Source organism: Plantactinospora sp. CNZ321 (assembly GCF_004217235.1).
Genome location: NZ_SHKQ01000001.1, coordinates 869051 through 984393, shown reverse-complemented (window position 1 = coordinate 984393; position 115343 = coordinate 869051). Strand labels below are relative to the sequence as shown.

Genomic DNA, 115343 nt, shown 5'->3' with positions numbered 1-115343 from the left:
AGACCCGGGCCCCGCGCGCGGCGGCGTGGTCGGCCCGCTCCAGGACCACCGCACCGGCCCCCTCACCGAGTACGAAACCGTCCCGGGCCTTGTCCCAGGGCCGGGATGCGCGCTCCGGCTCCTCGTTGCGGGTCGACATCGCCCGCATCGAGGCGAACCCGGCGATCGGCAGCGGGTGCACCACCGCCTCGGTGCCGCCGGCCAGCACCACGTCGGCACGACCGGAGCGGATCATGTCGAGACCGAGCGCGATCGCCTCGGCCCCGGTGGCGCAGGCGCTGGCCACCGAGTGCACCCCCGCCTGCGCACCCAGTTCCAGCCCGACCCAGGCGGCGGGGCCGTTCGGCATCAGCATCGGGACGGTGTGCGGGGAGACCCGCCGCGGCCCGGATGCCTCCAGGATGTCGTCCTGGGCGAGCAGGGTCTGCGCGCCGCCGATGCCGGAGCCGACGCTCACCGCGAGTCGCTCCGGGTCGGGCGGCGAGTCGGCGAGGCCGGCGTCCGCCCAGGCCTCGTGCGCGGCGATCAGCGCGATCGCCTCCGACCGGTCGAGCCGGCGCAGTTTGACCCGGTCCAGTTTCTCGGTCGGTTCGACCGCGAGCTGGGCAGCGATGCGTACCGGAAGCTGCTCGGCCCACTCCTGGGTGAGCGGACCCACCCCGGAGCGGCCCGCCAGCAGGGCTTCCCAGGTCGACGCGACGTCCCCGCCGAGCGGGGTCGTCGCGCCGAGCCCGGTGACGACGACGTCGGGGCGCCTCATGATCAGGACTGCGCCTCGATGTAGCTGACGGCGTCGCCGACGGTCTTGAGGTTCTGGACGTCGTTGTCCGGGATCTTGACGCCGAACTTCTCCTCGGCTGCCACCACGACCTCGACCATGGAGAGCGAGTCGACGTCCAGGTCGTCGGTGAACGACTTCTCCTCGGAGACGTCGTCCGGGCTCACTCCGGCAACCTCTTCGAGGATCTCGGCGAGGCCGGAGGTGATCTCGTCACGGGTCATTCTGGTTCTTTCCTCTCCATGGATGGATGTCTACGGTGGCGAATCCGTCCGCCACCGCGGTATCAGCGTTCGACCGATGGACGTCGCCGGGGCGGATGCGCGGCCCCGGTCAGGGGCACCGGACGACCTGCCCGGCATAGGTGAGGCCGCCGCCGAAGCCGAACAGCAGTACCGGGGCGCCGGACGGCACCTCCCGGCGTTCGACCAGCTTGGAGAGGGCCAGCGGCACGCTCGCCGCCGAGGTGTTCCCGGACTCGACGATGTCCCTGGCGATCACCGCCTGCGGCATGTCGAGCCGCTTGGCGATGCCCTCGATGATCCGCAGGTTGGCCTGGTGCGGTACGAACGCGGCGATCTCCGACGGGGCGACGCCGGCCCGCTCGCAGGCCTTCAGGGCGAGCGGGGCCAGCGCGGTGGTGGCCCAGCGGAAGACCGACTGCCCCTCCTGCTGGATGTACGGGCGCCAGCCCTCGATCCGGACCGCCTCGCTGCGCTCCGGGACAGAGCCCCAGACCACCGGCCCGATGCCGTCCGCCTCGTCGTCGCCGGTGGCGGTGAGCACCGCCGCCCCGGCCGCGTCGCCGAAGAGGATGCAGGTCGACCGGTCGGTCCAGTCGGTGAAGTCGGAGAGCTTCTCCGCGCCGATCACGATCGCGTTGCGGGCGGCACCGGCCCGCAGGGCGTGGTCGACGGTGCCGAGCGCGTACGAGAAGCCGGAGCAGGCGGTGTTGATGTCGAACGCGCCCGGGGCGTCGATGCCGAGCCTGGCGGCGACCCGGCAGGCGGTGTTCGGGCTGCGGTCCACGGCCGAGCAGGTCGCGACCACGACGAGGTCGATGTCGGAGGCGGCCAGCCCCGAGTTGGCCAGTGCCTTGTCGGCGGCGGCGGCGGCCATGTCGGCGACGGTCTCGGTGTCGGCGATCCGCCGGGTGACGATGCCGACCCGCTCGCGGATCCAGGTGTCGTTGGTGTCGACGATCTGGGCCAGGTCGTCGTTGGTGAGTACCCGCGACGGCTGGTAGTGGCCGAGCGCGACCATCCTGCTCACCGGGCCACCGCCGGGCGGTGGTCCGGGTTCTTCGGGTGACCGGTCATGAGCGCTGTCCTCCGATGCGGGCGAGGGGCTGGCCCGGGGCTACCGGGTCGTCGTGCTGGGCGAGCCATCCGGTGAGTACGCCGGAGCCGTGCGCGACCACCTCGACCGCGCCCTGCCGGGTGGCGACGTGACCGATGAGCTGTCCGGACTCGACGGCAGCGCCCTCGGTCAGACCCTCGGCCGGAGCGAAGGTGCCGGCGGCACCGGCCACCACCACCCGGAAGGGCGCAGCCGGGGTGACCGGCCGGTGCCGGGACGGTGCGCCGTGCCGGGCGATCAGGTCGCGGGCCGCGGCCAGGTCGTCCGGGGTGTTCAGGGTGACGATCTCGGGGACCTGACCGGTGCCCTTGAGCTCCCGTTTGATCAGCCCGGCCAGGGTGCCCGCCGGGGGTAGCTCGATCACCGCGGTCACGCCGAGATCGGCGAGGTTCCGCACGCAGCGGTCCCAGCGGACCGGGGCGGTCACCTGGCGGACCAGGCGGTGCAGCATCTCCGGCCCGTGGCTGACGGCGGCGCCGTCGGCGTTGGAGAGCAGGATCCGGGCCGGGTTGTTCGGGGTGATCCCGGCCGCGACGCCGGCCAGGGCCCGCTCGGCCGGCGCCATGTACGGGGTGTGGAAGGCACCGGCGACCTTGAGACCGATCACCTTGGTCCCGGCGGGCGGGTCGGCGGCGAGCTTGGCCAGCCGGTCGACCGCGCCGGCCACCACCAGTTGGCCGGCGCCGTTGAAGTTGGCCGGGTGCAGGTCGTGTGCTGCCAGGGCGGCGAGCACCTCGTCGCGGTCGCCGCCCATCACCGCCGACATGCCGGTCGGTTCGAGGGCACAGGCGGCGGCCATCTCCCGGCCGCGTACGCCGGCCAGGGTGACCGCCGTCTCCGGGGTCAGTACGCCGGCCAGTGCCGCCGCGGCCAGCTCACCGACGCTGTGCCCGGCGGTGGCCGCCACCTCGTGCCTCGGCAGCTGTTCGGCGGCGAGCAGGGCGGCGGCGACCAGCAGTGGCTGGGTACGCGCGGTGTCCCGGATCTCGTCGGCGTCACCCTCGGTGCCGAGCCGGACGAGGTCGACACCGGCCAGCGCGGACCACCAGCGCAGCCGCGCCCGGCTGCCGGGCAGGTCGAGCCACGGGGTCAGGAAGCCGGGCTTCTGGGAACCCTGGCCGGGTGAGAGTACGGCGAGCACCCTTACGACTCTCCTGGATCATCCGCCCCGACGCGGTTGCCGTGATGTACCAATCCGTACTATCAGCTTTGTCAGAACCATACAAAGATCCATGGCGATCACGGACTTCTCGTCCCGTCTGTCCTATCCGGGCCTAGTGTCCCGTCCCAGGTCCGACCGGTGCGGACGGATCCAGCCGGCCGATAGTCAACGCCATCCGCAACGCGAAGGCGTCCCGGGCGGTCAGCGGGGAGAACCCGGTCACATCCGCGACCCGGCGCAGCCGGTACCGGACGGTGTTCGGGTGCACGAACAGGGACCGGGCCGCACTCTCCAGCACCCCGCCGGCCGCGAAGAACGCGTCCAGGGTCTCCAGAAGTTCGCCGCCGGCCCGGACCAGGGCGGCGTAGACGTCCTGGCGCAGCGACCGCCGGGCCTCCGGATCACCGGCCAGGGCCCGCTCGGGAAGCAGGTCGGCGGCGGCGACCGGGCGGGGCGCGGCGGGCCAGGCGGGCGCGGCCCGGAAACCGGCCAGCGCCGCCCGGGCCGAGTCGGTCGCCGAGTCCAGGCTCGGTACCGCCGGCCCGACCACCACCGGGCCGGGACCGAACCCGGCGAGCATCTTCGCGGTGGCGGCCAGCGGGTCGGTCGCGCCGCCGAGCACCACGACGAGGCGGTCGCCGTGCACCCCGCCGATCATCTCCAGGCCCAACCGCCGGGTGACCCGGTAGATGGTGTGCAGCACCGCGGCGACCTCGCCGCCCGGGGAGCGTCCCACCGCCACCGCCACCGGTGGGGCGTCCGACCAGCCCAGTGCGGCCGCCCGGCTGGCCAGCACGTCCGGGGAGTCACCCCGGAGCAGCGCGTCCACCAGCAGCGCCTGCAGACGGGCGTCCCAGGAGCCGCGCGACTCGGCGGCCCGCGCGTACACCCGGGCGGCCGCGAAGGCGATCTCCCGGGAGAACTTGAGGACCGCCTCGTGCAGCAGCCGCTCCTCGCCCGGCGCCGCCAGGTGCGGCACCTGCTCCTCCACCACGTCGATGGTCACCTTGATCAGGGCAACCGTCTGCTGGAGGCTGATCGACCGGGCCAGCGCCCGGGGCGCGGCGGCGAAGACCTCGTCCGGACTGTCCGCCAGCGCGTCGGCGCCGTTGTGGTCGTCGGCGTCCGGACGGGACCGCAGCCACTCGACCAGGGACCGGACGCCGGCCTGGGCGACCAGCATCACCCAGGAGCGCTGCTCGGCCGGCAGGTCGCGGAACCAGGGCAGGGTCTCGTCCATCCGGGCCACACTGGCGCTGGCCAACGTGCCCGCGGCCCGCTCGATCCGGCGCAGCGTGGCCGCCAGTTCGCCGTCGCCCGCCTCGCTCGCCATCGGCCCAGCGTGCCACGTGGAGTCCCGGGCGGCGCCACCGCCCGTGACATCATGTGCCGATGGTCGCCCGCCCCCCGCTGGTCGTCCCGCTGCTCGCGCTCGGCGGTTTCCTGCTGCTGCTCGCACTGACCGTGGCCGGTTGGGCGCCGCTGGACCGGCTCGACACCGCCGTCAGCGACGCCTTCCGGGCGTACGGCGACGCCAGCCCACGCACCGTCGACGTGCTGCGGAGCGCCACCGACGTGGCCGCCACGCTGCCGTTCCTGGCCGCCGGCCTGGCCGTCACGCTGGGGCTGGCCGTCCGGGAGGGACGCCGGGCGGCCACCTTCTGCGGCCTGGTGACGGCGCTGATCCCGCTGCTCTGGGGACTGATGCACCGGCTGGTGCACCACCCCCGGCCCGAGGACGGCTTCGTCGTGATCACCAGCAACGGATTTCCGAGCGGGCACACCAGCAACGCCGCGGCGGCGGCGCTGGTGGCCGTACTCCTGCTCCGACCCCGGCTCGGCGGGCCGGCCCGGGCGTGCACCCTCGCACTGGCCGTGGCCTTCGCGGCCTTCATCGGGTTCACCAGGGTCGCCCTGCTGGCGCACTGGCCCACCGACGTGCTCGGCGGCTGGCTGCTCGCGCTCGCCGTGGTCCCGCTGGCCGCCAGGGTGCTGCGGGGGTCGACCGACAACCCCCGGGTTCCCGAGCGCCACCCGGACCGGGCCGTCCGGTAGCGGGCGGCCGGAGCTGACCGCCGGCCACCTCGGCCGGTGGCGGGCCGGTCAGGGCGGCGGCAGGCCGAGTTCCTGCGCCAGGATCGCCGCCTGCACCCGGCTGCGCAGGCCGAGCTTGCCGAGGATCCGGCTCACGTGGGTCTTGGTGGTGCTCTCCGCCATCGTGAGCCGCTCGGCGATCTGCTGGTTGGACAGTCCCAGCCCGAGACAGGCCAGCACGTCCCGCTCCCGGGGCGTCAGATCGGCCACCGCCGTCCGGGCGGCCGCCGGGGTGGTCGGCGTGGCGGCGGCGAAAGCGGTGATCAACCGACGGGTCACCGCGGGGGCGATGATTCCCTCGCCACGGGCAACGGTACGCACCGCGTCGACCAGCCCGTCGGCGTCGGTGTCCTTGAGCAGGAACCCGGACGCGCCGGCCCGGAGCGCACCGAAGACGTACTCGTCGAGGTCGAAGGTGGTCAGCACCAGGACGTCGGCCAACCGCTCGGCGACGATCTCGGCGGTCGCCGAGACACCGTCGAGCCGGGGCATCCGCACGTCGAGCAGCGCGACGTCCGGGCGGAGCCGCCGGCACAGCGTCACCGCCTCCTCGCCGTCGGCCGCCTCGCCGACCACCGTCAGCCCCGGGGTGCCGGCGAGGATCAGCACCAGACCCGCCCGGACCGCGTCCTGATCGTCGGCGACCACCACCCGGATGACCCGGTCGGTTCCCGGTCCGTCCCCGGTCCCGGTCCGGTCACCGATGGCGGTGGCCCCGGCACCGCCGCCGACCAGGTCGTCGTGCCGCCCGGTCACGGCCGGACCGTCTGCGACACCGTCCGCTGGCCGGGCTGCCCGGCGCTACCGCCGGGGGCGAGCGCTGATCGGGCCGTCGGGCCGGGGGCGTCGACGTTCGGCAGTTCCGCGTGTACCCGCCAGTTCGCCCCGCACGGGCCGGCCTCGAACCAGCCGCCGAGCAGGGTCGCCCGTTCCCGCATTCCGATCAGTCCGGCCCTCGCCCCGGGCAGGTCGGCACCGGCCGCGACCGCCGCGCCCCGGGGCTCGTCGGGGTGGGCGAGCGGGTTCTCGATGGTCAGGCTGACCGACCGGTGCCGGTGGCTGATGGTCAGGGTGGTGGGGCCGGCGCCGTGCTTGAGCGCGTTGGTGAGCGACTCCTGGACGATCCGGTACGCGGCCAGGTCGACGCCGACCGGCAGCGGGCGTACGTCGCCGGTCATCTCGAACCGTAGCGCCAGGCCGGCGTCCCGGGCCTGGCCGACCAGCCGGTTCACCTCGGCCAGCCGGGCCCGGACCGGACCGTCGACCGTGCCCAGCCGGGCCGGTTCGGTGCCGGGATCGTTGCCCCGGCCCGGTGCTCGGCTCGACTCCCGGTCGGCGTCGGACCGGGCACCCGGACTGGCCTTCACACCCCCGGCCGGCCCTTCCGGCGACCGCTCCGGGGCGCCGGGCCGGTCCGGACCGTCCCCGGCAACGTCGGCCCCGGGGTCGCCCGGGGCCGGGTCGGGCCCGGGGTCGGCCGGGGCGGGGACTGTTTCGGCGTCGGCGGGTTCCCGGAGCAGGCCGATCATCTGCCGCATCTCGGCGAGCCCCTGCACGCTGTTCTCCCGGATCACCCGCAGCGCCTGGTCGAGCTGTGTCCGGTCCAGCCCGGAGACCGAGAGCGCGGCGGTGGCGTGGATGGCGACCGCGCTGAGGTGGTTGGCGATCACGTCGTGCAGTTCCCGGGCCATCCGGCTCCGCTCCGCCGCTATCGCCTGGCGCCGGTCGAGCTCCGCCAGCCGGGCGGTCTGTTCGGCCCGGGCACGCTCGGCGGCGGCCTGGTCGCGGTACTGCCGCAGGCCGATGCCGCTGACCACCGGCAGCACGCCGATCAGCACCACCGGGACTCCCAGCCCGATGCCCTGCCAGGCCGGGGACGCCAGGACGACCCCGATCAACACGGCGAGCCCGGTCAGCACCAGGTTGACCCGGAGCAGCCAGCGCCAGAGCATCGCCGACCCGTACACGCAGGAATCGAAGAGCACCTGGGTGTAGACCAGGGCGGTGGCCAGCGACGACCCGTGGACGAGGTCGACGACCATGGCGACGGTGCCCAGCGCCAGGCCGAGCCGGGTCGCCACCCGGCGCAGCGCCACCGCCAGGCAGGTGACCGCCAGGGTGCCGACGGAGAGTCCGGGCGGGGCGTCCAGCAGGCTGGGGCTGAGTGGGTTGTAGATCCCGAGCGCCAGCATCAACAGCCCGCCCGCCAGGGACGCGGACGCCACCGCGACGTCCCGGGACAGGGACCCGCGCTCCAGACTCAGCCGTGCGGTCACCCCTCGATCCCATCACACCGGCGCGCCGTTCCCGTCGGCCTCGACGACGAGACGGGCCGGTCAGGGTCCGTCGAAGGGTGTAGGCGTACCTCTTTCGGCGGATCCGGATCTCGACACCGGTACGGAGGCCGTGGCGGGTCGCCCCGACCAGACTGGTGGCAGTGACCGTACGACGGCCTCCGGGGGAGCGCCGCCATACCGGAAAAGACCGTGGTGCGACGATCGGGGGGTACGGGATGCTGGCGGTGATCGCCGCGGGCGAGATCGGATTCTGGGTACTGCTCGTTGCCGGCCTGATCGCCCGTTATCCGCTCCGGATGCCCCGGCTGGGCGCTCTGCTGCTGCTCGGTACGCCGTTGATCGATCTTGTGATCCTGGTCGCTACCGTCCTCGACCTGCGTGCCGGTGCCACCGCCGACTTCACGCACGGACTGGCCGCGGCGTACCTCGGCTTCTCGGTCGCCTTCGGGCACAGCATGATCCGCTGGGCCGACCAGCGGTTCGCGTACCGGTTCGCGGGCGGGCCGCCGCCGACGAAGCCGCCAAGTGGCGGCTGGGCCAGGGCCCGGTACGAGTGGCGGGAGTGGGCCAAGGGCCTGCTGGGCTGGGCCATCGCCTGTGGGCTGCTCTGGCTCGGCATCCTCATGGTCGGCGACCCGGACCGCACCGCCGAGCTACAGGCCTGGATCATGCGGCTGACCGTGGCGATCGTGATCTGGCTCGTCGCCTTCCCGGTCTGGGCGACCGTCTTTCCCAAGCGCACCGCGCAGAAGTGACCGCCGGCTGCTCTCCGTTGGCCGAAGGTTGACCAGTTCGTGACCTGGATCTTCCACAGGCTGGAAATGCTGGGGTTTCTCGCCACAGCGGCGTCGAACTCGTCGTCCGGGACCAGTACGGTGACATGGTCCCGGTGATGCGCTTTCCCGCACTGGCTCACCGTCAACGGTGTGGGTGCCACCGCACGGCGGGGCGAGCGCCCACCGGCGGCGAGTGTGAGGAGGCCTGGATGGCGCATGACGCCGAGCGTGGCTGTTCGGAGGACGGGCAGGACTCGCTGCTTGGCGATCGTGGGCCGCTGCCCCCGCTCGGCCCGGTCGGCCGGTTCCGTTGGGTCTGTGGCGCCACCGCCGGGCTGCCGGCGAGTCCGCTGGACGGGACGCCCGGCAGGTCCGGTGCCGAGCCCACGGATCCCCGGTCGGTCGCCGACCCGGTCGAACCGCCGGGTCCGGCGCGGCCGGCGGCGAGGGCCGGGGCGCGTCCAGCCGGACCGGCGGCACCCGACGACCAGACCGGGACGTGTCATCCCGCGGAGCCGGGGGAGGGGGCAGTGCTGGCCTCCGCCCCGGACGGCTCGGAGCATCCCGTGACCGATCCGGGAAGTCTGGGTGAACGGTCGTCGAGGCTGGTTCCCCGGCCCCGCGCGGCGGAGCCGGACGGCGACGGCCCGGGGCAGCGCACCGAGGCGGCCACCGCGCCGGTAGAACCGGACGGGTCGATGCGGTCATCGCCGGACGAGCCGGCCGGCCGGCGTACGCCGGGTTGTCAGACCGACCTGCCGGGCTGGGCCGGGGCGCACCGGCACGGCGCGGTACGCCCGTCGCCGCGCCCCGTCCGGCGGGACCGTCCACCGCGCCGCTGGTGTTGATCCCTGCCGGACAGACCGGCCCCGGGTTGACTGCTGCGAGTTTGACTGCTGCCAGGCTGACCGCTGCCGGGTTGGCGCCCTGTTGAGCCCGCCCGTCGCGGGGCCCGCTCTCCGTGGCCTGCCCGACCGGTACTCTCCGTATCCTGCCCGACCGGTCCGGTCAGCGGGTCCGGCGCCGCACCAGCAGCGCGATGCCGGCGAGCCCGAGCGTGATGGAGACCAGCACCGCGCCGTTGAGCAGCATCAACTGCCGCAGCTCGCCGAGCAGGCGGTCGACGTCCTCACCGGTGCCGATCGCTTCGTCGGGGATCACCCGTTCGCCGCCGCCGATCCCGCCACCGTGCAGGGTGGTGATGTTCTGCTCGGGCAGCGGGGCACCGGCCGCGAGCAGGGTCTCCGCCATGGTCAGCCGGCCGAAGAACCAGGCCGCGCCGGGCCGGCTCTTGTCCGGCTGCTGGGCCGGCCGGTGGACCCGCGGCCCGCCCTTGGCCAGCGGGTAGAGGTCGTAGGTCTGCTGGGCCGCATCGCCGGCGTGCACCGCGAGGGTGTACTTCGGACCCAGATCGGCGGCCTTCAACGCCCCGGTGTTGCCCCCGCCGGTCCTCAGGAAGCCGACCTGGTCGAGGAGTGCGGCGAAGAGGTCCGGCTTGCCCTGCGCCGGGACGGTCAGCGGGGCCGGCAGGTCCTTGCCGCTGAGCACGACCGCCGTCGGCTTGGCGGGTTTCGCCTGTGCGGCCGGCTTCGCCTGTGCGGCGCCCGCGATCCCGAGCCAACTCGCCGCTGCGACCAGCAACGTCGCCACGCCGACGAGTCGACGACTCACCTCTGCGGCCATCGCCGACCTCCTCGCCCCGTCTCGATGGTGGCCATGATGCAGGTCACGCGCTGGTTGGTCGGTGGAGTGCACGATAGTGTCCCGGATGGACCTGCCGTACTCACTACAAAGACTCCGCAGAACGCCGCTCGGTTGCACCTGAACGAGCAGTTATTGGAACTATCTGCGATCTAGGGCCGACTAAGTGGCGAGCCGTTGATCAGTTGGGCGAAATCGTAGCCGGATGGAGGCAATCATGGGGGCCCGGGTCACCCGTGTCGGGACGCTGGCACTCAGCGTGGTGGTGGTGGCGCTGAGCGTACTGTTGCCGGCCAGTCCCGCCGCGGCGCACAACTCGCTGACCGGTAGCGATCCCCGCAACGGCGCCCGGCTCGACAAGGCTCCGGCGAACGTTCGGCTGACCTTCCTGAACAAGCTCGATGCCGCCACGACGCGGGTCACGGTGACCGGCCCGGACAACGTCGACGCGGCGGCGGGGAAGCCCGTCTTCTCCGGCTCCCGGGTCACCGTGCCGGTCCGGCCGGGGGCCGCCGGGCTCTACATCGTCCGGTATCAGGTCGCCTCCGCCGACGGGCACCCGGTGAAGGGCGAGGTCCGGTTCACCCTCACCGTGGGCGCCACCCCGACCGCCTCGCCCTCGGCGGCCGCGCCGACCCCCTCCGTCCCGGCCAGTTCCGCACCGGCCGCCGCGCCGTCGACGGCCGATGCCGGACCCCTCGGCCCCGCCGCCGACCCGGGCGGTACGGCGTGGTGGCCATGGGTCGCCGGTGCGGTGCTGGTGCTGCTCGCGCTGGCCGGCGCGGTGCTGTTCCGCCGCCGGAGTTCAGGCCGCTCCGGTTCGACGAACTGAGGTCCGCCAACCGGCGACCGGCGACCGTCCGTGGGCGGGGCGGCGCGACGCCGTGGGTCAGCTCTGGCACCACTGCGGCGCACCCAGCCGGTCAGTAGGAGAAGGCGGGTGCCAGGTCGAGGCCGAGGCCGGACGGGCCACAAGACGATCCAGCGCGGCGGCCAGGGTGGTCAGCAGGACCGCGAGGACCAACCACCGCTCAGACCAGCCGGAGTCGGGCGGCGCGCAACCGGGTGAGGGTACGCTCCCGGCCGAGTACGGCCAGCGACTCGAAGAGCGGCAGCCCGACGCTGCGACCCGTGACGGCGACCCGGACCGGCGCCTGCGTCTTGCCGAGCTTCAGTCCCCGGCGGGCGCCGACCTCCTCCAGGGTGGCCTTCAGCGGCTCCGCCGACCACTCCGGCAGGGCCTCGAAGGCGGCGATCGCCTCGTCCAGCAGGTCGGCGGAACCCTCCTTCATGCTCTTCGCCCAGGCCGCCTCGTCGATCAGCGGCGAGTCCAGGAAGAGGAAGTCGACGTTCGGCACGATCTCGCTGAGTACCGCGATCCGGGTCTGGGCCAGCGGCGCCACCGCGGCGAACGCGGCGGGGTCGAACTCCGCCGGCTGCCAGGGCGGCGGGGCGATGGTCTCGGTACCGGTCAGCCACGGCTGGCAGGCCGCGACGAACTCGTCGACCGGCAGCGCCCGGATGTACTCGCCGTTGAAGGCGCGCAACTTCTTCTCGTCGAAGAAAGCCGGTGACGGGTTCACCTCGGCGAGCCGGAACTCGGACTCGATCACCGACCACGGCACGATCTCCCGGTCGCCCGAGGGTGCCCAGCCGAGCAGCATCAGGTAGTTGCGCATCGCGTCGGCGAGGTAGCCCTCGTCCCGGTACGCCTCCAGGGCCACCTTGTCGCGCCGCTTGGAGAGCTTCTGCCGCTTCTCGTTGACCACCACCGGCACGTGCGCCCAGACCGGCGGCTTGACCCCGAGCGCGTCCCAGAGGAGTTGCTGCTTGGGGGTGTTCGGCAGGTGCTCCTCGGCCCTGATCACGTGCGTGATGCCCATGGTGAGGTCGTCCACGACGTTGGCCAGCAGGAAGACCGCCGACCCGTCGCCCCGGGCGATCACGAAGTCCTCGATCAGCCTGTTCTCGAAGGTGGGCTCGCCGCGGACCAGGTCGACCACCACGGTCTCGCCCTCGTCCGGGGTACGGAACCGCAGCGCCCGCCCCGGGCCCGACTCCAGGCCGCGATCCCGGCAGAAGCCGTCGTACCCCTGGTACTGCGAGCCGGTGCGGGCCTGGATCGCCTCGCGGGTGCAGTCGCAGTAGTACGCCCGGCCGGTGGTGTACAGCCGGGTCGCGGCGGCGCGGTGCTCGCCCGCGTTCGCGGACTGGAAGTGCGGTCCCTCGTAGCTGCCCCGCTCGATCCCGATCCAGTCCAGCGCGGAGAGGATCCCCTCGGTCCACTCCGGTCGGTTGCGGGCGGCGTCGGTGTCCTCGATCCGCAGCACGAAAACACCGCCCTGCTGCTTCGCGAAGATCCAGTTCTGCAGCGCGGATCGGGCGCCGCCGACGTGGAACATTCCAGTCGGGGAAGGGGCAAAGCGTACGCGTACCGTCACGGGCTCCAGCCTACGCACGCCCCCGGGGCGACCGGCCACCAGGTTTCCCGCCGCCCCTTCTGGCGCCCCGCCCGCCGCCCCGCCCGGCGGCACCCTGTCCCGGCGAACTTCACGGCGGTAGTTCCCTCCGGCGTGTCGATAGCCAATCGTCCGTTTTTGTCGGTAATCGTGAATAAGCTGCCAATGGTCACGGGTTGTCCGCAATGGAGGCGACTGAGGATGATGCTCATCGAACGCAGCACGCGGGTCTCCGCACCGATCGAGGCGGTGTGGGACCTGGTTCAGCGGGCCGAACACCTGCCGGGCTGGCTGGCCGGAGTCCGACAGGCGGAGGTGCTCTCCGGGGAGGGCATCGGCCGCCGCCAGCGGGTGCACGCGGCGGGCCGGGCGCTGGACGCCGAGGTGATCGCGTACCAGGAGCCGACCCTGATCGCCTGGCGCGAACGGGCCGAGGGCGCGGGTGCGCGGGCCGAGGCGCGCACCGAGGTCTACGTCGAACTCGCCCCGGAGGAGGACGGCACCTCGGTACGGCTGATCATGGTCCGCTGGCCGGCCGGCCCGGTCAGCGGGGCACTGCTGCGCTGGGGGATGCGCCGGGTCGGTGCCGACCTCGAAGGATCGCTCGCCCGGCTCACCGGGCTGGCCACGGTCGGCTGAGGGGCGGGCCGTCGCGGCTGCGACGTCCCGCCCCTCCGGGTCGTTTTCAGCGACCCCCTCGGGTCGTTTTCAGCGACCGACCGTCAGGAGTCCCCGCCGGTCTCGCCCACCGGCGCCGCCGAGATGTCGTCGATCGCGTACTTCTTCGCGGCCTCGGCCGGCACCGACGGCGGTACCGCGCCGCGCCGCGCCAACTGGGCGAGCGCGGCCACGGTCACCGACTCGGCGTCCACGTGGAAGTGTCGGCGCAGCGCGTGCCGGGTGTCCGAGAGCCCGAAGCCGTCGGTGCCGAGCGAGGTGTAGTCGCCGGGAATCCACCGCGAGATCAGGTCGGGTACCGCGCGCATCCAGTCGCTGACCGCCACCACCGGTCCCTCGGCGTCGGCGAGCTTGCGCTGGATGTACGGCACCTTCGGCTCGTCGCCCGGGTGCAGGAAGTTGTACTCCTCGCACTCCACCGCGTCCCGGCGCAACTCCGTCCAGGAGGTGACCGACCAGACGTCGGCCGCCACGCCCCAGTCCTGGGCCAGCAGGTTCTGCGCCTTCAGCGCCCACTGCATCCCGGTGCCGGAGGCGAGGATGTTGGCCCGAGGCGCCTCGCCGCCGCCCTCACCGCTGACCGAGGGGGCCGGCGAGTACCGGTAGATCCCCTTGAGCAGCCCCTCCACGTCGACGTTCTCCGGCTCGACCGGTTGGAGGATCGGCTCGTTGTAGACGGTCAGGTAGTAGTAGACGTTCTCCGGCCGCTCGCCGAACATCCGGTGCAGGCCGTCCTCGAAGATGTGCGCGATCTCGAACGCGAACGCCGGGTCGTACGCCACCACGGCCGGGTTGGTCGCCGCGATCAGGTGCGAGTGGCCGTCCTCGTGTTGCAGTCCCTCGCCGTTGAGCGTGGTCCGACCGGCGGTGGCGCCGAGTACGAAGCCCCGGGTCATCTGGTCGGCCGCCGCCCAGAACCCGTCGCCGGTGCGCTGGAAGCCGAACATCGAGTAGAAGATGTACAGCGGGATCATCGGCTCGCCGTGCGTGGCGTACGACGACCCGGCGGCGGTGAACGAGGCCACCGAGCCCGCCTCGTTGATCCCCTCGTGCAGGATCTGCCCGGTGAGCGCCTCCTTGTAGGACAGGAACAGCTCCCGGTCGACCGAGGTGTACTTCTGGCCGTGCGGTGAGTAGATCTTCTGGGTCGGGAAGAGCGAGTCCATCCCGAACGTCCGCGCCTCGTCCGGGATGATCGGCACGAACCGCTTGCCGAACTCCCGGTCCTTCATCACGTCCTTGAGCAGCCGGACGAACGCCATGGTGGTGGCGATCTTCTGCTTGCCGGAACCCTTCTTGACGTCGGCGAACCGCTCCTTGCCCGGCACCGCCAGCGGCACCGGATCGGTACGCCGGCTCGGCAGGTAGCCGCCGAGCTGCTGCCGCCGCTCGCGCAGGTACTCCATCTCCTCGGACTTCTCGCCCGGGTGGTAGTACGGCGGCAGGTAGGGGTTGGACTCCAGCGCCGAGTCCGGGATGTCCAGGTAGAGGCGGTCGCGGAAGCTCTTCAGGTCGTCCAGGGTGAGCTTCTTCATCTGGTGCGTGGCGTTGCGGCCCTCGAAGCTCGAACCCAGCGTCCAACCCTTGATGGTCTTCGCCAGGATGACCGTCGGCTGACCGGTGTGCTCGACCGCCGCCTTGTACGCCGCGTAGAGCTTGCGGTAGTCGTGCCCGCCCCGCTTGAGGTTCCAGATCTCGTCGTCGGAGAGCCCCTCGACCATCTTGCGGGTGCGCGGGTCCCGGCCGAAGAAGTGCTCCCGGACGTACGCCCCGGACTCCGCCTTGTAGGTCTGGTAGTCGCCGTCCGGCGTGGTGTTCATCAGGTTGACCAGCGCGCCGTCGGTGTCCGCGGCGAGCAGCGGGTCCCACTCCCGGCCCCAGACCACCTTGATCACGTTCCAGCCGGCACCCCGGAAGAACGACTCCAGTTCCTGGATCACCTTGCCGTTGCCCCGCACCGGGCCGTCCAGCCGCTGCAGGTTGCAGTTGATCACGAAGGTGAGGTTGTCCAGCTCCTCGCGGGCGGCCGCGCCGATCGCGCCGAGCGACTCGACCTCGTCCATCTCGCCGTCGCCGAGGAACGCCCACACGTGCTGGTCGGAGGTGTCCTTGATGCCCCGGTGCTGCAGGTAGCGGTTGAACCGCGCCTGGTAGATCGCGTTGATCGCGCCGAGCCCCATCGAGACGGTGGGGAACTCCCAGAAGTCCGGCATCAGCCGGGGGTGCGGATATGACGGAAGCCCGCCGCCCGGGTGCGACAACTCCTGCCGGAAGCCGTCGAGCTGGTGCTCGGTCAGCCGCCCCTCCAGGTACGCCCGCGCGTACATCCCGGGCGAGCCGTGGCCCTGGTAGAAGATCTGGTCGCCACCGCCCGGGTGGTTCTTGCCCCGGAAGAAGTGGTTGAACCCGACCTCGTACAGCGATGCCGAGCTGGCGTAGGTGGAGATGTGTCCACCGACGCCGATCTCCGGCCGCTGCGCCCGGTGCACCAGCATCGCCGCGTTCCACCGGATGTATGCCCGGATCCGCCGCTCGATGTGCTCGTCCCCCGGGAACCAGGGTTCCTGCTCCGGAGGGATGGTGTTGATGTAGTCGGTGGTGGTCAGGGGCGGCACCCCGACCTGGCGCTCCCTGGCCCGCTCCAGCAGGCGCAGCATGACGTATCGGGCGCGTTTGGCGCCGCGCTCGTCGATGACACCGTCGAGTGACTCGACCCACTCGCTGGTTTCTTCGGGGTCGATGTCCGGAAGCTGGCTCGGCAGGCCGTCGCTGATCACCGGGCGCTTGCGTTCCGTGGCCACAGGCGTTCCCTAGGTTGTGTTGGGTAGGTCTCTAGCGTCCATCCTGCCCCCTGATGCCTCGCCGCGTCACCTCTAGACCGGGCATAGGCGACGCGGGACACAGGTACCCGACGGTAACCGCCCGGAAATCCGGAGTTTCCGGAAGAGGCCTCGCAGTGCGCCCCAGGGTGGCCCGGTTTGTCGCCGGCATTTCATCCCCTCCGTACCGTCATCCGGCGACGTTCCGTACTGCCACCCGGCGGGTGGACGGTTGCGGCAGACTGGGCGGATGGAGAGCGAGGTGATCACGATCCGGACGGGCTCCCGGCCGGTCGTCCGGGACATCACCCGGGAGGCCGAGCGGTTCCTCGCGGGCAAGGGGGACGGACTGCTGCACGTCTTCGTGCCGCACGCCACCGCCGGCCTGGCGATCATCGAGACCGGCGCCGGTTCGGACGACGACCTGCTGACCGCCCTCGACGATCTGCTGCCCACCGACGACCGCTGGCGACACCGGCACGGCTCACCCGGGCACGGGCGCGACCACGTACTGCCGGCCATCGTCGCGCCGTACGCGACGCTGCCGGTGCTCGGCGGCCGGTTGGCGCTCGGCACCTGGCAGTCGATCTGCCTGGTCGACCCGAACGGCGACAACTCCACCCGCCAGGTCCGCCTCTCCTTCCTGCCCGGCTGACCGCCGCCCACCCCGGCGCCCGAGGGCAGCCGCGGCGGTGGCGCCGGTTCGGTAGCCTCGCCGGGATGACACCGCCGTCCCGCATCGACGCACCGATCGTCGCCGTCACGGTCTTCCCGGACCGGGCCCGGGTCACCCGCCGAGCGGACCTTCAGCTCCCCGCCGGGGAGCACCGGATCCGGATCGGCCCGCTCCCGCTCGGCCTGCACCGCGACTCGCTGCGGGTCAGCGGCCACGGGCCGGCGAGCGTCCTCGGGGTGGACGTGCTGACCGAGGTGCAGCCGCGCACCTCCGACCGGACCGCTGCCGAGCTGGAGCAGCGGCGCCGCGAGCTGACCGGCGAGCTGGCCGAGCTGGCCGACGCGGACGCGGTGGAGACCGGGCGGGAGGAGTTCCTGACCCGGCTCGCCCAGCGGGCCGGCGGCACGTACGCCCGGGCGCTGGCCGGTGGGGAGGCCACCCCAGCCGACGTACTCGGATTCACCGACTCGGTGGCCGAGCAGACGGCGGCGAGCCAGGCCCGGCGGCGGGAGCTGGGCCGGCGGCGCGACGAGACCCAGGACCGGCTCGCCGCCGTCGAACGCGAACTCGCGGCCCTGCCCGGCAAGCGGCAGCCGGACCGGCTCGCCGCCGACGTGGTCGTCCGGTCCGACCCCGCCGATGCGGAGCAGCCCGGCGACGGCAGCGGCAGCGCCGAGGTCCGACTCGAACTGTCGTACGTCGTGCCGGGGGCGGGCTGGACCTCCTCCTACGACCTGCGGCTGGTCGACGAGAACCTGACGCTCACCTGGTTCGGGCTGGTCAGCCAGCGCACCGGCGAGGATTGGCCGGAGTGCGAGCTGCAGCTCTCCACCGCCCGTCCGACCACCGGTACCGCCCTGCCCGAGCTGACTCCCTGGTATCTGGACCAGCTGGACCGGACGGTCCAGGAACGAGGGAGGGGCGGTGCGCCGGTCCGGACGATGGCGGTGGCCGCGGGTGCGGTCGGCGGTCCGCCGCCGGCCCCGGGAGCCGTAGCCCGCCGGGCCGCCCCGGTCGCCCAGTCGACCGCCACCGTGGAGCAGGGCGTGGTGGCCGCCACGTACCGGCCGGCCCGCCCGGTGGCGGTGCCCGCCGACGGTGGGGCACACCGTGCGGTCGTCGCCGTGCTCGAACTCGAGTCCACCCTCGACTACGTCACCGCGCCGGTCCGTACCCCGGACGTGCACCTGCGGGCCACCGTGACCAACGGTTCCGCCCACACCATGCTGCCCGGACCGGCCTCGGTCTTCCACGGCGGCGACTTCGTCGGCAGTACGCCGCTGCCGACCTGGGCGCCGGGGGAGGAGGTCGAGCTGGCGCTCGGCCTCGACGACCGGATCCGGGTGAAGCGGGAGCTGATCCGGCGCAGCGACACCAGGGCCACGCTGGGCTCGACCCGACGCCGGGAGGTCGAGTACCGGACGACGGTGGCCAACCACACTCCCCGGCCGGCCCGGGTGACCATGCTGGACCAGCTTCCGGTCTCGCGCGCCGAGGGCATCACGGTCCGCGAGCTGCGCCTCGATCCGGCGCCTGAGGAGCGGGCCGCGTTGGGCGAGTTGATCTGGCGGCTGGAACTGCCGCCGGGAGCCTCCCGGGAGATCCTCCTCGGCCTCCGGGTGGAGCTGGCCAAGGGTGTCGAGCTGGCCGGCTGGCGCGAGTAGCCGCCGGGCCACAGGTTGAGCGCCATCACTCCCAGACCGGGGCGCCCGGGTCGACGTGCGCGCCGGCCCGAGATCGCCATGGTTTGCGGGACCTTCCCGCGAGGTAACCCGAACGCCACGGTCGGTTGTGACGTGTCTGAGTGGTCACGGGTGGCCGGCGTCGGTAATGCTGTCGGACGTGACCACCCCCCAAGATCTCGACGAACGGTTCCGGGAGGCGGTCGGCGCCATCGAGGTGTCGGCGACCGGGCGGACGGCGGCGGAGCCGGTCCGGGACGGCGGCACGCTCGACGGTCGGACGGCCCTGGAACTGTTCGACGCCCAACTGGTCAGCCGGCACCTTGATCTCGCTGCGCGCTGGCTGCGCAGCTTCGGCGAGGGGTTCTACACCATCGGCTCCGCCGGCCACGAGGGCAACGCGGCGGTGGCGCTCGCGGTCCGGTCCACCGATCCGGCCCTGTTGCACTACCGGTCCGGCGCGTTCTACTGCGCCCGGGCCGTCCAGGCCGAGGCCGAGGGGCTCGCCGCGCGGGCCGGGCAGGACGACGGCCCGGCGCACCGGGTCGGGGTCGCCGAACGGGTGGCCGAGGCGATGCGCGGCCAGGACGGCAACGGAAAGCCCGGCGACCGGGACCGGGACGGCGACGCCGACGACGGGACCGGCACGCCGGACGCGGTCCTCGATGCCGCCCGGGACGTGCTGCGCGGGGTGGTGGCCTCCGCCGACGAGCCGATCGCCGGCGGCCGGCACAAGGTGTTCGGCAACCCCGCCGTGGCCGTCGTGCCGACCACCTCCACCATCGCCTCGCATCTGCCCCGGGCGGTCGGGATCGGCTTCGCCATCGAACGGCTGCGCCGGCTCGGTGACGGTCGGGTGCGGCCGGCCGGTCGACGGGCGGCCGGCGGTGCGGCCCGGCGGCACGGTGCGGCCGAGCCGGCCTGGCCGAGCGACGCCATCGTGGTCTGCTCGTTCGGCGACGCCTCGGTGAACCACGCCACCGCCGTCGCCGCGTTCAACACCGCCGGCTGGTGCGACCACGCCGGGCTGCGCATTCCGGTGCTCTTCGTCTGCGAGGACAACGGGCTCGGCATCAGCGTCCGGTCGCCGGACGGCTGGGTGGCGCAGGCGTTGCGGGCCAAGCCCGGGATCCGGTACTTCTCGGCGGACGGCTGCGACCTGGTCGAGACGTACGACGTGGCGGTCGAGGCGGCGGCCTGGGTGCGCCGGCACCGCCGGCCCGCCGTGCTGCACCTGTGCACGGTGCGGCTGATGGGGCACGCCGGGGCGGACGCCGAGATCGCGTACCGGAGCGCCGCCGAGATCGCCCGGGACGTCGACCGGGATCCCGTGGTGGCCACCGCCCGGCTGCTCGCCGAGGCCGGCCTGGTCACCCCGGAGGAGCTGATCGCCCGCTACGACGAGGTCGGCTGGCAGGTCCGCAAGGTCGCCGAGGAGGTGCTCGGCGAGCGCAAGCTGGAGAGCGCGGCGGACATCGTGGCTCCGCTGGCGCCCCGGCGGCCGGTCCGGGTCGCGCGGACGATCACCGACGCCGCCGGCCGGGCCGCCGGGCCGGGTGCCGCGGCCCGCAGCGCCGCGTTCGACGGCAAGCTGCCGGAGCAGGCCGGCCCGCTCACCCTGGCCCAGACCATCAACGCCGCGCTCGCCGACGGGCTGCTCGACCACCCGGGCATGACCGTCTTCGGCGAGGACGTGGCGGTCAAGGGCGGGGTGTACGGGGTCACCAAGGGCCTGCGGGAGCGGTTCGGCGCGCCCCGGGTCTTCGACACGTTGCTGGACGAGACGTCGATCCTCGGGCTCGGGCTCGGTGCCGGGCTGAGCGGGATGCTGCCGGTGCCCGAGATCCAGTACCTGGCGTACCTGCACAACGCGGAGGACCAGCTCCGGGGCGAGGCGGCCACGATGCAGTACTTCTCCCGGGGCGCCTACCGCAATCCGATGGTGGTGCGGATCGCCGGGTTGGCGTACCAGGACGGGTTCGGGGGGCACTTCCACAACGACAACTCGCTGGCCGTACTCCGGGACGTTCCGGGGTTGGTGCTCGCGGTGCCGGCCCGGGCCGACGACGCCGCACCGATGCTGCGCTCGTGCCTGGCCAGTGCGGCGGTGGACGGCAGTGTCTGCGTCTTCCTGGAGCCGATCGCGCTGTACCACACCCGCGATCTGCACGCTGAGGGTGACGAGGAGTGGCTCGCCCCCTATCTCGGCCCGGGCGGCTGGACGGCCAGCCACGTGCCGATCGGCCGGGGCCGGGTGTACGGCGTCGGCTCGGCCGAGGACGTCACGATCATCACGTTCGGTAATGGTGTTCGCATGTCGCTGCGGGCCGCCGCGAAGCTGGCCGAGGAGGATGTCGGCGTCCGGGTGCTGGACCTGCGCTGGCTGGCCCCGCTGCCGGTGGCGGACATCATCCGGGAGGCCCAGGCGACCGGCCGGGTGCTGGTCGTGGACGAGACGCGCCGCTCCGGCGGGGTCGGCGAGGGTGTGGTGGCGGCGCTGGTTGATGCCGGTTTTGTCGGATCTGCCCGTAGGGTGGCTGCTATCGACACTTTTGTGCCGCTGGGTCCGGCTGCCCGTCATGTACTGGTCTCCGAAGAGGCCATTACCCAGGGTGCCCGAACGCTGCTGGCGCGGTAAATTCCCTTCGACCCGGTGCGCCACTTGCGCGCGAGGGAACAACTGTGTGGACTTTGCGTCATCGGCGTCGCACGGATGCCGCTGGCAGTGGAGATGAGGAGGCACGTGACAGTGAGCGCGACCGCTGGTCAGGCCGCCGACGGCGTACGGAGTCTGGCGGACCGGTTCGGCATCGAGCCGGGGATGGTCGTCATGGAGATGGGCTACGACGACGACGTCGACCAGGATCTCCGGGACGCCCTGACCGATCGCTGCGGAGAGCTGGTAGACGAGGACACCGACGAGGTCGTGGACTCGGTGCTGCTCTGGTATCGGGACGGCGACGGTGACCTGTTCGAGATGCTCGTCGAGACGCTCAGCCCGCTGGCTGACAACGGCGTGGTCTGGTTGTTGACGCCCAAGGCCGGACGGGAGGGCCACGTCGAGCCGAGCGAGATCAGTGAGACGGCGGTCACCGCCGGCCTCCAGCAGACGTCGACCATCAACGCCGGCAAGGACTGGAGCGGCGCTCGACTGGTCCTCCGCCGTGGCACCAAGGGCAGGAAGTAGGAAGGAACCGGATGCCGATCGAGGTTGGCGCCCCAGCGCCGGACTTCGTGTTGAAGGACCAGAACAACCAGCAGGTACGACTCTCCGACTTCCGTGGTCGCCGAGCCGTGCTGCTGGTCTTCTACCCGCTGGCGTTCACCGGCACCTGTCAGGGCGAGCTGGGCGAGCTGCGGGACAACCTCCACGAGTACCAGAACGACGACGTCCAGGTGCTGACGATCAGCGTCGACTCGGTCTATGCGCACAAGGTGTGGGCCGACCGGGAGGGTTTCGAGTTCCCGCTGCTGGCCGACTTCTGGCCGCACGGTGGGGTGGCCCGGACCTACGACGTCTTCAACGACACCGCCGGGTTCGCCAATCGGGGCACTTTCGTCATCGACCGGGCCGGCACGGTGCGCTTCGCCGAGCTGAACCAGCCCGGCGAGCCGCGTGACCAGGCCGGTTGGCGCAAGGCTCTGGCCATGGTGGTGGCCTGAGCCGGCCGCCGGGGTACGGTTTCGACCGGCCGGTGGGTCTCCGCGCGGGGTGCGTGGCGGCTACCGGGTTCCGGATACTGGGTCGACCGTGGGGCGCAGCGGCAGGGTAAGCTTGCCGCCGCCGGTAGGCCGCACGGGCGTTCCGGGCGCGTAGCTCAGTGGGAGAGCACTCGCCTTACAAGCGAGGGGTCGCAGGTTCGAAACCTGCCGCGCCCACCGATCCTCCTTTTCACCCCACCCCCGGTTCCTGCCGTCGTGATCGACCGGCCGGTGTTCCGTGAGCGGACGATCACCATCCGGGTACCGGCCGCCGTGCTGACCCGGCCGCGTCGCCCGCCGACATAGGTTTCCTTTAAATATGGCCTAAGCTTCGCTCTCCTCGGGCATCCGAGATTGACTCATAAGCGCGCACGGCAATACGGTCCTGGCCGACAACTCCATTGCCACTCTGGCGCCGCTTTCTGGGAGGTTGAGTACGTGGCCACGGCCCGATCTGCGGTAAAGGCAACGCGTCCGACGGCTGTTCTGCTGGCTGGCCTGGTGATCGGACTGCTCGTGCTGCCGGGGGCGGCGATCGCGGCCCCTGCCGGGCCCACCCAGCTCGGCGCTGCCGACATGGCACTGCTCAGCGGGGTGCGCATGGCCGGGCTCTGGGAGATGCCGGCCGGGCAGATGGCGGCCGAGAAGGGCGACAGCGCCCGGGTCCGGGAGATCGGCGCCGAGATCGCCAAGCAGCACGTGGAACTGGACCAGCTCACCGTGGAGGCCGCCAACAAGCTGGGCGTACAGCTGCCCAACGAGCCGAGTGCGCAGCAGAAGGGCTGGATCACCGAGATGACGAACGCGTCCGGGGCGCGGTTCGACCGGATCTTCGTGGACCGGCTGCGGGCGGCGCACGGCGCGATCTTCCCGGTGATCGGGGCCGTCCGGTCCGGAACCCGGAACGAGATCGTGCGCCAGCTCGCCGAGCAGGCCAACGGCTTCGTCATGAACCACATGACCCTGCTGGAGAGCACCGGCCTGGTCCGGTACGCCGAACTTCCCCCGGTGGTGGTGCCCGCGCCACAGGACCAGTCGCTGGCCGCCAACGCCAAGGCGAACGCGGAGTTCGGCACCGGCCTGAACACCACGGTCATCTGGGCGGTACTCCTCGGCGCGCTGGCCCTGGGCGGCATCGCGACGGTCCGGGTGTTCCGGGGCAGGTAGCGGTTCGGACGGGCCGGAACCGACTCAGGACGGGGCCGGCCCGCGCCATCGGTACAGCCAGGGCGGCCTCTCCCCGGGGGTTGCCTCCAGCTCGTAGATCTCGGCCCGGGCGAGTCCGCCGTCGACCACCAGGTGGTGGGTGAGCGGTGGGCGGCCGTGCACGTCGAGGTCGACGATCACGATGTCGCCGTCACCCGCGCCCCCGACCAGCGGGATCTCGGTGGTGACCTCCATGTGGCCATCCTGCCGCCGGGGGTGCGCCCGGCGCAGCGGATCGGCGTACCCGGCACGCCACCACGTCACCGGTGTCTCCACCGAGCCGGTCCGCCGCCATCGGTCGGCGCCTCCCGACCGGTCACCGCCACTGGTAGTGCAGGTCCGCGACCCGTACCCCGATGCTGACCCGGGCCAGTACGGCGGTCAGCAGCGCCTGCCGCTGGTCCTGCGGCACGTCCCGGGCGGCCTCCCCGTACGTCGCCGCGACGTGTGCCCAGACGGCCTGCTCGGCCTGCTCGGCCAGAATCCAGGGGCGGGGACACTGCCGCCGGGGGCAGCCGTAGTAACGGCGTCCGCTCGACGAGAAGGACGGGATCAGCAGTTCGTCGCAGGGCCCGCAGGAGAGCAGCCCGCGGAGCAGGTAGCGCCCTGGCGTGGCCCGTTTCACGATGGGAAAATCCACGGTCACCGCCTCGCCTCGTGATCTACGGCGCATTCATGCCTGTCGTCATCCTCTCTGTTAGTACGGCTGCCGGGGCGAAACTGTTCGATTCGTGACTGGGGTAAGGCAAAAAATCGCCAGGAGCCAGCCGGCCACCGTCGTCGGCCATCGGGCCGCGGTGCCGGCGGGACGGTTGGCGGGTGCCGGGCGAGGGTCGCGCGGCGGCACCCGACGGGGTGCTACAAAGGGGATCCGCCAGTTGACCTCACGGCCGAGAAGGGACCTGTGCGTGCTCGTCGTCCACGCTGTGTGGCTGGCCGGTGGTCGGCTCGCGATGTGGGCGGAGGACCCCAGGCTGCCCACCCGGCCGCCGCGCCGGCCCGGCCGTCCGCCCCGGGACCGGCCACACCCCTTCGCGGCCGGGCATCCCGGGCTGGCCGGTGCACTCGGTGAACTCGCCGCCAAGGCGACCACCGGCAGCGCCCTGCTCGCCCTGCCCACCCGGGCCGGCGCCCCTGTCGACTCGGCGGAGCTGGTCCGGACCGAGCCGGTCGAGCCGGCCCGTGGTCCGGTCGACCTTGCCTCGTGGCGGGTGCCGGTCCTGGAGTACGACGCCGACCACGCACTGCCGGTGCTGCTCGCCTTCGCCGCCGAGCCGCTCGGCGGCCGGGAGGCACCGGCCGGCCGGGAGCGGCCCGCCCGGCGGCGGTCGCCGGCCGGTCGAGTCACCGACCGGGAGCCGCCCGCCGACCGGGAACCCGACGGCTCGACCCCGCCGGTCCCGGGCGCGTCGCTGCGCCACCTCGCCGGGCTGGCCGACCTCGCGGTCGAGCTGGTCCGGCGGGGCCGGGTCCTGCCCGGCCTCTCCACGACCGGTCCGGACGGTTCGGCGGCCGCTGCCGGTCCGGCGGGTGCCTCTCGACTACCGGGCGGTTCGGCGGGCGCTGCCGGTCCGAGCGGTTCGGCGGGCTCGGCTCGGGCGGTGTGGCGCCCGCTGCTGACCGGGTCCGACGCCGGCTGGGCCCGCGCGCTGACCATGGCGCTGCCGCCGGTGACCCGCGCCGCGCTCGACCCGCCGGCTGCCGGGTTCACCGCGGCGCAGGACGGCACCGGATCGGCCGGGGGCCGGCCGGGTGGTGTTCCCGGAGCGAGCGGCTCGGCGGCGGCCACCGTCGCGGAGGCCCTGGACGCGCTCACCGACGCCGCCGCCCGGACCGCCCTGGAGGGCGTACGGCTGATCGGGGCGGGTCGGGCAGGTGCCGCCGACGCCGCCCTACGGGACTGGCTCCGGGCGCTGACCGGTCGGCAGCGGGACTTCACCGCGGCACCGGAGGCGCTGGCCGGACTGGACCGTGAACTGCGCGCCTGGCAGCGGGACGCCGCCGGCAGCCCGGTACGGGCCTGCTTCCGACTCGTCGAACCACCCGCGCCGGCCGAGATCAACCCGACGCCGACCGAGCCGGACGAGCTGGCGGAGCCAGACGACCCGGCCGGGGCAGACGATTCCGCCGCGGCGGATGATCTGGCGGGGTCGACCGGGAGGGAAGGACTGGCCGGGAGCGGCGCGCTGGCCGGGCTGATCGACGTCGACGCGCCGGCCGGGGCGGAACGGCGTTGGCGGGTGGAGTTCGCCCTCCAGGCGGCCGACGAACCGAGCCTGGTGGTCGGGGCGGACCGGATCTGGGCGGCCCGGGGCGACCTGCGGGCGCTGGCCCGGCACCTGGCCGATCCGCAGGAGACCCTGCTGACCGAGCTGGGTCGGGCGAGCCGGCTCTGGCCGGAGCTGGACGACGCGCTGCGTACGGCCACGCCGGAGGCGTTGGAGCTGGACACCGAGGGAGCGCACCGGTTCCTCCGGGACGGTGCGCCGGTGCTGCACGCCGCCGGGTTCGGGGTGCTGCTCCCGTCCTGGTGGCAGCGGCCGGGGGCCCGGCTCGGGGCCCGGTTGCAGGCGAAGACCCGTACCGCGCCGGGGACGGTCGCGTCGCGCAGCGCACTGGGTATGGACGCGCTGGTCGACTACCGGTGGGAGCTGGCCCTCGGCGACCAGCCGCTGCACGCCGCCGAGCTGCGGGCGCTGGCGAAACTGAAGACGCCGCTGGTGCGGCTGCGCGGCCAGTGGGTGGAACTGGACGCGAAGCGGCTCGCCGCCGGGCTCAAGCTGCTCCGCGCGGGTGGCGAGCTGACCGTGGGCGACCTGCTCCGGCTGGGACTGGCCACCGAGGATGATCCGGCGGCGCTGCCGGTGCTCGGGGTCAGCGCCGACGGCCCGCTCGGCGACCTGCTCGCCGGTCAGGCCGAGCGGCATCTGACGCCCCGGGAGGCGCCGGAGTCCTTCCGGGGCACGCTGCGGCCGTACCAGCAGCGCGGGCTGGCCTGGCTGGCCTTCCTCCAGTCGCTCGGGCTCGGCGGGATCCTCGCCGACGACATGGGGCTGGGCAAGACCATCATGATGCTCGCACTGCTCGCCGGTGACGGGCCGGAGGCCGGCCCGACCCTGCTGGTCTGCCCGATGTCGCTGGTCGGCAACTGGCAGCGCGAGGCGGCCCGGTTCGCCCCGGAGCTGCGGGTGCACGTACACCATGGTGCGGAACGGCCGCGCGGGGCGAGGTTCGCCGCGGCGGTGCGGGACGCGGACCTGGTGCTCACCACCTACTCGCTGGCGGCCCGGGACGCCGCCGCACTGGGTGAGGTCGACTGGCACCGGATCGTGGTCGACGAGGCGCAGTCGATCAAGAATGCCGCGACCCGGCAGGCCGCCGCCGTGCGGTCGCTGCCCGCCCGGCACCGGGTGGCGGTCACCGGTACCCCGGTGGAGAACCGCCTCGCCGACCTCTGGTCGATCATGGAGTTCGCCAATCCCGGGCTGCTCGGCGGCGCGCCGGCCTTCAAGAAGCGGTACGCCGAGCCGATCGAGCGGCACGGCGACGACGAGGCGGCGGCCCGGCTGCGCCGGATCACCGGCCCGTTCGTGCTGCGCCGGGTGAAGACCGACCGGTCGATCATCACCGACCTGCCGGAGAAGCTGGAGATGGAGGTGCTCTGCAACCTCACCCGGGAGCAGGCCTCCCTCTACCAGGCGGTGGTCGATGACATGATGGCCAGGATCGAGTCCAGTGACGGCATCGAGCGACGCGGGCTGGTGCTGGCCACCATGACCCGGCTCAAGCAGGTCTGCAACCACCCCGCGCAGGTGCTCCGGGACGGCTCGGCGCTGCCCGGCCGCTCCGGCAAGCTGGCCCGGCTGGAGGAGATCCTGGACGAGGTACTGGCGGCCGGCGAGAAGGCACTGATCTTCAGCCAGTACGCCGAGTTCGGCGGGATGCTCCGGGCCCACCTCGCCGCCCGGTTCGGCCGCGAGGTGCTCTACCTGCACGGCGGCGTCGGCAAGACCGACCGGGACGCGATGGTGGCCCGGTTCCAGGACTCCACCGGGGACGGGTCGACCGGCCCGGCCCTCTTCGTCCTCTCCCTCAAGGCCGGCGGCACCGGGCTGACCCTGACCGCCGCCAACCACGTCATCCACGTCGACCGGTGGTGGAACCCGGCGGTCGAGGACCAGGCCACCGACCGGGCGTTCCGGATCGGCCAACGCCGCCCGGTGCAGGTCCGCAAGTTCGTCTGCGCCGGCACCGTGGAGGAGAAGGTGGCCGCGATGATCAACGAGAAGCGGGGGTTGGCCGCGCGGATCGTCGGCAGCGGCGAGCAGTGGCTCACCGAGCTGTCCACCTCGGAACTGCGCCAACTCTTCGCCCTGGAAAGCGGGGCGGTGGTGGAATGAACCTCTTTCAACCTGAACCACGCGGCGCTCGCACACCGCGTCCGACCTTGCGCTCCGACGGACCGCAAGGGGAGGTTGAAGAAGGTTCAATGAGCGAGCGGATCACCAGGTGCGGCGCGCACCCGTCCGGAGCGCCGGCATGACCGACTTCCGCGAGTACGGCCGTCCGCGCAGGGTCGACGGTGGACTGCGGGCGCGTACCGCCCGGGGGGCGATCGGGCAGTCCTGGTGGTCCCGCCGCTTCGTCGACGTACTCGAGTCCTTCGCGTTGGGCACCCGGCTCACCCGGGGCCGCTCGTACGCCCGCGCCGGGCAGGTCCTCTCGCTCGACGTGGCACCGGGCGAGGTGACCGCCGTCGTCCAGGGCTCCCGGGCGAAGCCGTACCGGGTGTCGATCCGGTTCCGGCCGTTGACCGAGCGGGTCTGGACCCGGCTGGAGAGGCTGCTCGCCGCGCAGGCGCTGTTCAGCGCGCGGCTGCTGGCCGGCGACGTACCGCCGGAGCTGGAGGCGGTCTTCGCCGAGGCGGGTGCGCCACTCTTTCCGGCCGGGGTGGACGAGCTGACCCAACGCTGCGACTGTCCCGACTTCGCCGTGCCGTGCAAGCACCTGGCCGCGACCTTCTATCTGCTCGCCGAGGCGTTCGACGCGGATCCGTTCCAGCTGCTGCACTGGCGGGGGCGGGACCGGGCCCGGCTACTGGCCCGGCTGCGGGCGCTGCGCGGTGCCGAATCCGGCGACGGCGGGGCGGCGCGGCGGAACACCGACCCGGGGCGTGGTCGCGGGCCGGCGGGCCGGCGTGGGGCACGTACCGGTGAATCCGACAGCGACACCGACACCGACACCGCCGGGCTGCCGGTTCCGACCGACCCGGGCCCGGCCGACTCACCGCCGGTCGGAGCCGGGCCGGCCCTCGCCGACCTGCCCGCCGAACCGTTGGCCGGAGCGCTCGACCGGTTCTGGGTCGCCCCGGTGCCGTTGCCGGCCCGCGCGCCCACCCTGGCGACCGAACCGGAGCTGGTACTGCGCCAGCTCGGACCGCCGGCCGCGGCGATCGGCGGGCCGGGCCTGACCGAGCGGCTCCGCCGCGCCTACCGCCGGTTCGGCGACAGCGAGCCGGTCTGAGCCTGCCGTGTTGCCTGCCGTGTCCGGTTCGGCGACGACTGCGCTGCCCTCGCCCGAGCTCACCGGATCCGCCGGGCCTGCCACATCATCAGGGTGGCCGCGACCAGGACCGCCGGGGCGATAGCGACGGCGAGCCAGCCGCCGAGCACGACCAGGGCCGGCACGGTGGCCCAGAGCACGAAGGTCAACACGAGTATCAGCCGAGCGCGCCGCAGTTTGCCCCGGTCGCTCAACCGGGCGACGAACTCGGGATCGCTTATCCGGAGCTGGTGCGTGATCTCGTCGAATCGGCGCTGATCCTCTTTGCTGAGCATGGCGTGGGCCCTTTCCTCAGACGTCAACCAGTCCGGCGCCGGATTACCCGGTCCGGGGCCGCTCTCACGCTCCTCGTACCCCTGCTACCAGCCCGGTCGCCGGCCAGGCGCGTCGCACCGGCCCGGCCGGCGCGAGCCCGCGCGGGCCGGGCCCGACGTGACCGCCCAGTACGGGCGACGGTGCCCGGGAGACACCCGGAAGGCATCCGGAGCGGGAACCGGCCACTCCGGGGCAGACGCGGCGGGAACCGACGATTCCGGCCCAGGCTAAGCGGAAACCCGGCGATTCCCGCCGAGACGCCGGCGGCGACCGACGATCCGGTGCCCTCAGTAGCCCCGGCGGGGGGCGGGCAGGTGTGCCGGGAAGAGCGGCTCGGGCAGCGCCGGAGCGACCGCCTCCAACGCCTCGACGATCAGCTCCTGGACGCCGTACGGGTCGGCCAGGCGCCAGCAGGTCTCCTCCGGGGACACCAGCCAGCGCACCGTCCCCTCCGGCAGCCGGGTCGGCGGGGCAGGAATCCACGAGCCGGAGCCGTGCCGGACCACGTAGAGGTTGTGTTCCAGTTCGGGCCGGAGCGGCTCGCCGGGGCGTACCAGGAACATCCACCGGCCGCCCGGTGTGACCGCGACCGGCCCGCGGACCTGGTTGGAGACGGCGCCGAACAGCCGCGGCCGGGCCTGCTCCAGCGCGAACCGGCCCAGGTAGGCGGGGACCTCCAGGACGTCGAAGGCGCGGCCGGTGGCGAGCAGGATCGAGTGCGGGCGGAGCCGCCACCAGGTGGCGACCCGGGCCGGGTCGGCGGTGGCGTTCTGCTCCCAATGCTCCAGCGCCGGATGGCAACCGGTGGTCGGACAGCCGGCCCGGCCACAGACGAAACGGTGCCGGGCCAGACACGCGCCGGGGGTGACCTGCCAGCCGTGGCTGGCATAGCGGACCGCGATCCGGCGCAGCCGGACCCGGTCGAGTTGGGCGAAACGGACCGAACGCGGACGGACCTTCTCCCACATTTTCGTGAACCCCCTACATTTATTGATCTCGGCCAGTTATGCAGGTCGAAGCCCGTCACTGGCGTCTGACGCGGTCGTTTGTCCGGGCAGACAGCCGCAAGTTGCATCGAAAGCTACGAGCGGCCGTCTCCGGAGTGACGTACATGCTGTGCGACCAGCGCAGATGTGAGTCGCACCCCGTTTTCGTACCGGCGCGGGCCCCCTACCGGACCGCCGACGCAGAAGGGAGGGCCGGACGTGGACGAACTGCCGATCGGGCGTCGCGTCGCCTACTGGCGCGGTCGCCGCAAAATGTCGCAACAGGTCTTCGCCGATCGGCTCGGAAAGTCGAAGAGCTGGGTGGACAAGGTCGAACGAGGCGTACGCCGCCTGGACAAGTTCTCGGTGCTCTACGAGATCGCCGACGTACTCCAACTCGATGCCCAACTCCTGCTCGGCAAGGCGCCGGAACGTCGGGCCGACGGGCTCACCTGCATCGACGAGGTGGAGGTCGACGAGATCCGCTCCGCCCTGGAGCGGTACGACTCGATGAGTTCGTTCCTCACCACGAATCCGCAGCCGCCCTCGCTGGCCGAGATGACCAAGTCGGTGAACCACGCCTGGCTGACGTTCCAGTACGCCCGGTACGGCGTGTTGACCCGGGCGCTGCCGAAGCTGCTCCGGGACGCACAGGCGCTGGACAGCGTGGCCGGCGGCGACGACGGCCCCAAGGCGGCCCACCTGCTCGGGCAGGTGTACCAGATCGCCTCGTCGGCGCTGCGCAAGCTCGGCGAGTACGAGCTGGCCTGGCTCGCCGCCGACCGGTCGATGGCGGTCTCACAGCGGGCCGGCGATCCGCTGCTGGCTGGGGTGGCCACCTACCGGGTCGGCAACGCCCTGCTGGCGCTCGGCCGGGCCCGGCCGGCGCTGGAGGTGAACGTGAGCGTCGCCAACCGCCTGGCGCCCGGCGGTGGCAACGACGCAGGGCCGGAGCGGCTCTCCGTCTACGGGATGCTGCTGTTGCAGGGGGCGATGGCGGCGGCCCGGATGGGCGACAACAACACGGTCAAAGACCTGATCTACGAGGCGGAGGGCGCGGCGGACCGGCTGGGCGGCGACCATAACCACTACTGGACCAGCTTCGGCCCGACCAACCTGGAGCTGCACCGCGCGGCGGCGGCGGTGGAGCTGGGCGAGGGCGGGAACGCGGTGCAGACCCACGAGCGGCGGATCATGCGGCGGGAGGGCTTCAACACGCTGCTGCCGGAGCGGCGGGCACACCACATGCTGGACCTGGCCCGCGGGTTCGCCCAGATCGGCGACCTGGACCGGGCGGGCGAGGCGCTGGTCGACGGCGACCGGCTGGCCCCGTCCGAGATCAGGTGCCGGCCGATCGCGCACGAGGTGATGTCAAACGTGCTGCGTCGCACACGGGGTGCGCCGCCCGCCGCGATTGCGGAGTTGGCTGAGCAGATGGGAGTAGCGATATGACGCGGCCGGTCCCCGGGCTTGCCCCAGCCACCCGGGCGGTGCCGGAGGTCGTCCGGTGACGGAGTCGAGCGGGTCCCGGGTGCTGTACGTGCTCGCCTGCGGCTCGCCGCTGACCCGGCACGTCGGTCGGCTGGTCGGCTGCGCGCAGCGCGACGGCTGGGACGTCTGCGTGGTGTTGACCCCGGACGGGACGAAGTTCGCCGACGTACCGGCGCTGCGCCGGCAGACCGGGCATCCGGTGCGGTCGACGTACAAGAACCCCGGCGATCCGGACGTACTTCCCGACGCGGACGCGATGATCGTCTCTCCGGCGACGGTGAACACGATCAACAAGTGGGCCGCCGGGATAGCGGACACCCTCGCCCTCGGTCTGCTGGTCGAGGGGCTCGGCAAGGGGCTGCCGATCGTGGCGATGCCGTTCACCAACGCCGCGATGGCGGCCCATCCGGCCTTCCTGACCAGCCTCGCCCTGCTGCGGGACTGGCACGTCACGGTGCTCTTCGGCGACCACGTCATGCCGCTGCACGCACCCGGCACCGGGGAGCGCTACCTGGAGAGGTTTCCCTGGGAGATGGCGGTGACGGCGCTGCGGGCCAGGCTCTCGGTCAGCGGCCAGCGCGGCTGAACCGGGGCGGACCCGCCGACGGGCCGGGCCGGCGCCGGTAAGCTGGGCCGCCGTGGATGCATCCGGAGCTCAGGCGGTCAGTGTCGCCGACGTCGTGGCCGCGCTCGACCAGCGTTACCCGCCGGCCTGGGCCGAGGGGTGGGACCGGGTGGGACTGGTGGTCGGTGAGCCGTCCGCGCCGGTACGCCGGGTCTGCTGCGTGGTGGACGTGGTGCCGGAGACCGTCGCCGAGGCGCTCGGCTACGGTGCCGACCTGATCGTGGCGCACCATCCGCTGCTGCTGCGCGGGGTCTCGTCGGTGGCCGCGACGACGTACAAGGGCCGGATCGTGCACCAGTTGATCCGCAACGACGTGGCCCTGTACGTGGCGCACACCAACGCCGACATCGCCAACCCAGGGGTCTCCGACGCGCTCGCCGTCCGGCTCGGCCTGACCGACCTGCGCCCGCTGCGCCCGGCCGACCCCGCCGGTCCGGCCAGCGGGGCGGGGCGCGGCTTCGGGCGGATCGGCCGGCTGCCGCAGCCGGCGACGCTGGCCGAGTTCACCGGCCACGCGGCCCGGGTGCTCCCGCCCACCGCCTGGGGCGTACGCGCCGCCGGTGACCCCGGGCGGACGATCTCGACCGTGGCGGTCAGCGGCGGGGCCGGTGACTCCTTCCTCGCCGACGCCCTCCGGGCCGGCGTCGACGCCTTCCTCACCGCCGACCTGCGGCACCATCCGGTCAGCGAGTACCAGGCCGAGGAGGGGCCGGCTCTGCTGGACGCCGCGCACTGGGCGACCGAGCGGCCCTGGCTGGACGACCTGGCCGCACACCTGCGCGAGCGACTGGGCGTGGAGACCCTGGTGTCCGATCTGGACACCGATCCGTGGACGGTGCAGGCGGCGTCTCCCGTACCACCCGTGCTACCCCCCGCATCCCTCGTGGAGAAGGAGTCCCCCCGATGAAGGCCGACCCGAAAGACCAGCGTCGCCTGCTCGACCTGCAGGCGATCGACACCGGGCTCGCCCAGCTCGCGCACCGGCGCCGTACGCTGCCGGAGCACGCCGAGCTGGAGACGCTGGCCCGGGAGCTGTCCGCGCTGGAGGACGAGCGGGTCCGCGCCCAGGTGGCAGTGGACGACCTGGACCGGGACATCGCCCGGCTGGAGCGGGACGTCGAGCAGGTGCGGATCCGCAAGGACCGCAACGAGGCCCGGCTGACCGTCGGCTCGGGGCCGGCCCGCGAACTGGAGGCGCTGCAGCACGAGCTTGCCTCCCTCAACCGGCGGCAGACCGAGCTGGAGGACGCCGAGCTGGAGCTGATGGAGCAGCGGGAGACCGCGCAGGGCGTACTCGACGGGATCGAGCAGCGGCTGGCGGCGGCCCGGGAGCGGCGTGCGGAGACCGAGCAGCGGCGCGACCGGGCCCTTGCCGAGATCGGCAAGGAGGAGGAGTTCAAGGTCGGCTCGCGGCAGCCACTCGCGGCCGACCTCCCGGCCGACCTGGTGGCGCTCTACGACAAGATCCGGGAGGCGTCGGGCGGGCTCGGTGCGGCCCTGGTCGCCGGTGGGCGCTGTGGCGGCTGCCGGCTGGAGCTCTACGGCGCGGACCGGGGCCGGATCAAGGCCGCCGCTCCCGACGAGGTGGTGCGCTGCGAGGAGTGCCGGCGCATCATGGTGCGTACCGCCGAGTCCGGGCTGTGACGGCGTCGGTGACGGGATCGGGAGGTGGACCCGTGCCGGGTCGTAAGGTCGTGGTGGAGGCGGACGGCGGTGCCCGGGGCAATCCGGGGCCGGCCGGTTACGGCGCGGTGGTCCGGGACGCCGGCAGCGGCGAGGTGCTCGCCGAGCGCTCCGAGTCGATCGGGGTCGCCACCAACAACGTCGCGGAATACCGTGGCCTGATCGCCGGGTTGGAGGCCGCCCGCGCGTCCGGGGCGTCCGGGGTCGAGGTGCGGATGGACTCCAAGCTGGTGGTCGAGCAGATGGCGGGCCGCTGGCAGATCAAGCATCCGGGCCTGCGTCCGCTCGCCGCCCAGGCGGCCGGGCTGGTCCGGAAGTTCGACTCGGTGACGTACACCTGGATTCCCCGGGAGCGCAACCGGCACGCGGACGCGCTGGCGAACGCGGCGATGGATCTGGCCGCCGGCAAGGCGCCGGAGGTCGCCCCGGACAGCGCGGCCGAGGCGGAGGCCGCGACGCCGGCCGATGCGTCCGGGCGGGCGCAGGCGCACGAGGTCGCCGCGCAGGGGTCGACCGCGAAGAGTTCCTGGGAACCGCGTCCGGCCGAGACCGCCACCCGGCTGCTGCTGCTCCGGCACGGCGAGACGGAGTACACCGCGAAGGGCCGCTACTCCGGCCGGGGTGACGTGCCGCTCTCCGACCGGGGCCTGGTCCAGGCGGGTGCGACGGCCCGCCGGGTGGCCGGGCTGGTCGACACGGTCGCGGCCGTGGTCAGCTCGCCCCTGTCCCGGTGTACGGCGATGGCCGGCATCATCGCGGGTGGGCTCGGCGGGGTGCCGGTGGTGGTCGAGCCGGATCTGATCGAGTGTGACTTCGGCGAGTGGGAGGGGCGTACCTTCGCAGAGGTACGCGAAGGCTGGCCCGCCGAACTGGATGCCTGGCTGGCCTCGCCGGCCGTGGCTCCGCCCGGCGGGGAGTCCTTCGTCGACGTCGGCGTCCGGGTCGGCCGGGCGATGGCCAAGCTGCTGGCCGACTACCCGGGGGAGACCGTGGTGGTGGTCTCGCACGTCTCGCCGGTGAAGATCGCGCTCCGTGACGCGCTGGCCGCGACCGACGCCTTCCTGCACCGGCTCTACCTGGACCCGGCCGGCCTGTCCCTGTTGGACATCTGGCCCGACGGCGGAATGGCGGTACGCACCGTCAACGACACCGCCCACCTGTGAGGATCTTGTAGGGGCGGGACCCTGCCTAACACTTCCGGGGCGAGGGTTCTTCGGTGAGGAACGTGAGCAGGTTCTTGACGAACCGGGGCGGATCGTCGAGCCAGGGAAAGTGACTGGCGCCGTCCTGCACCACGGTTTCGGCGTTCGGGAAGAGCGCGGCGAGCGCCCGGGCCGCCTCCGGGGTGGGCGCCGGATCGAGTTCGCCGGCCACGACCAGCACCGGGGCGTCGAGTCGGGCCAGTGCGGTGCGGACCGCGGCGATATCCGGGGCGAAGTCCTGGTAGAACCCGGCGGACGGCGCGTCCGGCCGTTCCTCCGGTTCGGCCTCGGCGTGTGCCCGGGCCCGCTCGTCCCACCGCCCGTACCCGAACGGCGCGGCACCGATGCGCAGCGGGTTCACCTCGTCGGGCCCGGCGCCCCGGGCGGCCGCCTCCTGCCAGGCGTCCATCGCGGCCTTCGCCTCCGGGTACCACCACTGCGCGGAGCGGGCGGTGACCGCCTCGGCGAAGCCGAGTGTCTCCACCCCGACCGCACGCAGCCCCGGGGTGACGAGCAGCAGCCGGGAGATCCGGTGCGGATGCCGGGCCGCGTAGAGTTCCGCGAGGTTGCCGGCGGCCGAGTGGGCGAGCAGATCCATCCGGTCCAGTCCGAGGTGGACCCGGAACGCCTCGACGTCGTCGACCAGCCGGTCGCACCGGTAGCTCGCCGGGTCCTCGGGGACCGCCGACTCGCCGCTGCCGCGCAGGTCGAGCATGAGCAGGGTGCGATCCCGGCTCAGTCCACCAAGGTCGCCGAGGTAGCTCGTCGCCCGGGCCGGTCCGCCGGGCAGGCAGACGATCGGCGGTCCGGACCCCAGCACGTGGTAAGCGAGTGCGGTGCTGTCGTACGAGGGAAATCGCGGCACCCGGTCAGCATGGCAACCGGTCGATCGCCGATCAAGAGCAATCGCCATACTTCGATGTTTTCTTTGCCCCGATAGGACCGTTTGGGGTGACCCTATTCTGGCCGTTGATCACCATTCGGCGCACCGTGGTCGCCGTTTGGCGCAGCGGGCCGATGTCGCCGAGGTGACCACCGTCACTCTGCCCTAACCTCCGGCGTCACATATAGGTCAACGCCGACACGTCATCCAGGTCAACGCCGATGCGTCATCGGAAGAGTCAACCGGGCGGGCCACCAGGCCGCAGCGCAGCGAGGAGACGGCATGAGCGAGCGTAGCGAGCGAATCTTCGAACACGGCGCCGATCTGCCTCAGGACGGTACGGAGCGAGAGGAGTGCCGGCATGAGCGACCCTGAGACGCCGGCGGCGCCGGCCGGCGAGGTGGTGGCGAAGGCCCGGGCGAAGGACCACAGTCCGTGGAACTGGCTGCTCTTCCTGCCGATCGTCGTGCCGCTGATCACGCCGTTGTTCAACGCCGACTCGCCCCGGCTGTTCGGCTTCCCGGTCTTCTACTGGCTCCAACTGGTGTTCATCCTGCTCGGGGTCGGCACCACGACCCTGGTCTACCAGATGACCAAGAAGCGGGGGTGACCGGTGATGTGGCGGGACCATCTCACTGAGATCGTCATCTTCACCCTGCTGTTCCTGCTGGTCAGCGGGATGGGCTTCGTCGCCGCCCGGTGGCGGGCACCGAACGACATGGCGCACCTGGACGAGTGGGGCCTGGGCGGGCGCAGTTTCGGCGGCTGGATCACCTGGTTCCTGGTCGGCGGCGACCTCTACACCGCGTACACCTTCGTGGCCGTGCCGGCGCTGCTCTTCGGGGCCGGCGCGGCCGGGTTCTTCGCGGTGCCGTACACGATCATCATCTATCCGCTGGTCTTCCTGGTGCTGGTCCGGCTCTGGTCGGTGTCGCACCGGCACGGCTTCGTCACCCCGGCCGACTTCGTCCGGAAGCGGTTCGACTCGCCGACCCTGGCACTGATCATCGCGATCACCGGGATCGTCGCGACGATGCCCTACATCGCGCTCCAGCTGGTCGGCATCGAGGCGGTACTCAAGACGATGGGGGTCAGCGGGGAGAGCACGGTCGCCCGGCACCTGCCGATCATCATCGCCTTCGCCATCCTGGCCGCCTACACCTACCAGTCCGGGCTACGGGCGCCGGCGCTGATCGCCTTCGTCAAGGACTCGCTGATCTACATCGTGATCCTGGTGGCGATCGTCTACCTGCCGTACAAGCTGGGTGGCTGGGGGAGCATCTTCGACGCGGCGGAGGCGAAGTTCGACGCCAGCCCGTCACCGAACGACGGCATCACGCTCAATGCCAACAACCAGTTGCAGTACATCACCCTGGCCCTTGGCTCGGCGCTGGCGCTCTTCCTCTACCCGCACAGCCTCACCGGCGTACTTGCCAGCCGGAGCCGGGACGTGATCAAGCGGAACATGTCGGCGCTCCCGGCGTACAGCCTGCTGCTGGGTCTGATCGCCCTGCTCGGGTACGCCGCCATCGCCGCCGAGGTGACCCCGCTGCCGGGCGCGACCGAGGGCACCGTGGACAACAACACCGTGGTACCGCTGCTGTTCGAGCAGCAGTTCCCGAGTTGGTTCGCCGGGATCGCGTTCGCCGCGATCGGGATCGGCGCGCTGGTGCCGGCCGCCATCATGTCGATCGCGGCGGCCAACCTCTTCACCCGGAACATCTACAAGGAGTACCTGCGCAAGGACGCCACCGCGGCCCAGGAGGCGAACGTCTCCAAGATCACATCGTTGGTGGTGAAGATCGGTGCGGTCGCCTGCATCGTCTTCCTCGACCCGCAGTTCTCGATCGACCTCCAACTCATCGGCGGGGTCATCATCCTGCAGACGCTGCCGGCGGTCGCCCTCGGCCTCTACACCCGGTGGTTCCACCGGGGCGCGCTGGTCGCCGGCTGGGTGGCCGGGATGGGCCTCGGGATGTGGATGCTCTACCAGATCCCGAACCCGGCGACCAAGCGGGCACACTTCGGCGGGTCCGCGTTCCCGCTGGAGAAGCTCGGCTTCGACGGCTCAGCCAAGACCATCTACGTCGGCCTGGTCGCCGTCGTGGTCAACCTGCTGGTCGCGGTGATCGTCACGCTGGTGCTCCGGGCCGCCAAGGTCCCCGCCGGGGTCGACGGGACCGAACAGGACGACTACTTCGCCGACCAGGGCGATCCGCGGCTCCTACCCAGCCCGAGGGAGTCGGCCGAGGTGGCCGGCGAGGCGGTCGAACCCTCCCCGAAGGTCTGACCGACCCCCGACCCCGACCCGCGCACACCGGCACCCACCGCCCGCTCCCGGGTGGTAGGTGCCGGCGTCGGGGTCAACGCCAGGAGCGGTAGAGCAGCAGCAGGCCGATCACCGCGCCGAAGAGCACGATCACGGCCTTGAGTATCTCGGGCCGCATCCGGCGGACGAGCCGCGCGCCCGCGTACCCCCCGACGACGGTCGCGGGGGCGACCACCGCGACGGCGGCCCAGTTCACCGGACCGAACGCGGCGAAGGCGACGATCGTGGTCAGCCCGACCACCGCGGAGAGCAGATTCTTGATCGCGCTGATCCGGACCAGCGACTCGTCCAGCACCAGCGCCAGCCCGGCCACCAGCATGACCCCGAGCGCGGCACCGAAGTATCCGCCGTAGACCGCGCCGACCACCACCATGGTGTGCAGCGCGACACTTTGCCGTGGGACGCTCCGCACCGCCGTCCGGCCGGATGTGCCGCTGCCCGTGCCCGTGCCGGAGTCGGAGCCGGTCGTGGTGGGGTGCCCGGCACCCCGTCCGACGAGGCGGCGAAGCTGGTCCTGGAACGCCAGCACGGCGCTCGCACCGAGCACCAGGAACGGTACGGTCACCTCGAACGCCCGGGCCGGGGTGGAGAGCAGCAGCGCGCAGCCGGCGGCGGTGCCCAGCACGGTCCCGGGGACCAGCCGGAGCAGCCACCGGCGGTCAGGCAGGTCGACCCGACTGCCCCACACGCTGGCCAGATAGCCGGGACAGACGGACATCGAGTTGCTCACGTTCGCGGGAACCGGCGGCAACCCGACCGCGATCATGGCCGGAAAGGTGATGAGCGAGCCTCCGCCGGCCACCGCGTTGATTACACCCGCGGCGAGCCCGGCAGCGACCAGTAGCAGCGCCTCGGGAAAATCCATAGCCTGTCGAGGCTAATCCGCGCTGATTCCTGTCTCTCGGTGGCCTGCCGGCATCCCGCCAGGAGGCGTCCCGGGAGCGGCCGGGTGGATCGCTCTTCGGGAACATCGCTACGATTGGTACGCGACGGACGAGTCGACCGGGCGGTCGCGTCGGCGGGCCGTGAGCCCGCCGCCGAGGAACGTCCGGACTCCACAGGGCAGGGTGGTTGCTAACGGCAACCCGGGGTGACCCGCGGGAAAGTGCCACAGAAAACAGACCGCCGAGCGGGTGGTTTACGCGGAAACGCGCGGATCGACCGGTTCGGTAAGGGTGAAACGGTGGGGTAAGAGCCCACCAGCATCCCGGGTGACCGGGATGGCTCGGTAAACCCCACCCGGAGCAAGGCCAAGAGAGGGCCATAGCCGAAGGGCAACGGCCCGCGCAGGCGTTCGAGGGCGGCCCGCCCGATGCCTGCGGGTAGGCCGCTGGAGCCTGTCGGCAACGGCAGGCCGAGATGGATGGCCGCCGCCGACACCACCGGCAACGGTGCGTGCCGGGCACAAAATCCGGCGTACAGGTCGACTCGTCCGTCGTACCCCAGGTCACGGTCCTGATCACGGCCGTGACCTGCTGCTTTGTCTGGTGTCGTTGGTTGACCTTGGTCAGCGTTGGGCGGCGTCTGACGGCCCGGTGACGGCCCAGACGGCCCAGAGACGGCCCAGCAATGATCTCTGAACCTCCGTCCGGACCCTGCCCTGAGCCAGGGCAGCACCGTGGCGGCCCGTTCGGTGGGCGGTGGGCGACGCGCGGGCGGGGGTTGGGCACGTCCTGGCGGTGGACCTGGTGGCCGGACCGGTGACTCGGTGGCAAGCCAGTCCGGGGTTTGGACTGGCGCGGCAGCCGGAAGCCAAGCGCTCGACGGCGTCCAGCCCCGCCGGCTTCCGTCACGGCCTTGCTGGGGACGGGCTTCTCTGACCGTTGGGGCGGCGCCCCGGCGGCTGTCGGTGGCTTCCCGCCCCGGCGCCGCAGGCGTCCGGGGCGGCGTGCCGCCGGCCGGGCTTGCCGCCCCGCACCGCGCGGAGCGCGGTGCCTTGATTCAATACAGAACTATTCGGCAACCCTCGGGGTTAACAAAACACGGCAACCCTGACTCAGGCGGTTCGCTAGGTGCTACCGCACTCAACGCTCTTCGCGGCGGAGATTCGCGCGCAGTGGTGTAGGAGGCGTCCAAGCAACGCGTATCGTAAGTTGCTCTCAACAGGCCAGTCCCACTCCGTGGAGGTCCAGTGGGACAATGTATCCGTGACCCAGGACCAAGCAGCTGCTGAGCCGCAGCCGACAACCGTCGACGCATCTGTTTCCGACAGCGACCCATCTCGTGTTGACGGTCGCGCCGAGACACAACTAGTCAACTCAGCGGCAGGATGGATGGAAGAAGCCCTGAACGCGTGGATTGCGGAGGACCATGGAAAAGTAGCCGTCCTTGCGCCGCTTGCTGTCGAGCACCTGGGAAAGGCAGTGTTGTGGCGGAAGAACCCTGTTCTTGTTGTGCCCTTGGCGCCTGAGCACGAAGCCTCTCTATTCAGCCTGGCTACCCAGCCTGACCTTACGTCTCCGAAGCTCCGGACGGTTGGCCTGGCGATCCTCCTTCGTCGTCTTGATCAGCTTCTCGACGGCGGCCTGTCGATCGATGGAAAGCGGCGGGTTCGCATGGTAGAGGTGCGCAATGGTGGGATGCACGTCGGTTTGCCGGCGGAATCCCGGTACATCTTGACCGATTGCCTGACTGTATGCGGCGTTCTCTTAGAACATCTCGGCAAGGACGCTCGAAGCTTTTACGGAGGCCACCATGAGAATGTGCTCACTTTGCTCGATAAAAAACGTACGGAGATTGGACACCGAGTCGCGGCAAAGCTTGCCAGAGCGCGTCGCCGTCTTGCAGTTCTGGAAGAGCGGCTTGGTACCGAGATGTTCATCGAAACTACTGAGCGACTTGAGGGCCTAGCGCCGGATGTACTCGACTCAGATGACTTCGGCAGCGGATTGTGGGGAGTCGACGCCGCCTGCCCCGAGTGTGCTTCTCGTGGACGATTGTTCGGCTATGTCGACGCGGATTACGAAGTCGACTACGACGTAGAGCCTTTAGGTAACGGGCAGTACGACACCTACCCCATTGGCGGCTGGAGAATGGAGCTTTCTCCGCAAGCCTTCGCTTGCAACGTATGTCGGCTCACTCTCCAGGGCCCTGAGGAGCTAGGTGAGGCGCAGTTGCCAGCATCCCGCCACGAAATCCGCCCAGGAGATCTAGGGGACGATTTTCATCCGGAAGATTTCGCTGAAGCGGAGTACGGTATCCAGGAGTAGTTCCGAATACTCTCTGACATTGCTGCTAAGCGTTGGCAAAGGGTTCCCTCACCGACGGCTTCCGTCATCTTGCCGCTGGTTGACTCGTTAGGGGGTCCTGCGGCCAAATCCGCGCTGGTAGACCCTCCCCGGCTGCCGCAAGTACTGGTCCGTGCTCCCGACGGTCACCACGTCCAGATCTCCGATAGTTGACCGTCTTGTCTTGCATGATTCAAGCCAGAGATACTCCTTTAAGGGGACGGCGCCTCGTGCTACTGATCCTCTACCTCGGCCCGCTTCAGATGCCGTCCGAAGAAATGGATCTCCTCCCGGGCTGCATAAAGCGCACCTATCGCAGTTTCCCTGAAGAGGGTAGCGATCTCCGGATTCGACTGTTCTGCCAGCTTTAGCAAGACTTGATTGATTGCGACTTGCTGCTCTTGAGATGGGAGATTGCGACTACTGAAAGCCTCTTGGATCAGCCTCAAGTGCAGTTCGGCGGTCTCGGCGCGCACCTTCTCCGCCTCTGCGATGACTTTAACTGATTGGGCGTCGACGTAGCTCGCCTCTGCTCGCGACTTGAGCGCATCAGCATGGGCCTTACCGGCCTCGCTGTTGTTCTTTTTGGCCATGCTTCGCGCAGTCAGGACACCTGCAATTCCAAGCAGTATGGGACCACCGGCGGCGACGATCGTAACAACGATGCTACCGGGAGCGATGTTCGAAACCTTAGGAGTCAATTGAACCCGGATTTGATCGAGCAAGAGGTTGGCAACCCGAGGCGGGGAGAGACGTGGATAACGAGATTCCTGCTGCGCGGAATCTGGAAGTATGGGCTGGCCAAAGATCCTGACCAATTTATGCAATTCTTCTCGACGAATCGCCGAGATCGTAGCCTTAGTCTGTTGCGCTATCCACTTTGTTGTGTCCCAAGCAAGGTCACTCATGAATGATGGTCGTCGTATCCCACCGCCATCAATGAATTCCTCTAGCGCGTCCAGCTCGTCTTTGTCAAGATTGAAGGAAGGGGATTTACTTAAGAGCCTGTATATATCCTCATCGTGGTGTCTTCGGAAGAAGGTGTCGATCTCCGAAAACCGCTCCCTGACGTGTCGTAGAAAGAGCAAGGCGGGCTCTGTCAGTAAATATGCTGTCCACTGCGTGGCCTCGATCGCCCGGAGGGCATCCGATATATCGGAAACGTTACTGTCTAAATCAAACACCAAGGTCAACTTGGATTGCGTCGACTCGGACGTCACTTCGTCTCCCTGCTAGGCCAAATTGGATCGATTACCCTACCATTGGTTGTGGTCAGGAATTACGCCTCAAGCTGAGCTCTCCCCTCCGATGAGCGACACTTGTTGATCAGAAAATGGCCGTTGACCTGGTAGTTCGCTAGATCCACCCCGACAGTTGGTGCCTACTTTGGCAAGTACTTGACACTTACGAGATCAGACCGGGTCGGATGCGGGTGATGCTGGCGATGACCCGGTCGACCTGATCAGGTTCGAGTCGGTAGATTCGTAGTCATGCATGATGAGCACCCCCAACCTCACGAACCAGTCGGCCTAGCGAACGGCTTCGAAGCCTGGTGGTCGACGGACATGGACTCCGGGCCATTCCTGCGTGACGGCCGCATCGTCTTGGATGCGAATGTATTACTCCACCTTTATCGAGTAACCCCCACGACTCGCGAGCAGATTTTCGCGACACTTTCAAACTTGCACGATCGCGTTTGGATCCCTCATCAAGCCGCGTTGGAGTTCCATCGCAATCGAATCGACGCCGTTGTAGGGCGACTCTCGCAGTTTCGTGAGATTCGTCAGCTGCTCAATCAGGCGACGGGCAGAGCTGTAGTTGAGCTGCGCAAGGCGGTGCAACGTTTCGTGGCTCTGAGGCAGACAAACATGACGGATAGGGCTTGGGAACCGAAAGATCATGGCCTTGATGAGGCGTCTCTCCTTGCCCGGCTAGAAGGAATAATGGATCCTGCACTAACTGAACTCGGGATACTAGAGGCAGAACACGACCTCGCGCCAAAGGACATACAGTCGGGGGACCCGATCCTGGCGCGTCTCGACGAGATAACCACCGGAAGGATTGGCCTACCCTACGGTTCCCCTAAACTTCAGGAACTGATTGAGGAAGCGGTTCAATACAGATTCCCCAATGAGATACCGCCCGGCTACAAGGACGTGGGCAGCAAGCCAACTGCCTACCGCGCCGCAGGCGACTATATTCTCTGGCGGCAGATCCTGGATTATGCCGTGACAGAACCGCGCCCGAAGCTGATCGCGGTTGTTACCAATGATGTGAAAGAGGACTGGTGGGTACTAAACAAGCAAGGCAGACCCGACCATCCCCGCCCCGAGCTGAAGCAGGAACTGTTTGAAGCTAGCGGAGCAAGAATGGCGCTCATGACGCTATCGGATTTCCTTGAGTCGGCAGCGCGACAATTCCCTGGGTACGTATCGAAAGAAACTGTTTCGGAGGTTCGTGAATCGGAATTGGTGGCCCAAATCGCAGAGTTCGTGGGCGAGCTCTTCGCATCAGAAGACGACGAGGGACGCAAGCTCGAATTGATGGAACTTACACCCTTCGAATTCGAGCATCTCGTGCGTCAACTCTTAGAGGCCATGGGCTACACCGATTTCGTTACCGAAACTGCGAACCGGCACGGCTTCGATATGCAAGCAATCCACCCGCACTCAGATTTCGACACCGGAAAGACGCTTATCGAGGTCAAGCGCTATCGCAGTCCAGTGCCGGTTGACGTCATGCACGGGTTATACGGATTGATTGCCGATATGAAGGCTGAGCATGGCATCGTTATTACTACTAGCCGATTTACGGATAAGGCAAAACAATTCGCCGATGGGAAAAACTTGAGCCTTATTGCGGGGGTGGACCTTATTCGCCTACTAAACGAGTTCCTTGGCATTGATGCATCAATCGACGGCCGGAAGCCCGACGAAAAATGAAACTTCGTACTGCTGCTCCTTTCGGGCATCGACGGCGAACCTACGCTCGGCCTCTGGCTGACCGTGCTTTCGGCCCAGGGTCGGACCGCATTGGCGGCGTGCAAGAGATATTCAGTGACAACTAGGTCCACGCGGATGCTAAGCGGGACGACACTCTCCGGGATGGCAGCGGTGGAGGGGACAGCGGGTTCCGTTGGGCAACGGTCGGTCGCAGATGACGCGGTAGTGGTTGACCTGGTCGCCTTCGTAAGTGATAGTGCTTTCCCCTCGGTCGAAGTCGGGGAGAAACATGAAGATGTCGGCGACCAATCCCGCTCTTTCGAAGGCCGCGCCTACGTCTGCGGCCCGGAAGGGCATGTGCAGGACGAATCGATCATCCGGCTCGGCCGGCTCAGTCACCCATGCTGGATGCTGGCTGGCACGAGGGATGATCGAGTTTCGAGGTGGCCACTCTCTGGGGCGTCGGCGTCCGGACACGTCCCGTTCTCCTCTCGGTTCCAGAGGTCGGGGCGCGGGCTAGAGGGTGACGACCCGCACCCCGACCGTTGGTGTCGCACTCACCTGCCCTCGCGGCCATGGCGGCGGGCACGAGAACAGGGACAATTCCGTACGACGGTGTGTAGTCAACGGCGGGTGGTGGGTACGGCGCATCCGCCCTGGTGGACTGCTGGTCGACGTCTGGGGGCGTTGGGAAACGTCCTCTGACGGGCTTGAAACGTCCGGTGCAGGAAACGTCCAATGGAGAGATGAACGAACGTCTGCGGACGGTGATGGTTCGTCGTGGGGTACGCGTTGAGGACCTGGCCGATGAGTGCGGTGTTGATCCGAAGACGGTGGAGCGGTGGATCAGTCTGGGGCGGGTTCCTCATCGGCGTCATCGGTGGGTGACGGCGCGGCGGTTGGGTGCGGAAGAGGCGTACCTGTGGCCGGCGGTGCTCGCGTCGGTCGCCGGTAAGCGCGAAGAGGCCAGCCGCGCGGAATTGATCGAGGTGTTTCCGGACCGGGCGTCGGTGCCGCGTGAGACGTGGCTACGGCTGCTCACTGAGGCCCAGGAGCGGATAGACGTTTTGGTGTTCTCCGGGACGTTCTTCGCGCAGACGCAGCCGCGCGTGGCGCGCATGCTTGCTGACCGCCTGTCGGCCGGGGTGCAGGTCCGGCTGTGCTTCGGTGACCCGGCGAGTGACGCTGTTGCGGTTCGGGATCGGGAGGAGGGGCTTGGCGGGACGCTGGCGGCGAAGATCCGTGCGTCGTTGACGTACTACCGGGAGCTGGGCGGCGTGGACGGGTGTGAGGTTCGGCTTCATCCGACGACGCTCTACGCGAGCCTGTTCCGGTACGACGACGAGATTCTGACCAACCCGCATGCGTATGGTGAGGCGGCGTCGGCCAATCCGACGTTCCATCTCCGTAAGGTCGACGGTGGCGGGCTGTTCGATCACTACGCGGCCAGCTTCGACCGGGTGTGGGCTACGGCGGTGCCGTGGCTGGGGACGGAGGTCTGAGGATGGGTCGCGTCGAGCACTGGAACGATCCGGACGCGCCGAAGGCGAACACACTCGTCCCTGCCTGCGGGGTGCTGGCGGTCGACGACCAGGGCGCGATCCTGCTGCAACGGCGACGTGACACTGACCAGTGGGCGTTGCCGATGGGCAAAATGGAGATCGGCGAGACTCCGTCAGAGTGCGCGGTCCGGGAAACCCTGGAAGAGACCGGGGTCGAGGTCGAGGTGACCGGCATCGTCGGCCTCTACTCCGACCCGGGGCACATCGTGGCGTACTCCGATGGTGAGGTCCGGCAGGAATACGAGGTGACGTTGCTGGCCCGGCCGGTTGGCGGTGCTCCGGCGGCGAACGACGAGGCGAGTGACGTTGCCTGGTTCCTGCCTGACGAGCTGGCGGGGCTGGACATCCATCCGACGATGCGGCGCCAGATCGCGGACTACCTCGCGGGTCGGGTGCCGCACGTCGACTGAGGGCACGAGAAACGCCCCGGGAATGATCGACCGGGGCGCTCGTGTGCGGGGTGGGTGCTGCTACAACTCGTCGACGGCGAAGGCGGCTACCAGGTCGGCCATGCTGTCGATGACCGCGTCTGCTGCGGCGAACCGCTGGCGTTTGCCGGGCTTGTTGGCGTACCCGATGGCGGCGACTCCGGCGGCGTGGGCCGCTTCGATGTCGCTGAGTGAGTCGCCGACCAGGACGCAATGTCCAGGGTCGGCGTGCAGCTCCCGGAGCGCGTCCAGGATCGGTGCGGGGTTCGGCTTCATCCGGTCGGGGTCGGCGGGGGTACGGCCGATGACGGGGTGTACGTAGTTGGTGAGTCGGCGCCCGCTCAGGTAGGCGTGGACGGAGTCGGCGGAGTTGTTCGAGACCACGGCGACGCGGCGGCGGGTCTGGTGTGCTGCGACGATGACCTCGCGGCCGTACGGGGTCGGTTCGGCGGTCCGGGCTGCGGTGACCTCCTCGCGGGTCAGCACCTCTTCGACCTGGCGGACGACGGCGGGGCGGCCCAATGTGGCGGTGAAGCGGAGGACGGCCAGCGGGTCGGGCTCGTGCAGGATGTCGGCGGGCAGTGTCACGCCCTGGTCGACGAGCAGGCGGCGTAGTTCGTGGGCGACGGTCGAGGCGGGGTGCTGGGCGAAGATGCTGCACACCGGTCCGTCGAAGTCGAGCAGGATGACGCGGGCGCGGTCGACGACGGCGGCGAGGTCGGTGGGGCTCACGAGGCGTACTCGCGGGCGATCGTTGTCCACATGCTGTCGAACCAGGCGCGGGCCTGCTCCACGTAGAGGGCGTCATTGGAGGCGTCTTCGTCGCTGGGCGTGAACGGGAAGAGGATCGCGTCTTTGCCCATCGCGTCGTAGATCGCCATCGGCTTGCCGTCGATCATCACCGTGTGTTCGACAACCGGGTAGAAGCCGAAGAACGCTTCTTGCTCGTTGATGATGAACAGCTTGAACAGCGGGGCTGCTTTGTGGACCCGTACGTCGGCGGTGGCGGTCTTGACCAGGCCCAGGTCTGCGAGTTCCTGTACGGCGTCGGTCATGGCGTGGATCGATCGGTCGGTGATCCGGCGGGCGCGGTCGCGGATGGCGGGGTCGTCGGCCTGGTCCTCGGCGCGGCAGGGGATTGCCATCGGGGCGGTCATGTCGGAGATCAGTACCCGTAGCCGGATCGACTCCGGGGTGAGTCGGCCGATGCGTACCTTGTCCAGGGTTTCTTGGATGGCGTTGTAGAGCGTCTCGCCGGAGAAGCCGGCGAAGTCGATCGTGACGTTCGTGGCTTCGAAGGCGCGTTCGACGTGGGGTCGGAGTCCTACCGGGCGTTCGGTGTTGGCGCGGACGAAGGTGCCGCTGCCCTGGCGGGTGACGATCAGCCGTTCTTCTTGCAGCTTGCGTAGCGCTGCCTTGATCGTCTCGCGGGCGACGCTGAACCGTTCGACGAGGTCGTGTTGTGACGGCAGTTTCTCGCCGGGGGCGAATTTGCCTGTCTTGATCTCGGCGCGGAGTACGGCGGCGATCTGCTGCGACGGGGTGCGTGGGTCGTCAGGGTCAAGACTCATGGACGGACACTACCGCTGACTAGCCAAGCTAGGAAAGTCCCCCAACTGTCATTGACATGACTAGCCAAGCCGACCTACCTTTGATCCACACAACCTGGCTAGTCAAGCCAGCCAGGGCGACAGGTGGAGGTACTGAGCGATAGCTCTGCGTGGCGGTACGAGGTTCGCCGTGCGTTGTGAGGACGTGTTCCCGGCGGGGTGCGCGTTGGTGCCCGAGTCGCTGGGTGAGGTGGAGGACTACGACGAGAAGACCGGCCGGCGGTCTCCGGCGAAGGACAAGGTGACGGGTCAGCGGGTGTGGCAGGTCCGGGTGATGGACCTTGACCCGGAGTTGGGGAAGCGGTCGCGGGAGACGACGGTCAAGATCTCGGCCGACTACCAGCCCGTCCCGCCGACCGGCGCCCCGTTCGAGGCGGTGGAGTTCGAGGGGATGACGGTCACGCCGTACGTGGCCAGCAACGGCCGGATGGCGTACTCCCTGCGGGCTACCGCGATGCGTGCCCCGGCCGGCGTGGCCGGCAAGCAGAAGGCGGCTGCGTAGCCGCTTCAAGTGTGGGCGGGGCTGTCTGATCTTGGCGGAACGGCAGCCCCGCCCCTCTCTGTCTTCCCCCTGCTCGTGACGAGAGAGGTAGTGACGTGTCCAAGCGTAGGCGTCCGGCTGGCCGTGACTGGCCCCGGTGCACCGTGTGTCAGTCCCGATTCGACCCGGCCACCGGTGGTGAGGGCCGGTGCGGTAGCTGTGCGAATCAGCTCGTCCTTCCGCTGCCTCCGGTGCGGGACGCATCGGGCCGGTTCGTGTCCCTGCGGGGTGCCAAGTGATAGGGCGGCCTCGCGGTGAAGTGGTGACGACCTCGGCCGGTGACCTGCTGATCGCTCGGCCGAAGCGGTTCGAACTGCCGGTCTGGGCGGTGCTGCTCGGCCTGCTGCTGCGCTGGTCCTGGCGGGCGGCCTGGTGGTGCCTGCGTCACCCGGTCGCCACCGGCACGGCGGCCCTGGCTGTCTGGCTCTACGTCGAGCACGGCTGGCCCGGCCTGGTGGTGCCGGCGGTCCTGCTGTCGGCGGCCTCGGCGGTGTGGCGGTGGCGGCACGAGTCGTCTTGGTGGACCTGGTTGGCGGGTCCGCTGCTGGGCTCGTTCCGGCGGGTGTTCGTCTACCGCCGGGTGTGGCGCGAGGCCATGACCCTGTGCGGGCTGTCCGCGAAGTACGACCATCGGATCGTCCTGCCGGAACTGCTGGCCGTCCGCTCAGATCCGGCGCTCGACGTGCTGACCATCCGGATGGTCCGGGGCCAGACACCGGAAGAGTTCCAGGCGGTCACGGCAAACCTGGCGTACGCCTTCGGTCGGCGTCATGCCCGCGTCTACTCCGAGCGACCCGACGATCCGCCGGCCCGTACCGGCCGGGCTGCCTGGCTGCTGCGGGCGGTCGACCGGGTCCGCTTCCGGGACCGTCCGACGGTCGTCTACCTGGCGCTGGTACGCACCGATGCGCTGCGTACCGTCGTCCCACCCTTCCCGGTCCCGACGGTGCCGGACTTCACCGCGCTGGACCTGGCCCGACGGGAAGACCTGCGTACCTGGTCGCTCCACCTGCTGGCGACACACGTCCTGGTCGGCGGTGCGACCCGGCGGGGCAAGGGCTCCGTGCTCTGGTCCCTGGTTCGAGCTCTCGGCGGCGGGGTCGCCTCCGGCCTGGTGCGGCTGTGGGTCATCGACCCCAAGGGCGGTATGGAGTTCGCCATCGGGCGGCCGATGTTCGCCCGGTTCGCGTGCAAGTCCTTCGAAGCGATGGCGGACCTGCTCGACGAGGCGGTAGCGGTCCTGCGGGAACGGCAAGCCCGGCTGGCCGGCGTCGTCCGGGTACACACCCCGACCGAAGCTGACCCCCTGGTCGTGGTCGTCATCGACGAGATGGCCGCGTTGACGGCGTACCTGCAAGATGCCGACCTGCGCAAGCGAATCGCGTCGTCGCTGGGGGTGCTGCTCTCCCAGGGGGCCGGGGTCGGGGTCCTGGTCGTCGCCGCGTTGCAGGACCCGCGCAAGGAGGTACTGCCGTTCCGGGACCTGTTCCCGACCCGGATCGCGCTGGGTTTGACCGAAGCGTCGCAGGTCGACATGGTGCTCGGCGACGGTGCCCGGAACCGGGGCGCACTGGCCGACCAGATGCCCCGATGGGCCAAGGGCGTCGGGTACGTGATCCTCGACGGCACCCCGGAACCGATGCGGGTCCGCTTCTCCTACGTCACCGACGACGACATCCGGGCCATGGCCAGTCAGTACCCGGCGCCGGCCGACGCGGCAGACATCCTCGCCCAGGTCGGCCGGGAAACCGCCAGCGAACCGACCCGCGTGCCGCTGCCTCGGCGCCCGTCCGGGCCGCTGCTGCCGGAGTCGCTGCGGAACCTGCTCGACCGGGACAACGGCGGTGAGCGCCGATGACCGCACCGCCCGGACGGCGGTTCTACCGGCTCCGCACACCGGAACCCGCCACGGCGGTATCCGTCCGGGTCGACCCCGACCGGCCCGACCCGTACCCGATCTATCTCGCCGTCGGCGCGGGCCGGCGCCGGATGTCGCTGACCCCCGACGAGGCGTGGGCGCTGTGGCGCTGTCTCTCCGAAGCCGTCGCATCCCTCGGCGACCCGCCCGACCACATCCGCACCGACGTACGCCCTGCCCGGAGGTAACCGCCGTGCACCCCTTCACCACCCGGAAGAACTCGAACGGAGGTCAACCGTGATCCGCCACCGGGCCGAATCCCTCGCACGGGTGCTGATCCTGCTCGCCATCGGCGGGATGGCCGGCGCTGCTGCCTTCACCCACGTCCACGACCTCACCGTCGCGCACGGCCAACCCGACTGGATCGGCTGGGCCAACGCGGTAGCCGTCGAGCTGATGGCCATCTACCTCGGTCTGGAGATCCGCGCCCGCCGTCGCAACGGTCGGCCCGTCGGCCTGGTCGGCGTCCTCCTGGTCGGGTTCGCCCTGCTGTCCCTGGCGGCCCAGGTCGCCGAAGCCGAACCGTCGGTGTGGGGCTGGATCGTCGCCGCCGTCCCCTCCCTCGCCTTCCTCGCCCTGGTCAAAGTCGTACTGTCCAGCGCACCCGCGACCCCGGAACGCGCTGCCGACCCGGCATCTGTCGAACCGGTGGCGACCGTCGTCGAGCAGCCCGACTCGGAGCCGGAACCCGTTCGGCAAACCGAGCCGACCGACCATCTACCCGTCCCCGTCGTCACGTCCGAACGGGTCCCGTCGGCGGTCCGGCCTCCGCTGGGTGTGGTCCGCGCGGATCGGCCTCAGGTCGTCGGGATCGTGCGATGACCGCTGCGACGTTGCCCGGCCTCGCCCCGGCCGCCCCGGTCGTCGAGCCCCCTCGGCCGGGGTCCCGGGCGGCACGGATGGGCCTGCCCCGTGCGGTGGACGTACTGCGGGACATCGCCACCGAATACGGCGTCTGCATCCGCCCCCTGGCCATGCGTCGCACCGACCTCGCCACCGGGTTGACCGAGGTGATCGACCTACCGTGCGGCGCGACCCGGGAGGACAAGTGCCCACCGTGCGCCAAGAAGAACCGCCGACTGCGGCAGGCACAGATCCGGGAGGGCTGGCACCGCGACGACGAGCCGCTACCGCCCCCGGAACCGGCGACCGAGGAACAGAAGGCGCTGATCGTGCTGCGCGGGCACCTAGAGTTCTCCCGCGACGAGGCATCCCGGGCGTCCCAGCTGGACCAGGTCGCCGACATCGACGAGGCAATCCGGGAGGTGGAAGAGGCGATTGCGGCCGAAGGGCTCCGGGGACGGGTCGCACCCCCGCACTCGACCGGCGACGACGACCAGGGCGACGAGGACACCGGCCGGCGCCGCAAGCGCTCCACTCGGCGGCGGCAGGATGCCCCGGATCTGCCTCGGCGCAAGGTCGAGCGGCGCACGGTCGGGAAGACGTACACCGCCCCGGACGGCTCGACCTACCGGCCGTCGATGTGGTTGACGCTCACCCTGGACTCGTACGGCCCGGTCCGCCCGGACGGCACCCCGGTCAACCCTGACCGGTACGACTATCGGCGGGCGGCCTGGGACGCGGTTCACTTCCCTCGGCTGCTGGATCGGTTCTGGCAGAACCTCCGGCGCTGTGAGGGTTGGAACGTCCAGTACGCCGGGTGCGTCGAGCCGCAACGACGACTGGCCCCACACGCGCACTTCGCCATCCGGGGCACCATCCCCCGGGAGGTGCTGCGCACAGTGGCGGCGGCTACATACCACCAGGTGTGGTGGCCGTCGACCGACGTGCAGCGGTACACCCTCGACCGGCTACCGGTCTGGGATGAGCAGGCGTCGTCGTGGGTCGACCCGGACAGCCGCGAGCCGCTTACCACCTGGACGGAAGCGCTCGACGCCATCGACGCCGACCCGGACGCGGAACCGGTACACGTCGTGCGCTTCGGCGCCCAGGTCGACGCGCGAGGGGTCATGCCCGGCACCGAAGACGCGGAACGGACCATCCGGTACGTCACGAAGTACATCACCAAGCACACGGGCGACTGTCACAAGATCACGACTGGTCGACAGCGGGCGCACCTGGATCGGCTGTGGCAGGAACTCCAGGTGACCCCGTGTACCGACCGGTGCGCGAACTGGCTGCTCTACGGCGTCCAGCCGAAGAAGGCACACGCGAGGCTCAAGCCGGGCCGTTGCAAGGGCAAGGTGCACCAGCGGGACACCCTCGGCATCGGCGGCCGGCGCATCCTCATCTCCCGTGACTGGTCGGGCAAGACGCTCTCCGACCACAAGCACGACGCGCGGGCCTGGGTGCGGGCGCTGCTGGGCGTGACGGTCGGCCTGGATGGGGTCGACGACCAGGGCGCGACCGTCGAACCGGTCCGGCACGCATGGGAACTCGCCCGGCCCGACGATCCCGACGTAGGGCCGCTGGCCCATCGACTGCTGCGGTCGATCAGCGAGCGTGCCCGATGGCGCTCCGAACTCCTCGCCGCGCGGGACCGGGCTGCCCAGCTACCGGAGGACGGATCGGCGACGGAAGCAGGTGGCACGACGGGGGAGGGGCTGTGATGGTGGCGAGCGATGGGCTCTGGACGGTCCAGGAAGTGGCGGCATACCTGCGGGTGCCGACGGAGACGCTGTACCGCTGGCGCAAGGTCAAGTACGGTCCGCCGGCGGCCCGGGTCGGTCGACACCTGCGGTACGAGCCGGAAGCGGTCCGATCGTGGGTACGTCAGCAGGCGGCGGCCTGATGGCACACATCGAAGATCGCTGGTACGACGTCGTCCGGCATCCTGGCGGCCGTAAGGAACGAGTCAAATCCGACCGGTTCGGCAAGGGACTGCGGTACCGGGTCCGCTACATCGGGCCGGACGGTCGGGAACGTAGCCGGTCATTCCCCGACCGGGCGAAGCGGGACGCTGAGGCGTTTCTCGTCTCGACTGAGACGGACAAGCTGCGGGGCTCGTACATCGATCCGATCGCCGGCCGGATGACCTTCGCCGAGTACGCCGAAACCTGGCTGCGGACGAGGTCGTTCGACGAGTCGACCCGGGAGGTCACGGAGTTCCGGGTACGCAAGCATCTGCTGCCGTTCTTCGGCTCTCGGCAACTGGCCTCGATCAAGCCGGGTCACATCCGGGAGTGGGACGCCAGCATGGTCGGCAAGCTGGCCCCAGCGACCCGGTCTGTGGTCTTCGCCCACCTGCGGACGATCCTCGGCGCGGCGGTCGACGACGAGCGGATCGCCAAGAATCCGTGTTCGGCAAAGTCGGTCAAGGCTCCGCGACCGGTGCAACGTCGGGTAGTGCCGTGGCGGTACGAACAGGTTTCGGCAATCCGCGGTGCCCTCGCCCAGCGGTACCGCGCCATGGTCGACCTGGGCGCCGGCTGCGGGCTGCGGCAGGGTGAGATCCTTGGCCTCGGGGTCGATGACATCGACTTCGACGCGGGATGGGTGCACGTCTGCCGTCAGGTCAAGCTCGTCCGTTCCCGGCTGGTGTACGGCCTTCCGAAGAACGACCGGGACCGACGGGTACCGCTGCCCGACTCCGTCGCCCAGGCGCTGCGCCAGCACCTCGACGACTTCGCCCCGTTGTCGCTCACGCTGCCGTGGGAGAACCCGGCCGACGACGACCGGGTCACGGTGCCGCTGCTGTTCACCACCACGCGGCGCGGTGCGATCAACCGGCGCACCTTCGACGGCAAGAGCTGGCGGCCCGCTGTCGTGGCGGCCGGCATCACGCCGACCCGGGCGACCGGGATGCACGCGCTACGCCACTTCTACGCCTCGGCGCTGCTCGACGCGGGGGAGAGCATCAAGGCGCTCGCGTCCTACCTCGGCCACGCTGACCCCGGTTTCACCCTGCGGGTCTACACGCACCTGATGCCGGCCAGCGAGGAACGCACCCGCAACGCCATTGACGGCTTGTTCAGCCCCGGGGAGGTTGACGATGGTGAAACAAGCTGACTCCCTGAGGATCGAAGGGCACGCGGGGAAGGACCACGGACCGATGGACAACCGCTATGAGACGGGCCGCTCCGCCGAGGTCGGCGATCTCGAACAGGTCGCCTCGTACACCGACGTGGCACGAGTCGTTGACGAGATGCTGACCGATCTTCGCCAGCACCCGACCGAGTGGGAAAACCCGACCCTGGAGCGCTTCCTCGACGCGCTGTCGGCCTCTCTGGAAGCCTTGCCCAACCGCTACGCGAACCAGGGTGAAGGCTTTCCCGACCAGCCGACGTGGCAGCTCCTCGCCGAACTGCTTGTGATGGCGAGTGGTTACGAGTGATGCGCGGACGTCGCCGATCTGGATGTAGCTACGACACGGCCTGACGGCCCGGCGACGGCCCACAGCGGTTGTCGCCGGGCTCCGCCCCTGGTCAGCATGGGTGCCAAGGTCATAATCCGGCGTACAGGTCGACTCGTCCGTCGTACCCCAGGTCAGAGCCGTGATCATGGCCCTGACCTGGTCCTATGTTCTGGCATCGGTTGGCGTTGATGGTCAACATCGGGCGACGTCTGACGCCCTGGAGACGCCCTGACGCCCTGAGGACGCCCTGATCTTGGGCTCGGTTGACCTTCCTCTGCCCGGCGGCTGAACCGTGCTGGGCGCCTTCTCGGGGGCGGGCGGGCGCTCGGGTTCCGGGGCGGGGTCGGCGGCTGCGAGAAGGGCGGGCACCTCCTGGCGGTGGAGCTGGTGTCGCGCCCCGGTGACTCAGTGGCAAGCCAGTCCGGGGTTTGGACTGGCGCGGCAGTTCCCTGAGCCTTGTCAACTGCTTGGTGGTTGGTTCGCGGTGTCGGTGATGGGTGGCTGTGGTGGTCCGGCGGGTGCCGGGGAGGCGTGCCGGTTCGGGTCGTAGGGGGTTTGGTGTCGCCAGCAGGTGTGGATCACTCGTAGCCAGGCGCGGCCGAGGATCCGGGCGGCGTGTGGGTGGCGCTTGCCGCGGTCTCGGGCGGCTCGGTAGAGCTGGGCGGCCCAGGGGTTGTCGAAGCGGCTGTTGTTGACGAACACGACGAATGCCTGCCGGGCATTGAGGTTGACCGCGCGGCGGAAGCTGACGTTGCGGATCGTGCCGGATTCTCTGGTCACCGGCGCCATGCCGACCTCGCAGGCCAACTGTTCGGCGGTGGCGCCGCGTTCGAGCATCGGTCCGACCTCCGCGAGGACCTGGCCGAAGTTGGCGGCGCCGATGCGGGGCAGCTTGGCGAACAGGTGGGCGTAGGGATGACGGGTCAGCGCATCGGCGATCACCTCGTCCAGGTGGCGGATCTGCCCGACGATCGCGCGAAGGATCCGGACCTGGGACCGGACCAGCTCGGCCACCACGCGGGAACTGGTCCGGCTCGCGGCGGCCGGCGCTGTCGCGACCCGGTGCAGCACCTGCTCACCGGTCCGGCTGCGGTAGCGGTGTTGCCGTAGGAAGGCGTGAACCTCGCCCGGGTCTACCCCGTCGAGTTGCTGCGGGGTCGGAAAGCGGTCCAGGAACGCCATCGCGATGTCGGAGTCGAGCTGCTTGAACAGCCGGCGCGCTCCCGGGAAGTGCGCGCCGAGTAGCGCGTGAAGCTGGTTGATGACGGTGACCTTCGCCGCGACGTGGTCCGAGCGCAGGCGGGACAGTGCCTGCAACTCCATCGTCTCCGGACGAGTCGGCGGTAACACGCGCAGAGTGTGCCGGTCGGTGCGCAGGTAGTCGGCCAGTTTGAACGCGTCGCCAGCGTCGTTCTTGGCCCGGGACGCGCCCCACCGAGGCCGCATGGCGTTGAACGCGCGGGTATCTACCGGCACTACCGGATGCCCGGCGGCGAGTAGCCGGTCGACCACCAGGCCACGGCTGGCCTCGATCGCCACCGGCAGCTTGGCCGGATCGTCGTACTTGACCAACCGGCGCAACGCGGCGGTGAGACCTTCCTCGGTGTGGGTGATCTTCCACTTGTCGACGAGCCTGCCGTCGTCGTCCATCACCGCTACGTCATGAGCACTGCCGCCCCAGTCCCAGCCAACGAACACCTGGCCCTCCCTCACGTCAGACGGAACAGCCCGCACGGATCGAGGGCGAACGCCGGAAGCTCGTTACCTCTGGCCCTCAACCGGGGCGATTCCCTGACGCCGGTCCGACGCCCTCGGACCCGACCAGGCCGGCGAACTGCCGCTGGCCGTCCAACCGGCCTCCGGAATAGGCCGTACCCGGTCGGGACCGCGAGGCACAACCGATCAACGGCTGCGACCAGGAAGGCTAACGAGCCGGGAGCCGGGACCACGACGGCGGCCAGCCCCGGCGGCTTCCGTACCGCCGCAGCGGGCGCTTCCGCTGCTGGCCTACCGCAGGAAGGCGCGTTCGTCGACCTGGTGCACCGGCTCGGCCAGGAAGGCGCCGACCGGCACAGCGCCGTAGGCCAGGTTGAGCGTGTCAAGGCGATAGGACCAGTCACTGCCGCACGATCCGACGAAGCGGTAGTTGATCTGCCAGCGGACGCACTCACCTCGGCGTAGTAGGACAGCCGGTGGGCGCCGCCAGCGGCGCGGCATACCGAACGGGCTGGCAACCAACTCGACCCGCAGCCGGCCGTCTACGGCTCGAAGGAGAACATCCTCACCAGGCTCCTTCTGTAGCGACTCCTCGGGCTGGAAGTCGTCCGCCTCTCGCATGTTGACCACATGTACCAACGGAGCGGCCGGCACCGGCAGTGTGAACGCCACAGGCGCAGCGTTACGACGTGCGGCCTCGGTACCGCCGCGAGATCGCTTGCTCCATGACGTACGAACCCACTGCACCACGGCGTCCACGCTCGAATGCTCCGGCTCGTCCGCCTCCTGTCGCAACCAGATTGCGCGCCGAGCGGATTGGTCCAAGCGCGGCGCTCTTGATTCAAAAAAGACTGTTTCGGCAGTGTGCGGGGTGTAGACAGGGGCGCCTCGCCGGATGTCTGTGTCGACGTCTCGCTTACAAACTATGTGCCGTACGTCCGTTTGCATCCGGCATCGGCTGTCAGCTCGGACCGGCGGCGCTCCATGGGCTCGTTGCACAGTCGACGTCCGACGCGGTTGCTGTCAACGAAGCAGTCGATGCTGACTGACGGCTGTTCCTGACCGGCAGTGACCTCCTGGACATGTGCTCGCGAGGGCCCGCAGGCTGGCAGCGTCCTTCCAGAAATCGACGATGTTCCACGGTGTTGTGCAGGCCAGGCTTATCCACCGCCGATGAGGAACAAGGATGCTGTCGCATACCCGTCATGTCGAGGACGAAACCCGATAGATACTTTCCTCCATGCCCATCCGCGCCAAGCAGCGACCTAACGGGATTCACCTACGACCAGTCGCACCCCTTCCGCGGCGGTTGCGGAACCTGAAGTCTCGGAGTGTTCAGCCAACCACATCAAGTGGAGAACGCACGACCCTGATAGCCTCCGTTATATTGGCGATCGCCCCGGTAATCCTTGCGGGCTTTTCTCTGATGAGCGCCGCAGGCGGCAGCTACGAGGTTTTCTTGGCATTGGTTCAGACTCTGAACGTGCCCGCCATCCTTACTGCATCCTATGTTGGCAACTTTCCGACTCTGGCACTCGTCGCCTTACTTACGTACCTAATTATCCGACATCCACCAGAAAATCCTGGAACCATTCAGGAACGGATAGGCACTCTGATTTGGTGGCTGCCGACTTTCATTCTCATTCTCGTCCTTCTCCCATTAAATACACTAATCCTAATCGGCAGTCTTTTTGCGGCGGTGACAGCAATGACAGTGATGGCACTATCGCCAGAGAGGGCTAAGACAAAGCCTTGGAGCAGAAGTCAGGAGAAAAAGATCCGTAGACCTACTCGCCTAACCAAGTTCGCTACCGCACTGCGGAGCCATGAAGCTCGTATATGGATCGTCATCTTTTGTGTTCTTATGGCGTTGGCCAGTCTCGTTACCCCGTTTTGGCTTCCACCTGAAACTCTCTTGATGAAAGGCCAATCAGTCTCAGTTGGGTACGTTTTGAGGAAAGACGATAATAATCTAACGATATATTGGCAAGATGGTCGAGGAGTGAAGCACTACGATCCATCGGCATTGGAGTATCGCGAAATCTGCGAATACAAGGGATCGACCTCCGTTCCCCTGATCCGCAAATTCAAAGATCCTTACATCATCAAGCGCCCAAGGCTGCAACCATGTCCTATCAAGCAGTGGCATCTATAGAACACAATAGGGCACCAAGAATAAATCTCAGCCATCCAGTCTGCCGTCGACCCGCCCTGTTGGGGGTCGGGCGAGGGTCTGCTCGGCTTGGTCGGGTCGAGGGTAGACGGAGTGGCTTACCGCAACCATCCACGGACCGCGATCAGCCGACGGCCTCCCGGCATCCCGGAGCCCGAGCGCCCCCGCCGGAGGCGCAGTAACCCGGATCCCGCGACTGCCGCCAGTTCGCCGGCGCGGCCGGCGTGCGTTCCCCTAGGCCGCGCTGGCTCGTGGCCGGGCGGCCGTGGCCGGCTGCCGGCTGCTGGCTCACCCTCACCCGTTAACGGTCTTTCGGTCTGCTGCGGCCCGGTCGGGTCCCCGCTTTCCGCGTCAGCCGCCGGGCGGCGGCGTGGTCCGGCCCTGTCGCAAGGCAGAGGAGCCGGACCACGCACCTTGGCGGCGGCGTGCGCGGCCCGCTTGTCGGGCCGCCTTGAACGCGTGCAGAAGGTTGCCAGCGAGCTGAGTGTTTTGCGGCCAACCCCTTCAAAGAGGGCGGCATTCGCCGGAGTGGCAGCTGTGGAGCGGGCATCGGGTTCCGTCGGGCAACGGTTGGTTGCAGATCACGGGGTGATGGTTGAAGGGGTGGCCTTCGTATGTGACGGTGCTTTCGCCTCGGTCGAAGTCGTGGAGGAAGAGGAAGATATCGGCGACCAATCCCGCTCTCTCGAAGGCTGCGCCTACGTCTGCGGCTCGGAAGGGTACGTGCAGGACGAACCGAATTTCCGGTTCGGCTGGCTCCGTCAGCCATGATGGATGTTGGCTTGCCCGTGGGTTGATCGAGTTTCGGGGCGGCCACTCTCTCGGGCGTCGGCCTCCGGACACGTCCCATTCTCCTATCGGTTCCGGAGGTCGGGGCGCGGACTAAAGGGTGATGACCGCACTCCGACCGTTGACGTCGTACTCACCTGCCCTCGCGGCCATGTCGGCGAGCACGGGAACAGGGACAATTCCGTACGACGGTGTGTAGTCAACGGCTGGTGGCGGGTACGGCGCATCCGCCCTGGTGGACTGCTCGTCGACGTCTGGGGGCGTTGAGAAACGTCCTGTGACGGGCTTGAAACGTCCGGTGATGGAAACGTCCAATGGGGAGATGAACGAACGTCTGCGGACGGTGATGGTTCGTCGTGGCGTACGGGTTGAGGACCTGGCTGATGAGTGCGGGGATCCGCTGCCGAGGGACGACGGCGGTAACCGACCGGCGGGGTGGGTTCTGCTGGATGGATGACCCCTGCCGGCCGCCGGGCGACTTCGGTGAGATCCGGTAGCCGTCGGCGCATCGCGTACCGACGACCACCGGCCTGCTCAGTCCTTTCGGTTCGACTACGGGAAAGACCTCGAAGCGGCGGCGCGTCCGTGCCGGGTTCCGTGGCGGACCCTCCCGCGACGGTGGGCGACGAGGGGGAGCGGCGGAGCCACGCGCGCTCCGCCGCCCAACTCGCCTCCTGTCGTTACTGGGCCTTCTGTTTGATCGGGTCGTGGTTCCGGTACCGCAGCTTGAACGCGCGGGTGGTGGTTTGGGTCAGGGTGTTACCCGCCTTGTCCCAGACCTTGAGTTTCAGGCTGACCGCGCCGGTACCACCCTTGGGGGCGTACACGGCCTTCACCTCGAACTGGCCGTTGCCCTTGTTCTTGACCTGCGCGGGCTTCCAGGTCCGCCCGTCGTCCTGGCTGTACCACATCCGCATCCCGGCGATCTTGGGCATCGGTGCCCGGGACGGGGCGTGGTAGGCGTTCACCCTGAACCAGTGCGCCCCCGGGGCCCTGACCGTGTTGTCCAACCCCAGCCGGGACCCCAGGTCGTAGGTGGCGTACACCAACGGCTCGGCCCGGCAGATGTTGGTCTGCTGGAACAGGCTGGTCGGGCAGTACAGGCCGTTCGCCTGGTTGGGCTGGTTCGCGGTGCCCTGGGAGTGGAACGTCCATTCCGACCTGGTCCGCAAACCGGGATCGTGCAGGGTCAGCCGGTAGTCCCCGGGCCCAGACGGCATCGTGAACGCCGGGATATCACCGCCGGTTTCGAGCGGGATCTCCCGGCCCCCCTGGTAGAGATGGGTCAGGCCTGGCCCGATGTAGTTGGTCATTTCGTATTCTCCGGTGCCAAAAATCCGCTGGAACACCGGGTAGAACTTGTCGCCTTCCCTGCACATCGAGCAGATGGTGATGCTGTGGTGGTGCTGCGGGTCGTCCGGGTAGGTCAACCTCGCGAGCGCGTCGGAGTAGGTGGCCGATCCCGGTACCGCGGCGGTCCCGTTCCACGTCGTGTGGGTTCGGACCGGTTCGTTGAACAGGTTGACTTTCGTCATGTTGTACGGGACCGGTTCGCTCGCGTGAATGACCCGGTCGGACAGCGGTCCCACGTAGTGGGTGCGGGTGGCCGGCCCGTCCACTGGCGGTGAGAACACGATTGGGACCTGCACCGCGCGGTGCCCGTACGCCAGCCAGAGCGGTGTGAACGTGGTGGGTTCGGTCGCGTGGTACTCGGCGTACTCCGTGGCCACGTGCCGGTCGGTCAGGTCGTAGGTCAACGAGTCGGGAACCTGGCCGACCTCGAACGGAGCCGCCTTGTAGACGTAGGGGGAGGCCGGGGTACCGGTGACCGTGATCCGGAGTGGTTTCCGGGTGAGTCGGTCCCGCAGGGCTCGCCCCTCACCGGGTGCGACCGACGCGTAGGGGATGCCGATGTTCCGGTCCCGGTCAACGTCCGTTTCGACGACAGGCAGCGGGATGTACGGCCCGTTGAAGCAGCCCGACGTGTTGAGCTCCCCGGAGGGCCAGGCCAGCACACCGGCCGCGCCAGCGTCCCGGAGGTTGTGCATCCGGTCGATGCGGATCGCGCACCCGCTGTCCATTTCGATCAGCGCGAGAGTGCCGGTCAGGTCGCGACCGGCGATGTCCTCGGGGCGCCCGAGCCCGGCGTCGACCAGTTTCAGCGTCCGGGTTCCGGTGAACAGTTCCCCGGTGTATCCCATCATGAACTCGGTCCCGTTGTGTGGGAACGTCATCGGGTGCAGGTCGAGGTCGGAAACGCCCTCGACCCGCATGGTGACCTCGGGCGCGGCCAGTGGCATCGCCGTGTACACCTGCAGGTCCCCCACCTCCACCGGCTCGGTCGGCGTGGCCCAGAACTGGTAGAAGTTCGCCGAATTCGCGTAGCCGAAGTGTGTCGCGCCGCCGGTCACCGTCCGCTGCCACACCATCGTGATGGTTTCCCCGCTGGGCGAGACCTCGGCGGGTCGGGAGGTGCGGAAGGTGAACTTCTGGAGGGTCCTGGCGTCGAGGGTGATCTCCGTGTCGCCGGTCACCTCGACCTCGGGATCGAGGAGGTACCCGAAGTTGTTTCGATGAGACTCATCGATCCAATGGAAGGCCACGGCAACGCTGGTCGCTCCCACCGGGACGAGCGTCTGCCACACGCCGGGGGACACCCATTGGCCGAACTGTCCGAAGCTACCCAACTGATGGATGAGGTCGACCGCATCCACCAGGGTCGCGTAGGCCGGTTGGCCGTCGCGGCCGAGGACGTTGACCGTCAACGTGTGCATGGGCGGCTGACGGCGGAATCCGACCGGGGTGCTCAGGCTGGTGCCCGTGGTCTCGTCGGTGGCCACGACCGCGCCGGTGTAGGTGGCCACGTCCAGGCGGGCGGATGTGAGGGTGACCGTGGCGGTGGCGGTGCCACCGGCCGGCACGGTCAGCTGACCGTCGACGGTCAGGGTGTCGTCCGGTACAGGGTCGCCACCGACCTTCCGCAGGCTCGGCGCCAGGGTGAGAGTCACATCGGCATCGCCGGTGTTGCGGTAGGTGACCTGTCGGGTGGCCGGGGCGGCGTCGGCCGGAACGATGCCGAAGTCCGCGTTCGGGGTGGTGGCGAAGACGGTCCGGGTGACCGCACGGGCGATGTCCACCCGCCCGGCGCCCTGCTGGTAGACGGAGTACCCGCCGTCGACGCTGGTGCTCATCAACGCGGCCTTGAGTTCGGCTTGGGTCCAGTCCGGGTGTTTCTGGGCCAGGATCGCCGCCGCCCCACTCACATGCGGGGTCGCCATGGACGTACCCCTCATGCCGACGTAGTACGGGTCATCACCGACCCCCGGGCTGGTACCTTTCGCGCGAGCGGCGGTGATCGCCACACCGGGTGCGGCGATGTCCGGCTTGAGCCCACCCTCCAGGAGTGGGCCCCGAGAGGAGAAGTCGGCGAGCTGGTCGGACTTGTCGACCGCGGCCACGGTCAGTGCCGAATCCGCGATCCCCGGCGAGCCGATCGTGAACTCGGCCGGACCGTCGTTGCCGGCGGCGATCACGAACAGCGCACCGGTCGACTCCGTCAACTCTTCGACGGCCTGGGCCGTCGGATCGTCGGGGATCGGGCTGGCGCCCAGGCTCATGCTGATGATGTCCGCACCGTTGGTCGCGGCCCATTCCATGCCCGCGATCACATCCGTGTACAGGCCGGATCCGTTGTCGCGCAGTACTTTGCCGATCATCAGGTCGACGCCCGGGGCGACACCCTTGTGGCGGCCGTCGGACGCGGCACCGGACCCGGCGATGGTGGACGCCACGTGGGTGCCGTGCCCGTTACCGTCGTGCGTCGAGGTGTCGCCGAAGAGGTCGAACCCCTTGGCGGCGACGACCTTGCCGGCCAGATCCGGGTGGTTCTCGTCGTACCCGGTGTCCAGGACCGCCACGGTCACCCCGGTACCGTCCAGACCCAGTCCCCAGGCTGCCGGGGCGCCGATCATCGGTACGCTTTCGGCCAGGCTGACCTCGACCCGGTGGTCCAACCACAACTTGCTGAGCCCGGTCGACAAAGCCCTGGCACGAACACCGGGACCAACCGTGGTCGGCCGGATCGCCGACCAGAAGTCGGCTGCGTCGTCCTTGGCGACCGCGAGCCCGGACGAGTTGATGCTGGACAACTCGACCGTGGGTTTGCTGGCTGGCAGCGCGTCGGCCGAGGCGGCCAGCGACCGGGTGGACCGGTGTTCGGGATACGACGCGATCACCGGCAGGCTGTCGATCTCTGCGTCGGTGTACCCGTTCTCCGCCAGGTAGGTCAGATTGAACAGGTCCCGATCCAACATGCCGGATTCGACCGCTGGCCGGGCGTCGTCCGGGTACAGGTAGAACGCGTTGTCGTCGCCCGTGCCCTCGAACCTCGGAATGTGACCGTCCGGGCGCGGCGCCGCGTCGACATCGACCGCGAACGCGTCCGAACCGGTGCCGGCATCCCTGAGCGTGACCTGGTCACCGGTGATCAACGTGATCGTCTTCGGACCCGGGGCGACGCCGTCCAGGGTGAGGGCACCCGGGTCCTGGCCGGTCTGGTCGGACGCCGAGGAGCTGCTCGGTGGGTCGGCGTACGCGGCAGGCCCGGCCGTGAGCAGCCCAGCGGCCAGCGCGACGACCGCCAACACCGCGAACGGCGTTCGTCGTAACGTACTTATCGAGTGGTACATGGAACCTCCATATCCAGTGGGTGCTCGGTGCGCGTCACACGGGGACGTACGGGCCGCAGCCCTCGGCGCCGTCGGTCGGATCGGGCCTGTCGGAAACCGTGACCGGGGAATCGTTCCGGGGAGTCGGAGTCGGAGGCGGAGGCGGCTCGGGCGGGGCCGGTTCGGGCGCGGGGGTACGGCGCGAACCGGTTTGGTCGGTCATAGGCTGATCTCCACGAGACGTCGGGGACGAAGCGAGTCTCTGTCGGGATCAACACACTTGTAATTGGGCAGATGACCTAATCAATGGGGGCGGCCGGATCCTCGACGGCGGGCACCCGGTCGAGGTCGAGGACGCTGACCGCGAGCGCGGTCCGCGAGGTCACGCCGAGCTTGCGCATGGCCGAGTTGAGTTGGGCCGCGACGGTCTTCGGTGATCGGGACAGGGCCTGGCCGATCTCCCGGTTGGTCTTCCCGGTGACCAGCAACCGGAGTACCTCCATCTCCCGAGGGGAGATCTGCCCGCCGTAGCCGCGCCGTCCTCGCCGGTTGGGCCTGATCCGTATCCCGTGCTCGCCGAGCTGGCGTGCCACCCGGTCCGCGTCCGGTCGGGCGCCCAGGTGGACCAGCCCTTCGTGCGCGTCCATGAGCGCCGCGAGGGCGTCCGGTTCCCGGCCGGCCGCGAGCAGGCATCCGGCCCGGCGCTCCTCGGCCAGCAGCGCGCCGTACGGGCGGGACATCTCCTGCCAGGCAGCGGCGACCCGCGAATACCGGCGGGCCGCGTCGATCACATCCCCGCGATGCGCGGCCAGCGCCGCCCGGCACCAGGCCAGCGCCGCCCGCGGCGCGGGCATCTCCCGGCCGCGCAGCCCTCGGCCGAACCAGTCCACCACGTTGGCGGCCTCCGCGTGCTGGCCGGTCGCCAACAGGGCGTCCACCCGGACCGGGACCAGTTCGGTCGCCCACATCCACACGCGCTTGCTCCGCAGCACGGCGACAGGTGCCTCGGTGACCCGCGCCGCGTGCTCCGGGCTCCCCCGCTCCAGCCAGCACTGGCCCAGGTGCGCGGCCGCCCCGATCACCAGACTCAGTTCGGCGTGCCGGTCGGCCAGCACGGATTCGAACGCCTGGGCGGCACGCTCGATGGCACCGGTGACCCGTAGCATCAGTCCGGCGACGAGCCTCGCCTCCAACCGGCTCGGCCAGAGGGCGTCGTCATCGCCGTCGATCGCCCGGGCGCGCTCGGCCAAACCCTTCCACTGCCCGACGTACCAGTCGACGTGGCACCCGGTCGACCGGATCATGTCGTGGATCCCGGCGTCCTGGACGCGGTCGGCCAATGCCGCGGCATCGGCCAGGTGGGCGGTGGCCCGGTCGTACCAGCCCCATCGCATCGCGGCGTCCGCCATGTTCACCCGTGCCGACGCCAGGGCGTGGCGCTCCGCCGCGGTGGTCGCGTCGTCGGGCAGGTCCCGGGCCGCCACCCAGCCCTCGTCCAGGCCCAGCGCGAGCAGTGCACTGGCCTCGTTCACCTGGTACGCCAACCGGCTGGCCCGATCCGCCGGTCTGGGCAGCGCGGCAGCGCGGCGCAACCATCGCAGGTGCTCGGCGACTGAGCAGCTCAGACCGGCGGGGATGGCCAGGGCCAGCATCGCCCGGCTGGCGATCGCCGGATCATCGCGCACGTCCGGGACCACGCGCAGCAGCTCGACCCGACCCTCCTCGTCGCGTTTGGCGAGTATCAGCAATCGGGCCAGCGGGAACCGGACCTGAGCCCGTTGGTCGGGGGGCAGGTCGAGCCGGTCCAGCATCGACCGCAGCGCGTCGGTCAGCTCCGTGTACCGGCCCGGAGGGCGCACGCTGCTGACCTCGATGGTGCTGACCAGCCGCAACACCGACCGGTCCGCCCGGTCGGCGTTGGCCAGCAGGTCCCGCAGCAGCGAAACGGCCGAGGTGTGGTCGCCGGCATCCAGCGCCCTCGCCGCGGCCAGCTCGGCGTACCGGTACCACCGGGAAAGTTGACCGGCGCGCCGGAAGTGGTATGCCAGCCGCTCCACCGGCTGACCGGTGACCGACTCGAGTATCTGACCGGCGCGCAGGTGCAGCTCCCGACGCCGGCCCACCGGGATCGTGTCGTAGATCGCCGTCGCCGCCAGCGCGTGTCGTGGGGCGATCGTGCCGCGGTCGACGACGAGCAACCCGGACTCCAGGGCCGCGCCCAAGGCTCCCTCCGCGTCGGGCGGGTCGGCCACGGCCAGCAGGGTGGCCTCGTCGACCGGGTCGCCCAGCACCGCGGCGGCCCGGAGGAGTCCACCGACCTCCGGCGGCAGCCGGCCGACCCGTTCCAGTACGGCGTCACGGACCGTGGGCGGCACCTCGATCGAGGTCAATTCGCGGCGCATCCAGTGGCCGCCCTCATGAACGAGGTCGGCCCGGTCGTACAGCAGGCGGACGAGTTGTTCGATGACGAACGGGATCCCCCCGGTCCGCCGGCACACCAGCTCGGTGAACTCTCCGGACACGGCTTCACCGCCGAGCATCGCCGACACCAACTCACCCGTACGAGCCGCGTCCAGCCCGGCCAGGCTCAGCCGGATGAACGTGGCGCCGGCCGGTGCCCGGGACGTCAGCCGGGGCAGCAGCGAGCCGGCGGATACGTCCTCGGGCCGGTACGTGACCACCAGGCTCATCGGCCGGGCCGGCCGCGCCGCCACGAACATCAGGAACTCGATCGTGGCCTCGTCCGCCCAGTGCGTGTCCTCGGCCACCAGGACCGTCACACCCAACTTGTCGAGCACCTCGACCAGCGCCCGGAACAACCGGTGCCGGGACGCCCGTGCGTCCTCAAGCGGTTCGGGCGCGGGCGGCAGCTCGCCGGCCCACTCCGGGAACAGCGGCCGCAGTGTCCCGGCCAGGCCGGACAGGCGCAGCCCGGCGACGTGGTCGACGGCCTGACGGATCGCGTCGACGACCGGCCCCAGGGTGAACGGCTCCCGGAAAGGTGGACAGACCATGGTCAGACACCGGTGCCGCCGACCTTCGGGCGAGGCGAGCAGTTCGCGAACCAGCCAGCTCTTGCCGATACCGGCCTCACCCTCGACCAGCAGGACCGCCGGTGGGCGGGCGAGCGCCCGCGCCAAGGCGGTGAGCTCCGCGTCCCGGCCGACAAACACGCGATCGAAGGGCACGACCCGCTGACGATCCCCCGAGACCGCGTTTCCAGCAACCGATGAACCCATCCACCAGCACCGCCCGAGTGATGCCCCGACCCGTTGTGGGAACCGACAATAACCGGTGATCACCCCAGCTCATAGCGTTGATCAGATTCTCGCAGCGAAGCTCTCTCGTGATGGCCAGCGGCTATGGGTGAGGCCGGACGTCATGAGCGGGTGGGCGGACCGGCGGCTGGACGCGGCGGGCCAGCCTGCGCCCCCATGTCTGGCTCGGCGCTTCGATGTGACGGTAGGTCAGTACGCACAGCGGAATCAGGACCGCGTAGAACGCCGCTTCGAGTACGAGATTGTTCTGCTGCCACCGGCCGATGGTGCCGTCGGTCACCGCCAGCAGCACCGGATGCACCAGGTAGACCGAATAACTGATCGTGCCCAGTCCGGTCAACCAGCCCGGTACCCGTCGATGGCGTAACGCCAGCCCGACGCCGAAGGTGAGCACGGCCAGCAGGAAGGCCACGATCCAGCCGCGCCGGGTGAAATGTCCCGCATCGCCGAACGCGTACGCACTTCCTACCGCGCAGCTGAGCACCACGGCGGCGGTGCAGCCCGCGACCCGCCAGGAACTCTGACCGTGCTCGGCCCGGTAGATGGCGGTGCCGAGGAACATGACGGCGAGGATCACCATCCCCTCCCAGATCGGCACCGTGCCGTTGAGGGGGACCAGAAGGAGCGCCAGCGCCCCGCCCAACAAGCCACCGAACAGGCGAAACGCGAGTGGCGTGGCGCTCGCACCGCAGATGGCGATCACCATGGCGATCGAGGCAAGCGCGATCAGCGGGCCGGTGCCGACCCTGTCGGAGAGGGCCGAGGCCGGCAATGTGAGACCCGCCGCCACGCTCGCGGCGGCGAGCACGGCCAGGATGACCGCGACCGCCGTCGAGCGTTGGTGCAGACGGACGGTGAAGAGAGCCACGACCAGCAGGTAGAAGGCCATCTCGTACGACAGCGTCCATAGGACGAGCAGGAGATTGGGCGTACCCAGCAGCTCCTGGAGCATGGTGAGGTGGGCGAGGGTCACCGTGGCCACATTCCGCTGACCGAAGTCGCGGAGGTTCGCGACGCCCAGCAGACCGGCGGCAAGGACCGCGACGACGACCGCCACCCACAACGGGTAGATGCGGAACACCCGTCCGATCCAGAATGTCCTGATGCAGCCCCTGCGCTCCAGCGACGCCGGGATGATGTAGCCGCTGACCAGGAAGAACACCATGATGCCGTACCTGCTGGTGTTGAACTGTGCCATCAGCTCCGGTCGCAGCTCCGCCATGAAGGCGTACGACGAGTGGTCGAAGACGACGACGAGTGCCGCGATGCCGCGCAGCGCGTCCAACCAGCCCAGGCGTGATGCGCGGCCGGAGGCACCGGATGCGGCTGGCCGTGCCGGCGCGGCGGATGCTCCCGGCGGCGGGTGGACGGGGTGGGCGGTGTCCATACTCATCCTTTGCATGAATCGTCGCCGATGTCCGACGACGACCATCATGCACCGGTCGATCTCGATCCGATGCTTGGCTGGGGCGCGTACCGGGGGTGCGGTTGCGATGCCGATGGCGTACCGGATTGAGCCTCGGGAGCGTGCCCTCCGGGGCGCGGAGCGGGAAACTGATTGAATGGCGGCCCGACGAGGTCATCCGCGAGGAGGGGCATGACCCTGACCAGCCGTCTCGCCCGGCGTACGGACCTACCGGAGCTGCTGCCGCTGATCGACGCCGCGATCACCGAGCTGCAGAAGGGTTTCCTCGACGAGGCGCAGATCGCCTCCAGCCGCTCGATCATGGGCATCGACACCCAGCTCATCGACGACGGCACCTACTTCGTGGTCGAGTCCGGCGGCAGGCTCGCCGGCTGTGGCGGGTGGAGCCGTCGGGCCACCCTCTACGGCGGTGACCACTCGTCCGGACGCGACCCGGCGATGCTCGACCCGGCCCGGGATCCCGCGAAGGTCCGCGCCATGTACACCCATCCGGACTGCACGCGCCGGGGCGTCGGCCGGCTGATCCTCGCCCGTTGCGAGGAAGCCGCCGCCGCCGAGGGTTTTCGCACCCTCGAACTGATGTCGACGCTCGCCGGCCGGCCACTCTACGAGGCGGCCGGGTTCGTACCGGTCGAGCAGGTGGTGGACCCGGCCGGCGGCGTACCCGTGCGGCTGGTCCGGATGCGCAAGCCGATCGAGGCGGTGGCGCGCTGACAACCCGGCGGGGCGGGCGGCCGCCACGGAACGCGTCGGCGGCCACCGGGTCGAGCTGACCGCCTCCGGGCGGTCAGCCGCCGTCGATCGCGCGTTCGAGCAGGGTACGGTGCCGGACCTCCATCCGGCGGTCCGCGTCCGCCAGGGGAGCGCCCGCAGCGGGCGGCCGGGGCGGTCGACTCCGGCGTCGCCGCCCGCCCGTTCGCCGACGGAGCCGACCGTGCCGGACGCGGTGAAGCTGCTCTGACGCTGTGAAGCCGATCTGAAGTAGCCGAGAGCGATGGTGGTGGCGGTCGAACCGACCATCAAACGCGCGAGAAGGGGGACCGATCATGCGTAATGTTCGGTGGCGTCATCGACCGCTCCGGTTGGCCAGGGCGGTTGCCGTCGTACTGACGTTGGCGGGCGTGGGGGTGGTGGCCTCCGCGCAGTCGAGCAGCGCGGCGAGCGAACGGGAGTGCCAGATCGTGCTCGGTGCCGCACCGGCACCGGGTGCCGCCTCGCCGGTGTTGTCCCGGGAGTGTGCCGGGTCGGGCGAACGGCTGGTCGCGCCCGCCGCCGACACGCTGCTCATGACGTGGTACGAGGGCTACAACTACGGCGGAGACTCGACCAAGGTGTACGGATCAGGTGGCCCGTGCGACACGGGTGGCTACGGCATCGCCAACGTGGGTGCGGCATGGAATGACCGGATCCGGTCCTACAAGGTGTTCAACGAGTTTTAGCGGGGAATCCCGGCCGTTCAGGGTCGGGAGGAATCGCGTCACGGACCGGGATGTTTCTGGTTCTCTATGTACTCGCGGATCACGCTCAGCGGCGCGCCGCCGCACGAGCCGGCGAAGTAGGAGGGTGACCAGAGGTGGCCGTGCATGATGTGTCGGTTGATCCGGCCGGTGAACTCCTGCCGCAAGTAGTGGGCGGAGACGCCCTTGAGCCGGTTGACCAGGGTGGAGATTGGCAGCTTCGGCGGGTAGTGGACGAGCAGGTGCACGTGGTCGTCCTCGCCGTTGAACTCGTGCAGATCGGCGCCGAGCTTGGCGCAGACGTCGGCCATCACCTGTCGGCAGCGGGTCAGCATTTCGTCGGTCAGCACGTCACGGCGATACTTGGTGACGAAGACAAGATGGACGTGCAGGTTGTAGACCACGCTGCGACCGCGACGAACATTGGGGTCGGGCGACCATCGAGGCGACATAGACAAGATGCTACATTGGGTGATGTGAAGGTCACGGTACAGGTCCGATTGTTTCCCGACGCCACCCAGGAGGCGGCGCTGCGGGCGACCCTGGACCTGTGCAACGAGGCCGCGAACTGGACCTCGTCCGAGGCGTACCGAACCCGGACGTTTGCGAAGCAGGCGGTGCAACGACTCACCTACGGCCGCCTGAAGACAATGGGCCTGTCCGCACAGCCGGCGATCCACGTGGCCCGTAAGGTCGCCGGCGCGTACGCCACCCTGAAGGCGAACATCAGGGCCGGAAACCTCGGCAAGCCCGGATCGAACCGGCGGACGAAGGCCGAGAGCAAGCCGATTGCGTTCCGGCGGGACGCGGCCCAACCGTTCGACGACCGCTGCCTGTCGTGGCAGATCGCCGACCGCACCGTGTCGATCTGGACGGTCGGAGGCCGGCTGAACAAGGTCCGGTTCGCCTGCTCCGACAGTCAGCACGCGACCCTGGCCACGTACCGCGCAGGCGAGTCCGACCTGGTCCACCGAGACGGCAAGTGGTACCTGTACGCCACCTGCGACCTGCCGGACGTCGAGACGAAGGAGCCCGGTGGTTTCCTTGGCGTCGACCTCGGCATCGCGAACATCGCGACGACCTCCGACGGCGCCCGCTACTGCGGCAAGGGCCTGTACCGGGTCCGGCACCGCAACCAACGGCTGCGGACCAAACTCCAGAAGATCGCTACGAAGTCCGCAAAGCGGTTGCTGCGCAAGCGTTCCCGCAAGGAATCGCGGTTCGCCGCCGACACCAACCACGTCATCTCGAAACGCATCGTGACCGAGGCCGAACGCACCGGCCGTGGAATCGCCCTGGAAGACCTCGGCGGCATCCGCGACCGGGTACGGCTCCGACGGCCCCAGCGGGTCACTTTGCACTCGTGGTCGTTCCACCAGCTCGGCCGGTTCGTCGCCTACAAGGCGGCCCGCGCCGGGGTCGCGGTCGCCCACATCGACCCGGCGTACACCTCGCAGGCGTGTTCCACCTGCGGGCACATCGCCCGAGCGAACCGCCCCAACCAGTCCACCTTCAGATGCACGTCGTGCGGCTTCGCTGAGCATGCCGACGTGAACGCGGCCCGAAACATCGCAGCACGCGGTGTCGAGGGCTGGGCAGCTGTCAGCCTGCCGAACGCGGCGTGACCGATGCATCCAACACCGAGTCGCGATCCGCAAGCTCGGCCCTTCAAGGCCGAGAAGCTGACCAACTGCAACTACTCGGCGACCTTCGAACACGTGAACTGGGGCGGACTCTGTTTCGAGGGGTACGGCACCGTGCTGTCGAGAGCGCCGATCACCAGCTCGGTCTGGGTCTCCAGCGGCAAGTTCGCCTGGGATCTGTGTGACTGAGAACCGGTAGTCGCGGTCGACCGTGGGAGAACGCCGGGGTGACCGGCTTCTCCCACGTCGTCGTCGACACCGACGACGACATGGGGCGGCCGAGCGGCCCTGCACGGCCGGGTGCGGCCTTGTCCCACTGCCCGGTGCCCCACTGCCCGGACCTTGGTTGACTGGCGGGCGACACAGGCACTATCGAGTCCAGCCGTTCGATCATGGGCATCGACACCCAGTTGATCGACGACGGGACCTACTTCGTGGTCGAGTCGTCCGGCACGCTCGCCGGCTGCGGCGGATGGAGTCGCCGGGCCACCCTCTACGGCGGTGACCACTCCCGGGGCCGCCACCCCGGACTGCTCGACCCGACCCGGGATCCGGCCAGGGTCCGCGGCATGTACACCCATCCGGGGTTCGTCCGGCGGGGCGTCGGTCGGCTGATCCTCGCCCGCTGCGAGGAGGCCGCCGCGGCCGAGGGCTTCCGGACGCTCGAACTGATGTCGATGCTCGCCGGTCGGCCACTCTACGAGGCCGCCGGGTTCGTGCCGGTCGAGCAGGTTGAGGACCCGACCGGCGGCGTACCCGTGCGACTGGTCCGGATGCGCAAGCCGATCGCGGCGCCGACACACTGACCAGATCCGCGGCCGACGGCCGCCGGCGCGCTGAACGTGCCGACGGCCGCCGGGCACTCAGCCGCCGGAAACGGCGCGGTCGAGCAGGGTACGGTGCCGGATCATCCATCCGGCGGCCCGCGCCCGCCAGGCCAGCGCCCAGAGCGGCGTCGGGTCGGTCGACTCCGGCGTGATCCGGGCCCGGGCCGCCTCGGCGGCACAGTCCCGGATCGCGAACTCGATCATCCGGCCGACCAGGCCGGCCCGGTCCGCCGCCGGCAGCTCGTAGCCGTCCAGGAACAGCCGTAGCTGCCGGGCCCGGCCTGCCGAATCCGGCAGGTGGTGGCGTTCGGCGATGTCGTCGTCGTGCAACTGGGCGTTCCACCATGCGGTGCCGACCACCTCGTCGAGCCGGTCGACCGGTCCGGCGAGGGTCCAGTCGATGAACGCCACCGGCCGGCCGGCCCGGGCCACGACGTGCCACGGCCCGGCGTCGCAGTGCCCGATCACCGTGTCGGGCCCCTCCCGGTGCATCCACCACGGCTGCCACCGGGCGCCCGGCGGTGGCCGGAAGCTCGCGGTGGCGTCGTGCAGGTCGCGCAGCAGCCTGCCGACCTGCCAGATCCCTTCGTCCGTCCAGGCGTGTGGGTGCATGATGTCGCCCTCGACGTACGTCAGCATCTCGTTGCCGTTGCCGTCGATGCCGGTACCGACCACCCAGGGTGAGCCGGGAAACCCGACCTCTTCCAGGTGGTGCAGCAGGGCGTGCACGGTACCGGTCCAGGGTTTCGCGGCACGCCGCACGATCTGGCCGGTACGGATGACCTGACTTGGTCCGCCCTCGGCCGCCGTCAACGGCTCGAAGGATGTCGCGGAATCCACTAGTACTCCTCGGTTCAGCGCAATGAGCGGTGAGAGACAGCGTCGGATCGCCGACGCCAAGGGCTGGCCGCGGAGGGCTTCCGCGGCCAGCGGGGACCGCTACGACGCGAGGAGTCGGCGGCTCGGCCGGCGGGGAAGGGCCGGCAGGAGCCGCTGGGGCGGGTGTCCGGAGGTCAGCTCGCGGTGCGACCGCGCGTCGTGGCGGTGGTGGCTATCGCGCCAGTGACCGGGTGAGCCATCTCGTCGACCTCCTCGAAGAGTCGGGGCGTCGCGAGGCTACGACACCGCCCCACCTGCCGCCACCGGATTTCCGCCGGCCGGCCGGCGGGGCCGGTCACCGGACTCCGCCGGCCGGTCCCGCCGGTTGAACGTGCCCGCGGCGCTGCTGAAACCGGGCAACCGAGGCGGTCCCTGGGGTCCGTGGTAGCGCCTAGACTCCGTGCTGTGCAGCAGATCGTGCCGTTCGTGGTGCTGGCCGGTGCGCTCGCCGCGGTCCTGGGCGGGTTCGCCTGGCTTGCCTCCCGGGCCCGACGGAGCGGCGTCGGCCGTGCGCTCCTGGGTCCGCTCGACGAGGTCTACCACCCGGCCGCGCACCGGTCGCGGATCGAGATCCAGGTGCAGGCCGAGCGTCAGGCGCCGGCACCGGCGCCGGGTGACGGGTTGCGCCGGGCCGGAGCCGCGCGGCCAGGTCCGGCCGGGGACTGGTGATTGGAGCGGACGCGCGGGCCGGCTGAGGTCACGCCCGCGCCGCTCAGGAAAGTGCGGAGGAGTCCGGGGCGAACCAGCTCCCGGCGGTCTCCGTGGCGAGCGCGTGCGCGATCGTGGTCCGGGCGTGCTCGTCCAGCGGCGGCAGCCGATCGGGCGCGAACCAGGCGACCGCGACCGACTCGTCGTCGTTGACCCGGGCGACGCCGTCGAGCAGCCGGCAACGAAAGCCGATGTTGAGGAACTGGCACCGGTCGCCGTTCGGATAGGTGTGCGGGCGGGCCACCACGCTCGTCACCCGCTCCGGCAGCACCCGTACGCCGGTCTCCTCGAAGACCTCCCGGACCAGTGCCTCGGCGGGCTGCTCGTCGGGTTCGACGATGCCGCTGACGACCGACCAGCGCCGGTCGTCGGAGCGCTGGCCGAGCAGCAGCTCCCCGGCGTCGTTGCAGACCACGGCGCTCACGCTGGGCAGCCAGAGCAGGTCGTGCCCGACGAGTTTGCGGATCCGTGCGACGTACTCCGGGACGGCCATGCCGAGGACCATAACCGCCGGCCGGCCACGGGACCCTGACGCGCCCGGTGCCGGTCTCAGCCGCCCGGTCCGGCGGCCGGGCTGGGCTCGTCGGCCGGATGGCCGGGCTCGTCGAATGGGCGGCCAGGGTTGTCGACCGGCTGGCTGGGCTTGTCGACCGGCTCCGTGCCGGGTGTCGGCGCGGGCTGGCCGGCCGGCTGGCTCGGTACCGCCGTCGGCGTCATCCCGGGCAGCATGCTGTCCGGGCAGGGCACCTCGACCCGGGAGAAGTCGGCCCGCTCCTGGTCGACGACCTGACGGAAACAGACCCGTACCTCGGTCCGCTTCCGCCCGGCCATCGCGGGCCGGGACATCGTCACGTGCACCCGGAACACCAGCCGTACGCCGGGGGAGCGACGCCGGTCGGTGCCGTTGACGCTGAGTACCTCGACCCGTCCGCTCCGGGTCGCGGTCTGCCCGAGTTCGGCGGCGCTGTCGCCGACGCCGTGCACGAGTGCCTCACCGATCAGCGCGGCCTGGCGTACCGCTTCCTGTCGGGCCCGTTCCTCGATCGACGGCTCTGTCGCGATACGGATAATGGTGTGCGCGGCGCTGCCGACGAGCAGCACCAGAATGGCCAGCGCGACCATTGACAGGACCCGGCCGAGCCGTCCTGTCGCACCCAAGCGTCGCATGCTGCCCACACCGCGAATTGTGCTCCATCCTGCGCCGCGAAGTGCCAGGTCAGCCTGATGAGGCGGGAGATGGAGCCGGTCGGCGGGGAAATTTTTTCCGGCGCCCGCGCGGCACGTCGCCATCGCCTTCGGGGGCCGCTGACGGCGGTGAATCCCTTGCCGCAGAATGCCTTTCCCCCGTACGGCGGCACTTTGCCGTTTCTCCGGTGACGGTTATCCGATCGGGTCTACTGTGGAAGTCGCTCTGTCATTTTGCGCGAAACGGTAGCGCTTGGGCGGTTTGCCGTGCACAGTTACCCCATGAGCGACAGCGGGAGTGATGTGCGGTACTTCTGGTGCATCCGTCATCACCGGGTCGAGACCGGTGACGACGTCTGCCCGGCGAGGTACGTGCTCGGTCCGTACGCCTCGACAGCCGACGCGGAGCAGGCGCTGCAGCAGGTGCAGCAGCGCAACGAAGCGTGGGACGCCGAGGATGCCCGCTGGGCCGGGGAGGAGCGCTAGACCGGCGCGGCGACAGCCCGCGTCGAGAAACTCCGTGGTGCTCCGCGAGGAGACCCCCGAGAGCATGTCCCGCAAGGAGGAACACAGATGGCCGAAGCAACCAGGGCCACCCGCTCGGTAGCGAGAAGTGCTGCCGGCAAGAAGACCGCGGCGCGCAGCCGGACCGTGGGGGCCAGCCGGGCCACCCCGGCCCGCAAGGCCGCCAGTTCGTCGGTGGCCAAGCAGGCACCCGCGAAGAAGGCCCCGGCCAAGCGTGCGACGGCGGCGAAGAAGGCGCCGGCGAAGAAGGCAGCGGCAAAGCGGGCGCCGGCGAAGAAGGCCACCGCGAAGACCACCGCGCGGGCGGCGACGGGCCGCGCCGGCACGGCGAAGCGCACCACCGCGGCGGCGAAGAAGACCGCCGGCACCGCGAAGCGCACCACCGCGGCGGCGGCGAAGAAGACCGCCACCGCGGCGAAACGGGCCACGGCCGGCAAGAAGACCACCGCTGCGGCGCGGAAGAGCACCGCGGGGGCGAAGCGGACCACCGCGGCGGCGAAGAAGGCCCCCGCCAAGCGGACGACCGCGACCAAGGCGCCGGCGAAGCGGGCGACCGCGAAGAAGGCCCCGGCCAAGCGGGCGACCGCGACCAAGGCACCGGCCAAGCGGGCGACGGCCAAGAAGGCACCGGCAAAGCGGGCGACCGCGGCGACGAAGCGGACCGGCACGACGGCGAGCAAGGTCACCGGCCGTAAGGCGCCCGGCCGGCAGGCCGCGGCCCGGAAGGCTCCGGCGAAGGCGCCGGCGCGGAAGGCCACCAGGGCGACCGCGCGGAAGATGACGGGTTGAGTTCCCACCGGAACGCCCGGCGGGCGTTCCGGTGCGGTGACAATCCCCGGGTACCTCACGCCGCCCGGCCCGGCACCGCCGACGGGCCGGGCGGTCTGCGAGGATTCCGGCATGGCATATGACGCGAGCGTGCTGCCGGACGTCACCGGACTCACCGTCGGCATCATCGGCGGCACGGGCGACCAGGGACGGGGACTGGCCTACCGGCTGGCCCGGGCGGGGCAGCCGGTGCTCGTCGGCTCCCGCTCGGCGGGCCGGGCGGAGCAGATGGCGGCCGAACTCCGTACCCTGCCCGGAATGCCGGCCGACGCGTCGATCGCCGGCGGCGACAACGCCGAGGTGGCGGGCCGCTCGGACGTGGTCATCATCGCGGTGCCCTGGGAGGGACACCGGGACACCGTCGCCGGGCTGCGCGAGGCGCTGGCCGGCAAGGTGGTCGTCGACTGCGTCAACCCGCTCGGCTTCGACCGGCAGGGGCCGTACCCGCTGCGGGTCGAGGAGGGTAGCGCCGTGCAGCAGGCGGCGGCGCTGCTGCCGGACTCCCGGGTCTGCGCCGCCTTCAACCACGTCAGCGCGCCACTGCTGGCCGACCCGGAGGTCGACCGGATCGAGCTCGACGTGCTGATCTGCACCGAGGAACGCGAGCTGGTGGGGCTGGTCGGCGCGCTGGCCGCGCGGATCCCCGGCATGCGCGGCGTCTACGCCGGGCGGCTGCGCAACGCGCACCAGATCGAGGCGTTCACCGCCAACCTGATCGCGATCAACCGGCGCTACAAGGCGCACGCCGGGATCCGGGTCACCGACGTCTGAGAGCGCGGCGGCGGGGCCGGCTCCGGCCCGCCGGGAGGACCACCACCACGGCGGCGGCCCTCCCGACCGGTCGGGATCGTCGGGGACCGGAAGGGTGGATCAGAAGGTGTGCTCGTCGGTGGGGAACTCGCCGTCCCGCACATCGGCGGCGAACCGCCGGGTCGCCTCGGTGAGCGTGCCGTGCAGGTCCGCGTAGCGCTTCACGAACCGGGGCAGCCGGCCGGACCGCAGCCCGGCCATGTCCTGCCAGACCAGCACCTGGGCGTCGGTGTCCGGGCCGGCCCCGATCCCGATGGTGGGAATCGCCAGCTCGTGCGTGACCCGCTTGGCCACCTCGCCCGGCACCATCTCCAGGACGACCGAGAAGGCTCCCGCCTCGGCGACCGCGAGGGCGTCCGCCAGCACGTCGTCGGCGGCCTCGCCCCGGCCCTGCACCCGGTAGCCGCCGATGGCGTGCTCCCGTTGCGGGGTGAACCCGATGTGCGCCATCACCGGCACGCCGGCCCCGGTGATCGCCCGGATCTGCTCCGCCACCTGCCGGCCGCCCTCCAGCTTGACCGCGTGGCAGCCGCCCTCCTTCATGAACCGTACGGCGGTGCGCAGCGCCTGGGCCGGCCCCTCCTCGTACGAACCGAACGGGAGGTCGCCGACGACCAGCGGGTAGCTGGTGGCGCCCACCACCGCGCGCACCAGCGGAAGCAAATCGTCGACGGTGACCGGCAGGGTCGTGGGGTAGCCGAAGACGTTGTTCGCCGCCGAGTCGCCGACCAGCAGTACCGGAATCCCGGCCTGGTCGAAGATCGCGGCGGTGTACTGGTCGTACGAGGTGAGCATCGGCCACCGCTCGCCGCGCTCCTTGGCGGCTACCAGGTCGCGGGCGCGTACCCGCCGGGTCGCCGGACCGCCGTACAGCGTCGCCACCTCGGCCGGGGCGGACGCCATCTGGTGTTCGGACATCGCTGTCTCCTCTCGCCTCGAGGCCGCGTTCGCGGTCCCCGGGTCACTGCCGATCGTCCCACCGCCGTGGGCGGCGACGGCAGGGAAGAGTGCAGGTTCTCACACCGGGAGACTGGTTCCGGGCCGGTCAGGGGCGCTCACGCCACCGGTTGGTGATCGGCAGCCGGCGATCCCGCCCGAACGCCTTCATGGAGATCTTCGGGCCGGGTGCGGACTGCCGCCGCTTGTATTCGGCGATGTCCACCATCCGGAGCACCTTGTCCACCACCTCCGGGTCGTGCCCGGCCGCGACCAGGTCGTCCCGGCCCTGGTCTCCGTCGACGTAGCCGACCAGGATCGCGTCCAGGATCGAGTAGTCCGGCAGGGTGTCGGTGTCGAGCTGGCCGGGGCTCAGCTCGGCGCTCGGCGGCTTCCGGATCGAGTTCTCCGGGATCGGCGGCGTCTCGCCGCGCCGGACCGCCTCCGCGTTGCGCCAGTTCGCCAGCTTCCAGACCAGGCTCTTCCAGACGTCCTTGAGCGGATTGAAGCCGCCGACCGAGTCGCCGTAGAGGGTGGAGTAGCCGACCGCGAGTTCGCTCTTGTTGCCGGTGGTGAGCACGAGGTGGCCCTCCTGGTTCGACAGCGCCATCAGCAGCACCCCGCGTACCCGGGCCTGGAGGTTCTCCACCGACATCCCGTGCAGCGACAGGTTGGCCAGGAAGCCGTCGACCATCGGCTGGATCGGCTCGACCCGGTAGTCCAGCCCGGTCCGCTGGGCCAGTTCGGCGGCGTCGTCCCGGGAGTGTTCCGACGAGTGCTGGCTCGGCATCGAGACCCCGACCACCCGCTCCGGGCCGAGCGCGTCCACCGCGATCGTGGCGACCAGCGCCGAGTCGATGCCGCCGGAGAGGCCGAGCACCACCGAGCGGAAGCCGTTCTTGTCGGTGTAGTCGCGCAGCCCCAGCACCAGGGCCTGCCACACCTCGCCCTCGTCGACAACCGGCTGGGTGACGCCGCCGGTGACCCGGGGCCCGGTCGGGGCGGGCAGTCCGTCGCTGACCCGGACCCGGACGACGGCCATCTCGTCCCGGGCCGCGGCTCTGTCCTCCCGGGCGCCGGCCGTGTCCTCCGGGACGCCGGTCACGTCCTCCCGGGCGCCGGCCGTGTCCTCCGTGGCGGCGGCCACGTCCTCCCGGGCGCCGGCCGGCACCGACTGTGCCGGCTCGGCGCCGGACGGGTCGATTCGGCCGGCGGGCAGGTCGAGGTCGTGCAGCAGCAGGTGCTCGACGAACTGCGGGGCGCGGGCCAGCAGGGTGCCGTCGGACGCGACGATCATCGAGTCGCCGTCGAAGACCAACTCGTCCTGGCCGCCGACCAGGTTGACGTACGCGACCGTCGCCTCGGCCTCGGCGGCTCGGCGGCGGACCAGCGGCAGGCGTACGTCGTCCTTGTTCAGCTCGTACGGCGAACCGTTGATGGTGACGACCAGCCCGACCCCGGCGCGGCGGGCGACCGTGAACGGGCCGCCGGCCTGCCACAGGTCCTCGCAGATGGTCAGCGCGACGTCGACCCCGCCGATCCGGACCACCGTCAGGGTGTCGCCCGGCACGAAGTAGCGGTCCTCGTCGAAGACCCCGTAGTTCGGCAGGTGGTGCTTGAAGTAGCGGGCGACGGTCCGCCCGTCGTGCAGGACGGCGAGGGCGTTGCGCGGCCCCCGGGCCGGGGTGGCCTCGGCGTTGGCGCTGGCCGGGCCGTCGGAGTCGAGGTAGCCGACCAGCACCGGCAGCCCGCCGAGCCCGTCGGCGGCGAGGTCGGCGGCGAGCCGGTCGAGGGTGGACCGGGAGGCGGCGACGAAGGAGTCCCGGAAGACCAGGTCCTCGACCGGGTACCCGGTGAGCGCCATCTCCGGGAAGACCACGAGGTGCGCGCCGGCTCCGGCAGCCTCCCGGGACCGCGCGCGGATCAGGGCCGAGTTGCCGGCGACGTCGCCGACGGTGGGGTTGACCTGGGCCAGGGCGATGCGCAAGGTCGGCATGCCCCCATCTTGCCGCAGCCGGTCCGGTTCGGCTCGGGCGCGCAGGGAGCCGTCCGGTCGGCTCGGGCGCGCGGGGCGCCGTCCGGTCGGTCCGCCGCGCCGGGAACCGCCCGGTGGACGCCGGAGCCGGTCCGGGGGTTATGTTTGGGGCGAACGCCCGGTAAGTACGCAGGCCGTGCCAGCCCACGCATCGGTTCCGATCTAGTTCCCGTAACGTCGGCGTAACGGAACCGGTGAAGACTGGACCGTCAGGCCGTGCGCCGGCTGGGCCGGTCCGAACATAGTGTGCGAGGGGTAGCGGTGGACCGTCAGCAGGAGTTCGTGCTCCGCACGCTGGAAGAGCGTGACATTCGTTTCGTCCGGTTGTGGTTCACCGACGTGCTCGGCACGCTGAAGAGCGTCTCGGTGGCCCCCGCCGAGCTGGAGGCGGCCTTCGACGAGGGGATCGGCTTCGACGGCTCCGCCATCGAGGGCTTCGCCCGGGTCTTCGAGTCGGACATGGTGGCGATGCCCGACCCGACCACCTTCCAGGTCTTCCCCTTCGAGGGCGGGGTCAGTGGCGAGAGCGCCCGGATGTTCTGCGACATCCTGCTCCCCGACGGCAGCCCGTCCTGGGCGGACCCGCGGCACGTGCTGCGCCGGGCGCTGTCCCGGGCCGCCGAGAAGGGCTTCACCTTCTACACCCACCCCGAGATCGAGTTCTTCCTGCTGGAGAACGGCCCCAACGACGGCTCGCTGCCGATCCCGGTCGACGACGGCGGCTACTTCGAGCACACCACCCACGCGGTGGCCCGGGACTTCCGCCGGCAGGCGGTACTGGCGTTGGAGCGGATCGGCATCTCGGTGGAGTACAGCCACCACGAGGTCGCGCCCGGCCAGCAGGAGATCGACCTGCGCTACGCCGACGCGCTCACCACGGCCGACAACATCATGACCTTCCGGCACATGGTCAAGGAGGTCGCGCTCTCCACCGGGGTACGGGCCAGCTTCATGCCGAAGCCCTTCACCGACCAGCCCGGCAGCGGGATGCACACCCACCTGTCGCTGTTCGAGGGGGAGCGGAACGCGTTCCACGACGCCAGCGACCCGATGAAGCTCTCCAAGGTCGGCCGCGCCTTCATCGCCGGGCTGCTGGTGCACGCCCGCGAATACACCGCGGTCACCAACCAGTGGGTCAACTCCTACAAGCGGCTCTTCCCGCAGGCGCTGCCGGACCGGATCACCGAGTCCCCGGCGTACGTCTGCTGGGGGCACCTGAACCGCTCCGCGCTGGTTCGGGTGCCCGCGTACGGCAAGCCGAACTCGGCCCGGGTGGAGATCCGCTCGCCGGACTCGGCCACCAACCCCTACCTCGCCTTCGCGGTGTTGCTCGGCGCCGGGCTCAAGGGCATCGAGGAGGGCTACGAGCTGCCGCCGGGGGCCGAGGACGACGTCTGGGCGCTCTCCAACGCCGAGCGCAAGGCGGTGGGTTACGAGTCGCTGCCGGAGAACCTCGCCGAGGCGATCGACGTGATGGCCGGCTCGGAGCTGGTCGCCGAGGTGCTCGGCGAGCACGTCTTCGACTTCTTCCTGCGCAACAAGCGCGCCGAGTGGGAGCAGTACCGCCGCGAGGTCACCCCGTACGAGCGGCAGCGCTACCTGGGTCTGCTCTAGCCGGGCGCTGCTCCGGGGTATCGGTCAGCCGCGCTTGTCGGGCCGCGTTATCGTCCCTGACGACGCGGCCCCCTCGTACGGCCGCCCACACCCGATCGGAGACAGACGGTGGTCGAGGACCTGCTCGTGGGAGCCTGGCAGAGCATCGTGTTCGGCGTGGTCGGCATCGCCTTGATGGCCGCGGGTTTCGGGCTTGTCGACCTGCTCACCCCGGGCCGGCTGCGCGAGCTGATCTGGGCACGCCGCAACGGCAACGCGGCGCTGTTGCTGCTCGCCAACCAACTCGGCATCGCCGCCATCGTCTTCACCGCGATCCTGACCAGCTACAGCGACTTCACCAAAGGGCTCGCCTCGACCGTCCTGTTCGGACTGATCGGCCTCGGGGTCATGGCGCTCGGCTTCCTGGTGCTCGACTGGCTCACGCCCGGCAAGCTCGGCGAGGTGATCTGCGCCGACGAGCCGCACCCCGCCGCCCGGGTCAGCGCCGCCACCCACTTCGGCGCCGCGCTCATCGTCTGCGCCAGCATCGCCTGACTCACCCCGCTGCTCGACCCGGTCCTTCCATCCCCGGCTGGTGGCGTCGAGGACCCACCCGGGAGTTCCGGGCTCAGCGTACGGCGGGGGAGACCGTCAGGGTGCCGGCGTCCGCATCCAGCGTCGCCGGTACGCCGACCGGCACGGTGAGCTGCCCGACCCCGTGCCCGATCGGCAGCCCGCCGAGCACCGGCACGCCCAGGTCGCCGAGGCGTTCGGCCAGCACCTCGGCCACCCCGACCGCCCAGCCGTCCGCGCAGTCGGTGAACTGGCCGACCGCCACCCCGGCCACCCCGGCCAGCGCCCCGGTGCGGCGCAGGTGGGTGAGCATCCGGTCGATCTTGTACGGCGGCTCCCCGACATCCTCGACCAGCAGGACCGCCCCGGTCAGGTCCGGCATGTCGGGGGTGCCGAGGGAGTGTGTGAGCAGGCAGAGGTTGCCGCCGAGCAGCCGGCCGGTGGCCCTACCGGGAACCAGCACGCTCGCGGTCTCCTCGGTCGGCAGCCGGTGCACCACCACCGGCTCGGGGCACATCAGCGCGGCGCGCAGCGACTCGGCCGAGACCGGTGGGGTGCGCTCGTCCAGCCAGGCCGCTCCCGGGCCGTGCACGGTGGCCAGCCGGGCGCCGCGCCAGAGCGCGAGTTGCAGCGCGGTGATGTCGGAGAACCCGGCCACCACCTTCGGGTCGCGGCGCACCGCCGACATGTCGATCGCGTCGACCACCCGCTGCGCGCCGTAGCCGCCCCGGGTGCAGAGCACGCCGCGTACCGCCGGGTCGGCGAAGGCCGCGTTCAGGTCGGCGGCGCGCAGCGCGTCGTCCCCGGCGAGGTAGCCGCGCCGGGCGTACGCGTTCGGGGCGAGGACCGGACGAAGGCCCCAACCGGTGAGCAGTTCCACGCCGCGGGCGACCCGGTCCGCCCGGGTCGGCCCGGACGGCGACACCAGCAGCACCGTGTCACCGGGCCGCAGCGCCGGTGGTCGCACCGCCTGATCGTCGGCCACCTCGCCTCCTCGCTCCGCTCGGCCCCGAGCCTATCGGTGGCGGTCGGGCGCACCGGATAGCCTCGACACCGTGGCAACCGAGACCGGAACCGAGAGCGACACCGGCAGCACGGGCGGCACCGCCACCGCGCTGGTGATCGAGAACGACCCGACGGACGACGTCCGCCGGCTGGGGGAGTGGCTCACCGAGGCCGGACTCGACCTGGCGGTGCTCCGGCCGCACGCCGGGGACCCGCTGCCCGACGACCTGACCGGGTACGCCGCTCTCGTGGTCCTCGGCGGCTACCAGCATCCGTACCCGGCACCCGACGGCACCCCCGGGGCGCCCTGGTTCCCCGCCCTGGAGGGGCTGCTCCGCAAGGCGGTCCGGCACCGGGTGCCGACCCTGGCGATCTGCCTCGGCGCCCAACTGCTGGCCACCGCGCACGCCGGTACGGTGCAGCGGAGCGCGGCCGGGCCGGAGGTCGGGCCCAGCGTGGTCGGCAAGCGCGACGCGGCCGAGCACGATCCGCTCTTCCGGTACGTGCCGATGATCCCGGACGTGTTCCAGTGGCACGTCGACGAGATCACCGAGCTGCCGCAGGGCGCGACCCTGCTGGCCGCCTCGACCCGCTATCCGCACCAGGCGTTCCGGCTCGGTGACCGGGCCTGGGGCCTCCAGTTCCACATCGAGTGCGACGCCGCGATGATCGCCGACTGGGCGACCGACTCGGCGACGCTGGCCGAGCTGGGCTACGACCCGGAGCTGGTGGTGGCCGCCTGTGCCGAGGTGCTGGCCGACGTGGAAGAGGTGTGGCAGCCGTTCGCGGCCCGGTTCGCGGCCCTGGCCCAGGGCCGGCTCGACGACGTCCCGCCCCGGCCCACCCTGCCGCTGCTCGGGCACTAGGAGCCGCCGCCGATGACGGACCCGGGAGACCGCCCCCGATCGACACGACGGACTCCGGTGTGGTCGTCGACGACCGACACGGGAGGCGGCCGCCGATGAGCAGACCGATCAGCGCGACCGGCCGGCTCGCCCGGTACGGCTTCGGGGTGGGCGACCGGGAACGGGTTGGCGGCGACGGGGTGGGCCGCGCTGCCGACCTGCTCGGGCCGGACGGGCTCGGGCTGTGGGACGTCGACACCCAGGAGCCGGTGGACGAGCCGGCCGGCGAGCTGCTCACCGCGCTTTCCCGGGCCGCCGACCCGGACCTGGCCCTGCGCCAACTCCACCGGATCGTCGAGGCGGAACGCCGCATCGCGCCCCCGGCGAGGCGTGCCGGCGCGGCTGGCGGCAGGGGCGCCGACAGCGCGCTTGGCGACACCGGCGACGACACGGGCGACGGAGGGGGGAGCCTGCTCGCCGCCCTGCACACCGATTCGGGGCTGCGTCGCCGGCTGCTCGCCGTGCTGGGCGCCTCGTCCGCGCTCGGCGACCACCTGGTGGCCCACCCGGAGCAGTGGCGGGCACTGCGTACCGGGGTCGACGGACTGCCACCGGACGCCGACGGACTGCTGCATCGGGATCGCGCCGATCCCGGCGGCGGACCGGACCCGCTGCCGGTGGTGGCGGCGCTGCGCCGGGCGTACCGGCTGGCCCTGCTGCGGATCGCGGCGGCCGACCTGACCGGCGGGCGCGGCCTGGAGCAGACCATGGCGGCGCTGTCGGCGCTCGCCGACGCCACCCTGGCCGACGCGTACGGTATCGCGGTCGGCGAGCTGCCGGCGGGTAAGGCGCCCCGGCTGGCGGTGGTGGCGATGGGCAAGTGCGGCGGCAACGAGCTGAACTACGTCTCCGACGTCGACGTGATCTTCGTGGCCGCCACCGACGAGGACCTGCCGGCCGCCACCCGGGTGGCGACCCGGATCATCGAGATCTGCGGGCTGGTGGCCTGGCCGGTGGACGCCGCGCTGCGGCCGGAGGGCAACCGGGGGCCGCTGGTGCGTACCCTCGCCAGCCACCTCGCCTACTACCGCCGCTGGGCCCGGACCTGGGAGTTCCAGGCGCTGCTCAAGGCCCGCCCGGCGGCCGGCGACGTCGCGCTGGCCCAGGAGTGGATCGACGCGCTCGCCCCGCTGGTCTGGCAGGCCGCCGAACGGCCGGAGGCGGTCGAGGACGTCCGGGCGATGCGCCGCAAGATCATCGACAACATACCGCCCCGCGAGCTGGAGCGGGAGATCAAGCGTGGGCCGGGCGGGCTGCGGGACATCGAGTTCGCGGTGCAGCTCCTGCAACTGGTGCACGGCCGGGGCGACGAGTCGCTGCGCGCCCCCGGCACCATCCCGGCACTGCGGGCCCTGGTTGCCGGCGGCTACGTGGGGCGGGCCGACGGCGAGGCGCTGCTGCGCGGGTACCGCTTTCTGCGCGGGGTCGAGCACCGGCTCCAGTTGCAGGCGCTGCGGCGTACCCACACCGTGCCGGCGGACCGGCCGGCACTGCGCTGGCTCGCGCACGCGCTCGGCTACACGGCGCTGCCCGGCCGGGACGCCGTCGAGGCGTTCCGGGCCGACTGGGTCGGCCACGCCACCGAGGTACGCCGGCTGCACGCCAAACTGCTCTACCGCCCGCTGCTGGAGGCGGTCGCCCGGGTCCCCGCCGACGGGCTGCGACTCACCCCGGAGGCGGCTCGGAACAGGTTGGAGATCCTCGGCTTCGCCGACCCGACCCGGGCGCTGCGGCACCTGGAGGCGCTGACCGGCGGGGTGACCCGGACGGCCGCGATCCAGCGCACCCTGCTGCCGGTGCTGCTCCAGGAGTTCGCCGACGCGCCCGAGCCGGACCGGGGACTGCTCAACTACCGCCAGGTCTCCGACAAGCTCGGCGGCACCCCGTGGTACCTGCGGCTGCTCCGTGACGGGGGGCCGGTGGCCCGCCGGCTGGCCCGTACCCTGGCGGTCTCCCGCTACGTCGCCGACCTGCTGGCCCGGGACCCGGAGGCGCTGCGGCTGCTCGCCGACGACACCGAGCTGACCCCCCGGGACACCGAGGTGTTGCGGGACGGGTTCGTGGCCGCAGCCGACCGCTACCTCGTCGGCCGGGGATCGCAGCCGGCCGACCCGACCGAGGCGATCCGGTCGGTCCGGGCGCTGCGTGGCAGGGAACTGATCCGGATCGCCTGCGCCGACGTGCTCTACCGGGCGGGGTCGTTGGCCCCGGCCGGTCGGACCGGGATGGCCGTGACCGTCGCCCCGGAACCGGCCCCGGCCGGCGTCGTCGGCGACTCCGATGTGCTCACCGTCGGCGCGGCGCTCTCCGCCGTCACCGACGCCACCCTGCGGGCGGCGCTGCGGGTGGCCCGGGCGACCCGGCCGGCAATGCCCGGACTGCGGTTCGCGGTGATCGGGATGGGTCGGCTCGGCGGGTACGAGATGAACTACCTCTCCGACGCCGACGTGCTCTTCGTCTACGACGCCCCGCCCGGGGTGGCCGAGGACGCGGCCAGCGCGGCGGCCCGGGCGATCGCCGAGGAACTGCGCCGGCTGCTCGCCATGCCGGCCGCCGACCCGCCGCTCGGGGTCGACGCCGACCTGCGCCCCGAGGGCCGGCAGGGGCCGCTGGTCCGCAGCCTCGGCGCGTACGCGCAGTACTATGCCCGCTGGTCCGAGGTCTGGGAGGCACAGGCACTCCTGCGGGCCCGGCACGTCTGCGGCGACGCCGACCTCGGGCGCGAGTTCGAGGCGGTCGCCGATCCGGTGCGCTATCCGGAACGAGGACTGGCCCGGGAGCAGGTGGTGGAGATCCGCCGGATCAAGGCCCGGGTGGAGACCGAACGGCTGCCCCGGGGCGCCGACCCGGCCACGCACACCAAACTGGGCCGGGGCGGGCTGGCCGACGTGGAGTGGGCGGTGCAGCTCACCCAGCTCCGGCACGCCGGTCGACTGCCCGAGCTGCGCTGCACGCGTACCCTCGACGCGCTGGCCGCCGCCCGGGAGGCCGGGGTGATCGACGGCGCCGACGCGGCCGCGATGGCCGCCGGGTGGAGCATGGCGGCCCAGGTGCGCAACGCGCTGATGCTGGTACGCGGCCGGGCCGGCGACCAGCTGCCCCGGCACGGTGTGGAGCTGGCCGGCGTGGTACGCCTGCTCGGCGGCGGCGACCCGGGCGAGTTCCTGGACCACTACCTGCGGACGGCGCGACGATCCCGGGCGGCGGCGGAGCGTGTGCTGAATGCCTGACCGGCGCCGGGTCATCCGGGTGCTGTCCGGCGCGGTCGGCCTGGCCGGCGTGCTGACGGTCGCCTTCCTGCTCGCCCCACCGCTCGGCACCGACCTCTCCGCCCAGGTCGCCCGGGCCAACTTCTTCGGCCGGCACGGAATTGCCCCGCTGGACCTCGGGTGGTACGCCGGAATCTCGCCGTACGGCTACAGCATCGTCACCCCGCCGCTGATGCACTGGCTCGGTGCCGACACCCTCGGCCCCCGGCTGGCCGGTGCGCTCGCCCTGCTGGTCTCGGCGGCGGCACTGGCGCTGCTGATGCTGCGCACCGGCGCCCGCCGGCCGGTGCTCGGCGGAATGGTCGGCGCCGCCTGCATCGCCGGCAACCTCGTCTCCGGCCGGATCACCTACGCGATCGGGGTGGCATTCGGACTCCTCGCCCTGCTCGCGCTGACCAGCACCGTCCGGCCGGCGCTGCGCCGGGGCCTGGCCGGGACGGCGGCCGCGCTGGCCGGGGCGGCGAGCCCGGTGGCGGGCCTCTTCGTGATGCTCGCCGGCGCGGGTAAGGAAGGGCCCCCGCTTATCGCTTTCGGTAGTAGAAGGGCCCCCTCCTTACACCTCAGCCTCGACGGGCCGGTGCTGGTGGCGGCCGCCGGGGTGCCGACGGTGGCGCTGGGGCTGGTGTTCGGCGCGGGTGGCTGGATGAACATCAGCCTGGCGGACACGGTGACGGCGGCGGTGGCGAGTGTGCTGGTGGCGCTGCTGGTGCCGCGCCGGGAGGTCCGGGCCGGGGCGGTGCTGGCCACGCTGGGAGTGCTGGCCGCGTTCGCCATCCGGACCCCCGTGGGGCTGAACGCCACCCGGCTGGCCGCGATGTTCGCGCTGCCGGTGCTGGTGGGCTATGGGACGCTGCCGGCCGGACTGGTCCGGAGGTGGCCCCGGCGGGCGGCCGGAGCGGTGCTGGTCGCGATCATGGCGTTGGTCGCCGTGGTGGAGCCGCCGGTCTCGGTGGCGGACCTGCGCGCGGCCGGGGACCCGACGGCGTCCCGGAGCTACTTCGCACCGCTGCTGGCCGAGCTGGCCCGCCGGCCACCCGGCCGGGTCGAGGTGATTCCGACGGCGAACTACTGGGAGGCGGCGTACGTCCCGGAGGCCGCGCCGCTGGCCCGGGGCTGGCTGCGCCAGGCTGACCAGGCACACAACCGGCTCTTCCTGGACGGCAGCGTCGACGCGGAGTCGTACGGGCACTGGCTGCGGCACAACGGTGTCCGGTACGTCGCGCTGGCCGGGGCGGAGCCGTCTTGGGTCGGCCGCCGGGAGGCGGAACTGGTCCGGGGCGGGCTGCCGTACCTGACCCCGGTCTGGCGGCACCCGGACTGGACCCTGTACGCGGTCGCCGGCTCGCCGTCCATCGTGGAGGCGATCGGGTCACGGCCGGTCACCCCGGGTGGGGGCGACCCACCGGACGGTGCCGAGGGACCGGTGCCCGGGACCCCGGGCGTGGAGCTGGTGCGGGCGACGTCGGCGGAGTTGACGGTCGACGTGCCGGCGGCAGGGGAGACCCTGCTCCGGCTGCGCTGGTCGAGGTGGCTGCGGGTGGAGGGCCCAGACGCCTGCCTGGCCCCGTACGGCGACTGGACGGTGCTCCGGGTGGCACGGGCCGGCAGGTACTCGATCAGCGGTGCCCTGACCGGCGCGGGGCCGCGCTGTCCGGGCTGATCGACCCCCCGCCCGCCCCGCGGCGGAGCGGCACGTGGGCCGCTGGCGGCCAGGCCACGCGGCCCGCGTCGTTGCGCGGGGTCGGCAGTGGGTGGCGGTACCATCCTTCTGTCCATTTGCTCCCCGTCTTGAGTGAAAGGCACTTTTAGTGAGTCTCATTCAGGAGCCGGGGAAGCGCTGACCCGTGGCCAAATCTCCCGCCTCGCAACCTCCCGCCTCGCGGCTGACCCGACGCGAGATCGCCTCCGGGGTGGTCCTCGGGCACCTACCCGGGCAGTCCATGCAGCGAGCCGGCCCGGCACGGTGGTCACTCGGCTGGGCCCCGCCGGAGACCGCTGCGGACCCGGGGCGCGCGGTGACCCCGCTCGGCGCCCTCGAACGGGCGGTACTGCCCGCGCTGCGCCGACCGCCGTGCCTGGTCGGCTTCTCCGGCGGGCCGGACTCGTCGCTCGTGCTCGCGGTCGCGCTGCGGGTGGCCCGGCGGGAGGGGCTGCCGCACCCGGTGCCGGTCACCTGGCGGTTCTCCGGGGTGTCCCCGGCCGGCGAGTCACGCTGGCAGGATCGGATCGTCCAGGCGCTGGGCATCGGGGACTGGCAACTCCTCCAGGCGGACGACGATCTGGACCTGGTCGGTCCGACGGCGGGGCGGCTGCTGCGCCGGCACGGTCTGCGGCACCCGGTGAACCTGCACCTGCACCTGCCCATCGTCGAGCTGGCGGCCGGTGGTGCCATGCTCACCGGCGCCGGTGGGGACCAGGTGTTCGGTGGCTGGCGTACCGCCGGGTCCGGTCAACCATGGGTACGGTTGCGCCGGGCCGCCGGCCAGCTTCGGACCGCGCTCCGGGGGCACAGGTCGAGCCGGGACATGTTTCCGTGGCTGCGCCCGGAGGTGTCGGCGGAGATCTACCGGGCCTTCCGGGCGGAACGGCGCGGGGAGCCCCGCCGGCTCGACCGCCGGATCGCCTGGCACGTTCGTCGGCGGGACCTCGGGCTGACCTGTGCCAGCCTGGCCGCGCTCGGCACCACCCACGGGGTGACGGTGGTGAATCCGCTGCTCGATCCCGACTTCCTGGGTACCCTCACCGGGCCGGCGGGCCGGCGCGGCTGCCCGCCCCGGGACCAGTTGGTCGCCGAGATCGCCGCCGGGATGCTGCCGGAGGTGGTCACCGCGCCCCGGCCGAGGGCGCGCTTCCTGGACGCCTTCCTCCGGGGGCCGACCCGCCGGTTCGTCCAGCGCTGGGACGGCAGCGGCGTCGACGAGGAACTCGTCGACGTGGCAGCGTTGCGGAGGCTCTGGTCCCGGTGGCCGATCCCCGGCGGTACGGCGGGACTGGTCCAGGAGGTGTGGCTCGCCGCCAGCTCCGGCGGGGCGGGCCGGTGAGCTGCGGCGGTGACCACCGCCGGGTGATTGGCTCTGTCCTCGTCGGTGGCGCCGGTGGCAGGGTGACCAGCGCCGGGCGATCCGCCCCTGTCACCGTGGTCGCGCCGGTGCCAGGGGACCGGACCGGTGGACGGCGTGCCGGCGGCCGGCGTGCCCGGAGCGGAGGAGAGCGGGATGGGCGACCCGTTGCACGATCGGGACGCGGCGGCGGAGGTGCTGCGCCAGGTGTACGCGGCCGCCGGTCCCTACCTGGACTCGCTCGCCGACCGTCCGGTGCACGAGCCGGCCACCGAGGCGCTGCTGACCGAACTCTCCACACTGTCCAATTCGGACCCGTCCACCGGTGCCGGTGAACAACCGACCGGGACGACGCCCGGCGACCTGCCGGAGCGGGGCATCGGAGCGGCGGCCGCCCTGGAGCGGCTGCTTCGGATCGGCGCCGCCGCCGCGACCCACTCCGCCGGACCGCGGTTCTTCCACTTCGTCATCGGCGGCGCCACCCCGGCCGCGCTCGCCGGTGACTGGACCGCCGCGCTGCTGGACCAGAACGCCGCCTTCCGGGCCTCCTCGCCACTCGCCGCCGAGCTGGAGGCGATCGCGCTGCGCTGGCTGCGGGAACTGTTCGGGCTGCCCGACCGGTACGGCGGGGCGCTGGTCGCCAGCGCCACCTTCGCGAACTTCACCTCGCTGGCCGTCGCCACGCACTGGTGGGCCGAGCGGCACGGCGTGGACGTCGCGGCGGACGGGCTCGCCACGCTGCCCCGGATGCCGGTGCTCTCCGGCGGCTACCTGCATGCCAGCGCACGCAAGGCGTTGCAGATGCTCGGACACGGCCGGGACACCGCCGAGGTGTACGCCCGGGACCGGGTGGGCCGAATCGACCTGCCGGCGATCGAGCGGCGCCTCGCCGAACTGGACGGGCCGGCGGTGCTGATCGCCAACGCCGGTGAGGTGAACGCGGGCGACTTCGACCCGGTCGACGCCCTCGCCGACCTCGCCGAGCGGTACGGCGCCTGGTTGCATGTGGACGGCGCGTTCGGTTTGTTCGCCGCGCTCTCGCCCCGGACCGCCGCTCTGGTGCGCGGGATCGAGCGGGCCGACTCGATCGCCTGTGACGGGCACAAGTGGCTCAACGTGCCGTACGAGAGCGGGTTCGCCTTTCTCCGCGGCCCGGCCCGGTTGCCGGTCGCGTTCGGGATGCCCGGCACGACGTACCTGCCGGGGCCGGGGAGCCCACTGTGGTCGGGGCAGCCGGGGCCGGTGGACTATGCGCTGCACGGGCCGGAGTCGTCCCGCCGGGCGCGGTCGATGCCGATCTGGGCGACCCTGGCCGCGTACGGCCGCCAGGGCCACCGGGCGATGGTGGAGCGGCAGCTCGACCTGGCCCAGCGCCTCGCCCGGGGAGTGGACGAGGCGCCCGAGCTGGAACGGTTGGCCGAGGTGCCGCTCTGCATCGTCTGCTTCCGGGCCGCTCCGGAGCACGTGCCGCCGGACGGACTCGACGACCTCAACCGGCGGCTCGGTGCGGCCCTGCTCGACGATGGCCGGGTCTTCGTCGGCACCACCGTCTACGACGGCCGGGTCGCGCTCCGCCCGGCGATCGTGAACTGGCGGACCACCGAGACCGACATCGACCTGCTGGTCGAGGTGGTACGTGAGCTGACCGCCCAGCTTGCTCCGGCACCCCGCGCCTAGTACGCCACGGTGAAGTGCCGCGTACCGAGCTGGGGGTTCTCGATCTCGTCCACAGCGGCGACGGCCAAGTCCTCTGCGGAGATGCGCGACTCTCCGTTGACGTCGATGAGGAGCTGGTTTCCTCCGCGTCGGTAGCTCCCGGTGCGGGTGCCGGGCCCGAGCAACGCCGGAGGGCTCAGGTAGGTCCAGTCCGCGTCGTGAGCCCCGCAGGCGTTGAACTGGTCGACGCTGGCCTGGGCGATGCTTCGCCACTGCTCGGGAACGAAGCGCTGGTCATCGATCACGAGCTGGTCCGGGCCGTCAGGGCACCGCAGCGGGCCTGCGCCGCCGATCACGATGACGCGGCGCCCGGCGTCAAGGGCTGCGTCCAGGACGACGGTCACTGGGGATGTGGCATCCTCTCGCGTCGCAGGAGCTGGTCTGGTGGCCAGCACGATGACGTCGTGCTCAGCCGCGATCCGACCCATGGCTTCCGGGTCGGTGGCGTCAGCGGTCGACAAGGTGATTCCGGGGGCGGTTCGTCCGGCACTGGCTTCTGAGCGTGAGTACCCGGAGACGATGTGTCCTCGACGCGCTGCTTCTGCGGCGATGCGGGAGCCTGCCATTCCTGTCGCGCCGATGATCGCAATCTTCATGATCCTGTCCTGGTCCGCGCGGCGAGCAACGCCGGCCGGTTGGTGTCCGGATCCGTGGTCTGGGTGATGTTCGGGGTGCGAGAGGGCGTCTTCTTGCGCGGAGTGACCTGCCCTGCCGCGATCGCCGCCAGGGCAAGCGCGAACCCGACCATCTGCACGACGCCGAGGGTCTGGCCCAGGAGGAGCGCTCCGAGCCCGGCGGCGACCAGTGGCGAGAGCAGTCCGAGCACGGCGACCGAAGCGGCCGGCAGCCGGGCGATGCCGCTGAACCACAGCGTGTAGGTGAGGAGCCCGCCGACAAGTCCGAGCCACGCGTAACCGGCCAGTGCGGTGACATCGATGGTCACGGGGACGCCCTCGACAAGCAGGGTGACGGGCAGGAGGAACAGTCCGCCCGCCGTCAGTTGCCATCCGGCCAGGCCCATCGCGGGCACCCCTGCGGCTCGCCCCCACTTCTTGGTGAGAGTGACGCCGAAGCCCATGGACACGGCGCTCAGCAGCCCGGCGAGCACACCGACCGCATCGAGTGTCGCGGTGGAACGCAGTACGACCAGGGCGACACCGATGATCCCGACGATTCCCCACCACAGGCGCCACGCAGAGAACGACTCGCGCAGGATGACGACGACGAGGATCGCGACGACAAGTGGTTGCGCGGCTCCGAGTGTGGCGGCAACGCCGCCGGGCAGGTGGTAGGCGGCGACGAAGAGCAGCGGGAAGAACGCGCCGATGTTGAGTACACCCAGCACGGCAGACTTCCACCACCACGCACCCGTGGGTCGTGCCCTGGTCAGCGCGATCGCGACCAGCCCCGCGGGCAATGCTCGTACCAGCGAGGCGAACAGCGGATGCCCGTCGGGCAACATTTCGGTCGTCACGATGTACGTCGTCCCCCACGTCGCCGGGGCGATCGCCGTGAGCAACGTGGTGCGGAGCTTGTCCATACAACCCCTCAGCCTTGAACTGTTTAACGTTGAGGAGACTACGGTGTTAAAGTGCTTGCCGTCAAACAGTTCAACGTTGAGAGGTGTATGGGGTGGAGGACAGCGTCGACCGAATCGTTGCCCAGTGGGCGCGGGTGCGCCCGGATGTCGATGTCAGCCCGATGGGGGTGTTCGGCCGGCTCTCTCGGCTCACACGTCTGTTCGAGCGCGAGCTACAGACAGTCTTCTCTCAGCACGGCCTGCAACCGGGAGAGTTCGACATCCTGGCGACCCTGCGGCGCGCCGACACCGAAGGGCGCGGTCTGACCGCGGGCCAGCTTGCCGACAGCACCATGGTCACATCCGGCGCGATCACCAACCGGCTCGACCGGCTCGTCGCCAAAGGACTCGTCACCCGTGAGCCCGACCCGCACAGCCGCCGCACAATCCGGGTCGCCCTCACCCAACGGGGGCGAGAGGTCATCGACGCGGCACTGGACGACCATGTCTCCAATGAGGAACGCCTGCTCGCAACGATGACGGCCAGCCAGCGGCGACAGCTCGAAGAACTGCTCCGCGGCCTCCTCGACCACCATGAGAGCCAGGCTTGACGTCCGGTGCGAGACGACGCTTCGCGGCACGACCACCCCTGGCAGCGACGCCGCTGATCCGCAGGGAAGCCTGCCGGCGTCAGCATCGCCTGAATCTCCGCCAGTGCCACCCAGGTCCACGTGCCCACATGTGGGGTTGACGTCGATCGTCGACGCGGAGCGGGATGCGGGGTCGATGGGTGGGGTCGCTATTCCGCGTCGTCGCCTGGCGGCGGGCTCGGATGGCGGAGCACGCGGCCTGGGTGGTGGAGCGCGGCATCGACGAGCTGCGGCAGGCGTACGCGGGATTGGTGTTGAGCCTCGGACGGGCTCGGGCGGTGACGACCGGCTCGCGGCATCCGCTGCCGGCCCGCGCGCTGCGGCGCTGGGACGCCGCCCTGGAGCAGGCCGGTCAGGTGCAGCGGCAGCTCAGCGGCGGGGTCGGCGAACTGTGCCGGTTGTCGGGGGTCGGGCCGGTCGGCGGCGTCGGCGAGGCGGTCGCCGCGCTGCGTAGGGCAGCCGACGAGGTATGCGCCAGCACCGCCAGCCTGGTCGAGCTGCGTGCTCGGATCGCCGCCACCACCGCCATGGAGTCGGGCGAGGCGCTGCCGGCTGCCGCGCTCACGCGACTACGGACCGGAGCGGGCGAGCTGGAGGAGTTGACCGCACGGATGCAGCAGGGCTGTGTGGCGCTGTCCGCGTACACGGATGGGGTTTCCGGGGTTGACCTGATGCCCGGCCGGACCGCCCGGGCCGGCGCACTGGCGCGGGTGAGCTGGCACCCGCCCGACGGCGTCGGCGTGGGCGCGGAGCTGGCGGGGCGGCTGGTGGCCGCCGGCGGTCGCCGGGCCCGCCCGCGCCGGCACACCTGCGGGTGCCGTTGCGGCGCCGGGCGGCCTGGCGCGCGTCGCGCGGCTTCTGGGCCTCCGGCGGGTCGCGGCTGGCCAGCCCGCACACCGACGGCGCCTTCTTCGCTCTGCCTACGTGCCGTGCTCCTGCTGACCAGGGGAAACACCATCTGGTACGCCGACCGCCTCGACCTGTTCCGCCGGGCCGGAGCGCTCGACGGGTATGTCGACGCGCTCGCCGCCGCGGTGGTGGTGGCGGTGGACCGGCGGCTGACCCGGGTCGGTGACGGCGCGACGGTACGGCGGCTCGCCGCCCGGATACACGACCGCTACGACGGCGGTACCCAGGAGGTGCCGCCGGAGGTGGCCGGAGCGCTGATCCGGGCCGCGCTCGGTGTGGCACGCCCGCCGGCAGCCGATCCAGTCCGGCTGATCCTGTTGCAGACCCTGCTCCTGGTGGATCTGCTCGGCGACGAGCGGCTCACCCGAGCGGACCAGGCCGCCTTCGCTCGGGTTGTCCATCGCGCCGCGCCGGGCTGATCAGGGCATTGCCCGGCCCTCCTCAGCGTCGGCCCGTCGTGCGAGACCGGATACGTGCCCACAGGTCGGGCACGGGTCGCCGGCCGAGCGTGCCCGGATCGCCCGGTACCGGCCGCCGTGCCAGGCGACCACGGCCAGTAGCAGGACCGTGCCGACCAGGGGGAGTACGGCGGCGGTGGCGGCGAGTTCGAGCCAGGTCAGGGCGCCGCCCCAGTACCAGCCGGCGATCGGTCGGATCCCGAGCAGACCGGCCGGGGTCACCAGCAGTACGACCGACCACAGTGCACCACTGTCACCGGTGACCGCTCGAACGAGACCGAAGGCCAGAGCCAGCCCGACCAACAACACACCCGCCATCGCCATGATCTCGATCGTGGAGTTGTAGCTGGTGAACCAGCCGCCGCTCCCGGTGACCTCGAACAGCACGCCCACCGCCGTACCGGTCAGCGCCCCGAGCAGGGGCGGGATCCGGCCCGCCCAGCCAGGACGGGCGGGCAGTGCCAACGCCATCAGACCGAACGCCAACACCGGGACGAGCACGTAGAGCGGGGGCCGGGGCAGCCCGGACAGCGGTGCGGCCGGGATCACGGCCAGCGTCAGCAGGATGGCGGCGGCGACGCCCCGGCGTGCCCAGTGCGCCGGCAGTACCATCGTGGCGAGCGCGGCCAGCAGCCAGCCGGCCCAGAGGAACGCACCGAGGGTCTGCGCCGGGCCGACCTTCGCGGGCAGAACGTCGGCCGGCAGGTTCGTGAACTCGACCTGGATGAGCAGGAACGCCGCGATCGCCGCCAGCGTGCTCATCGCGATTGTCGCGGCGATCGGCAGGCCGGCGGCGAGCCCGGAAGCGCCCTGCTCGCGCAGCCGCTGGCGTAGCCCGCCACGCAGCACGTCGACGACGTCGTGCCGGGAGGGCCGGCGCCGATCCGGCTCGGCCAGATCGAGGTACGTCCCGACCAGTTCGTCGCCCCGGCTCGACCGGTAGCGGCGCGGGTACGCGTACAGCAGTCGCCGGTAGCGTCGCTCCAGCGGGTTCACCTCGGCGGCCGGACCGTCCTGCCCGGTCCCGTCGGGCTGCCCGGTCGTCCCGTTGGGCTGGTCGGTCCCGTCGGGCTGGTCCGTCATGCCGTCCTGCCCGGCTCCGCCGGGCTGCTCGCTCATGCCGGGCCTCCGGCGAGGCGGATGGCGGGGCGGACTGCCGGCGCCGGACGGGCGGTCGAGCCCTCGGACGCTCGGGCGCTGCGGGCTCGCAGGCGTTGGGTGGCCGCCTCGACGTTGCGGCGCAACCGCTCGGTCTCGGCGGTGAGCGCGGCGGTCCCGTTGTCGGTGAGCCGGTAGTAGCGGCGGAGCCGCCCGCCGACGATCTCCTCCCGGTCCGGCTCGACCAGGCCCTCGTCGGAGAGTCGGTCGAGCGCGCCGTAGAGGGTGCCGGGCCGCAGGTTCAGCCGGCCGTCGGAGAGCGCGGCGACCTCGGAGACGATGCCGTAGCCGTGCATCGGCTCCCGGGCGAGCGCGGTGAGGATCAGGAACGTCGGTTCCCGTAACGGGGCAGGTGTGGTCATGCGGGGGAGTATATCGGTGACCAAGCTATAACGGCTACGAAGGTATAGAAGGCCCGAGACAGTGCGGCGCGCCGCCGACCGAGCCCCTGCGGGGTTGAGCCCCGGTGGGGTCTGGTCGACGACGCGCCCGACGTGCTGGTGTCGCCTGTCCCCGGGGCCGTGCGGGAAGCACGACCCCGGGCCGACGATTGGTTCTATACGTCGAAGTTCTATACGTCGAAGTACATCGCGAACTCGTGCGGGGTCGGCCGCAGCCGGACCGGATCGACCTCGTTGGTGCGTTTCCACTCGACCCAGGTGGAGATCAGGTCCGGGGTGAAGACGCCACCCTCCAGCAGGAAGTCGTGGTCGGCCTCCAGCGAGTCGAGCACCTCGGGCAGCGAGCCGGGCACCTGCTTGACCGAACCCCACTCCTCCGGCGGGAGGTCGTAGAGGTCCTTGTCGATCGGCTCCGGCGGCTCGATCTTGCTCTTGATGCCGTCCAGACCGGCCATCATCATCGCCGAGAACGCCAGGTAGACGTTGGCCGACGGGTCCGGCACCCGGAACTCGACCCGCTTCGCCTTGGCGTTGCTGCCGGTGACCGGGATGCGGGTGCAGGCGGAGCGGTTCCGCTGCGAGTAGACCAGGTTGACCGGGGCCTCGAAGCCCGGCACCAGCCGGCGGTACGAGTTGACCGTCGGGTTGGTGAAGGCCAGCAGCGACGGCGCGTGGTGCAGCAGGCCACCGATGTACCAGCGGGCGGTGTCGGAGAGGCCGGCGTAGCCGGTCTCGTCGTAGAACAGCGGTTCGCCGTTCAGCCAGAGGCTCTGGTGGGTGTGCATCCCGGAGCCGTTGTCGCCGAAGAGCGGCTTGGGCATGAAGGTCGCGGTCTTGCCGTTCGCCCAGGCGGTGTTCTTCACGATGTACTTGAAGAGCTGGAGCTGGTCGCCCGCGTGCAGCAGGGTGGAGAACCTGTAGTTGATCTCAGCCTGGCCGGCGGTGCCCACCTCGTGGTGCGAACGCTCGACGGTGAAGCCGGCGTTGAGCAGCCGCTGGACGATCTCGTCGCGCAGGTCGGCGTAGTGGTCGACCGGCGGGACCGGGAAGTAGCCGCCCTTGTACGCGGTCTTGTAACCGCGGTTGCCGCCCGCTTCCTCGCGGCCGGTGTTCCACCAGCCCTCGACGGAGTCGATGTAGTAGTAGGACTGGTTCGCCGAGGTCTCGTGCCGGATCGAGTCGAAGATGTAGAACTCGGCCTCCGGGCCGAAGTACGCGGTGTCGGCGATGCCGCTGGCGGCGAGGTACGCCTCCGCCTTCTTCGCCACGTTCCGCGGGTCCCGGGAGTACGCCTCCCGGGTGAACGGGTCGTGGATGAAGAAGTTCAGTGCCAGTGTCTTCTGTGTCCGGAAGGGGTCGATGAAGGCGGTGGCGACGTCGGGCAGCAACAGCATGTCCGACTCGTGGATCGCCTGGAAACCGCGGATCGACGATCCGTCGAAGGCGAGACCGTCGGTGAAGACCGATTCGTCGAACGACTCGACCGGCAGGTTGAAGTGCTGCATCACGCCGGGCAGGTCACAGAAACGAACATCGACGAACCGTACGTCCTCGTTCTTGAGGTATCGCAGGAGTTCCTCGGGGTTGGCGAACACACGTCCTCCTGGCACGTCCACTGATGGCTAGGCTGGTGGCGACGCTATGGCCATGCGATTGCCCGAGCGTGTCTCTGATGTTTCTGCCGTGTTACGTCGTCTGCGGAGCGTGATCCCCGCAGGTGGTCGGCTCGGGCCTACTCCGGGATGATACTCCGGTTTGGTTGGTGGGCCTGGTTTGTTGCGTTTCGCTCCCGGTGGGGTGACGCGGGTCCCGGCCGGCGGAGCCTGCCGGGACGTGATCGCCACCAGCCGATACCCTGGTTGACCGTGGCAGCACAGCAGAACGGCGTCGCTCCGCCCGCACCGGCGGACGACCCGACCAGTCCGCCGCCGAGCCTGGCGCGCCGGTTCGCCGCGTTGAGCATCGACTGGATCCTGTGCCTGCTGGTCACCAACCTCTACGCCGACCCGATCGTCGACAGTTGGGCTCCGGTCCTCACGCTGGTCGTCGTCTACGGCTTCTTCGTCGGCCTCTTCGCGCAGACCCCGGGCATGCGGCTGTGCCGGCTCAGTTGCGTCCGGTACGCCGACGGCGGCCGGATCGGCGTGCTCCGCGGGCTGCTCCGGGGCGCCCTGCTCGGATTGGTGATCCCGGCGCTGGTCATGGACGCTCGCAACCGTGGCCTGCATGACCGGGCCGCTGGCTCGATCGTGGTCTGGATGCCGTCGACCCGCCACACCGGCTGAATCGGCCCGCCCCACCTGCCCTGAATCGGCCCGCCGGCCACGCCGGACGATCCACCGAGGGCACCTGCAGAGTCATCCCGCTGGCGTACCGCGCTGGATGGGCGTACTGTATCGATCCAGAAGACCTACTGGATCGATACAGAAGGCGGATTGGTGAAGCCAACGTTACAGACCGTGGCCGATGCCGTGGGTGTTTCCCGCAGCACGGTCTCCAACGCCTACAGCCGGCCGGACCAGTTGTCCCCGGCGCTGCGGGAGCGGATCCACGAGGCGGCCCGCCGGCTGGGCTACCCGGGGCCGGACCCGACGGCACGGTCGCTGCGCCGGGGTCGGGTCGGGGCGATCGGGGTGCTCTTCACCTCGGCGCTCTCCTACGCCTTCACCGACCCGTACGCGGTGCAGTTCCTCCGGGGCATCGCCGAGACCGCCGAACGGCACGGCAACGGCCTGCTGCTGATCCCGCTCTCCAGGTCGGAGGAGCAGACCGGCATCGAGGCGGTCCGCAACGCATCTGTCGACGGCTTCTGCGTGTACTGCGTACCGGCCTGGCACCCGGCGCTGGACGTGACCCGGTCCCGGGGTCTGCCGACGGTCGCCGCCGAGCGCCCCGCCGAGGTCGGACCGGAGACCATGTACGTCGGGATCGACGAGGTGGCCGCCGCCCGTACCGTCGGCAGTCACCTCGCCCGGCTGGGTCACCGCCGGGTCGCGGTGGTCTCCGACTTCCTGGTCGCGCAGCGCCGGACCGGTCCGGTCACCGTCACCGACCCGGCCGAGATCCGCTACGACGTCACCCGCGAGCGGCTGCGTGGCTTCGCCGAAGGGCTGGCCGAGGGCGGTGTCGGCTGGTCCGACCTGCTGCTCTGCAACGCCGGCGCGAACAGCCGGGGCGAGGGCGAGCGCGCGGCGGCGTACGCGCTGGACCGCGTGGACCGGCCGACGGCGGTGCTGGCCATCACCGACCTGCTGGCGCTCGGGGTGCTCGACGCGCTCGCCGCCCGGGGGCTGCGACCCGGCCGGGACGTCTCGGTCACCGGCTTCGACGACATCCCGGAGGCGACCGCCGTCGGGCTCACCACGATCCGGCAACCGGCGGTGGAGAAGGGCGCGATCGCCGGCCGACTGCTGCTGGACCCACCGGAGGACCCCGCCGCCCGCCAGGTGCTGCTCCCCACCGACCTGGTCGTCCGCACCTCGACCGGTCCCGTCGAAAGGAAGTGAACCTCATGGATCCCGTCGGTTACCACCTCGCGCTGGGCGCGACCGAGCGGCACGTACGGTCGGCCCGGCCGGACGCACCGGTCCGGCCCGACCGGGAACCGGCTCCGGACGCCGGCCCGGGACGGCTCCGGCGGAGCACCGCCGCGATGCTGCGACGGGTTGCGGACCGGCTCGCACCGGCCCCGCCGACGCTGCCGTCCACGACCACCCGGGCCTGCCCGTCGTGAGCCGGACTACCGGCCGCGCATCTGCCGGAACGCCCCCTTGGGCGGGCGCATGTTCTTCGGGATCGCGCCCTTCGGCAGTTGCGGCCGGGCCGCGGAAAGCGCCTTGAGCCGCTTGTCCAGGGCGTTCACGTCCTTGCCCTTGAGGTTCGGCGGCAGTCGCAACAGGGTCGTACGCAGCTTGCGGATGGACAGTTCGTCCTCGCCCTGGCCGATCAGGTAGTCGTAGAGCGGGGCGCTGCCGATCACCTTGGCGAGCCGCCGCTTCTCCTGGCCGAGCAGGCTCCGGGTCCGCTGCGGGTTGCCCTCGCCGAGCAGGATCACCCCGGGCTTGCCGACGACCAGGTGCACCATGTCCATCTGGGTGGTGGAACTGACCGCCGGGGTGACCCGCCAGTCACCCCGCATGCTCTCCAGGATCGAGGCAGCCGCACCCGGCTGCCCCTCGGCCGCGTTCATCATCGCCCGGTTGGAGCGCAGGTTCAGCACGATGAGCAGCGCGAGCAGGGCGAGCAGGATGCCGATCGGCAGCCAGAGCCAGCCCCAGTTCAGCACCGCCACCACGGTGACGGCGATCGGGACCAGCACCGCGACGACGGCGAGCGGCACGAACCACTTGTCGCGTTTGGCGGTGAACGAGAACACCATCCCGATCTGCTTCAGCCGCTGGCCGAACGACACCTTCTCCTGCGCCTTTGCCATGCGACGGAGTCTAGTGGGCCGGGACCGCCCGCCCGTTCCCCGGCCGGACCGTCCCCGTGCCCGGGGTGACCGTCGGCGGGCGGCCGGGCGGCGGGTAAGGACCTTACCGAGCGCGGGCATCCCGGAGAGGCCCAACTGAGGAGGCCGGCCCGGCAGACATGAGGCGGTGCACCAATGTGCCGCAGGTGCCTTCACCCGAAGAGTGGACATCAGCGACGAGTACCGGATCGAACGGAGTACAGCGATGTTCAGCACCGACCCACAGTTCCTGCTCACCCTGCACCGTAGCCACGCCGACGAGCTGCGGGCCGAGGCCGACGCGGCCCGGCTGGCCCGCTCGGTGGCCCGCGGTCCCCGGCAACACCCGACCCGGACCGGGCGGAGACGCCGGTTCGGCTCCCACCGGCACCAGGGGCCGGCCGCCGAGTGAGCGTGGACACCACCACCACCGCCGCCCCGCGACCCGACCGGGTCGACGGGCGGCCCACAAACCCGCCCACCGGCGGCGGTCCGGAGGTTCGGATCTTCGAGGATGCCGTCCGGCGTGGCATGCTCGATCCCGTGACCACTCGTGCCGCCAGCAGCGTTCTCGTCGGCCGCCAGTCCGAACTCGCCATCCTGCGCGACGCGCTCAAGCGAGTCCGGGCCGACGAGCCGGCCGCGCTGCTGGTCGGCGGCGAGGCGGGCGTCGGCAAGAGCCGGCTGATCGAGGAGTTCGGCCGGGCCGCCGTCGCCGACGGCAACCAGCTCCTCGTCGGGCAGTGCCTGGAGCTCGGCGAGGAGGGCCTGCCGTTCGCGCCTTTCGCCGCCGCGCTCCGGCAGGTGCTGCGCCGCGACGGGGTGGCGGCCTTCGAGGGGTACGAGCGGGAGTTCGCCCGCCTCCTGCCCGAGCTGGCCCGGCTCGCGGCCGGGCCGACCGGCACCGACACCCGGGCCGCCCCGAACGGGCCGGACCTCTCCCTGGACCCGCACCGGGGCTACCTCTTCGAGCTGGTCGCCGAACTCTTCACCCGGCTCGCCGCGCAGCGCCCGCTGGTGCTGGTGATCGAGGACCTGCACTGGGCCGACCGGTCGACCCGAGACCTGATCTCCTTCCTTGCCCGCGCGGTCCGGCCGGCCCGGGTACTGCTGATCTGCACCTACCGCTCCGACGAGCTGCACCGGGGGCATCCGCTCCGCCCGTTCCTGGCCGAACTGGACCGGGCCCGGGGCGTCGAGCGGCTGGAACTGGACCGGCTCGACCGGGAGGGCACCGGCGAGGTGCTGGCCGACCTGTTCGGCTTCGAACCCAGCGACCGGGCCATCGACACCATCCACGACCGGACCCAGGGCAATCCGTTCTTCGTCGAGGAGCTTGCCGCCGCCAGCGACCCGAGCGGCTGCGCCGACCTGCCGGACACCCTGCGCGACCTGCTGCTGGCCCGGGTCGACCGGCTGCCCGAGCCGGCCCAGCGGGTGCTGCGGATCGCCGGGGCCGGCGGCACCCGGATCGCCCACGAACTCCTCGCCGAGGTCGCCGGGGTGCCGGAGACCGAGCTGGAGGAGGCGCTCCGGGCCGCCGTCGCCGCCCAGCTCGTGGTCGCCGACCCGGACGGCGGCTACGAGTTCCGGCACGCGTTGGTCCGGGAGGCCGTACACGAGGACCTGCTCCCCGGCGAGCACGCCCGGCTGCACGCCCGGTACGCGGCCGCGATCGAGGCACAGCCGCAGCTCGTCGCCGACGGTCGGGCCCCGGCCGAGCTGGCCCACCACTGGTACGCGGCACACGACTACCCCCGGGCGCTGACCGCGGCCTGGGCCGCCGCCGAGGCGGCCGGCTCCCGGTACGCGTACGCCGAGCAGGGGCGGCTGCTGGAGCGGGTGCTCGAACTCTGGGAGCAGGTGCCGGACGCGGAGCAGCGGCTCGGCCGCGACCACCTGGCCGTGCTGGAGGCGACGCTCTCGGCGACCTCGACCGCCGGCGACTACAGCCGGGCGCTCGCGTTGACCCGGGCCATGCTGACCGAGCTGGACGGTGCGACCGAACCGGTCCGGACGGCCCGGGTACGGCTGCTGCGCGGCCGGCTGCTCCGGATCCTCGGCAAGTCCGACGGCGCCGAGGAGCTGCGCGAGGCGTACCGGCTGGTTGCCGGGAGCGACGACGATCCGCAGCGGGTACGGCTGCTCGCCGACATCGCCTTCCAGGTGGCCCGGGTGGACCGTGCCGAGGGAGGGCGGATGGCCGCCGAGGCGGTGGCCGCCGCGACGGCTCTCGCCGACGAGGACGCCGTACTGCGCGCGACGCTCGCCGCCGCCTGGGTGTGCAGCCGGCTGGCCTCGCTCGACGCCGGCCTGGCCGACCTGCGCCGCGCGGTCGACCTGGCCCGGACCGCGGGCGATTCCTCCGTCCTGGTGACCGCGCTGGTGGTCAGCTCCGACGCCCTCTGCGAGGTCGGCCGGTACGCCGAGTCCGTCGAGGCGGCCGCCGAGGGGTACGCCGAGGCACGGCGGGTCGGGATCAGCCGCTCCACCGGCGCCTTCCTGCTCTCCAACCAGGCCGAGGCGCTGATCGCACTCGGCCGCTGGGACGAGGCCGACGAGTTGTGCGGGCAGGCGGCCCGGCTCGACCTGCCGGGCATCACCGGCTACCACTGGTTGCAGTTGCGGGCCGGGCTGCGGCTGGCCCGGGGCCAGGCCGGTGCCGACGAACTGGTGGCCCGGGCGCTGGGCTTCCTCCGCCGGCCCTTCCTGCCATTGGAGCTGCCCCTGTACGAGCTGCGCCTGGAGGCGGCGCTGGCCGCCGGGGACGTCGCGGGGGCGGTGGAGGCGGCCCGGGCTCTGCTCGGCCGGCGGCTCGAGAGCAGCCTCCGGTACGCCTGGCCGGCGCTGGCCACCGCTGCCCGGGCCGCCAGCGCGGCCGGGGACCGGGAACTCGCCGAGCGGGTACGGTCGGCTGCCGCCGGCATCCCGGTCCGCTATCCGGCCGAGGTGGCGTACGCGGCCCAGGTGCCGGCAGCGCTGGCCGTCGACGCCGCCGAGGCGGTGTCGCGCTGGCAGGAGACGGTGGCGGCCTGGCGGGTGGACGGCCAGCGGTATCCGCTCGGTCGCTCCCTGTTCTGGCTGGCCGAGGCGGCGGCCGGGGCCGGGGACCGGACGCTGGCCGCGAGCGCGCTGGAGGAGGCGGCGGGGATCGCTGGCGAGCTGGCGGCCGTACCGCTGGGGGATCAGGTGGCGACGCTGGCCCGGCGGCTCGGGTTGCGGGCCGGGCCCGGCGCGGCGCCCGGCACCGACCTGCTGACCGCCCGGGAGCAGGAGGTGCTGCGGCTGGTCGCGGAGGGGCACAGCAACAGCCGGATCGCGGAGCAGCTCTACATCTCGCCGAAGACGGCGAGCGTGCACGTGTCCCGGATCATCGCCAAACTCGACGTGGCGAACCGGATCGAGGCGGCGGCAGTCGCGCACCGCCTCGGCCTGCTCGCCCCGCAACCCGACGCTGGGGTGTAAGCAAGGGTGCCCGCTTAGCGCTTTCTGTTGTCGAAGGGGCCCTTCCTTACTCAGCCCGGCACGGCGGTCCGGGGGAGCACCGGGGCGGCCCGGCCGGTGCCGTGCTCGCCCGGCCCCTTCTCCTCGTGGTATTCCTCCTCCACGTTGACCGTCCACACGTCGTGCTCGGTACCGTCGAGAATGTTCGAGACCGAGAGCAGTGCGGTCATCATCGAGTGGTCCGCGTTGTTGTAGCGGTGCATCCCGTTGCGGCCCACCGGGTGCACGTTCGGCACCTCGGCCGCGAGCCAGTCGCGGATGGTGGCGACGTTCTCCTTGTAGGCGAAGTCGTAGAACGGGTAGGCGCGGGGCATCCGCACCACGTAGCCGGCCTCGACGGCGCCGGGGCGGACCAGGCCGAGTCGCTCCAGCTCGGCGGTGCCCAGGGCGATCAGCTCGGCGTCCGGGCTGTTCCACAGTTCGTCGCCGATGCTGAGGAAGTACTCCAGCCCGAGGCAGGTCCGCCCGTCCTTGACCAGGTACGGCGACCAGGAGCCGAAGTTCTGGATCCGGCCCACCTGCACCTCCGGGGCGTGGATGTAGATCCAGTTGTCCGGAAAGCTGAACTCGGCCGGCACCACCAGGGCCACGGTCAGGAAGTCGCGGTAGCCCAGTTGCTTCGCGGCAGCCACCACGGCCGGCGGGGCCGGCGGGTCCATCGCCAGCACCAGGTGCGAGATCGGCATCGACGACACCACGTGGTCGGCAGCCACCCGGCGCTGCCCGTCCGGCCCGTCGACGGTCACCGCGACCGCGCGGCCGCCGGTCCGGTGCACGGCAGTGACCCCGGTGTTCAGGGTGACCCGACCGCCGCGCTTCTCGACGTGTTCGGCGCAGCGTTCCCACATCATCCCCGGGCCGTACTTCGGATAGTTGAACTCCTCGATCAGGCTGGTGATCTCCTTCTGGTTCCGCTTGGGCAGCAGCGCGCTCCAGACCGCGTTGGACAGCGACAGATTCTTGATCCGCTGTGCGGCCCAGTCGGCGGAGAGCTCGGTCGCCGGAACCCCCCACAGCTTCTCGTTGTATGTCTTGAAGAAGTGCTCGAACAGCCGCCGGCCGAACCGGGCGGTCACCCAGCCGGCGAGGTGTGACTGGTCCTTCGGCGGCGCCATCTTGGCCCAGAGATAGGAGCCGACGCAGCGGAACGCCTCGACGATGCCGAGGTTGCGCAGCGCGTTGCCGGCCCGAAGTGGATAGTCGTACAGCCTTCCCCGGTAGTGGATCCGGCTCATCCGGGGGCGGAGCAGGAAGTCCTCGGCGGGCAGGATCTCGTGCCAGAGCGCCTCGACCTGGGGGACCTTGGTGAAGAACCGGTGCCCGCCTATGTCGAACCGCCAGCCGTCGCGCTCTACGGTACGGCTGATCCCGCCCACCACGTCATCGGCCTCGAACACGTCGACGGTGGCGTTGCGCTTGGTCAGCTCGTACGCCGCGGTCAGCCCAGCGGGGCCAGCGCCGACGATCACGGTGTGGGGTGCGGTCATCCCTCTATTCATCACCTTCGACGTGTCGTCGGCAAGGGGTCTCCCAGTTGGCGGCCGAACCCGCCGCGGTAGCCCCGCCGCCGGGTGACCTTGATCACTTGTCAGGAGTTTGGGGCCGCGCCACCTACACCCGCCCACCTGGGTCCGGCAGCTGCTCGCCGCCTACGACCTGGGCAGAGACGAATTCTGCGGGCGCATCGAGAAAGGCCAAGGGCCGCGCGAGCTTCCCGAAATTCTGCCGCTCCCTGCGAAACGTTCACCCGGCGAGGGGTGTGTCGTAACCGCGTCCGACAACTACCCCCCACAGCTGACCACCAAGCGATGCCGCAGACTCGCGGGCTGGCCGAGGCCAACAACGCCGGGAGCGTCTACGCCTCACCAACGGCTGCTGACTCCGTGATCCGCCGCTTCATCGACCGGCGGAACAAACACGCTCAAGCAGGAGATCTTTGTACGTAATGTTGGCCTGGTTTGCTCAAGAGGGCAGCTCCGAGAAAGCGCTTCGTGATGCGCAGTTGCTCGACCACGCTCGGGACCTTGGCCTGCACGATCTCCGCCTGATCGATTACGTCTACCTCGTCGAGCGGGTCCGCCGTTGGTACACGTCCGCCTATCCCGTCGGAATGGTCACCCCGTTCCTCGCACCCGGCTTCGTCACCGCCACGTTCGCGTTGACCCTGGAGCAGAAGCGTGACCGACTGCTACACAAGGGTCTTATCGAGCGGCTGGTCCCAGAGTGGGCAGGGATCGGGTTCGTGGGTGTGAGTACCGGCCGGTCGAACGCCACCCGGATCTGGCAGGGTGACGGTCTGAAGACGATGGCGGATCTGCTGGACACCGCTCAGGGGCCGCTGACCGAGCTGGTCCACCGACCGGCGGTCCAGGAAGCACTGCGTACGGCTGCCCGAGGCGGCCGGGCGAATCTCGGTGAGCGGCGCCGGTAGCTACAGCCGGGGTGCTGTCCGAAGAAGATCAACGGGCGCCGGCCGTGTTGCCGGCCGGCGCCGTCCGGGCCTCGACGGCCTGCTGGTAGAGCCGGCCGGCCCGGTACGACGAACGCACCAGCGGCCCGCTCATCACCCCGGCGAAGCCGATCTGCTCGGCCTCCTCGCGCAGCTCCACGAACTCCTCCGGGCGGACCCACCGCTCGACGGGGTGATGCCGGGGCGTCGGGCGCAGGTACTGCGTGACGGTGACCAGCTCGCAGCCGGCCGCGTGCAGGTCGCGAAGCGCCTGGGAGATCTCGGCGCGCTCCTCGCCGAGCCCGAGGATCAGGTTGGACTTGGTCACCAGCCCGGCGGCCCGGGCCTGGGTGAGCACGTCGAGCGAGCGCTCGTAGCGGAACGCCGGCCGGATCCGCTTGAAGATCCGGGGCACCGTCTCGACGTTGTGCGCGAGCACCTCCGGGCGGGTGTCGAAGACCTCGGCGAGTTGCTCCGGGTTGCCGTTGAAGTCGGGGATCAGCAGCTCCACCCCGCAGTGCGGCAGCGCGTCCAGGGCCCCGGCGGTGTTCCCGGCGCCGTCGACCGCAGCCACGGCGGCGGCCGGCCGCTCCCGTCGGGTCAGCCCGTGGATCTGCCGGACCGTTTCGGCGTAGAGCCAGGCACCGCCGTCGGGGAGGTCGTCCCGGGCCACCCCGGTGACGGTGGCGTACCGCAGGCCCATCGTGACCACCGACTCGGCGACCCGGCGCGGCTCGTCGGCGTCGAACTCGGCCGGCTTGCCGGTGTCGATCTGGCAGAAGTCGCAGCGGCGGGTGCACTGGTCGCCGCCGATCAGGAAGGTCGCCTCCCGGTCCTCCCAGCACTCGTAGATGTTGGGACAGCCGGCCTCCTGGCAGACGGTGTGCAGCCCCTCCCGGGAAACCAGCCCACGGAGTTGGGTGTACTCGGGACCCATCTTCGCCTTGACCTTGATCCACGGCGGCTTGCGCTCGATCGGCGTCGCCGCGTTGCGGGCCTCGACCCGCAGCAGCCGGCGCCCCTCCGGCGCGACGGGATGGCCGGTGCGGTGCTCCGGTGCGGTCACGACGCTCACTCCTCCGGCTTCGGCGGCGGTGGATGGCGCGGCTTGCTCGATGGTCACGAATCCGAGCCTACGCGTCACGGTGCGGCCGATCGACCACCAGCGACCGGACTCACGTGCTGGACCAGGTGATACCACTCACGCAGTACCTGGGCGGCAGGCGGCGGTCACCTTCCCCAGTCGCTGGCGAGTCGCTCGTACGCCACCCTGGCGGCCCAGCACCGACCGGTGTGGTCCGGCGGGTTTCTTCCGCACGACCGGCGGGCACCGCGGGGATGCCATACCCGAAAATGCCTTGCCGACATGGCGGTCGGCCCGGCTAATCTGCCGGCAGAGCGTCGACGGAGCCGAGTACCACCCGACAACCGGAGTCCAGAGAGTCACCGTCGCTGGAAGGTGATCTCCGGCCGGGCTGGGAAGACCCTCCCGAGCTGCGGGAAGAACGGCGTTCCGGCGCCTGGTAGAACCCGCCGTCCGGCCCGCGTCACGGGCCACGAACGAGGCCGTCGGCCATGGCGCCGACGGTGAAGGTGTGGTGGCACCGCGAGTTCCCGCTCGCCCACACTCCCCGGGGCCATCGGCGCGTCCGACGCGCCGCGACCAGATCGAGGAGTACCCCAGGTGTCCCGCGTCCTCTCCACCTCCCTGTCCGCGCACGTCGGCGCGACGGTGACCGCCGCCGGCTGGGCGCACCGGCGCCGGCAGCTCAAGTCGGTCACGTTCCTGATCCTGCGGGACGCCACCGGGCTGGCCCAGGTGGTGGTGACCGACGCCGACCTGCGGGCCCGGTTGGCCGAGCTGCCGGAGGAGTCGGTGCTGGAGGTGACGGGCCGGGTGGTCCGCAACCCCGCCGCGCCCGCCGGGGTCGAGATGGTCGACGCGACGGTACGAACACTCGGCGACCCGGCCGTGCCGCCGCCGTTCGACGTGTACCGCCCGGAGTTGACCGCATCGCTGCCCACCCAGCTCGACCACGCGGCGGTGGCGCTGCGCCATCCCACCCGATCGGCGGCGCTGCGGGTCTCGGCGGCCCTGGTGGCCGGCTTCCGGGCCACCCTCGACCGGCTCGGCTTCGTCGAGGTGCACACCCCGAAGATCGTCGCCGCCGCCACCGAGAGCGGCGCCAACGTCTTCGCGCTGGACTATTTCGGTCGATCCGGCTACCTGGCCCAGTCCCCGCAGTTCTACAAGCAGATGCTGGTCGGGGTACTGGAGCGGGTCTACGAGGTGGGGCCGGTGTTCCGGGCCGAGCCGCATGACACCACCCGGCATCTGGCCCAGTACACCTCGCTGGACGTCGAGTTCGGCTTCGTCGCCGACCACCGGGACGTGATGCGGCTGCTCCGCGAGGTACTGGCCGGGATGCTGGACCGACTCGCGGACCATCCGGCGCCGGTCACCCAGATCCCGGTGGTGCCGGCGGAGATTCCGGCGCTGCACTTCACCGAGGCGCTGGGCATCGCCGGGGCGCCGCCGGACGAGCCGGACCTCGCCCCGGCGCACGAGCGGGCGCTCGGCGAGTGGGCCCGGGCCGAGCACGGGTCGGACTTTCTCTTCGTCACCGGCTATCCGCTGGCCAAGCGCCCGTTCTACACCCACCCGGCGACCGGGGACAGCCCGTCGGGCGGCCCGGCACGGGCGTACTCGAACGGGTTCGACCTGCTCTTCCGGGGCGTGGAGCTGGTCACCGGCGGGCAGCGGCTGCACCGGTACGCCGACTACCTGGCCGCGCTCGCGCAGCGGGGCGAGCCGGTCGAGCCGTACGCCGGCTATCTGGACGCGTTCCGGCACGGCATGCCGCCACACGGCGGTTTCGCGATCGGTCTGGAGCGGATGGTGGCCCGGCTGCTCGGGGTGGCGAACGTCCGAGAGGTCACCGCCTTCCCCCGCGACCTGCACCGGCTGACCCCGTAGACGCGAACCCATCTGCAGGACGTGCTGTTTCCGGGAAGTAGTGGCTTGACCGGCCGCCGGAAGGCACTACATCGGGGAAACAGTGGATTCCTGCCGACCCACGTCAGGGAAGCAGGGTCGGCAGGTGACGTTCGACCACCGGCAGGACCTCGGCGACGGTGACCGGGCGGCCGAGTTCGGCGGTGAGCGAGGTGTTTCCGACGTCGCGCAGCCCGCAGGCGACGATCCGGTCGTACGCGGCGAGGTCGCAGTCGCAGTTGATCGAGAAGCCGTGCTGGGTAACTCCCCGGGCCACCCGGATGCCGATCGCGGCCACCTTGCGTTCCGGCCCACGCTCGTCGGCCGGCACCCAGACCCCGCTGCGCCCCTCGACCAGCATCACGCTGGTCAGTCCGAGTTCGGTGCAGACGGCGAGCAGCAGTTGCTCGGTACGCCGGACGAAGGCGACCACGTCCACCGGCAGCCCGGTGTCCGCTCCGGGGAGCTTGAGGATCGGATAGCCGACGAGCTGCCCCGGCCCGTGCCAGGTGATCTTGCCGCCCCGGTCCACGTCGATCACCGGCGTACCGTCCATCGGCCGGTCCCAGGGCTCGGTGCGCTTGCCGGCCGTGTAGACGTCCGGGTGCTCGAGGAGCAGTACGGTGTCCGGCCGCTCCCCGGCGACCACCGCGTCGTGTACCCGACGCTGCTCTTCCCAGGCGGCCAGATAGTCGACGGTCCCGAGCCGGACGCTGGTCAACCCGGCAACTGTGCTGCTCACCGCTCCAGCTTAGTTCGCTACCGGCGGGTCGCTCCGGTTGGTGGCGGGGTTCACGGGCGCGCGGCCGGTGACCGGGGGCGGGGATGATGCCCGGATGGACGAGTTGCTGACCACGATGGTCCTGTTGCACGCCGGGGTCTCGGCGCTGTGGCTGGGCTCGATGGCGTACAGCCTCTTCGTCGTGGCGCCGAAACTGACCCGGATGCTCCGCGGCTCCGACGGGGCGGAAGAGGCGCGGCGGGCGGAGGACGCATCGCGGCACGCGGAGGCGCACCAGGACGCGGAGGCGCACCAGGACGCGGAGGCGCAGCGGATCGCGGGGGCACAGCGGATCGCGGAGGCGCAGCGGGTGGAGGAGGCGCAGCGGGTGCTGGCGCACGGCAACCGGTGGCCCGTCGTCGGGCTGGTCGGTGTGCTCTGGGTGACCGGGCTCGTCCTGGTGCTGCTTGCCGGCGACCGCCCGGCCGTCTGGTGGGCGCTGGTCGCCGCCAAGGGGGTGCTGCTGGCCGCCGCGACCGGACTGTTCTGGTGGGTCTCCTGGCGGGGCTGGCCGCGCCGGGTCTTCGCCCTGCCCGCCGAGCTGCCGGCACTGTCCCGCCGGTTCCGCCGCGTCGCGGTGCTGATGTTCGCCCTGGTCGCCGCCGCCTACACCCTCGGCATCCTGGCCGCGCACTCCTGAGCGGCGTAGCGGCGTGGCCCGGCAACCCCGGCCGGCCAGGGCACGTCGGACGCTACCGCGTCACGGACGACCGCGTCACAGGCGACCGCGTCACAGGCGACCGCGTCACAGGCGACTGGCGTCACAGGCGACCGCGTTACGGACGACCGCGTCACAGGCGACCGCGTCACGGACGACTGGCGTCACAAGGTGAGGCGCCAGAGCCAGACGTCGGCTACCCGTTCCGGCGGGCCGAGCAGGTCGGTGGTGACGTCGAGCAGGGCGTCGGCGTGGATCGGGAACTTCGCCCCGTGCACCCGGTCGGCCAGCACCACCGCCTCGACCCGCCAGTGGCGCAGGTCGGCCCGGGCGGCGGCCCGGTCGGCGTCGGTGACGACCGGCCGCTCGCCGGTCTCGGCCACCCGCATCAGCAGCGCGTCGGTGGCCCGGGGCACCGGCCCGATCCGTCCCCGGCCGTCGGGGCCGCCGGGGCCGAGGAAGAAGCCGGAGGGGATGCGGAACTCGCCCTGCCGGTGGCTGAGCGCGTACGCCTGCCAGCGTTGCCCGTCCGGGGCCAGGTCGAGGGTGAGCGGCAGCGGGGTCAGCACCCCGCCGGGGGAGACGTACTGCCGCCAGGTGCCGGCGGTGATGAACTCCGGGATCGGTGCCCGGGCGGTGCTGAGCAGCGGCACCGGCAGCAGCGGCAGGAGTGCCACGGCGAACCCGGCCACCCAGCCGACCCGGGCCCGCCGGGATGTCGGGCCGGCCCGCAGCAGATCGACGGTGTGCGCCAACAGCAGCCCGACCAGTGGCGCCACCACCAGGGCGAGCCGGGACGGCAGGGCGGCGTTGAAGACCGGCAGGTGCCCGAGCAGGGCGTACGGCAGTGGGATGTCGGTGTGCTCGCCGAAGATCTTCACCCGGGGGCCCCAGGAGAGTACGGCGAAGACCAGTGCGGTCACCCCGATCGCCCGTACGGTGGCCCGGCGCTCGGGGTCGGTGCGCCGCCACAGCACGACGAAGCAGAGCACGGCCAGCACCAGCAGCGGCAGCCCGAGGAAGGAGTTCTCCTCGGTCGGGTTCGGCGCCAGTGAGGTGTCCAGCCCGGCCACTCCGGCGAGGGTCCGCTGCGGGTACGCCCCGTACGCGGCGATGTCCTCGGCGTGGATCACCGGGTCGAAGCCGGTGCCGTGGAACCGCTGCGGGCCGAGGAAGTGCAGCCAGAGCGGATACGCCAGCAGCACGAACGCGGTCAGCGCGGTGACGCCGAGCCCGCGTAGGAAGTCCGGCAGCGCCGCTCGCGCCTCCGCCCGGCGGCGGCGGTCCAGTGCCCAGGTGCCGAAGAAGACGGCGCAGGCCAGCGCGGTGAAGAAGAGTCCCTCGGCGGCGATCGAGAAGGCGACCGCGACCAGTACCCCGAGCAGCAGCCCGCCCGGCAGCCACCGGCCGGGCTGGCGCAGCCGGAGTACGCCCCAGAGCAGCATCGGGACCACCCAGCCGGCGCTCCAGTTCAGGTGCGCGTTGGCGTGCGCGACGAGGCCCGGAGCGAAGCCGATGAACAGCCCGCCGAGGACGGCGGCCGGGGCGCTGCGGACGAGTTTCCGGGAGAGCAGCCAGTACCAGCCGAATGCGGTGGCGGCGATGTTCCCGGTGAGGACCACCAGGAAGGTGGCCGGGGCGCCGACGGTGTATGTGAGCGGGGCGAAGACGACGGCGTAGACCGTGACCGAGGTGTTGACCGCGAGGTTGACCCCGTCCGGGACGTTCAGCAGGTCGGTGAAGAACGGGTTCTGCCCGTGGGCGATCGCGTGTGCGCCGTACGCGAGGAGCCATTCGAAGAGGGCCTGGTCGCTGGAGTTGACGGTGATCGCCCGCCCGCTCGGGTCGGGCCAGAGTCCGCTGGTGACCCAGCCCGCCCCGGCGATCGCGACCAGCGCGACGAGCAGGTCGGTCCGGCGGCCCCGTCGGGTGCCCGGGGGCATGGGCGACGGGGGCGAGGTCGGCCCGGCGAGCGCGGGCGGGGAGTGCGGCACGGGGCGGAGGTTACCAACCCGGATCGGACACGCCGAGGAGGTGGGCAACCTTGACGAACTTGATGGGAATGATTTCCAATTGAATTAACGTCGCAGAGTGCACCGGAGGATCCGTACCGTGAAGGTTTCGTTCGTCGGCAAGGGCGGCAGCGGCAAGACCACCCTGGCCGCCCTCTTCGCCCGGCATCTCGCCGGCACCGACCCGGCCGATGGTGGTTCGCCGCCGCTGCTCGCCATCGACGCCGACATCAACCAGCACCTGGGGACCGCGCTCGGCGCCACCGAGGCGGAGGCGGCCCGGCTGCCGACGCTCGGCGACCACCTCCCGCTGATCAAGGAGTACCTGCGCGGCGACAACCCCCGGATCTCCTCGCCCGCGGCGATGGTCAAGACCACCCCGCCCGGCC

General features: G+C 71.0%; 100 protein-coding genes, 1 tRNA gene, 1 other RNA gene and 3 pseudogenes (2 of these 105 running past the window's edge). 64 read left to right on the top strand and 41 right to left on the bottom strand.

Annotated features, from left to right (window positions below; all coding sequences use genetic code 11):
- The 5 genes from fabF to EV371_RS04260 all read right to left on the bottom strand — a co-directional run.
- Nucleotides 1-760 carry the 5' portion of a beta-ketoacyl-ACP synthase II gene (gene fabF / locus EV371_RS04280; protein WP_130460893.1) on the bottom strand. The gene continues 467 nt to the left of window position 1, outside the view, so 760 of the gene's 1227 nt are visible here — the first part of the coding sequence; it begins with the start codon at nucleotides 758-760; its stop codon lies off the left edge, out of view.
- Between the two features lie 2 nt (nucleotides 761-762).
- Nucleotides 763-1002 carry an acyl carrier protein gene (locus EV371_RS04275; RefSeq protein WP_130460892.1) on the bottom strand — a complete coding sequence of 80 codons (240 nt, stop codon included), beginning with the start codon at nucleotides 1000-1002 and terminating at the stop codon, nucleotides 763-765.
- Between the two features lie 109 nt (nucleotides 1003-1111).
- Entirely contained in the window at nucleotides 1112-2041 is a 930-nt protein-coding gene (locus EV371_RS04270; protein WP_130465653.1) for a beta-ketoacyl-ACP synthase III, read from the bottom strand.
- Nucleotides 2042-2093: 52 nt separating this feature from the next.
- Nucleotides 2094-3278, bottom strand: a complete 1185-nt coding sequence (locus EV371_RS04265; RefSeq protein ID WP_130460891.1) for an acyltransferase domain-containing protein — start codon at nucleotides 3276-3278, stop codon at nucleotides 2094-2096.
- A gap of 133 nt (nucleotides 3279-3411) precedes the next feature.
- Nucleotides 3412-4632, bottom strand: a complete 1221-nt coding sequence (locus EV371_RS04260; RefSeq protein WP_130460890.1) for a helix-turn-helix domain-containing protein — start codon at nucleotides 4630-4632, stop codon at nucleotides 3412-3414.
- Nucleotides 4633-4691: 59 nt separating this feature from the next.
- Between EV371_RS04260 and EV371_RS04255 the strand changes: the two genes are divergently transcribed.
- On the top strand, nucleotides 4692-5354 hold the full coding sequence (locus tag EV371_RS04255; protein WP_130460889.1) for a phosphatase PAP2 family protein: 663 nt from the start codon (nucleotides 4692-4694) through the stop codon (nucleotides 5352-5354).
- 48 nt (nucleotides 5355-5402) lie between these two features.
- Here EV371_RS04255 and EV371_RS04250 read toward each other — a convergent pair whose 3' ends face one another.
- Both EV371_RS04250 and EV371_RS04245 read right to left on the bottom strand, forming a co-directional pair.
- Nucleotides 5403-6098, bottom strand: a complete 696-nt coding sequence (locus tag EV371_RS04250) for a response regulator transcription factor (protein WP_130465652.1) — start codon at nucleotides 6096-6098, stop codon at nucleotides 5403-5405.
- A 47-nt stretch (nucleotides 6099-6145) separates the two neighbouring features.
- Nucleotides 6146-7669: a sensor histidine kinase gene (locus tag EV371_RS04245; protein ID WP_130460888.1), complete on the bottom strand. Its 1524-nt coding sequence runs from the start codon at nucleotides 7667-7669 to the stop codon at nucleotides 6146-6148.
- A gap of 236 nt (nucleotides 7670-7905) precedes the next feature.
- Here EV371_RS04245 and EV371_RS04240 point away from each other — a divergent pair, with 236 nt between their 5' ends.
- Complete coding sequence (locus tag EV371_RS04240; RefSeq protein WP_130460887.1) at nucleotides 7906-8445, top strand: hypothetical protein; 540 nt, start codon at nucleotides 7906-7908, stop codon at nucleotides 8443-8445.
- A 230-nt stretch (nucleotides 8446-8675) separates the two neighbouring features.
- Complete coding sequence (locus tag EV371_RS04235; RefSeq protein WP_130460886.1) at nucleotides 8676-9314, top strand: hypothetical protein; 639 nt, start codon at nucleotides 8676-8678, stop codon at nucleotides 9312-9314.
- A gap of 160 nt (nucleotides 9315-9474) precedes the next feature.
- On the opposite strand, the gene EV371_RS04230 is transcribed toward EV371_RS04235, so the two are convergent.
- Entirely contained in the window at nucleotides 9475-10149 is a 675-nt protein-coding gene (locus tag EV371_RS04230) for a hypothetical protein (protein WP_349338643.1), read from the bottom strand.
- A gap of 223 nt (nucleotides 10150-10372) precedes the next feature.
- Between EV371_RS04230 and EV371_RS04225 the strand changes: the two genes are divergently transcribed.
- Nucleotides 10373-10999, top strand: coding sequence for a copper resistance CopC family protein (locus tag EV371_RS04225; protein ID WP_486484475.1), 627 nt, complete (start codon nucleotides 10373-10375; stop codon nucleotides 10997-10999).
- A 199-nt stretch (nucleotides 11000-11198) separates the two neighbouring features.
- Here EV371_RS04225 and gltX read toward each other — a convergent pair whose 3' ends face one another.
- Entirely contained in the window at nucleotides 11199-12608 is a 1410-nt protein-coding gene (gene gltX / locus EV371_RS04220; RefSeq protein ID WP_130460885.1) for a glutamate--tRNA ligase, read from the bottom strand.
- 219 nt (nucleotides 12609-12827) lie between these two features.
- Between gltX and EV371_RS04215 the strand changes: the two genes are divergently transcribed.
- Complete coding sequence (locus EV371_RS04215) at nucleotides 12828-13265, top strand: SRPBCC family protein (protein ID WP_130460884.1); 438 nt, start codon at nucleotides 12828-12830, stop codon at nucleotides 13263-13265.
- 83 nt (nucleotides 13266-13348) lie between these two features.
- Here the strand turns inward: EV371_RS04215 and aceE are convergent, their stop codons facing one another.
- Nucleotides 13349-16105, bottom strand: a complete 2757-nt coding sequence (gene aceE, locus EV371_RS04210) for a pyruvate dehydrogenase (acetyl-transferring), homodimeric type (protein ID WP_130460883.1) — start codon at nucleotides 16103-16105, stop codon at nucleotides 13349-13351.
- 268 nt (nucleotides 16106-16373) lie between these two features.
- Here aceE and EV371_RS04205 point away from each other — a divergent pair, with 268 nt between their 5' ends.
- From EV371_RS04205 to EV371_RS04175, 8 genes and pseudogenes are all read left to right on the top strand, one after another.
- Nucleotides 16374-16778, top strand: coding sequence for a YjbQ family protein (locus EV371_RS04205; protein ID WP_130460882.1), 405 nt, complete (start codon nucleotides 16374-16376; stop codon nucleotides 16776-16778).
- 65 nt (nucleotides 16779-16843) lie between these two features.
- Complete coding sequence (locus EV371_RS04200) at nucleotides 16844-18463, top strand: mucoidy inhibitor MuiA family protein (RefSeq protein ID WP_130460881.1); 1620 nt, start codon at nucleotides 16844-16846, stop codon at nucleotides 18461-18463.
- A 166-nt stretch (nucleotides 18464-18629) separates the two neighbouring features.
- Nucleotides 18630-19080 (top strand): annotated as a pseudogene (locus EV371_RS34065) (MFS transporter); the annotation flags it as partial.
- Nucleotides 19081-19145: 65 nt separating this feature from the next.
- Nucleotides 19146-21119, top strand: a pseudogene (locus EV371_RS04195) (transketolase C-terminal domain-containing protein); the annotation flags it as partial.
- A 111-nt stretch (nucleotides 21120-21230) separates the two neighbouring features.
- Nucleotides 21231-21668, top strand: a complete 438-nt coding sequence (locus EV371_RS04190; RefSeq protein WP_130460879.1) for a DUF3052 family protein — start codon at nucleotides 21231-21233, stop codon at nucleotides 21666-21668.
- Nucleotides 21669-21679: 11 nt separating this feature from the next.
- Complete coding sequence (locus EV371_RS04185) at nucleotides 21680-22144, top strand: redoxin domain-containing protein (protein ID WP_130460878.1); 465 nt, start codon at nucleotides 21680-21682, stop codon at nucleotides 22142-22144.
- Between the two features lie 144 nt (nucleotides 22145-22288).
- Nucleotides 22289-22360, top strand: a tRNA-Val gene (locus EV371_RS04180).
- Nucleotides 22361-22684: 324 nt separating this feature from the next.
- Complete coding sequence (locus EV371_RS04175) at nucleotides 22685-23350, top strand: DUF4142 domain-containing protein (protein WP_349338640.1); 666 nt, start codon at nucleotides 22685-22687, stop codon at nucleotides 23348-23350.
- 24 nt (nucleotides 23351-23374) lie between these two features.
- Here the strand turns inward: EV371_RS04175 and EV371_RS04170 are convergent, their stop codons facing one another.
- Both EV371_RS04170 and EV371_RS04165 read right to left on the bottom strand, forming a co-directional pair.
- Entirely contained in the window at nucleotides 23375-23584 is a 210-nt protein-coding gene (locus EV371_RS04170; RefSeq protein ID WP_130465649.1) for a hypothetical protein, read from the bottom strand.
- A 121-nt stretch (nucleotides 23585-23705) separates the two neighbouring features.
- Nucleotides 23706-24029: a recombinase zinc beta ribbon domain-containing protein gene (locus tag EV371_RS04165; RefSeq protein WP_165436598.1), complete on the bottom strand. Its 324-nt coding sequence runs from the start codon at nucleotides 24027-24029 to the stop codon at nucleotides 23706-23708.
- A 268-nt stretch (nucleotides 24030-24297) separates the two neighbouring features.
- Between EV371_RS04165 and EV371_RS04160 the strand changes: the two genes are divergently transcribed.
- The gene (locus tag EV371_RS04160) at nucleotides 24298-27789 is read left to right on the top strand and encodes a DEAD/DEAH box helicase (protein WP_130460875.1); all 3492 of its coding nucleotides are present in this window, start codon (nucleotides 24298-24300) and stop codon (nucleotides 27787-27789) included.
- A 102-nt stretch (nucleotides 27790-27891) separates the two neighbouring features.
- Nucleotides 27892-28912 (top strand): annotated as a pseudogene (locus tag EV371_RS04155) (SWIM zinc finger family protein); the annotation flags it as partial.
- A gap of 59 nt (nucleotides 28913-28971) precedes the next feature.
- Here the strand turns inward: EV371_RS04155 and EV371_RS04150 are convergent.
- Both EV371_RS04150 and EV371_RS04145 read right to left on the bottom strand, forming a co-directional pair.
- Nucleotides 28972-29226, bottom strand: a complete 255-nt coding sequence (locus tag EV371_RS04150; RefSeq protein WP_130460874.1) for a DUF3040 domain-containing protein — start codon at nucleotides 29224-29226, stop codon at nucleotides 28972-28974.
- A gap of 327 nt (nucleotides 29227-29553) precedes the next feature.
- On the bottom strand, nucleotides 29554-30234 hold the full coding sequence (locus EV371_RS04145) for a bifunctional DNA primase/polymerase (RefSeq protein WP_130460873.1): 681 nt from the start codon (nucleotides 30232-30234) through the stop codon (nucleotides 29554-29556).
- A 237-nt stretch (nucleotides 30235-30471) separates the two neighbouring features.
- Between EV371_RS04145 and EV371_RS04140 the strand changes: the two genes are divergently transcribed.
- The 5 genes from EV371_RS04140 to EV371_RS04120 are packed head-to-tail and all read left to right on the top strand — an operon-like array spanning nucleotide 30472 to nucleotide 35214.
- Nucleotides 30472-31704 (top strand): helix-turn-helix domain-containing protein, encoded by a 1233-nt coding sequence (locus EV371_RS04140; protein WP_130460872.1) that lies wholly within the window; start codon nucleotides 30472-30474, stop codon nucleotides 31702-31704.
- Between the two features lie 55 nt (nucleotides 31705-31759).
- Nucleotides 31760-32329 (top strand): HFCD family protein, encoded by a 570-nt coding sequence (locus EV371_RS04135; RefSeq protein WP_486484474.1) that lies wholly within the window; start codon nucleotides 31760-31762, stop codon nucleotides 32327-32329.
- Nucleotides 32330-32381: 52 nt separating this feature from the next.
- Nucleotides 32382-33275, top strand: coding sequence for a Nif3-like dinuclear metal center hexameric protein (locus EV371_RS04130; RefSeq protein WP_486484473.1), 894 nt, complete (start codon nucleotides 32382-32384; stop codon nucleotides 33273-33275).
- A complete protein-coding gene (locus EV371_RS04125) occupies nucleotides 33272-34012 on the top strand; it encodes a CT398-like coiled coil hairpin domain-containing protein (RefSeq protein ID WP_130460871.1) in 741 nt (246 codons plus the stop codon). Before EV371_RS04130 ends, EV371_RS04125 begins: the two co-directional genes overlap by 4 nt.
- Before the next feature lie 32 nt (nucleotides 34013-34044).
- Complete coding sequence (locus tag EV371_RS04120; protein ID WP_130460870.1) at nucleotides 34045-35214, top strand: bifunctional RNase H/acid phosphatase; 1170 nt, start codon at nucleotides 34045-34047, stop codon at nucleotides 35212-35214.
- A gap of 25 nt (nucleotides 35215-35239) precedes the next feature.
- On the opposite strand, the gene EV371_RS04115 is transcribed toward EV371_RS04120, so the two are convergent.
- The gene (locus EV371_RS04115) at nucleotides 35240-36118 is read right to left on the bottom strand and encodes an alpha/beta fold hydrolase (protein ID WP_130460869.1); all 879 of its coding nucleotides are present in this window, start codon (nucleotides 36116-36118) and stop codon (nucleotides 35240-35242) included.
- A gap of 379 nt (nucleotides 36119-36497) precedes the next feature.
- Here EV371_RS04115 and EV371_RS04110 point away from each other — a divergent pair, with 379 nt between their 5' ends.
- Nucleotides 36498-36746: a DUF3311 domain-containing protein gene (locus EV371_RS04110; RefSeq protein WP_130460868.1), complete on the top strand. Its 249-nt coding sequence runs from the start codon at nucleotides 36498-36500 to the stop codon at nucleotides 36744-36746.
- A gap of 6 nt (nucleotides 36747-36752) precedes the next feature.
- On the top strand, nucleotides 36753-38426 hold the full coding sequence (gene mctP / locus EV371_RS04105; protein WP_130460867.1) for a monocarboxylate uptake permease MctP: 1674 nt from the start codon (nucleotides 36753-36755) through the stop codon (nucleotides 38424-38426).
- Between the two features lie 73 nt (nucleotides 38427-38499).
- Here mctP and EV371_RS04100 read toward each other — a convergent pair whose 3' ends face one another.
- Entirely contained in the window at nucleotides 38500-39330 is an 831-nt protein-coding gene (locus EV371_RS04100; RefSeq protein WP_130460866.1) for a sulfite exporter TauE/SafE family protein, read from the bottom strand.
- Nucleotides 39331-39459: 129 nt separating this feature from the next.
- On the opposite strand from EV371_RS04100, the gene rnpB reads away from it, so the two are divergent.
- Together rnpB and EV371_RS04090 are read left to right on the top strand one after the other, a co-directional pair.
- Nucleotides 39460-39900: RNase P RNA component class A (gene rnpB, locus EV371_RS04095), an RNA gene on the top strand.
- Nucleotides 39901-40612: 712 nt separating this feature from the next.
- On the top strand, nucleotides 40613-41674 hold the full coding sequence (locus EV371_RS04090; RefSeq protein WP_130460865.1) for a hypothetical protein: 1062 nt from the start codon (nucleotides 40613-40615) through the stop codon (nucleotides 41672-41674).
- Nucleotides 41675-41925: 251 nt separating this feature from the next.
- On the opposite strand, the gene EV371_RS04085 is transcribed toward EV371_RS04090, so the two are convergent.
- Complete coding sequence (locus EV371_RS04085; protein WP_130460864.1) at nucleotides 41926-42912, bottom strand: hypothetical protein; 987 nt, start codon at nucleotides 42910-42912, stop codon at nucleotides 41926-41928.
- Nucleotides 42913-43182: 270 nt separating this feature from the next.
- On the opposite strand from EV371_RS04085, the gene EV371_RS04080 reads away from it, so the two are divergent.
- The 3 genes from EV371_RS04080 to EV371_RS04070 all read left to right on the top strand — a co-directional run bounded on the left by EV371_RS04080 (nucleotide 43183) and on the right by EV371_RS04070 (nucleotide 46606).
- Nucleotides 43183-44634 carry a PIN-like domain-containing protein gene (locus EV371_RS04080; RefSeq protein WP_130460863.1) on the top strand — a complete coding sequence of 484 codons (1452 nt, stop codon included), beginning with the start codon at nucleotides 43183-43185 and terminating at the stop codon, nucleotides 44632-44634.
- 746 nt (nucleotides 44635-45380) lie between these two features.
- Nucleotides 45381-46136 (top strand): XRE family transcriptional regulator, encoded by a 756-nt coding sequence (locus tag EV371_RS04075; protein ID WP_130460862.1) that lies wholly within the window; start codon nucleotides 45381-45383, stop codon nucleotides 46134-46136.
- A gap of 2 nt (nucleotides 46137-46138) precedes the next feature.
- Nucleotides 46139-46606: an NUDIX hydrolase gene (locus EV371_RS04070; protein ID WP_130460861.1), complete on the top strand. Its 468-nt coding sequence runs from the start codon at nucleotides 46139-46141 to the stop codon at nucleotides 46604-46606.
- 60 nt (nucleotides 46607-46666) lie between these two features.
- On the opposite strand, the gene EV371_RS04065 is transcribed toward EV371_RS04070, so the two are convergent.
- Together EV371_RS04065 and EV371_RS04060 are read right to left on the bottom strand one after the other, a co-directional pair.
- Nucleotides 46667-47356, bottom strand: a complete 690-nt coding sequence (locus EV371_RS04065) for an HAD-IA family hydrolase (RefSeq protein ID WP_130460860.1) — start codon at nucleotides 47354-47356, stop codon at nucleotides 46667-46669.
- Complete coding sequence (locus EV371_RS04060; RefSeq protein WP_130460859.1) at nucleotides 47353-48195, bottom strand: GntR family transcriptional regulator; 843 nt, start codon at nucleotides 48193-48195, stop codon at nucleotides 47353-47355. Before EV371_RS04060 ends, EV371_RS04065 begins: the two co-directional genes overlap by 4 nt.
- 139 nt (nucleotides 48196-48334) lie before the next feature.
- Here EV371_RS04060 and EV371_RS04055 point away from each other — a divergent pair, with 139 nt between their 5' ends.
- The 8 genes from EV371_RS04055 to EV371_RS04020 all read left to right on the top strand — a co-directional run bounded on the left by EV371_RS04055 (nucleotide 48335) and on the right by EV371_RS04020 (nucleotide 54987).
- Nucleotides 48335-48736, top strand: a complete 402-nt coding sequence (locus EV371_RS04055; protein WP_101367335.1) for a transcriptional regulator — start codon at nucleotides 48335-48337, stop codon at nucleotides 48734-48736.
- A gap of 298 nt (nucleotides 48737-49034) precedes the next feature.
- Nucleotides 49035-50633 carry an FtsK/SpoIIIE domain-containing protein gene (locus EV371_RS04050; RefSeq protein ID WP_130460858.1) on the top strand — a complete coding sequence of 533 codons (1599 nt, stop codon included), beginning with the start codon at nucleotides 49035-49037 and terminating at the stop codon, nucleotides 50631-50633.
- A complete protein-coding gene (locus EV371_RS04045; protein ID WP_130460857.1) occupies nucleotides 50630-50881 on the top strand; it encodes a hypothetical protein in 252 nt (83 codons plus the stop codon). Before EV371_RS04050 ends, EV371_RS04045 begins: the two co-directional genes overlap by 4 nt.
- A 49-nt stretch (nucleotides 50882-50930) precedes the next feature.
- Nucleotides 50931-51515 carry a DUF2637 domain-containing protein gene (locus EV371_RS04040; RefSeq protein WP_130460856.1) on the top strand — a complete coding sequence of 195 codons (585 nt, stop codon included), beginning with the start codon at nucleotides 50931-50933 and terminating at the stop codon, nucleotides 51513-51515.
- The gene (locus tag EV371_RS04035; protein WP_130460855.1) at nucleotides 51512-53263 is read left to right on the top strand and encodes a replication initiator; all 1752 of its coding nucleotides are present in this window, start codon (nucleotides 51512-51514) and stop codon (nucleotides 53261-53263) included. Before EV371_RS04040 ends, EV371_RS04035 begins: the two co-directional genes overlap by 4 nt.
- A complete protein-coding gene (locus tag EV371_RS04030; protein WP_130460854.1) occupies nucleotides 53263-53445 on the top strand; it encodes a helix-turn-helix domain-containing protein in 183 nt (60 codons plus the stop codon). Before EV371_RS04035 ends, EV371_RS04030 begins: the two co-directional genes overlap by 1 nt.
- Complete coding sequence (locus EV371_RS04025; RefSeq protein ID WP_130460853.1) at nucleotides 53445-54662, top strand: site-specific integrase; 1218 nt, start codon at nucleotides 53445-53447, stop codon at nucleotides 54660-54662. The genes EV371_RS04030 and EV371_RS04025 overlap by 1 nt, the downstream gene beginning before the upstream one ends.
- 43 nt (nucleotides 54663-54705) lie before the next feature.
- Nucleotides 54706-54987, top strand: a complete 282-nt coding sequence (locus EV371_RS04020) for a DUF7660 family protein (protein ID WP_130465645.1) — start codon at nucleotides 54706-54708, stop codon at nucleotides 54985-54987.
- Between the two features lie 480 nt (nucleotides 54988-55467).
- Here EV371_RS04020 and EV371_RS04015 read toward each other — a convergent pair whose 3' ends face one another.
- Complete coding sequence (locus tag EV371_RS04015) at nucleotides 55468-56706, bottom strand: IS110 family RNA-guided transposase (protein ID WP_486484472.1); 1239 nt, start codon at nucleotides 56704-56706, stop codon at nucleotides 55468-55470.
- Between the two features lie 309 nt (nucleotides 56707-57015).
- Nucleotides 57016-57396: a hypothetical protein gene (locus tag EV371_RS04010; protein ID WP_486484471.1), complete on the bottom strand. Its 381-nt coding sequence runs from the start codon at nucleotides 57394-57396 to the stop codon at nucleotides 57016-57018.
- A gap of 715 nt (nucleotides 57397-58111) precedes the next feature.
- Between EV371_RS04010 and EV371_RS04005 the strand changes: the two genes are divergently transcribed.
- Nucleotides 58112-58879, top strand: coding sequence for a hypothetical protein (locus EV371_RS04005; RefSeq protein ID WP_130460851.1), 768 nt, complete (start codon nucleotides 58112-58114; stop codon nucleotides 58877-58879).
- 477 nt (nucleotides 58880-59356) lie between these two features.
- A complete protein-coding gene (locus tag EV371_RS04000; protein ID WP_130460850.1) occupies nucleotides 59357-59668 on the top strand; it encodes a hypothetical protein in 312 nt (103 codons plus the stop codon).
- 698 nt (nucleotides 59669-60366) lie between these two features.
- Here the strand turns inward: EV371_RS04000 and EV371_RS03990 are convergent.
- The 3 genes from EV371_RS03990 to EV371_RS03980 all read right to left on the bottom strand — a co-directional run bounded on the left by EV371_RS03990 (nucleotide 60367) and on the right by EV371_RS03980 (nucleotide 69018).
- A complete protein-coding gene (locus tag EV371_RS03990) occupies nucleotides 60367-64374 on the bottom strand; it encodes a S8 family serine peptidase (protein ID WP_130460849.1) in 4008 nt (1335 codons plus the stop codon).
- Nucleotides 64375-64652: 278 nt separating this feature from the next.
- On the bottom strand, nucleotides 64653-67541 hold the full coding sequence (locus tag EV371_RS03985) for a LuxR family transcriptional regulator (protein ID WP_165436596.1): 2889 nt from the start codon (nucleotides 67539-67541) through the stop codon (nucleotides 64653-64655).
- A 172-nt stretch (nucleotides 67542-67713) separates the two neighbouring features.
- The gene (locus EV371_RS03980) at nucleotides 67714-69018 is read right to left on the bottom strand and encodes an acyltransferase family protein (protein ID WP_130460847.1); all 1305 of its coding nucleotides are present in this window, start codon (nucleotides 69016-69018) and stop codon (nucleotides 67714-67716) included.
- A 210-nt stretch (nucleotides 69019-69228) separates the two neighbouring features.
- Between EV371_RS03980 and EV371_RS03975 the strand changes: the two genes are divergently transcribed.
- Together EV371_RS03975 and EV371_RS03970 are read left to right on the top strand one after the other, a co-directional pair.
- Nucleotides 69229-69771 (top strand): GNAT family N-acetyltransferase, encoded by a 543-nt coding sequence (locus tag EV371_RS03975; protein WP_130460846.1) that lies wholly within the window; start codon nucleotides 69229-69231, stop codon nucleotides 69769-69771.
- A 332-nt stretch (nucleotides 69772-70103) separates the two neighbouring features.
- Nucleotides 70104-70496, top strand: coding sequence for a hypothetical protein (locus EV371_RS03970; protein WP_130460845.1), 393 nt, complete (start codon nucleotides 70104-70106; stop codon nucleotides 70494-70496).
- Between the two features lie 38 nt (nucleotides 70497-70534).
- Here EV371_RS03970 and tnpA read toward each other — a convergent pair whose 3' ends face one another.
- Nucleotides 70535-70966, bottom strand: a complete 432-nt coding sequence (gene tnpA, locus EV371_RS03965; protein ID WP_130460844.1) for an IS200/IS605 family transposase — start codon at nucleotides 70964-70966, stop codon at nucleotides 70535-70537.
- Between tnpA and EV371_RS03960 the strand changes: the two genes are divergently transcribed.
- From EV371_RS03960 to EV371_RS03950, 3 genes are all read left to right on the top strand, one after another.
- The gene (locus EV371_RS03960) at nucleotides 70895-72139 is read left to right on the top strand and encodes an RNA-guided endonuclease InsQ/TnpB family protein (RefSeq protein ID WP_349338623.1); all 1245 of its coding nucleotides are present in this window, start codon (nucleotides 70895-70897) and stop codon (nucleotides 72137-72139) included. The two genes, tnpA and EV371_RS03960, sit on opposite strands and share 72 nt — an antisense overlap.
- 3 nt (nucleotides 72140-72142) lie before the next feature.
- Nucleotides 72143-72346, top strand: coding sequence for a hypothetical protein (locus tag EV371_RS03955; RefSeq protein WP_130460842.1), 204 nt, complete (start codon nucleotides 72143-72145; stop codon nucleotides 72344-72346).
- 203 nt (nucleotides 72347-72549) lie between these two features.
- Nucleotides 72550-72963: a GNAT family N-acetyltransferase gene (locus EV371_RS03950; protein WP_130460841.1), complete on the top strand. Its 414-nt coding sequence runs from the start codon at nucleotides 72550-72552 to the stop codon at nucleotides 72961-72963.
- Between the two features lie 57 nt (nucleotides 72964-73020).
- Here EV371_RS03950 and EV371_RS03945 read toward each other — a convergent pair whose 3' ends face one another.
- Nucleotides 73021-73824, bottom strand: coding sequence for an aminoglycoside phosphotransferase/kinase family protein (locus tag EV371_RS03945; RefSeq protein ID WP_207230401.1), 804 nt, complete (start codon nucleotides 73822-73824; stop codon nucleotides 73021-73023).
- A gap of 444 nt (nucleotides 73825-74268) precedes the next feature.
- Here EV371_RS03945 and EV371_RS03940 point away from each other — a divergent pair, with 444 nt between their 5' ends.
- Entirely contained in the window at nucleotides 74269-74532 is a 264-nt protein-coding gene (locus tag EV371_RS03940) for a hypothetical protein (protein ID WP_349338622.1), read from the top strand.
- A gap of 43 nt (nucleotides 74533-74575) precedes the next feature.
- On the opposite strand, the gene EV371_RS03935 is transcribed toward EV371_RS03940, so the two are convergent.
- Together EV371_RS03935 and EV371_RS03930 are read right to left on the bottom strand one after the other, a co-directional pair.
- On the bottom strand, nucleotides 74576-75064 hold the full coding sequence (locus tag EV371_RS03935; RefSeq protein ID WP_130460840.1) for an NUDIX hydrolase: 489 nt from the start codon (nucleotides 75062-75064) through the stop codon (nucleotides 74576-74578).
- 56 nt (nucleotides 75065-75120) lie between these two features.
- Nucleotides 75121-75729, bottom strand: a complete 609-nt coding sequence (locus EV371_RS03930; RefSeq protein ID WP_130460839.1) for a hypothetical protein — start codon at nucleotides 75727-75729, stop codon at nucleotides 75121-75123.
- Nucleotides 75730-76038: 309 nt separating this feature from the next.
- Here EV371_RS03930 and EV371_RS03925 point away from each other — a divergent pair, with 309 nt between their 5' ends.
- The 3 genes from EV371_RS03925 to npdG all read left to right on the top strand — a co-directional run bounded on the left by EV371_RS03925 (nucleotide 76039) and on the right by npdG (nucleotide 77880).
- A complete protein-coding gene (locus tag EV371_RS03925; RefSeq protein ID WP_130460838.1) occupies nucleotides 76039-76242 on the top strand; it encodes a hypothetical protein in 204 nt (67 codons plus the stop codon).
- Nucleotides 76243-76329: 87 nt separating this feature from the next.
- Complete coding sequence (locus EV371_RS33260) at nucleotides 76330-77070, top strand: histone (RefSeq protein ID WP_165436595.1); 741 nt, start codon at nucleotides 76330-76332, stop codon at nucleotides 77068-77070.
- 111 nt (nucleotides 77071-77181) lie between these two features.
- Complete coding sequence (npdG, locus tag EV371_RS03915) at nucleotides 77182-77880, top strand: NADPH-dependent F420 reductase (protein WP_130460836.1); 699 nt, start codon at nucleotides 77182-77184, stop codon at nucleotides 77878-77880.
- Nucleotides 77881-77979: 99 nt separating this feature from the next.
- On the opposite strand, the gene panB is transcribed toward npdG, so the two are convergent.
- Nucleotides 77980-78837: a 3-methyl-2-oxobutanoate hydroxymethyltransferase gene (gene panB / locus EV371_RS03910; RefSeq protein WP_486484470.1), complete on the bottom strand. Its 858-nt coding sequence runs from the start codon at nucleotides 78835-78837 to the stop codon at nucleotides 77980-77982.
- Between the two features lie 127 nt (nucleotides 78838-78964).
- A complete protein-coding gene (locus tag EV371_RS03905) occupies nucleotides 78965-80851 on the bottom strand; it encodes an NAD+ synthase (RefSeq protein ID WP_130460835.1) in 1887 nt (628 codons plus the stop codon).
- Nucleotides 80852-81151: 300 nt separating this feature from the next.
- On the opposite strand from EV371_RS03905, the gene glnA (EV371_RS03900) reads away from it, so the two are divergent.
- Nucleotides 81152-82504 (top strand): type I glutamate--ammonia ligase, encoded by a 1353-nt coding sequence (gene glnA / locus EV371_RS03900; protein ID WP_130460834.1) that lies wholly within the window; start codon nucleotides 81152-81154, stop codon nucleotides 82502-82504.
- 108 nt (nucleotides 82505-82612) lie between these two features.
- Entirely contained in the window at nucleotides 82613-83038 is a 426-nt protein-coding gene (locus tag EV371_RS03895) for a DUF350 domain-containing protein (protein ID WP_130460833.1), read from the top strand.
- A gap of 73 nt (nucleotides 83039-83111) precedes the next feature.
- Here EV371_RS03895 and EV371_RS03890 read toward each other — a convergent pair whose 3' ends face one another.
- On the bottom strand, nucleotides 83112-84041 hold the full coding sequence (locus EV371_RS03890) for an LD-carboxypeptidase (protein WP_130460832.1): 930 nt from the start codon (nucleotides 84039-84041) through the stop codon (nucleotides 83112-83114).
- A 70-nt stretch (nucleotides 84042-84111) separates the two neighbouring features.
- Between EV371_RS03890 and EV371_RS03885 the strand changes: the two genes are divergently transcribed.
- From EV371_RS03885 to EV371_RS03865, 5 genes are all read left to right on the top strand, one after another.
- The gene (locus EV371_RS03885; RefSeq protein ID WP_130460831.1) at nucleotides 84112-84927 is read left to right on the top strand and encodes a glutamine amidotransferase-related protein; all 816 of its coding nucleotides are present in this window, start codon (nucleotides 84112-84114) and stop codon (nucleotides 84925-84927) included.
- 95 nt (nucleotides 84928-85022) lie between these two features.
- On the top strand, nucleotides 85023-88196 hold the full coding sequence (locus EV371_RS03880; protein ID WP_130460830.1) for a bifunctional [glutamine synthetase] adenylyltransferase/[glutamine synthetase]-adenylyl-L-tyrosine phosphorylase: 3174 nt from the start codon (nucleotides 85023-85025) through the stop codon (nucleotides 88194-88196).
- Nucleotides 88189-89895, top strand: a complete 1707-nt coding sequence (locus EV371_RS03875) for a hypothetical protein (RefSeq protein ID WP_130460829.1) — start codon at nucleotides 88189-88191, stop codon at nucleotides 89893-89895. Before EV371_RS03880 ends, EV371_RS03875 begins: the two co-directional genes overlap by 8 nt.
- A gap of 184 nt (nucleotides 89896-90079) precedes the next feature.
- Nucleotides 90080-91276 (top strand): asparagine synthase-related protein, encoded by a 1197-nt coding sequence (locus tag EV371_RS03870; RefSeq protein ID WP_130460828.1) that lies wholly within the window; start codon nucleotides 90080-90082, stop codon nucleotides 91274-91276.
- Between the two features lie 126 nt (nucleotides 91277-91402).
- Entirely contained in the window at nucleotides 91403-92971 is a 1569-nt protein-coding gene (locus EV371_RS03865) for a pyridoxal-dependent decarboxylase (RefSeq protein ID WP_207230400.1), read from the top strand.
- Here the strand turns inward: EV371_RS03865 and EV371_RS03860 are convergent.
- Nucleotides 92968-93606: an NAD(P)H-binding protein gene (locus tag EV371_RS03860; RefSeq protein WP_130460827.1), complete on the bottom strand. Its 639-nt coding sequence runs from the start codon at nucleotides 93604-93606 to the stop codon at nucleotides 92968-92970. The two genes, EV371_RS03865 and EV371_RS03860, sit on opposite strands and share 4 nt — an antisense overlap.
- Entirely contained in the window at nucleotides 93603-94550 is a 948-nt protein-coding gene (locus EV371_RS03855) for an EamA family transporter (protein WP_130460826.1), read from the bottom strand. Before EV371_RS03855 ends, EV371_RS03860 begins: the two co-directional genes overlap by 4 nt.
- A 92-nt stretch (nucleotides 94551-94642) precedes the next feature.
- Between EV371_RS03855 and EV371_RS03850 the strand changes: the two genes are divergently transcribed.
- Both EV371_RS03850 and EV371_RS03845 read left to right on the top strand, forming a co-directional pair.
- Complete coding sequence (locus EV371_RS03850) at nucleotides 94643-95140, top strand: MarR family winged helix-turn-helix transcriptional regulator (RefSeq protein ID WP_349338616.1); 498 nt, start codon at nucleotides 94643-94645, stop codon at nucleotides 95138-95140.
- Nucleotides 95141-95361: 221 nt separating this feature from the next.
- Complete coding sequence (locus EV371_RS03845; RefSeq protein ID WP_130460825.1) at nucleotides 95362-96507, top strand: hypothetical protein; 1146 nt, start codon at nucleotides 95362-95364, stop codon at nucleotides 96505-96507.
- Here EV371_RS03845 and EV371_RS03840 read toward each other — a convergent pair whose 3' ends face one another.
- From EV371_RS03840 to glnA (EV371_RS03830), 3 genes are all read right to left on the bottom strand, one after another.
- Nucleotides 96508-97665 (bottom strand): transporter permease, encoded by a 1158-nt coding sequence (locus EV371_RS03840; RefSeq protein ID WP_486484469.1) that lies wholly within the window; start codon nucleotides 97663-97665, stop codon nucleotides 96508-96510.
- Entirely contained in the window at nucleotides 97662-98066 is a 405-nt protein-coding gene (locus EV371_RS03835; protein ID WP_130460824.1) for a PadR family transcriptional regulator, read from the bottom strand. Before EV371_RS03835 ends, EV371_RS03840 begins: the two co-directional genes overlap by 4 nt.
- Nucleotides 98067-98275: 209 nt before the next feature.
- On the bottom strand, nucleotides 98276-99700 hold the full coding sequence (glnA, locus tag EV371_RS03830) for a type I glutamate--ammonia ligase (RefSeq protein ID WP_130460823.1): 1425 nt from the start codon (nucleotides 99698-99700) through the stop codon (nucleotides 98276-98278).
- Between the two features lie 264 nt (nucleotides 99701-99964).
- On the opposite strand from glnA (EV371_RS03830), the gene EV371_RS03825 reads away from it, so the two are divergent.
- The 3 genes from EV371_RS03825 (at nucleotide 99965) to EV371_RS03815 (ending at nucleotide 101838) form a co-directional block, all read left to right on the top strand.
- Entirely contained in the window at nucleotides 99965-100390 is a 426-nt protein-coding gene (locus EV371_RS03825; protein WP_486484468.1) for an RDD family protein, read from the top strand.
- Nucleotides 100391-100543: 153 nt separating this feature from the next.
- Nucleotides 100544-101611, top strand: coding sequence for a substrate-binding domain-containing protein (locus EV371_RS03820; RefSeq protein ID WP_130460821.1), 1068 nt, complete (start codon nucleotides 100544-100546; stop codon nucleotides 101609-101611).
- Nucleotides 101612-101616: 5 nt separating this feature from the next.
- Entirely contained in the window at nucleotides 101617-101838 is a 222-nt protein-coding gene (locus tag EV371_RS03815) for a hypothetical protein (RefSeq protein ID WP_130460820.1), read from the top strand.
- A gap of 6 nt (nucleotides 101839-101844) precedes the next feature.
- Here the strand turns inward: EV371_RS03815 and EV371_RS03810 are convergent, their stop codons facing one another.
- On the bottom strand, nucleotides 101845-102537 hold the full coding sequence (locus tag EV371_RS03810; RefSeq protein ID WP_130460819.1) for a DUF4191 family protein: 693 nt from the start codon (nucleotides 102535-102537) through the stop codon (nucleotides 101845-101847).
- A 244-nt stretch (nucleotides 102538-102781) separates the two neighbouring features.
- Here EV371_RS03810 and EV371_RS03805 point away from each other — a divergent pair, with 244 nt between their 5' ends.
- Nucleotides 102782-102967, top strand: a complete 186-nt coding sequence (locus EV371_RS03805; protein WP_130460818.1) for a hypothetical protein — start codon at nucleotides 102782-102784, stop codon at nucleotides 102965-102967.
- 131 nt (nucleotides 102968-103098) lie between these two features.
- Nucleotides 103099-106020 carry a helix-turn-helix transcriptional regulator gene (locus EV371_RS03800; protein ID WP_486484467.1) on the top strand — a complete coding sequence of 974 codons (2922 nt, stop codon included), beginning with the start codon at nucleotides 103099-103101 and terminating at the stop codon, nucleotides 106018-106020.
- Nucleotides 106021-106070: 50 nt separating this feature from the next.
- Here the strand turns inward: EV371_RS03800 and EV371_RS03795 are convergent, their stop codons facing one another.
- On the bottom strand, nucleotides 106071-107546 hold the full coding sequence (locus EV371_RS03795) for an FAD-dependent oxidoreductase (RefSeq protein WP_130460817.1): 1476 nt from the start codon (nucleotides 107544-107546) through the stop codon (nucleotides 106071-106073).
- Nucleotides 107547-108061: 515 nt separating this feature from the next.
- Between EV371_RS03795 and EV371_RS03790 the strand changes: the two genes are divergently transcribed.
- Nucleotides 108062-108490 carry a hypothetical protein gene (locus tag EV371_RS03790; protein ID WP_207230398.1) on the top strand — a complete coding sequence of 143 codons (429 nt, stop codon included), beginning with the start codon at nucleotides 108062-108064 and terminating at the stop codon, nucleotides 108488-108490.
- A gap of 28 nt (nucleotides 108491-108518) precedes the next feature.
- On the opposite strand, the gene EV371_RS03785 is transcribed toward EV371_RS03790, so the two are convergent.
- Nucleotides 108519-109631: a lipoyl synthase gene (locus EV371_RS03785; RefSeq protein WP_349338612.1), complete on the bottom strand. Its 1113-nt coding sequence runs from the start codon at nucleotides 109629-109631 to the stop codon at nucleotides 108519-108521.
- A 561-nt stretch (nucleotides 109632-110192) separates the two neighbouring features.
- Between EV371_RS03785 and aspS the strand changes: the two genes are divergently transcribed.
- Nucleotides 110193-111485: an aspartate--tRNA(Asn) ligase gene (gene aspS / locus EV371_RS03780; protein ID WP_130460816.1), complete on the top strand. Its 1293-nt coding sequence runs from the start codon at nucleotides 110193-110195 to the stop codon at nucleotides 111483-111485.
- A 103-nt stretch (nucleotides 111486-111588) separates the two neighbouring features.
- Here the strand turns inward: aspS and lipB are convergent, their stop codons facing one another.
- Nucleotides 111589-112245 carry a lipoyl(octanoyl) transferase LipB gene (gene lipB / locus EV371_RS03775; RefSeq protein ID WP_130460815.1) on the bottom strand — a complete coding sequence of 219 codons (657 nt, stop codon included), beginning with the start codon at nucleotides 112243-112245 and terminating at the stop codon, nucleotides 111589-111591.
- A gap of 94 nt (nucleotides 112246-112339) precedes the next feature.
- On the opposite strand from lipB, the gene EV371_RS03770 reads away from it, so the two are divergent.
- Entirely contained in the window at nucleotides 112340-112924 is a 585-nt protein-coding gene (locus tag EV371_RS03770; protein WP_130460814.1) for a hypothetical protein, read from the top strand.
- A 182-nt stretch (nucleotides 112925-113106) separates the two neighbouring features.
- On the opposite strand, the gene EV371_RS03765 is transcribed toward EV371_RS03770, so the two are convergent.
- The gene (locus EV371_RS03765; RefSeq protein WP_207230697.1) at nucleotides 113107-114885 is read right to left on the bottom strand and encodes a DUF6311 domain-containing protein; all 1779 of its coding nucleotides are present in this window, start codon (nucleotides 114883-114885) and stop codon (nucleotides 113107-113109) included.
- A gap of 169 nt (nucleotides 114886-115054) precedes the next feature.
- Here EV371_RS03765 and EV371_RS03760 point away from each other — a divergent pair, with 169 nt between their 5' ends.
- Nucleotides 115055-115343, top strand: partial view of an ATP-binding protein gene (locus tag EV371_RS03760; RefSeq protein WP_486484466.1) — the 5' end (the start) only. The gene runs 785 nt beyond the window's last position; the window shows 289 of its 1074 coding nt (coding positions 1-289); it begins with the start codon at nucleotides 115055-115057; its stop codon lies off the right edge, out of view.

Excerpts from the sequence above, each read along its gene's own strand:
- EV371_RS04045 (WP_130460857.1), top strand. The coding sequence starts at position 50,630 with ATGACCGCACCGCCCGGACGGCGGTTCTACCGGCTCCGCACACCGGAA.
- EV371_RS03905 (WP_130460835.1), bottom strand. The coding sequence starts at position 80,851 with ATGCCGACCTTGCGCATCGCCCTGGCCCAGGTCAACCCCACCGTCGGC.
- EV371_RS03970 (WP_130460845.1), top strand. The coding sequence starts at position 70,104 with ATGCGTAATGTTCGGTGGCGTCATCGACCGCTCCGGTTGGCCAGGGCG.
- EV371_RS04225 (WP_486484475.1), top strand. The coding sequence starts at position 10,373 with ATGGAGGCAATCATGGGGGCCCGGGTCACCCGTGTCGGGACGCTGGCA.
- EV371_RS03805 (WP_130460818.1), top strand. The coding sequence starts at position 102,782 with ATGTTCAGCACCGACCCACAGTTCCTGCTCACCCTGCACCGTAGCCAC.
- EV371_RS03935 (WP_130460840.1), bottom strand. The coding sequence starts at position 75,064 with ATGGCCGTCCCGGAGTACGTCGCACGGATCCGCAAACTCGTCGGGCAC.
- EV371_RS03860 (WP_130460827.1), bottom strand. The coding sequence starts at position 93,606 with ATGAAGATTGCGATCATCGGCGCGACAGGAATGGCAGGCTCCCGCATC.
- EV371_RS04260 (WP_130460890.1), bottom strand. The coding sequence starts at position 4,632 with ATGGCGAGCGAGGCGGGCGACGGCGAACTGGCGGCCACGCTGCGCCGG.
- EV371_RS03840 (WP_486484469.1), bottom strand. The coding sequence starts at position 97,665 with ATGAGCGAGCAGCCCGGCGGAGCCGGGCAGGACGGCATGACGGACCAG.
- EV371_RS04020 (WP_130465645.1), top strand. The coding sequence starts at position 54,706 with ATGGACAACCGCTATGAGACGGGCCGCTCCGCCGAGGTCGGCGATCTC.
- mctP (WP_130460867.1), top strand. The coding sequence starts at position 36,753 with ATGTGGCGGGACCATCTCACTGAGATCGTCATCTTCACCCTGCTGTTC.
- EV371_RS03815 (WP_130460820.1), top strand. The coding sequence starts at position 101,617 with ATGGATCCCGTCGGTTACCACCTCGCGCTGGGCGCGACCGAGCGGCAC.
- EV371_RS04255 (WP_130460889.1), top strand. The coding sequence starts at position 4,692 with ATGGTCGCCCGCCCCCCGCTGGTCGTCCCGCTGCTCGCGCTCGGCGGT.
- EV371_RS03925 (WP_130460838.1), top strand. The coding sequence starts at position 76,039 with ATGAGCGACAGCGGGAGTGATGTGCGGTACTTCTGGTGCATCCGTCAT.
- EV371_RS03990 (WP_130460849.1), bottom strand. The coding sequence starts at position 64,374 with ATGTACCACTCGATAAGTACGTTACGACGAACGCCGTTCGCGGTGTTG.
- EV371_RS03845 (WP_130460825.1), top strand. The coding sequence starts at position 95,362 with ATGGCGGAGCACGCGGCCTGGGTGGTGGAGCGCGGCATCGACGAGCTG.
- EV371_RS03950 (WP_130460841.1), top strand. The coding sequence starts at position 72,550 with ATGGGCATCGACACCCAGTTGATCGACGACGGGACCTACTTCGTGGTC.
- EV371_RS03770 (WP_130460814.1), top strand. The coding sequence starts at position 112,340 with ATGGACGAGTTGCTGACCACGATGGTCCTGTTGCACGCCGGGGTCTCG.
- EV371_RS03835 (WP_130460824.1), bottom strand. The coding sequence starts at position 98,066 with ATGACCACACCTGCCCCGTTACGGGAACCGACGTTCCTGATCCTCACC.
- EV371_RS03955 (WP_130460842.1), top strand. The coding sequence starts at position 72,143 with ATGCATCCAACACCGAGTCGCGATCCGCAAGCTCGGCCCTTCAAGGCC.
- tnpA (WP_130460844.1), bottom strand. The coding sequence starts at position 70,966 with ATGTCGCCTCGATGGTCGCCCGACCCCAATGTTCGTCGCGGTCGCAGC.
- EV371_RS04185 (WP_130460878.1), top strand. The coding sequence starts at position 21,680 with ATGCCGATCGAGGTTGGCGCCCCAGCGCCGGACTTCGTGTTGAAGGAC.
- EV371_RS04070 (WP_130460861.1), top strand. The coding sequence starts at position 46,139 with ATGGGTCGCGTCGAGCACTGGAACGATCCGGACGCGCCGAAGGCGAAC.
- EV371_RS04080 (WP_130460863.1), top strand. The coding sequence starts at position 43,183 with ATGCATGATGAGCACCCCCAACCTCACGAACCAGTCGGCCTAGCGAAC.
- EV371_RS04170 (WP_130465649.1), bottom strand. The coding sequence starts at position 23,584 with ATGGAGGTCACCACCGAGATCCCGCTGGTCGGGGGCGCGGGTGACGGC.
- EV371_RS04150 (WP_130460874.1), bottom strand. The coding sequence starts at position 29,226 with ATGCTCAGCAAAGAGGATCAGCGCCGATTCGACGAGATCACGCACCAG.
- EV371_RS04230 (WP_349338643.1), bottom strand. The coding sequence starts at position 10,149 with ATGGCCGCAGAGGTGAGTCGTCGACTCGTCGGCGTGGCGACGTTGCTG.
- EV371_RS04110 (WP_130460868.1), top strand. The coding sequence starts at position 36,498 with ATGAGCGACCCTGAGACGCCGGCGGCGCCGGCCGGCGAGGTGGTGGCG.
- EV371_RS03795 (WP_130460817.1), bottom strand. The coding sequence starts at position 107,546 with ATGACCGCACCCCACACCGTGATCGTCGGCGCTGGCCCCGCTGGGCTG.
- npdG (WP_130460836.1), top strand. The coding sequence starts at position 77,182 with ATGGCATATGACGCGAGCGTGCTGCCGGACGTCACCGGACTCACCGTC.
- EV371_RS03880 (WP_130460830.1), top strand. The coding sequence starts at position 85,023 with ATGAGCAGACCGATCAGCGCGACCGGCCGGCTCGCCCGGTACGGCTTC.
- EV371_RS03765 (WP_207230697.1), bottom strand. The coding sequence starts at position 114,885 with ATGCCCCCGGGCACCCGACGGGGCCGCCGGACCGACCTGCTCGTCGCG.
- EV371_RS04270 (WP_130465653.1), bottom strand. The coding sequence starts at position 2,041 with ATGGTCGCGCTCGGCCACTACCAGCCGTCGCGGGTACTCACCAACGAC.
- panB (WP_486484470.1), bottom strand. The coding sequence starts at position 78,837 with ATGTCCGAACACCAGATGGCGTCCGCCCCGGCCGAGGTGGCGACGCTG.
- EV371_RS04075 (WP_130460862.1), top strand. The coding sequence starts at position 45,381 with ATGAACGAACGTCTGCGGACGGTGATGGTTCGTCGTGGGGTACGCGTT.
- EV371_RS03810 (WP_130460819.1), bottom strand. The coding sequence starts at position 102,537 with ATGGCAAAGGCGCAGGAGAAGGTGTCGTTCGGCCAGCGGCTGAAGCAG.
- EV371_RS04025 (WP_130460853.1), top strand. The coding sequence starts at position 53,445 with ATGGCACACATCGAAGATCGCTGGTACGACGTCGTCCGGCATCCTGGC.
- EV371_RS04275 (WP_130460892.1), bottom strand. The coding sequence starts at position 1,002 with ATGACCCGTGACGAGATCACCTCCGGCCTCGCCGAGATCCTCGAAGAG.
- EV371_RS04205 (WP_130460882.1), top strand. The coding sequence starts at position 16,374 with ATGGAGAGCGAGGTGATCACGATCCGGACGGGCTCCCGGCCGGTCGTC.
- EV371_RS04215 (WP_130460884.1), top strand. The coding sequence starts at position 12,828 with ATGATGCTCATCGAACGCAGCACGCGGGTCTCCGCACCGATCGAGGCG.
- EV371_RS04145 (WP_130460873.1), bottom strand. The coding sequence starts at position 30,234 with ATGTGGGAGAAGGTCCGTCCGCGTTCGGTCCGTTTCGCCCAACTCGAC.
- EV371_RS04240 (WP_130460887.1), top strand. The coding sequence starts at position 7,906 with ATGCTGGCGGTGATCGCCGCGGGCGAGATCGGATTCTGGGTACTGCTC.
- EV371_RS03855 (WP_130460826.1), bottom strand. The coding sequence starts at position 94,550 with ATGGACAAGCTCCGCACCACGTTGCTCACGGCGATCGCCCCGGCGACG.
- EV371_RS04060 (WP_130460859.1), bottom strand. The coding sequence starts at position 48,195 with ATGAGTCTTGACCCTGACGACCCACGCACCCCGTCGCAGCAGATCGCC.
- EV371_RS04035 (WP_130460855.1), top strand. The coding sequence starts at position 51,512 with ATGACCGCTGCGACGTTGCCCGGCCTCGCCCCGGCCGCCCCGGTCGTC.
- EV371_RS04200 (WP_130460881.1), top strand. The coding sequence starts at position 16,844 with ATGACACCGCCGTCCCGCATCGACGCACCGATCGTCGCCGTCACGGTC.
- EV371_RS03980 (WP_130460847.1), bottom strand. The coding sequence starts at position 69,018 with ATGGACACCGCCCACCCCGTCCACCCGCCGCCGGGAGCATCCGCCGCG.
- EV371_RS04125 (WP_130460871.1), top strand. The coding sequence starts at position 33,272 with ATGAAGGCCGACCCGAAAGACCAGCGTCGCCTGCTCGACCTGCAGGCG.
- EV371_RS04235 (WP_130460886.1), top strand. The coding sequence starts at position 8,676 with ATGGCGCATGACGCCGAGCGTGGCTGTTCGGAGGACGGGCAGGACTCG.
- EV371_RS04100 (WP_130460866.1), bottom strand. The coding sequence starts at position 39,330 with ATGGATTTTCCCGAGGCGCTGCTACTGGTCGCTGCCGGGCTCGCCGCG.
- EV371_RS04030 (WP_130460854.1), top strand. The coding sequence starts at position 53,263 with ATGGTGGCGAGCGATGGGCTCTGGACGGTCCAGGAAGTGGCGGCATAC.
- EV371_RS03960 (WP_349338623.1), top strand. The coding sequence starts at position 70,895 with ATGGACGTGCAGGTTGTAGACCACGCTGCGACCGCGACGAACATTGGG.
- EV371_RS33260 (WP_165436595.1), top strand. The coding sequence starts at position 76,330 with ATGGCCGAAGCAACCAGGGCCACCCGCTCGGTAGCGAGAAGTGCTGCC.
- EV371_RS03975 (WP_130460846.1), top strand. The coding sequence starts at position 69,229 with ATGACCCTGACCAGCCGTCTCGCCCGGCGTACGGACCTACCGGAGCTG.
- EV371_RS03875 (WP_130460829.1), top strand. The coding sequence starts at position 88,189 with ATGCCTGACCGGCGCCGGGTCATCCGGGTGCTGTCCGGCGCGGTCGGC.